The following is a 112,752-nucleotide window of genomic DNA, read 5'->3' on the forward strand; positions in this document are numbered from 1 at the left end:
CGCACGGGGCCGATGTTGCCGCAACCGGCAGCATTGCCCATGAATTACGCAGCGATTCCGGTCAAGCGCGCTGACCTGTCCGCCGGCGCGATGCAGCCTTGCGAAAACCGCGAAGATCAGCGCGGCGAGACGACGAAGGCCGGCACCGGCCTGCCCTCGTCGATGCAGCGCAGCACCGTGGCGGCGGTGTCCAGCGCCTCGCGGATCGTCACATCCATGTCGAGATAGCGATAGGTGCCCAGCCGTCCCACGAAGGTCACGCCCTCGACCGCCTCGGCGGCGGCGATGTAGTCCTCCAGCAGCGCCTTTTCCTCGACCAGGCGGATCGGGTAGTAGGGCGTGTCCTCGGGCTGGGCGGCGCGGCTGTATTCGCGGTAACAGACGCTGCCCTGATGCGTTTCCCAGGGGCTGAAATGCTTGTGCTCGGTGATCCGGGTATAGGGCACCTCGCGGTCGCCGTAATTCATCACCGCGCAGCCCTGATAGTCGCCGTCATGGGTAAAGCGTTCGAAATCCAGCGTGCGGTAGCCGAGCCGGCCAAGCTCGTAGCCGAAATAGCCGTCCAGCGGACCGGACCAGAACACATGGTCGGCGGCATCGGCCATGTCGGGCGCATAGGGGGTTTCCAGCTCGACCGTGATGCGCGGATGATCGAGGATCGCGGCGATCATCTGCGTGTATCCGTCCTTCGGCATCCCCTGGAAGCGGTGGAAGAAGTAGTTGTCGTCATAGTTGAACCGCACCGGCAGCCGCTTGAGGATCGAGGCCGGCAGTTCGGTGGGCGAACAGCCCCATTGCTTCTCGGTATAGCCCTTGAAGAACGCCTCGTAGAGATCGCGCCCGACAAGGCGCAGCGCCTGTTCCTCGAAGTTCTGCGGGTCCTCGATGGTCAGGTCTGCCTGCGCGGCGATGAAGTCGCGCGCCTCGTCGGGGCGCATCGTCTTGCCGAAGAACTGGTTGATCGTCAGCAGGTTGATCGGCAGCGAATAGACCGCGCCCTGCGTCGTGGACTTCACCCGGTTCTGGTAGGGCAGGAACTCGGCGAAGCCGTTCACATAGTCCCAGACCTCGGCATCGTCGGTGTGGAAGATGTGCGGGCCATAGACATGCATCTGAACGCCCGTCTCGCCGTCGCGTTCGGTGTGGCAGTTGCCGGCGATATGGGGGCGGCTGTCGATGATGCGGCAGTCATGCCCCGCCTCGGCCAGCCTGCGCCCGATCACCGCGCAGGACAGCCCCGCGCCCACCAACAATATCCGCATATCGCCTGCCCGCCTGCCTGTGCTGCCTGTGCTGCCTGTGCGCCCCACATAACCGGCCGGCGGCGGATGGTCCACGCCCTATTCCGCCGGTCTATTCCGCCAGCGCCAGCACCTCGGCATGGCTGCGATCCAGCCGGCCGCGCAGCCCGTCGCGCAGCGCCACGCCCAGCAGCCGGCGAAAGCGCCCGGCATCCGCGCCGTAATCGCCCGCCTTGCGCCGCCACTTGGCGATCAGCAGCGGCACCAGCGGCCAGAACAGCGCCCCCGCCGCCACCCGATAGGCGATCAGCGCATTGCGGTGCATGTAATAGACCTTCCACAGCGGCCGCAGCACCACGCCCCGGCCGCCCTGCTGCGCCTCGGTGTCGTGTTCGAAGCGGATGGCGGGGTGAAAGCCGATGCGCAGCCCCTTGCGGCGCATCGACAGGGTGTAAAGCTGGTCGTCGCCATAGATGAACAGCCGCGGATCGGGCAGCCCGGCCCGGGCCAGCGCGGCGCGCGACAGGAACAGCCCCACGAAGGAGGTCATGTCCACCGCCACCGGCGGCGCCGAGGGCGCATAGGCCGCGTCGTCCAGGTGAAAGCCGCGCCGTCCCTGCCCCGCCAGGGTGCGCAGGAATTCGGCGCGGTGCCAGAACGGGTTGCGATAGGGGCGGTTCATCTCGCACAGCCGACCGTCGGGGTGGAACACCGCCGCGCCGATCGCGTCCCAATTGCGGCGGTCCGTTGCCCGGAAGGCCGCGATGGCGCCCGGCGCAGGGCGGCCGTCGTCGTCCATCACCACGACCCAGTCCGGGTCAAGCCGGTCGCGCACCTCGCGCAGCGCCTCGGCAAAGCCACCCGCGCCGCCCGTGTTGCGCGGGCTTTCGCGCAGGATCAGCCGCGGATCGTCCAGGCTGGCCAGCCATGCGGCGGTGCCGTCCTGCGAGGCGTTGTCGAAGACCAGCACATGATCCAGCGGTTCGGCCAGCAGCCGCGCCACCGTCGTGCGCAGCTTGTCCAGCCGCGCATGGGTGACGACGACCGCCGCGATGCGCAGGGGCGTGATGCCCGGGGGCCGATCGTGGGCGGGCAGGGTCATGGCGGGTCGGTCACGGCAAGGACGGGCTGGCCGCGTCTATCGCGGCCCGGCCCGCGCGGCAACCCCGCGCCGCAGGGCGCAAGGGGCCGGTCAGCGCCGCGCCGGGGCGTCCCAGGGCCGGATCTCGGCCTCCATCCAGGTGCCGTGGGCGGCGTTCGGAAAGACGATCCAGTCCTCGCCGAAGCGGTCGGCGTGATCGCCGGTCAGCCGGTGCTGGTCCTCCAGCGTGGCGCCCGCGAAGCAGCCGTGGAAGTCATGCAGCGTGTCGCCCAGTTGCAGGATGATGCGGTGCCGGGCCTCGATGGCGGCGCGGCGCTGCGCCTTGGGCGGGCCGAACAGCTGGACCTGATCGGCGCTGACCTGCGGCAGGCCCAGCCGCGACAGCGTGGCGATGGTCGCCAGCTTGTTTTCGTCAAAGCGGTCCGAGACATAGAAGATCGTCACCCCCAGCCGGTCGGCCAGGGCAAAGAACGCGGCCGCGCCGGGGATCAGATGCGGGTCGCCCTCGCGTTCCCACAGCTTCCAGGTCTCGACATTGTCGCCCTCATGGACCATCGCATGGGCCATGATCGCGCTGTTGTCGAGGATCGTCTCGTCGATGTCGCTGATGATGGCCAGCCCTGCGCCCGAACCGCCCGCCGCCTGCACCGCCGCCCGCAGCCGCAGCGTGGCCAGCGCATAGCCCTGGCGTTGCAGCGCCTTCACCTCGGCCGATCGCTGCTGATAGCGGATTGCCATGGCATGGTCGTGGGGGCTGCGGGCCTGGGTCATCGGATGTCCTTGGTTGCGCGCCGCGACGCTAGGCCGGGCGCGCGCCAAGGTCAAACAGGTCTATTCCCAGGGCTCGATGACCGGCTTGGCGGCCCATTCGGTCAGGGTGGCCTTCGACCAGGTGCCATAGCTGGCATTCGGAAAGACGATCCACTCGGCGCCCCATTTCGCCGCCTCCTCGGCCACCGTGGCGCGCTGCGCGTCCAGCGGCGTCTTGCGGAACCGGCCGTCGAAATCATGCAGCGTGTCGCCCAAGAGCAGCACGATCTGATGATCGGCGCTGACCAGATCGCGGCGTTCCACCTTGGGCGGGCCCAGCAGCAGCACCGATTCGTCGCTGACCTGCGGCAGGCCCAGCGCGGTCAGCGTGGCCATGGTGTCCTGCTTCTGCTGGTCGGCCCGGTCCGAGATATAGCGGATCGTCACGCCGAGGCTGTCGGCATGGTTCAGGAAATCCAGCGCGCCGGGGATCAGGGCCGGCAGGCCGTCGCGTTCCCAGGGTAGCCAGGTGTCCCAGGCGTCATACATGTGGCAATCGGCCAGATCGCGGGCCAGCAGCGCGGTGTTGTCGATCACCGTCTCGTCCAGATCGGTGACGACGGCCAGTTTCGACGGATCCTCGGCACCCTCGACCGCCGCGTCGAGGCGCATGGTGGCAATGTTGTAGGCCTGCATCTGCAAGGCCCGCACCTCGGCCGATTGCTGCTGGAAGCGCAGGCCCATGGCGAATTCCTGCACCGCGCAATCCGCGCCTGCCGCGGCCTCCTGCGCGGCGGCTGCGCCTGCCAGCATCATCGCCGCCAGTGCGGCAAGCGTGGCGGTTCCCGTGCGAATGGTCATGGTCGTCCCCCTCTGTAGGCCGCGCCCGGCGGTCAGGGGGCCGACGATAGGCAGCACCTGAGGCCCGGGCAAGCCTCAGGCCGAGGCGGGCGCGGGCGCCAGCCGCATCGGCGCCTCGCGCACCGGAAGGTGGATCAGCGCGCTGAAGGCGCCGACACCGACGCCGACCCACCAGACCAGCGTATAGTCGCCATGCGCGTCATACAGCCAGCCGCCCAGCCAGACACCCAGGAACGAGCCGAGCTGGTGCGACAGGAAGACGAAACCATAAAGCGTACCCATGTAGCGCAGCCCGTAGATATGCGCGACCAGGCCCGAGGTCAGCGGCACCGTGGCCAGCCACAGCGCCCCCATCACCAGCGAGAAGACGATGACCGTCGCCGGGGTGATCGGGGTCAGGATGAAGGCCGCCGAGGCGATGGTGCGCAGCGTGTAGATGCCCGCCAGCAGGTATTTCTTGGTATATCGCCTGCCCAGCCAGCCCGCATAGATCGCCCCGCCGATATTGGCCAGCCCGATCAGGCTGATCGCCACTGCCCCCAGCGCCGAGGTGGTCGAAATGCCCAGCCCCGCCAGGATGCCGCCCGGCGCGATCGGGCCGCACATCTCGGCGATCATGGCCGGAAAATGCGCGGTGATGAAACCCAGCTGGTAGCCGCAGGAAAAGAAGCCGGTGAAGATCATCAGGTAGGACGGATCGCGGAAGGCGCGGTTCAGCACGCTGCCCAGGCTTTCCTCCAGCACGCTGCGGCTGGCGGGCTTGCCGTCGCCCAGCATCGGCAGGAAGGCCAGGCAGCCCAGCACGATCACCCCGAAGATGATGAACACCGCCTGCCAGCTGTAGAAGGCCAGCAGGATCTCGGCCAGGGGGGCGCCGAAGACCTGCCCGGCGGACCCGGCGGCGGTGGCGATGCCCAGCGCGAGGCTGCGGTTCTCGTCGCTGGCGGCGCGCCCGACCACGGCCAGGATCACCCCGAAGCCGGTGCCGGCGATCCCGAAGCCGACCATCACCTCCAGCAGCTGCATGGTGGCGGGCGTGGTGGCGAAGGCGGTCAGGATCAGACCGGCCGAATACAGCAGCGCGCCAAGGATGATCGACCAGCGATCGCCCCAGCGTTCGGCCAGCGCCCCGAAGATCGGCTGCCCGATGCCCCAGGCGAGGTTCTGGATGGCGATCGCCAGCGAGAATTCGGCCCGCGGCCAGCCGAATTCGGTGCCGATGGGGATCTGGAACACGCCGAAACTGGCGCGCAGCGCGAAGTTGATCAGCAGGATCAGCGATCCGCCGATCAGGACGGGGGTGAACAGCCGGGCTTGCGGACTCATCGGGGCACCTGCGATGACAATTACGTCAGCAATGGCGCCATATCATCGCGAAATCAATTCCACATTGCTGATGCGACCCATCAGCTGCGCTGATGGGTTGGCCGGTACGGCCCGGTCTGCGCGATCATTGCCGCCGCGCAACCTCGTTGTTGATCGAGAATTTCGAGGCCGGGATCGAGCCGCCCTTGCGCATCTCGCCCAGGATCACGGTGGTCTTCTGGCCGCTGTCGTCGGTGACCACCCATTGCCGCAACTCGGTCGGGCTGGTGAAGACCATCTGGATATTGCCGTATTCGGGATGCGCCGGGTCCTGCGCGGTCACGACGGTGGCGTTCTTCGCCTCGCTGTGGCCGGTGACCATGTTCGCCCGGCTCAGGTTCACATTGGCGTCGAGGATGATCGACAGCGGCGTTTTCGACAGCGGATATTGCTGCGGCCCGCCGCTGGACTTGGGATCGAACACCGCCACGTTGCCGCCCGAGGCCATGACCAGCGTGTTGTCGTTGTTGTATTCGAAACGCACCCGCCCGGGCCGCTGGATGAACACCGTCCCGGTCGAGATGGTGCCATCGGGATTGACCTGCGTGAAGGCCGAGGTGGCTGTCTTGAGACCGTTGAGATAGCGCGAGATTTCGTTAAGCGGGATCTTTTCGGCCAGCGCCGGGACGGCAAGGCCAAGGACAAGGGCGGGCGCAAGGGCGAGCGATCTGAGGTTCATGGCGCCGATCATATCCTTTTCCATCCGGGCTGCACATCACGTCTCACGGATGGCGGCGGGCCGCAACGCTCGCGGCGATGTGAGGGTTCCGGCGAACAAAAATCATCTTGAACAGAACAAAAACGGAACGGATACTGCCGGGCATGGCCCCGCGCACGCTTCAGCAGAAACTGGCGATCCTGTCGGACGCCGCCAAATACGACGCCTCCTGCGCCTCCAGCGGGACGACCCGGCGCGATTCGCGCAACGGTGGCCTCGGCTCGGCCGGCGGCAGCGGCATCTGCCACGCCTATACCCCCGACGGGCGCTGCATCAGCCTGCTGAAGATCCTGATGACGAATTTCTGCATCTATGACTGCGCCTATTGCGTGAACCGCGTCAGCAGCGGGGTCGAGCGGGCGCGGTTCTCGCCCGAAGAGGTCGTGATCCTGACCCTCGAATTCTATCGCCGCAACATGATCGAGGGACTGTTCCTGTCCTCGGGGATCATCCGCAGCCCCGACCAGACCATGACCGACATCGTCCGCATTGCCCGGATGCTGCGCGTCGATCACGGCTTCAAGGGCTATATCCACCTCAAGACCATTCCCGATGCCGCGCCCGAATTGCTGGCCGAGGCCGGGCTTTATGCCGACCGGCTGTCGGTCAATGTCGAATTGCCGCAGGATGCCAGCCTGCGCCGCCTTGCCCCCGAAAAGCGGCCCGAGACGATCCGCGCCACCATGGCCGATCTGCGCCTCTCGCGCGAGGCGGCGCGCGAGCGCAGCCATACCGGCAAGCGCGCGCCCCGCTTTGCGCCCGCAGGCCAGTCCACCCAGATGATCGTCGGCGCCGATGCCGCGACCGATCGCGACATCCTGCGCAGCGCCTCGGGGCTTTATGCCGGATACGACCTCAAGCGGGTCTATTACTCGGCCTTTTCGCCGATCCCCGAATCCTCGGCGGTGCTGCCGCTGGTGAAACCGCCGCTGATGCGCGAACACCGGCTGTATCAGGCCGACTGGCTGATGCGCTTCTATGGGTTCGACGCCGACGAGATCGGCGCGGCGCATCCCTCGGGCAATCTGGACCTGGCCATCGACCCCAAGCTGGCCTGGGCGCTGGCCAATCGCGCGCAGTTTCCCGTCGATGTGGCCCGCGCGCCGCGCGAGTTGCTGCTGCGGGTGCCGGGCTTCGGCACCAAGTCGGTCAGCCGCATCCTGGCTGCGCGGCGCAACGGCGCGGTGCGCTATGCCGACCTCCTGCGGATGGGGGCGATCATGTCCAAGGCCCGCGCCTTCGTGACGCTGCCCGACTGGCGGCCCGGCGGGCTGACCGACAGCGCCGATCTGCGCGCCCGCTTCGCGCCGCCGCCGGAACAGTTGCAACTGCTGTGATCCGCGTCGACCTGCCCCGCTTTGGCCGGTTCGAGGCGTGGCGACAGGCCGCCCGCCAGCTGGCCAGCGCCGGCTTCGCCCCGCACGAGGTGACATGGGCCGATCCCGACACCCCCGCCGACCTGTTCGGCGCGGCGGCCCTGCCCCCGGCCGGCCCGCGTGACGTCACCGCCTCGACCGCCTTCCTGTCGCTGGCCCGAACCGTGGCCAGCCATTCCGACCCGGAACGATGGGCGCTTCTCTATGGCGCGCTGGTCCGGGCACAGACCGACCGGCGCTTTCTGTCGAACCCCGCCGATCCGCTGATGGACCGCTTGCAGCGTCTGGCGAAATCGGTACGCCGCGACGTCCACAAGATGCATGCCTTCGTGCGGTTTCACGAACTGCCCGCGACCGGCCCGCGGCGCAGCTTTGGCGCGTGGTTTCAGCCCGATCACCCGATCCTCGAGGCCGCGACGCCGTTCTTTGCCCGCCGGTTCGCGGATATGGACTGGCTGATCGCCACGCCCGAGGGGGTGGCGCGGTTTACCGGCGGCACGGTCCGTTTCGACCCGCCGGCCCCCCGCCCCGACCTGCCCGACGACGCCAGCCATGACCTGTGGCAGACCTATTTCGCCAACATCTTCAACCCGGCCCGCGTCAAGACCCGGGCCATGCGGTCCGAGATGCCGGTGAAATACTGGAAGAACCTTCCCGAAACGCGGCTGATCCCGCGGATGCTGGCCGATGCGCCGCAGCGCGTGCAGGCGATGCGCGACGCGCAGGCCGCGGTCGCGCCCTCCTTCGCCGGGCGCGTCACCGCGCGCCTGCGGGCGCAGAGCCCGGACGAGGCCGCGCCGCAGACCCTCGATCAGGCCGCCGCGCAGGCGGCTTCCTGCACCCGCTGCGACCTGTGCCACACCGCCAGCCGCACGGTCTGGGGCGAGGGCGATCCCGCCGCCGCGCTGATGATCGTGGGCGAGGCCCCGGGCGATCACGAGGATCTGCAGGGCCGGCCCTTCATCGGCCCGGCCGGGCAGTTGCTGCGGCGGGAACTGGCGGGGGCGGGGCTGGATGCCGGGCGCGCCTGGCTGACCAATGCCGTGAAGCATTTCAAGTTCACCCCGCGCGGCAAGCGGCGGCTGCACCAGAACCCCGACCGGGCCGAGATCCGGCATTGCCGCTGGTGGCTGGATCTGGAACGCGACCTGCTGCGCCCGCGCCTCACCGTGGCCCTGGGCGCGACGGCGGCCTTCGCGCTGACTGACGACGCCTCGGCCCTCACCCCCCGCCGCGGCCGGATCGAGACCGCCCTTGATGGCGGCCCGGTGCTGGTGACATGGCATCCCAGCCTGATCCTGCGGCTGGAGGCCGGGCGCGCGGGGCAGGCGCGGGCCGAACTGGCCGCCGATCTGGCGCTGGCCGCGCGGATGCTGGCCGACGCGGCGTGAGGCGCCGCGCAACACGCAACGCGCGCAAGCGGTGTACAGCCTGTGTACGTCCTGTGCATCGCCGGTGCATGGTCTGTGCCGCCGAAATCCCTGCATCTGCAGGCGTTTGGGCGGGTGGATCCGCCCCGCCGCCACCACGCAACGCGCGCTTGGTGCGCCGGCCTACAGCGCCTTGCCGGCCAGCAGGCGCGGCATCGGGTCCAGCGCCAGCCCCGCCGCCTGCCGCATGAAACCGCGCCGCAGCGCCGGGATCGCACTGACCGCCCCCATGCCCAGCCCCCGCGCTGCCGCAAGGATGGAATTGTCATTCGCAAACAGTCGGTTGACCGCATCCATCCCCAGCGCAAGGCTGGTCGCGTCAAAGCGCCGCCAGCCCTGATACCGCGCCAGCACCAGGGGCGCGCCGATATCCTCGCCCCGCCGCGCGGCCTCGACCAGAACCTCGGCCAGCGCCGCCACGTCGCGCAGCCCAAGGTTCAGCCCCTGCCCGGCGACCGGATGCACCCCATGCGCCGCATCGCCCGTCAGCGCGACCCGGTCCGCGACATAGCGATCCGCCAGCGACAGGCTGAGGGGATAGGAAAAACGTTGTCCAACCAATGCGATATCGCCAAGGAAGTCGCCGAAACGCGGGCGCAGCGCGGCCAGGAACCCGGCATCCGGCAGGGCCGCGATGGCGGTCGCATTGGCCCGCGTCTCGGACCAGACGACGCTGCTGCGATTGCCCGTCAGCGGCAGGATCGCCAGCGGTCCGGTCGGCATGAAATACTGATGCGCGATGCCCTCATGGGGGCGCTCATGCGCGATGGCGGCGACCAGCGCGGTCTGGCCGTAATCCCAGCCGCGCCGCACGATCCCGGCACGCTCGGCCACGCCCGAACCGCGCCCGTCGGCCCCGACCAGAAGCCGCGCCCGCAACCGCCGCCCGTCCGACAGCGTGATCGCGATCCCCGCCGCATCGGCCGCCTGATCGGTCACCGCCACGCCGTCCAGATGCACAAGGCGCCCGTTCATCGCCGCCAGCAGCGCGCGGTAGAGGAACCGGTCCTCCAGCATGAAGCCGACGGGGCCTTCCTCGATCTCGTCGCTGTCGAAATGCAGGAAGAACGGCAGCGCACCCTCGCCCGGCTGGCCCTGCGATGCCTTGACCTGCCGGATCGGCTGGCTGTCGCCGGCAAGGCCGGGCCACAGCCCGATGGCCGAGAGCAGCCGCTGCGAGGCGATCGCCAGCGCGTAGGCCCGGCCGTCGAAATCGGCGCCGGCACGGGCGTCGGCGGGGCGCGGATCGACCACTGCGACGGACAGGCCGGCCCCGGCAAGGGCCAGCGCAAGGGCCGGGCCGTTCAGCCCGCCGCCCGCGATCACGATGTCGAAATCGAACGTCATGGGGCGCGATCATGCATGCCGCGCGGCCAAAGTCCATGCGACGCAAGGCGCGGCTGGGCGCGGCTAGGCGCCCTCGGCCCGCAGAATCGCCCGCAGCGCGCTGTCATAGCCGGGATGGCGCAGCGACACGCCCAGCTCGGTCCTGATCCGGTCGTTCCGGACGCGCTTGCTGTCGGCATAGAAGGATCGCGCCATCGGGCCCAGATCGGCCGCCTCGAAGGCGATTTCGGGCGGGGCGGGCATGTCCAGCATGGCGGCGGCGGCGGCGATGATGTCCTGCGGCGGGGCGGGCTGGTCGTCGCAGACATTGTAGATCGCGCCGGGCGCCGGCGCGGTGATCGAGGCCAGCAGCACCTGCGCGATGTCCTCGACATGGATGCGCGAAAACACCTGCCCCGGCTTGATGATGCGCCGCGCGGTGCCGGCGCGCAGCTTGGCGAAGGGGCCGCGCCCCGGCCCGTAGATCCCGGCGAGGCGGAAGATGTGCAGCGGCAGGTCGTGGGCGGCGGCCAGCGCCTGCCACTGCGCCTCGGCCGCGACGCGCGCCCGGCCACGCTCGGTCGAGGGGGCCAGCGGGCTGGTCTCGTCGACCCAGCCGCCCTCTTGGTCACCATAGACGCCGGTGGTCGACAGATAGCCCAGCCAGCGCGGCCGCGCCCGGCCCAGATCGCCGGCAAGCCGGGCCAGCACCGGGTCGCCCTCGGGGCCGGGCGCGGCCGAGACGAGGATCGCATCGGCGCGGGCAAGGGCCTCGCGCACCGCCTGATCCTCGCCCGGCCAGATCAGCGGGGTCGCGCCCGCCGCCGCCACGCGACCTGCATCGCCGCGCGTGGTGCCGGTCACCTGCCAGCCGCGCGCGACCAGCAGCGGGGTGAGATAGCCGGCCGAATAGCCGTGCCCGAAAACAAGCATGTCCATGACGGCACGGTAACGGCGATGTCGGGGCGGCGCCAGACGCTTGCCTGCGGCCCGGCGGGCTGGCAGGCTTCGGCATGATGCAAAGGACACAGGCCCGAATGGACACGGATTCCCGCTTTCTGCCGATCGAGACCCCCGAAGCCCTCGCGCGCGAGCAGTTCACCGATGCCCGCGCCGCCGTCGCGCGGCTGCGCCAGCTTTACGACGAGGCGACCGGCTTTCTGCTGGACCGGTTCAGCCGGCTGATCGAGGGCGGCCGGCCGACCGCGCGCTATCGCGCCTTCTACCCCGAGTTGCGGCTGACCGTGACCAGCCATCCGCATGTCGATTCCCGCCTGTCTTTCGGCCATGTGGTCGCGCCCGGCAGCTATGCCGCCACGATCACCCGGCCCGACCTGTTCGAGAACTACCTGATCGAGCAGATCGGCCTGCTGATCCGCAATCACGGGGTTCCGGTGACCGTCGGCATCGGCGAGACGCCGATGCCCGTGCATTTCGCCGTCGCCGCGCAAAGCGATCTGGCGGTGCCGCAGGAAGGCGTGCTGGACTTCTCGCTGCGCGACGTGTTCGACGTGCCCGACCTGAACACCATGAACGACGACATCGTGAACGGGGTCGCCACCGCGCTGCCTGACGGGGCACAGCATCTGGCCGCCTTCACCGCCCAGCGCGTCGATTATTCGCTGGCACGGTTGCAGCACTACACCGCGACCGCGGCCGAGCATTTCCAGAATTTCGTGCTGTTCACCAACTATCAGTTCTATGTGGACGAGTTCGAGGCGTTCGCGCGCCGGGCCCTGGCCGATCCGGCCTCGGGCTATACCGGCTTCGTGGCACCCGGCAACCAGGAGATCGCCGATCCCCAGGCTTCGCTGGTACCGCTTTCCAAGCTGCCGCAGATGCCGACCTATCACCTCAAACGCGCCAACGGGCAGGGCATCACGCTGGTCAATATCGGCGTCGGGCCGTCGAACGCCAAGACCGCGACCGATCACATCGCGGTCCTGCGCCCCCATGCCTGGCTGATGGTCGGGCATTGCGCGGGGCTGCGCAACAGCCAGTCGCTTGGCGATTTCGTCCTGGCCCACGCCTATCTGCGCGAGGATCACGTCCTCGACGACGACCTGCCCGTCTGGGTGCCGATCCCGGCCTTGGCCGAGGTGCAGGTCGCCCTGCAGGAGGCGGTCGCCGAAGTCACCCGTCTGGACGGTTACGAGTTGAAGCGGATCATGCGCACGGGCACGGTCGCCACCATCGACAATCGCAACTGGGAGTTGCGCGACCAGTCCGGCCCGGTGCATCGCCTGTCGCTGTCGCGCGCCGTCGCGCTGGACATGGAAAGCGCCACCATCGCCGCCAACGGCTTTCGCTTCCGGGTGCCCTACGGGACCCTCTTGTGCGTCAGCGACAAGCCGCTGCATGGCGAGTTGAAGCTGCCCGGCATGGCCACCGACTTCTATCGCACCCAGGTCGCCAACCATCTGCTGATCGGCATCCGCGCGATGGAGAAGCTGCGCGAAATGCCGCTGGAACGCATTCATTCGCGCAAGTTGCGATCGTTCAGCGAGACCGCTTTCCTGTGATCGCGCGTCAATCAGGCGTTGAAACGCGCGTTTTGGCGGGTTTCGCGAAAAACGCTTGATCTGCCGGTCAAAACCGTGTGTAGCAGGCGATATGCCGCAAAAGGCGCAAATTTGTGGGCCCGCAACGACAGGGCAAGAGGAGACAGAAGAATGGCTACGCCTTCCGCAAAACCGATGACCAAGACGCAACTGGTCGCCACCCTGGCCGATGAGATGGGCTCGGACAAGAAGTCGGCTTCGGCGGCTCTGGACGCGATTGCGACTGTCGTGACCCGCGAAGTTGCCAATGGCGGCTCGGTGACGCTGCCCGGCATCGGCAAGATCGCCTGCCGCGCCCGCCCCGAGCGTCAGGTCCGCAACCCGCAGACCCAGGAAATGATGACCAAGCCGGCCGACAAGCAGGTCAAGGTGACCGTCGCCAAGGCGCTGAAGGACAGCGTGAACAGCTGATCGCCTTCGCAAGTTCCGCGGATCGGGGCCGTGCCATCAGGGCGCGGCCCCTGGTCGTTCTGGCACCGTTCAGCCTTCCCGATCCGCGCGCAACCTGCTAGCCGTCTTGCATCATCTGCAAGAGGGGCCAGAGGATGGACATTCGGGCAATCCTGATGGGGCTGGTCTTTGCGGCGATGTGGGCCTCGGCCTTCACCTCGACGCGGATGATCGTCACCGAGGTGCCGCCGCTCATGGCGCTGGCGCTGCGCTTTGCGCTGTCGGGCGTGGTCGGCGTGCTGATCGCGCTGGCGATGGGCCAGAGCGCGCGCAATCTCAGCCGGGCGCAATGGCGCGCGGTGATCCTGCTGGGACTGTGCCAGAACGCGCTGTATCTGGGCCTGAACTGGGTGGCGATGCAGTGGATCGAGGCGGGGCTGGCCTCGATCATCGCCGCCACCATGCCGCTGATCGTGGCCCTTCTGGGCTGGGTGCTGATGGGCGAGAGGCTGCGCCCGCTGGGTGTTGCGGGGCTGGCGCTGGGTCTGGTGGGCGTCGCGATCATCATGGGCGCGCGGTTGCAGGGCGGCAGCGATCCGGTCGGCATCGCGATGTGCTTTGGCGCGGCGCTGGCGCTGGCGGTGGCCACGCTGACCGTGCGCGGGGCCAGCGCGGGCGGCAATGTGATGATGATCGTCGGCCTGCAGATGCTGGTCGGCTCGGTCACGCTGGCCGTGATCGCGCCGATCGTCGAGACATGGCAGGTGACACTGACGCCCAGGCTGGCCGGGGCCTTCCTCTATACGGTGATCGTGCCGGGCCTCGCGGCGACCTGGGTCTGGTTCATGCTGGTGCATCGCATCGGCGCCGTGCGGGCCGCGACCTTCCACTTTCTCACCCCGTTCTTCGGCGTCACCGTCGCCGCGCTGCTCCTGGACGAGCGGCTGGGCGCGGGCGACGTGATCGGCGTGGCGATCATCATGGCCGGCATCCTGGCGGTGCAGCTGTCCAAGGCGCCGACGGCGGCGATCCCGCCGGTGCGCCGGCCGCCCCCGGCCTGACGCCGGGCTTGCCTTGCCGGCGGCGCCGCGTCAGGTTCGGACGCGTGCCACGACACCGGAGGCAGCGATGGCCCGAACCGACCGCCTCATGCGGCTGATGGACGCGCTGCGCCGCCTGCCGTCGCCGGTGACTGCCGCACGGCTGGCGGCGGAAACCGGTGTATCGCCCCGGCAGCTTTACCGCGACATCGCCACCCTGCGCGCCGGCGGGGCGCTGATCGACGGCGCGGCCGGTCTTGGCTATGCGCTGACCGAGGACCCCGCCCTGCCGCCGCAAAGCTTCTCGCGGCTTGAGATCGAGGCGCTGCATCTGGCCGTCGCGGCGCTGGACCGGGTTGGCGACCCCGATCTGGCGGGCGCCGCCCATGACGCGCTGGCGCGGATCGTCGCCACGCTGCCCGAACGCCAGTCCCGGCAGGCGCTGCATGCGGTCAGCCGGTGTTTTTCGCAGGCCCCGCGACGCGACCCGCCGCGCATCGAGCTTGCGCTGCTGCGCGCGGCCTGCTGGGACGAGGCCGCGGTCGAGATCGGCTATACGGACCTGACCGGGGCCGAGACTCGGCGGGTGATCTGGCCGCTTGGCCTGTCCTATTCGGAACAGACGCTGATGCTGCTGGCCCATTGCCGGCTGCGCATGGATTACCGCATCTTCCACGTCAACCGCATCGCGGATCTGCGGCTGACAGGCGACAGCTTCCGACCCCATCGCGTGGCGCTGGCCCGCGCCTTCGCCGATCGCTGCGCAGAAGGGGGTGAACCCGGCGCCGGCCGGGGCGTTGGGCCGGAGCGACGGAAGCCGCGTTGATTTTCACGAAATGTTCCCCATTCTATGCCCATGCGCGCCGATGACATCCTGCATCCGACCGAGGCCGGGCTGTATTGCCCGCCGGGCGATTTCCACATCGACCCGATCCGGCCGGTGGCGCGCGCGCTGATCACCCATGGTCATGGCGACCACGCCCGCGCAGGGCATGGCGCGGTCCTTGCCACGCGCCAGACTCTGGAGATCATGGCGATCCGCTATGGCGCCGATTTCGCAGGTCAGCGGCAGGTGGCCGAGGGCGCGATCCGGGTCGGCGACACCACCGTCAGCTTTCATCCCGCGGGCCATATCCTCGGATCGGCGCAGATCGCCGTGCAACCCGACAGCGGGCCGCGGATCGTCGTGTCGGGCGACTACTGCCGGCGCGCCAATCCCGTCTGCGCGCCGTTCCAGCCGGTGCCCTGCGATGTCTTCGTGACCGAGGCGACCTTCGGCCTGCCGGTCTTTCGCCACCCCGACCCCGCCGACGAGATGGCGCGGCTGCTGGCCAGCATGGCCGAATTCCCCGACCGGCCGCATCTGATCGGTGCCTATGCGCTGGGCAAGGCGCAACGGGTCATCGCCCTGGCGCGGCAGGCCGGCATCGACGGGCCCATCGCCATTCACGGCGCGCTGCAACGGCTGAGCGATTATCACGTCGAACAGGGGATCGCGCTTGGCCCGCTGATCCCCGCGACGGCCGCCGATGTGCCGGCGCAACTGGTCATCGCGCCGCCCTCGGCCTTCGCCAGCGCCTGGGTGCAGCGGTTCCGCGATCCGGTGATCGGCTTTGCCTCGGGCTGGATGCAGGTCCGCGCCCGCGCCCGCCAGCGGGGCGTGGAACTGCCGCTGGTCATCAGCGACCATGTGGACTGGCCACAGGTGACCGCCACGATCCGCGAACTGGCCCCCGCCGAGGTCTGGATCACACACGGCGCCGAGGAGGGGCTGATGCGCTGGTGCGCGCTCGAGGGCATCCCCTCGCGGCCGCTGCGGCTGGTCGGCTACGAGGACGAACCGGAATGAGGGCCTTTGCGCATCTTCTGGAACGGCTGGCCTTCACGCCGGCCCGCAACGCCAAGCTGCGGCTGTTGCGCCATTATCTTCAGGCTACGCCCGATCCCGACCGGGGCCATGCGCTGGCCGCGCTGACCGGCGATCTGAAGCTGCGCGCCGTCACGCCGGGCCTGCTGCGCGGGCTGATGGCCGACCGCGTGGACGCCCAGCTGTTCGCGCTGTCCTACGACTTCGTGGGCGATCTGGCCGAAACGATCGCGCTGCTGTGGCAGACCGACCGCGACGAGGATGTGCCGCTGCACCAGGCGGTCGCGCTGCTGGCCCAGACCGGCAAGGCCGGCCTGCCCGCCGCCATTGCCACGATGCTGGACCGGCTGGGTCCGTCGCAGCGGCTGGCCTTCCTGAAGCTGGCGACCGGCAACATGCGGGTCGGGCTGTCAGCGCGCATGGCCCGGATCGCACTGGCCGAGATGGGCGATCCCGATGTCGCCGACATCGAGGAAATCTGGCACGGGCTGAGCCCACCCTACCAGCCGCTGTTCGACTGGATCGCGGGGGGCGCCCGCCCCGAACAGGCCGCGCGGGCTCCGTTCCGCCCGGTGATGCTGTCCACCCCGGTCGATCTGGACCAGCTGCGCGCCTTCGATCCGGGCGACTACATGGCCGAATGGAAATGGGACGGCATCCGGGTGCAGGCGATCAACGATGCCGGTACGCGCCGCCTCTACACCCGCACCGGCGAGGATATCGGCGACAGCTTTCCCGATCTGGTCGAGGCGCTGGATTTCGAGGGTGCGGTGGATGGCGAATTGCTGGTTAGGCGCGGCGACGCGGTGGCGGGCTTTGGCGACCTGCAAAAGCGCCTTGGCCGCAAGTCGGTCAGCCGCGCCATGCTGGACAGCCACCCGGCCGGGCTGCGGGTCTATGACTTGATGCTGTGGCAGGGCCGCGACCTGCGCGGGCTGCCGCTGGCCCAGCGCCGCGCCGTGCTGGACGCGGCGACCTTCGAAAACCCGCGCATCGACATCTCGCCGCTGCTGGAATTCGCCACATGGGACGATCTGGCCGCGCTGCGCGCCGACCCGCCCGCCGCGGTGATCGAGGGGGTGATGATCAAGCGCCGCGACAGCGCCTATGTCGGCGGCCGTCCGCGCGGCCCGTGGTTCAAGTGGAAGCGCGATCCGATGGTCGTCGATGCCGTGCTGCTCTATGCGCAGCGCGGCCACGGCAAGCGGTCGGGCTTCTACAGCGACTTCACCTTCGGCGTCTGGGATGGCGAGACGCTGGTGCCTGTCGGCAAGGCCTATTTCGGCTTCACCGATGACGAGCTGCGCGAGCTGGATCGTTTCGTCCGGCAGAACACCGTGGACCGCTTTGGCCCGGTGCGCGCGGTCGCGCCGGGGCTGGTGCTGGAGGTCGCCTTCGAGGGGCTGAACGCCTCGGCCCGCCACAAATCGGGTGTCGCCATGCGCTTTCCCCGCATCAGCCGCATCCGCTGGGACAAGCCGGTGGCCGAGGCGGACCGGCTGGACACCCTGAAGGCGATGATCCCGTGAGCCTGCCGCCCGAGATTGCCGACTGGTTCGCCCGGCAGGGCTGGCAGCCCCATGCGCACCAGATCGACCTGCTGGAGGCGCGCGGCGACAGCCTTCTGATCGCGCCGACCGGCGGCGGCAAGACGCTGGCCGGGTTCCTGCCCTCGCTGGTTGACCTGCGCGATCCGCCGGGTGGGCTGCACACGTTGTATGTCTCGCCCCTGAAGGCGCTGACGGCGGATATCGCGCGCAACCTGGCCCGGCCGGTCGCCGATCTGGGGCTGCGGCTCAGGATCGAGGATCGCACCGGCGACACGCGGCCCGCGCAGCGCGCCCGGCAGCGCGTCGATCCGCCCGATATCCTGCTGACCACGCCGGAATCGCTGGCGCTGATGCTGTCCTATGAACAGGCGCCGCAGATCTTCGGCAGCCTGCGCCGGATCGTCCTGGACGAATTGCACGCGCTGGCCGAAAGCAGGCGCGGCGACCAGCTGATGCTGTGCCTTGCACGGCTGCGCCAACTGGCGCCGGGGCTGTCGGTCACCGGGCTGTCGGCCACGGTCGAGGACCCCGCCGGCCTTGCCCGCTTCATGGGTGGGGCGCGGATCATCCATGCCGATCCCGGCCCCGATCCCGACATCGCCATGCTGGCGACGGCGCGTCCGGCGCCCTGGGCAGGCGGCGGCGGGCACTACGCGATCCCCGAGATCCTGGCGCAGGTGAAGGCCGCGACCACGACCATCATCTTCATCAACACCCGCGCGCAGGCCGAGCTGTTCTTCCAGGCGCTGTGGGCCGCGAACGAGGAGAACCTGCCGATCGGGCTGCATCACGGCAGCCTGTCGCGCGAGGCGCGGCAGCGGGTCGAGACGGCGATGGCGGCGGGCCAGCTGCGCGCGGTCGTGGCGACCGGCAGCCTCGATCTGGGCATCGACTGGGGCGCGGTCGATCTGGTGATCCAGGTCGGCGCGCCGCGCAACGTCAAGCGGCTGGTCCAGCGGATCGGGCGGGCGAACCACCGCTACAACGCGCCTAGCCGGGCGCGGATCGTGCCGGCGAACCGCTTCGAGGTGATCGAATGCGTCGCCGCCCTGCAGGCGGTCAGCGCCCGCGATCTGGATGGCGATCCGCGCGGACCGGGACCGCTGGACGTGCTGTGCCAGCACATCCTGCTGACCGCCTGCGCCGCGCCGTTCCGGGCCGACGCCCTGTTCGACGAGGTGCGCCGGGCCGGCCCCTATCGCGACCTGTCGCGCGACGATTTCGACGCCTGCCTCGATTTCGCGGCCACCGGGGGCTATGCGCTGCGGGCCTATGACCGCTGGCAGCGGCTGATGCTGCGGGACGGGGTCTGGCGGCTGCGCGATCCGCGCGCGGCCCGCGACCTGCGCATGAATGTCGGCACCATCGTCGAGGCCGAGATGCTGAAGGTGCGGATGCGCGGGCGGGGCGGCGCGCCCCTCGGTGAGGTCGAGGAAGCCTTTGCCGCCAGCCTCGAGCCCGGCGACACCTTCCTGATCGGCGGGCAGACCGTCCGCTACGAGGGCCTGCGCGAAATGGTCGTCGAAGTGACCCGCCAGCCGACCCGCCAGCCCAAGATCGCGGTTTTCTCGGGACTGAAGCTGGCCACATCGACGCAGTTGTCGCATCGCGTGCAGGCGCTGATCGGCGACCCGGCCGGTCACGACTCGCTGCCCCGCGACACCCGCGACTGGCTGGCGCTTCAGGCGGGGGTCAGTGCGCTGCCGCGCAAGGGCGTGCTGGTCAGCGAAAGCTTTTCCCATCAGGGGCGCTGGCATTTCGTGCTGTATGGCTTTGCCGGGCGGAATGCGCTGCAGACCCTGGGCCTGCTGATGACCCGCATGATGGAGATGGCGGGACTGGGGCCGCTGGGATTTCTGGCAACCGATTACGCGCTGCTGGTCTGGTCGGTCGATCCGGTGACCGATCCCGCGCCGCTGCTGGACCGCGCCGGTCTGCGCGAGGGGCTGGGCGACTGGCTGGCCGGCAATGCGGTAATGAAGCGGACCTTCCGCACTGTCGCGACCGTTGCCGGGCTGATCCACCGCAACCTGCCGGGCCAGCGCAAGTCGGGCCGGCAGGCGACCTTTTCAAGCGACATCCTCTACGACACGCTGCGCCGCTTTGACCCCGGCCATCTGCTGCTGCGGATCACCGCCGACGAGGCCCGGCGGGGTCTTGTCGATTTTGACCGGATCGAAGACATGCTGGACAGCTCGCCCCGCCTCGACCACCGGATGCAGCACCGGGTGACGCCGCTGGCGGCGCCCCTGATGCTGGAGGTCGGGCGCGTCCCCATCGCCGGGCAGGGGCGCGAGCGTCTGGCCGAGGAGGAGGCGGCGGCATTGATGGTAGAGGCGGGGCTGGCGTGACAGCGCATCATTTCGACTTCGACGGCCACCATCTCCAGGCGCGTGCCTCGGGGGCGCTGTTCTGGCCCGCGCGGCGCTGGCTGATCGTGGCCGACCTGCATCTGGGCAAGTCCGAGCGGATCGCCCGGCGCGGCGGAACGCTGCTGCCGCCCTACGAGGCGCAGGCGACGATGCAGCGCCTGGCCGAGGAGGTGGCGGCGACCGATCCGGCCGGCATCGTCAGCCTGGGCGACGGCTTCGATGACAATGCTGCCGCGGACGCCCTGCCCGACGCGGTCCTGAGCGGGCTGCATGACCTGGCGCGGGGCCGCGACTGGCTGTGGATCGGCGGGAACCACGATCCTGCGCCGCTGTCCGCGCGCCTGCCGGGACGCTGCCTGCCGGAACTGGCCGACGGGCTGGTGCTGCGCCACGCGGCCGGGACCGGGCCGGATGTGTCGGGGCATTACCACCCCTGCCTGCGGCTGGCCGGCGCGCGGCGGCGCTGTTTCCTGATCGGCACCGACCACCTGATCCTGCCGGCTTTCGGTGCCTATACGGGCGGTCTCTGCGCGACCGATCCCGTGCTGCGGCGACTGGTGCCGTCCGGTCTGGCCGTCGCCTGCGGCAGCCGGGCGCTGCCGGTGCCGTTGCCGCGCGCCGATGCCCGGGCGGCCTCGGCGCGGCCTCGGATGCTGCGCTGGCGCTGATGCAGGAAGGGCCGGCGCGCATGGCGGCCGGCCCCAAGCTCTTGCAGCGGTGCGATGTCCGCGATCAGAAGCGGAAGTTCACGCCCAGCTTGACGTTCTGATGCTTCGGCGTGGCGACCGTGACGACCGAGTCGGCGCCATCGGCGAAGGTCGCGTCGGTGCTGCCGAAATCGCGATACTGGTATTCGGCAAAGACCGACATGCGCTCGCTGACCTGACGCTCGACTCCCAGGCCCAGGACATAGCCATTGGCGGTATAGTCGTCGCTGCCGCTGCCCGAGGGGCCTTCAAGCTCGTAGGTGAAGTCGCCATAGTTCCAGCCGGCGGTGCCGTAGACCATGGTCTGCGGGTTGACCAGATAACCGGTCTTCAGCGTCAGTGCCGCGATGTAGTTCACCGAATTGCTGATCGTGCCCGACACGCCGCCTTCCGAGAAGTCCGCGCTGTCATCGACGCTGCCGCCTTCCAGAGACAGTTCCGGGCCATAGACCCACGAGCCGCGCTGCCAGCGATAGCCGCCATGCAGCGAGCCGGTCACGCCGCCGATGTCGAGGTCGGCCAGGCCGGTCGCGCGGCTGTCCAGCACGCCGCCGTCAAAGAAGTCCAGACCGACCTCGTCATCGCCGCCGAAGGAATAGCCCAGCGCGACGCCGCCATAGGCCCCGGCCCAGCTGGAGGCGGGCTCGACCGCGACCACCGGGCCGACGATCGGCGGGGTCGCGACCGGGGCGACGTAGCCGCCGGCAGCCGAGGCGCCTGCGGTCAGCATGGATGCGCCTGCAATGGCAACGGCGGAGGTCAGGAAAATACGCATCTCGGAATTCCTCGGTTATGGACGGCCCTGCGAGAGGATCCGCATCGTGCAACTTTGACTTGTGATATGGGCGGCAGGGGTCGCAATGCAATGTCGCGCGGCAGTTGCGCTGCCCCGACGGCGCTGTTTCGCCGCAGGCGCGACGTTTCTACAACAGGTCCGGCGCCGCGCGGCCTAGATATCCAGGTTCTCGACGTTCAGCGCGTTCTGCTGGATGAATTCGCGGCGCGGTTCGACCACGTCGCCCATCAGCTTGGTGAACAGGTCCTCGGCCTCGGCCAGATCCTCGATACGGACCTGCAGCATGGTCCGCGCGACCGGGTCCAGTGTGGTTTCCCACAGCTGGTCCGGGTTCATTTCGCCCAGCCCCTTGTAGCGTTGCAGCGACAGGCCCTTCTCGCCCTCGAGGAAGATCGCCGCCAGCAGCGCCAGCGGACCGTGGATCGGCTGGTCGCGATCCTTGCGGATCAGCCGCGCCGGCCGGCCATAGATGTCCTGCAGGGCCTGCGTCATCTCGCCGAGGCGCCGGCTTTCGGCGCTGCGCAGCATCTGCCCGTCAAGGCTGCGGATCTCCTCGACGCCGCGCAGCGTGCGCGACAGGCGGATGCCGGCATCCTGCGTCGGCCGGCCGGTCCAGCCGCGCTCGTATTCCTCGGCGATGACATCCAGCCGCGCGGCGACGGCCGTGGCGATGCCCTGCGCGTCCGCGTCGATCCGGCCCGCCACCAGCGCCCCCGCAATGGCCGCCTGTTCGGTGATGTGGGGCGGGTAATGCGTCGGATAGGCGCGCAGGATGCGCCGGGCGGTGCGCGCCTCCTCGACGACGCGGGCCAGATCGTTGCCGGTGATCTCCTCGCCCGAGGCCAGCCGCAGCGCGGCACCTTCGACGCCCTGCTGGATCAGGTATTCCTCCAGCGCAGCCTCGTTCTTCAGATAGACTTCCGAGCGTCCGCGCCCGACCTTGTACAGCGGCGGCTGAGCGATGTAGAGATGCCCGGCCTCGATCAGCTCGGGCATCTGCCGGAAGAAGAAGGTCAGCAGCAGCGTGCGGATATGCGCGCCGTCCACATCGGCGTCGGTCATGATGACGATCTTGTGATAGCGCAGCTTCTGCAGGCTGAACTCGTCGCGCCCGATACCGGTGCCAAGCGCGGTGATCAGCGTGCCGATCTGGTCGCTGCCCAGCATCCGGTCGAACCGCGCGCGTTCGACGTTCAGGATCTTGCCGCGCAGGGGCAGCACCGCCTGGTTCTGGCGCGACCGGCCCTGCTTGGCCGAGCCGCCCGCCGAGTCGCCCTCGACGATGAACAGTTCCGACAGGGCCGGGTCCTTTTCCTGGCAATCGGCCAGCTTGCCCGGCAGCGAGGCCACGTCCATGGCCGTCTTGCGGCGGGTCAGTTCGCGCGCCTTGCGCGCCGCCTCGCGGGCCAGCGCCGCCTCGATGATCTTGCCGACGATCTGGCGGGCCTCGGCCGGGTTCTCCTCGAACCACTCGGCCAGCTTCTCGTTGACCAGCCCCTCGACCGCCGGCCGCACCTCGCTGGACACCAGCTTGTCCTTGGTCTGGCTCGAGAATTTCGGATCGGGCACCTTGACCGACAGCACGCAGGTCAGCCCCTCGCGCGCGTCGTCGCCGGTGAAATCGACCTTCTCCTTCTTGGCGATCCCCGAGGATTGGGCATAGCCGTTGATCACCCGCGTCAGCGCACCGCGAAAGCCCGCCAGATGGGTGCCGCCATCGCGTTGCGGGATGTTGTTGGTAAAGGGCAGCACGGTCTCGTGGTAGCTGTCGTTCCACCACATCGCCACCTCGACGCCGATTCCGTTCCGCTCGCCGGTGATGAAGATCGGCTCGGGCATCACCGCCGATTTCGATCGGTCGAGATACTTCACGAATTCGCGCACGCCGCCCTCGTAGAACAGTTCGGTGCGCTGAATCTCGGCGTGGCGGCGGTCCTCCAGGATGATGCGGACGCCGCTGTTCAGGAAGGCCAGTTCCCGCAGCCGGTTTTCCAGCGTCCTGAAGCTGTAGTCGAGATTGCTGAACGTGCCCTCGGGATCGGTCGCCTTCGAGGAGGCCAGGAAGCGCACCTCGGTTCCCTTCTCGCCCGCCGGCGCGTCGCCGACCACGACCAGCGGCTTGACCGTGTCGCCGCGTTCGAAGCGGACGTAATGCTCCTTGCCGTTGCGCCAGATGCGCAGTTCCAGCCAGTCGCTGAGCGCGTTGACGACCGACACGCCCACGCCGTGCAGGCCACCCGACACCTTGTAGCTGTTCTGGTCGAATTTCCCGCCCGAATGCAGCTGGGTCATGATGACCTCGGCCGCGCTGATGCCTTCGCCGGCATGGATGTCGGTGGGAATGCCGCGGCCGTTGTCGCGCACGCTGACGCTGTTGTCGTTGTGGATGATGACCGTCACCCGGTCGGCATGGCCGCCCAGCGCCTCGTCGATGCCGTTGTCGACGACCTCGTAGACCATGTGGTGCAGGCCCGAGCCGTCATCGGTATCCCCGATATACATGCCCGGGCGCTTCCGCACGGCATCCAACCCCTTGAGAACCTTGATCGAATCTGCACCGTAATCGGCGGGTTGCGGGGTGGTGTCGGTCATGCGCGGTCATTCCTGTCGTTCCTCGCCCGATATAGGCGCTTGGCGCGGCAAAGTCACGGCAATCCCACGGTTTTTCGCGCCGAAAGGTGTTTCGTTGCGGCGCGCGGCGGGGCGGCTGCGGAATCGCTCTGCCGGGGGCGCCGCGACGCCTTCAGCCAGCCAGGATTTGGCCGGCAAGAATGGCCAGCCCCACCGCGATCAGCAGCGCCCCCGAGATGCGGTTCATCCGCCGCAGCCCGGCCGGCGTGGCCAGCCTCTGCCGCGCGGCCGCGACGGCGCCGCCCATCGCCAGGTTCAGAAGGAACGGGATCGCGGCCGACATCGCCACGATCACCGCGACATCGCTTGCCTTGATGCGCGCGACGTCGAAGAAGCCCGGCAGCACGCCCACATAGAACAGCGCCGCCTTGGGGTTGCCCGCGATGGCCAGAAGCCCGGCCGAAAAGCCGGCCCAGCGCCCGCGCCGGGTCAGTCGCGAATCCCCCGCGACCGGGGCGCCGGCATGACGCCACAGCGCCACGCCCATGCCCAGGAACACCACCGCCGCGATCCAGCGCAGGGCATTCAGCACCTCGCCCTGCTGGCCGACAAGAACCGCCAGCCCGAAGATCGCGACCAGCGGCCACAGCATGTCGCCAAGCGCCACGCCGATGGCCAGCGGCCAGACGCCGCGGAAGCCCGAGGCCAGCGCGCGGGCCATGATCGCCACCCAGACCGGGCCGGGCGTCAGCCAGATCGCCACCATCGCGCCCGCATAGAGCCAGATCGATTCGCCGGTCAGGGTCATGGCGCCTCCTCGGCGGTCGAGGCGCCGTCGGTCCTGACGACCCGCAGGCGACGGGCGCGCGGTCCGAAGGCCGCGAACAGTTCGTCGCCGGTGCCGGTCAGCAGGGCCTGCGCGGGCAGGGCGCAGATCCGGTCATACAGCGCCGCGCGGCGATCGGCGTCCAGATGCGCCGCCACCTCGTCCAGCAGCAGGACGACCGGCTGGTCCGACAGGGCGCGGGCATTGGCAAGGATCAGCGACAGCAGCAGGGCCTTCTGCTCGCCGGTCGAGGACAGCGCGGCCGGCATGTCCTGCGGCCCCCAGCTCGCGCCGAGGTCGGCGCGGTGCGGGCCGGTCAGGCTGCGGCCCGCCGCCAGATCGCGCGGCCGCATCGCCGCCAGCCGGTCGGCGATGCTGGCGGGGTCCGCGTCGCAGGCATGTCCCTCGCCCGGCAGCAGCGCCAGCGTCGCGGCCGGAAATCCCGCGCCGTCCTGCGCGGCGATGATCGTCGACAGTGCCGACAGCCGGTTGCGGGTCAGCGCCGCGCCGGCCTCGGCCATCTGCGCCTCCAGCGCGCGATACCAGCCCGGATCGGCGACCTGGTCCTTCAGCAGGCGGTTGCGCTCGCGCATGGCACGGTCATAGCCAAGTGCCAGATCGGCGTGATCGGGCATCAGGCTCAGCGTCAGGCGGTCCAGAAAGCGCCGCCGCGTGTCGGGCGGGTCGGTCCACAGCCGGTCCATCGCCGGCACCAGCCAGATCACCCGCAGCAGGCGGCCAAGCGCCGTCTGCGTCACCGGCTTGTCATCCACCACCACGCCGCGGGTCTGGCCCGGAGGCGCCGCGGTCTCGATGCTGCTGTCGCCAAGCCGGGCGCGGATCCGCCAGCCGGCCGCCCGGCCCTGCCGCGCCTGGTCGGGCGCGGCGGCCCCGCGCAGCCCCCGGCCAGGGGCCAGCATCGACACGGCTTCCAGGATGTTGGTCTTGCCCGAGCCGTTCGGCCCGAAGATCGCCAGCGGCCGGTGGTCGAGATCCAGATCGAGCCGCGGCCAGGACCGGAACTGCGCCAGCGTCAGCCGTGAAAGCGTCACACCCGCATCGGCATGACAACATAGATGGCGCTGGTGTCGCTGCCCTCGCGGATCAGCGCCGCATCGCCCGAGCCGTTGAACATGAACACCGCGTTGTCGCGATCGACCTGGCTGGCGATTTCCTGCAGGTACTTGGCGTTGAAGCCGATTTCCAGCGGATCGTCGGCATAGGCCACGATCAGTTCCTCCTCGGCGGCGCCGGCATCGGGGGCGTTGACCGACAGGATCAGCCGGTCGCCGTCCAGGGCCAGCTTGACCGCCCGCGACCGTTCGCTGCTGACGGTGGCCACGCGGTCCACGGCGCGGGCGAAATCGCTGGCATCGACCTCCAGCTTGCGGGCGTTGTTGGCAGGAATGACGCGGCTGTAGTCGGGAAAGGTGCCGTCGATGACCTTCGATGTCAGGGTGATGGTCGGAGTGGCAAAGCGCACCTTGGTCTCGCTGACCGATACGGCGATGTCGGTGTCGTCGTCGTCCAGCAGCTTGCGCAGTTCGGCCACCGTCTTGCGCGGCACGATCACGCCGGGCATGTCCGCCGCGCCCTCGGGCAGGGGCGCGTCGATCCGCGCCAGCCGGTGCCCGTCGGTGGCCACGCAGCGCAGCACCGGTCCGTCCTCGGACTGTGCGACATGCATGTAGACGCCGTTCAGGTAATAGCGCGTCTCCTCGGTCGAGATGGCGAATTTCGACTTGTCGAACAGCCGCCGCAGCACGCCGGCCGGGGCGGTGAAATTGGCGCCGTATTCGGACGAGGCCATGACCGGGAAATCCTCGCGCGGCAGGGTGGCGAGGTTGAAGTTCGACCGCCCGGCCTGCACCGCCAGCCGGCCGGCCGCGTCGTCGGAGGTGATCTGGACCAGCGCCCCGTCGGGCAGCTTGCGCGCGATCTCGTTCAGCATCACCGCGCTGACGGTGGTGGCGCCGGGGCGTTCCACCTGGGCCGTGGCCCGGTCAACCACCTCGGTGTCAAGGTCGGTGGCGCGAAAGCTGACGCCATCGGGGGTGGCCTCGATCAGCACATTGGCCAGGATCGGGATGGTGTTGCGCCGCTCCACGACCGACTGGGCCTGTGACACGGCCTTGACCAGAACGGCGCGCTCGATCGAGAATTTCATTGCTGATCCCTGTCCCTGAACCCCACCGGCCGCTTTGCCGGACCTGATTTGTAACCGCCTGCCGGGGCGGTCACAAGGTTTTCATGCGGGGCGGTTTCAGGCTTCCAGAAGCCGCTTCAGAAGGGTGATGTCCTCGGCCACGGCGTGGTCGTCCTGGGCCAGCTCCTCGACCTTGCGCACGCCATGCATGATGGTGGTGTGGTCGCGCCCGCCAAAGCGCCGGCCGATCTCGGGCAGGCTGCGGCTGGTCAGCTGCTTCGACAGATACATGGCGATCTGCCGGGGCCGGGCGACGTTGCGGGCGCGCTTGGGGCCGATCAGGTCGGCCAGCCTGATGTTGTAATGCTCGGCGACCTTGCGCTGGATGTCGTCGATGCTGATCTTGCGGTCGTTGGTGCGCAGGATGTCGGCCAGGCATTCCTGCGCGACCTCCAGGGTGATCTCGCGGCGCAGCAGGCTGGCATGGGCGAACAGGCGTTGCAGCGCGCCCTCCAGCACGCGGACGTTGGTCGTGATCCGGTGCGCCAGGAATTCCAGCACGCCCCTGCCGATCTCGAGGTCGGGATGCTGGGCGCGGAACGCCTCGGTCTTGGATTGCAGGATGCCCAGGCGCAACTCGTAGGTGGTCGGGTGCAGGTCCACGATCAGCCCGCAGGACAGCCGCGACTTGATCCGTTCCTCCAGCCCCTTGATCTCGGCCGGGGCGCGGTCCGCCGAAATGACGATCTGCTTGCCCTGATCGACCAGGGCATTGAAGGTGTGGAAGAATTCCTCCTGCGTGCTGTCCTTGCCGGCGATGAACTGCACGTCGTCGACCATCAGCATGTGGACATTGCGGAACAGGCTCTTGAAATCCATGATCGAGCTTTCGCGCAGCGCCTGCACGAAGCGGTACATGAACTGTTCGGCCGACAGGTACAGCACCCGCGCTTCGGGATGGCGGGCCTGGTGTTCATGGGCGATGGCATGCATCAGGTGGGTCTTGCCAAGCCCCACGCCGCCATAGAGGAACAGCGGGTTGAAGCCGACCGGGCCGCCCTCGGCCACGCGGCGCGCGGCGGCATGGGCCAGCTCGTTGGGCTTGCCGACGACGAAATTGCCGAAGGTGAAGCGCGGGTCCAGCGGCGCGCAGAGGTCGGGCCGGGCGCCGCCGCGCACCGTCGCCGGGGCCGCCTGCGCCGCGGTCCGTCCGGCGCGCGGGGCCGCCTGATCCTCGGCGGCCCCCGCGCTGGCGGCGCCGCGGGCGGAGGCGGCCGTCGGCTCGACATCGAAGCGCACCCGCTCGACCGAGGGTTCGAGGCGGCTCAGCTCGCCCAGGATGTTGCTGGCGAAATGCCGGTTGACCCAGTCCGACACAAAGCGGGTCGGGCTGGCGAAGCGCGCCACGCCATCATCGACCGCCGTCAGCCGCAGGGGCTTGATCCAATGATTGAAATTGTTCGGTCCCACGCGCTTTTCCAGTTCCGCGCATGCCTGACCCCAGATGTCGTCCATCAAATCGCCCTATCCGTTCCTGTCCCCGGCCCCCGTCGGTTCTCCGACGAGACAGGATCCCCGCGCCCCGGGCCGCGAACAGGCAATGTCTCACTCCTGCGGCGAAAGCCGCATGAGTGGGCGTCAGCCCGACACGAACTATAGACACAGGTTCCCGGGTGGCCGGTGGCAGCCGACCGCCTGAAAACCCGAGGGCTGAAGAGAGCAATCTCTGCTTCGCCGCCCTGCTGCGCGCCTGCCGGATGATACCCGGCAAGGGCGCGCGGCCCGTCCCCCAAAGCGACGTGAATCGCAGGCTGAAACTAGCAACAGCCGCGAAGCCTCCGCAACCGAACTATGCGCTTGACAGAAGCTTTGCCGGATCGAATCTGCGAGGGCATTGACTCGGAAGTAAAAATTCTTAAAGCCGTTGATTATTAACGCTTTCTTAACACATTTTGCAGGTGCAGAAAGAAAGATCCGGCGCGAACAACGGTTCGCGCCGGATCTGGGAAAGGGGGGCTTCGCAAGCCGAATTGCAGCGTTTTTCGCGGTCCCGGACGGCCCGTCTCAGGCGGTCGCCAGGGCCTTCACGCGGGCCGCCAGACGCGACACTTTCCGCGCCGCAGTATTCTTGTGGACGACGCCCTTGGTGACGCCGCGCATCAGTTCCGGCTGGGCGGCCTTCAGCGCGTCGCGGGCGGCCTCGGCATTGCCGCTGGCGATCGCCTCCTCGACCTTGCGCAGGAAGGTGCGGATGCGCGAGCGGCGGGCCTTGTTGATGTCGGTGCGGCGCTCGATCTGGCGGGCGCGCTTCTTCGACTGGGGCGTATTGGCCATGTTCTGGATCCTATCAGGTCTTCAACGTTTCTGTCGCGCAAAAGACCCGTCATGCCCCCCCGGATCGGGAAGGCGATGATTCTTGCCAAAGCGGGCCCACGCGCATGTAAGCGAGGGCCTATAGGCCATGACGGCGCGAAAGGAAACCCCGAAATCGGCGCCCGGCCTCAGCGGTCGCGGAACTGCGCCTCGCGCTTTTCGAGGAAGGCGGCCATGCCTTCCTTCTGGTCTTCTGTCGCGAACATGGCGTGAAAGCTGCGCCGTTCGAACAGCAGCCCCTCGCGCAGGGTCGTCTCGTAGGCGCGGTTGACCGATTCCTTCACGGCCTTCACGGTCAGCTGCGACTTCTCGGCGATCTTGCGCGCCGCGGCCATCGCCTCGGGGATCAGCTTGGGGGTCGGCACGACGCGGCTGACAAGGCCGGCGCGCTCGGCCTCGGTGGCCTCCATGAAGCGGCCTGTCAGGTTCATGTCCATCGCCTTTGCCTTGCCGACGAAGCGGGTCAGCCGCTGCGTGCCGCCGATGCCGGCGATGACGCCCAGGTTGATCTCGGGCTGGCCGAACTTGGCGTTCTCGGCGGCGATGATGAAGTCGCAGACCATCGCCAGTTCGCAGCCGCCGCCCAGCGCATAGCCGCTGACCGCGGCGATGATCGGCTTGCGGATCCGGCCGATCGCGTCGATCTGCGGGCCGAACAGGTCCTCGTCATACACATCGACGAAGCTTTTCTGCGACATCTCCTTGATGTCGGCGCCGGCGGCGAAGGCCTTTTCGCTGCCGGTCAGCACGATGCAGCGGATCTTGTCGTTGCGGTCGGCCTCGGTCAGCGCCTCGGACAGTTCGGTGATGAGGGTCGAGTTCAGCGCGTTCAGCGCCTCGGGACGGTTCAGCCGGATCAGGGCGATCTCGTCCTCGATCTCGACGATGATGGTTTCGTAAGCCATAGGCCTGGACCTCGTTGCAGATTAGGCATTCCTGCGAGTCCTAGCAGCAGCCGCCGGCGAAAGCCAACCGCAAGCCGTCAGTGCTGACATTGCGGGCAGTAGAAGCTGGAACGCCCCGACTGCACGATGCGCCGGATCGTGCCGGGGCAGCCGGGCGTGGGGCAGGGCGCGCCCGCGCGGTCATAGACGCGGAAGCTGTGCTGGAAATAGCCCAGCTCGCCGGTGGCCTGGCGGTGATCGCGCAGCGACGATCCGCCGGCGGCGATGGCCTCGGCCAGCACCGCGCGGACATGACCCACCAGCGCCGCGACCCGCTGGGCCCCGATCCGCCCGGCGACGCGGCGCGGGTCGATGCCGGCGCGGTGCAGCGCCTCGCTGACATAGATGTTGCCCAGACCGGCAACGATTCGCTGGTCCAGCAGCGCCTGCTTGACCGGCACGCGCCGCCCGGCGAAGGCCGCGCGCAGCCGGGCCGCGTCAAAGCCCGGCTCCAGCGGCTCGGGGCCCAGCTGTGCCAGCAGCGGGTGTTCCGCCCCCTCGCGGATCAGGTCGACCATGCCAAAGCGGCGGGCGTCGTTGAAGGTGATGGTGGTGCCCGCCTCGGTCAGCAGCACGACATGGTCGTGGCGCGGCAGGATCGCGGGATCGCGGTGAAAGCCCGCCAGCCCGGCGCCCTCGACCAGCATCCGCCCCGACATGCCCAGATGCATCAGCAGCGTGCCGCCCCGGTCCAGATCGGCCAGCAGATATTTCGACCGCCGCCGCAGCGCCGTGACCCGAGCGCCGGTCAGCACCTGCACCAGGTCGGGCGGCACCGGCCAGCGCAGGTCCGGGCGCCGCGCCTCGGCCCGCGCGATGCGCTGGCCCTCCAGATGCGGCTGAAGGCCGCGCCGGACGGTCTCGACCTCGGGCAGTTCTGGCAATCCGCGTCCTTTCCCGGCATTGTGCCGCCTGCGCATCCATGACCATTGTGCGCGCGATGCGCCGGACTTATCTGGCGCCCAGTCAGGCAAACGGCAAGCGGCATGAACGAGACGAAGCAGACCCATTTCGGTTTTCGGACCATCGACGAGAACGCCAAGGCCGGGATGGTGAACGACGTCTTTTCCAGCGTCGCCAGCCGCTATGACCTGATGAACGATCTGATGAGCGCGGGCATCCACCGCGCCTGGAAGGCCGCGATGATGGACTGGCTGGCGCCGCGCGACGGCCAGCATTTGCTGGACGTGGCCGGCGGCACCGGCGATGTTGCCTTCCGCTTTCTCGACCGGGCGCCGGGCGCGCGGGTCACGGTCTGCGACCTGACCGAGGAAATGCTGGCCGAGGGGCGCAAGCGCGCCGATGCCGCCGACAAGGCCGACCGGCTGGCCTGGGTGGCCGGCGACGCGATGGCGCTGCCCTTCGCCGACCACAGCTTCGACCGCTACACGATCAGCTTCGGCATCCGCAACGTCACCCGCATCGCCGACGCGCTGGCCGAGGCGCATCGCGTGCTGCGCCCCGGCGGCCGGCTGATGGTCCTGGAATTCAGCCGGATCCCGGTGCCGGCAATGCAATGGGCCTATGACCGCTACAGCTTCAACGTGATCCCGGCGATGGGGCAGGCGGTCACCGGCGATCGCGACAGCTATCAGTATCTGGTCGAATCGATCCGCCAGTTCCCCGACCAGGACGCCTTCGCCGCGATGATCGGCGCGGCGGGCTTCGAGAGGGTGCAGTATCGCAACCTGTCGATGGGCATTGCCGCGCTGCATTCCGGCTGGAAGCTCTAGCCGATGCGCGGCCCGCACAACATCCTGCGCCTGATCCGCACCGGCGCCACCTTCGAGCGCACCGGCGCGATGGGCGTCGCGCTGGACGCGGTCGAGGCGCCGCCGCGGCTGCGGCTGGCCGCGCGGGTGCTGGGCTGGCCGTTCCGCTGGCTGGGCTACCGGGGCGATCCCGCCCTGCCGCCGGTTACCCGCGCGATCACCGCGCTGGGGCCGGCCTACATCAAGTTCGGCCAGATCCTGTCCACCCGCGCCGATGTCGTCGGCACCGAGCTGGCCGACCAGCTGCGGATGCTTCAGGACCGGCTGCCGGCATTTCCCACCGACATCGCCAAGCAGATCGTCGAGGCCGATCTGCGCCAGCCGGTCGATGTGCTGTTCTCGGAGTTTTCCGAACCCGTCGCGGCCGCCTCGATCGCGCAGGTCCACCGCGCGCGGGTCCGCGAGACCGGGCGCGAGGTGGCGGTCAAGGTGCTGCGCCCCGGCATCGCCGCCGCCTTCCGCCGCGACATCGACGCCTTCCACTTCGCGGCGCGGATCATCGAGGCGCTGTCGCCGGGCAGCCGCCGGCTGCGCCCGCGCGACGTGGTCAGCCATTTCGAAAGCGTGGTGACCGGCGAACAGGACATGCGGCTGGAGGCGGCGGCGGCCTCGGAGTTCTACGAGAACACCCGCGAGGACGCGAACTTCCAGCTGCCCCTGCCGCATTGGCACCTGTCGTCGCGGCGCGTGCTGACCTCGGACTGGGCCGAGGGGCTGCCGATGGGCGACCGGCAGGCGCTGATCGCGGCCGGCCACGACACCACGCAGATCGCGACGCGGGTGATCCAGCTGTTCCTGCAACACGCGCTGCGCGACGGCTTCTTCCACGCCGACATGCATCACGGCAACCTCAAGGTGGCGCCGAACGGCGATGTGATCGCCTATGATTTCGGCATCATGGGCGAGATCGACGAATACACCCGCCGCGTCTATGCCGAGATCCTGATGGGCTTCATCCGCCGCGACTATCGCCGCGTGGCGCGGGTCCATTTCGAGGCGGGCTATGTGCCCCGCGACCGCGACGAGGCCGCCTTCGCCCGCGCCCTGCGCGCGGTGGGCGAGCCGATCTTCGGCGCCGATGCCAGCCGCATCTCGATGGCGAACCTGCTGGGCTACCTGTTCGAGGTGACCGAACGCTTCGGGATGCGGACCCAGACCCAGCTGATCCTGTTGCAGCGCACCATGGTCGTGGTCGAGGGGGTCGCCCGCTCGGTCGATCCGCAGCTGAACATCTGGGACGCGGCCAAGCCTGTGGTGTCGGATTACATCAAGTCCAATCTCGGCCCGCGGGCGCTGGCCTCGGACATGGCGAAGGTCGCGCAGACCGTCGGCCGCTACGGCCCGCTGCTGCCCCGGATCGTCGAGCGGGCCCTGTGGGACCGCGCCCATCCCGACGAGGCGCTGCCCGCCCAGCCCGACCGCCGCGCGCTGCCGCTGTGGCTGGTCACGGTGCTGTCGCTGGCGGCGGGGGCGGCGGTCGGGCTGGGCCTCGGCTAGGCCCTCAGAAGCACAGGATCTCGGCCTCGGCCTCGGCCCGGCGCAGCGCGGCCACGATCTCGGTCATCTGGGCCATGCCGCGGAACATCGAGGCCCGTTCGCCGGTCACCTGCTGCATCCGCAGCACGGTCTCGGCCTCGACGTAATCGGCATAGGGCAGCACCGTGGCGATCTGGTCGATGGCGCAGGAACAGCGGTCCAGCATGTCGCGGGTCTGGCCGTTGGTGGCCATGCAGGTGAACACGTATTCGGCCCGCGCATTGGTCGGATAATCGTTCACCGCCTGCGCCCGGCCGGGCTGGGCCGCGCCCAGCAGGCCGGCCAGCGCCAGCCCCAGCGCCGCCGCGGCGCGCGGCATCATCGCAGCACCATCCGGTTCTCGTAGCCGGGGGTCTCGCCCTCGGTCCGGGCGCGCAATTCGCGGATCGGCTGGCTGGGATCGCCCAGCACGAAGGTCAGCGTCAGGGTCTGGAAGCCGTTCATCCGCCCGGCGTTCGGATCGTCCGCGAAGGGCTGGAAGCTGGCGGTCGCCACCTCGCCCTGCCGCGCGATGCTGCCGCCGCGGAACACCGCATCCTTGATGCGGTTGCGGATGTAGAAGGGGCTGCCGCCGGTCAGCGCGGCCATGTCGCGGGTGGTCTGTTCCAGAAAGAAGGTCAGCACCGGATCGCCGCCCGAGATCGGGAAGGGTCCGATCCTGCGGGTGCGCGAATCGGTCTTCTGCACCAGTTCCAGAACCGGCTGCCGGTCCGAGGGGTCGATGGCCTCGGTCAGGCTGACCGATCCGGCGCGGATCGGCACGAAGCCCGGCGCCTGCGGGCCGCTGACGGTCAGCGCCCAGTCCAGCGTCCGGCCTTGCAGCGACCAGGGGCCGCGATCGGCGAAGACCGCGTCGCCCGCCTCGCCCGCCGGCAGAGCGGCCGGCGCGGCCAGCGTCGCGAAGCCCGCGCAGATCAGTGACCAGATGACGCGCCGCATGGCAGTTCCTCCCCCAGGGTCCCGGCGGACAGCCTTGCGCCGCGCGTGGCGAAGGGCAAGCCCCGGCGCCGCCCGCCTCATCCCAATGTCGCAGCGTCAGGCCAGCAGCCGGGCCAGCATCTCGCCCAGTTCGGGCGGGCGCACCGGCTTCTCGATCAGCACGGTGCCCATCGCGGCGCAGTTGCGGGCCAGTTCCGGGTCGCGATGGGCGGTGATCATCACTGCGGGCACCATCTGGCCGGTCCGCGCGCGCAGGGTCTGGATGGCAAGGATGCCGTTGTCGTCCTGTTCCAGGTGGAAATCGGCGATGATGACATCGGGCGGCTCGTCGCCCATCGTGGCCGCCGCCTCGGCGGTGCCGCCGGTGACGCGGGCGACCATGCCCAGCCTGTCGCGCAGGATCATCTCGTAGCCGCGCCGCATCCCCGGATCGTTCTCGATCACCAGCGCGACCCGGCCGCGCAGCGCCGACAGCGCCGGATCGGCGGGGGCGGCGCGGGCATCCGCCCCGGCGGCGACGCGCGGCAGGCCGATGCGGAAGACGGTGCCGCGCATCGCCTCGGATTGCAGGCTGATCGGGTGGCCCAGCTTGGCGCAGGCGCGGCGCACGATCGACAGGCCCAGCCCCATGCCCGGCGTGCCGCGGTCGTGGGCGAGGCGCTGGAACTCGTCGAAGACGCGGTTGCGATCGACCGCCGGGATGCCCTGGCCGCTGTCATAGACGCACAGCCAGCAGGTCGCGCCCTGCGGGCGCACGCCCACCACCACGCCGCCGCGATGGGTATACTTGATCGCGTTCGACACCAGGTTCTGCGCGATCCGGCGCAAGAAGACCGGGTCGCTTTCCACCACCGCATCGGTCGGCACGAAGCTGAGCCGCAGCCCCTTTTCCTCGGCCAGCGGGGCGTATTCGGCGGCCAGCCTGCGAAACAGCTCGCCCAGCGGCACCGGCTGGCGGTGGAACTCGATCCGCTGGCTGTCCAGCCGCGAGATGTCGAGAACCGCGTGCATCAGCTGCTCGACCGATTCGAAGGCGCCCGACAGCCGGTCGGTCAATTCGCGCTGCTGCTCGTCCATCGGCGTGTCGGTCAGCGCCGCCAGGAACAGCCGCGCCGCGGACAGCGGTTGCAGCAGGTCGTGGCTGGCCGCGCGCAGGAAGCGGGTCTTGGACCGGTTGGCCTCCTCGGCGGCGGCGCGGGCCACGGCCAGTTCGCGGTTGCGCTGCGACAGGTCCGCCATCGCCTTTTCCAGCTGCCGGGTGCGGGTCAGCACCTCCTGCTCCAGCGCGACGGCGGCCTGGAACATCGACCAGGCCGAGCCGCGCGATTCCTCGAGCCGGTCGATGCGGTCGATCAGGACCTGGTTGATCCGCCGCAGCTTGTCGATCCGGCGCGCCGGCGGGTCGTCGTCACGCTGCATCGGTGCGGCCCGTGCCGCCGGCGCCGGCCTGCGCCATGAAGGCCAGCCCGACGAAGGTCTGGTTCACATGCATGCCGCTGTGCTGTTCGCCATAGGTGTTGAAGCCGGCCACGCGATAGCGGCGGAACAGCTCGGACATGGTCTGCGTCAGGCCCTCGCGCTCCAGCGCGAGGCGCCGCAGGATGCAGTCGAAGCCCAGCACCATCAGCGGCGGACGCGGCAGCGCCGCCAGCGCCTCGGCGAAGCCCTCGGTCAGGTCCTCGGCGCGGCCCAGCGTCAGCACGGTGCCGGTGTCGATGGCCGACATCAGCGACAGCCCGCCATCCTCGGTCAGCGCGCTGATCGCGCGGACATGGTGCCGCCGGCCCATCCGCAGCAGCAGCGGGTGGCGGGCGAACTCGGTCGGGGTCAGCCGCTCGGGCGGGATGCCGATGATGCGGGCATATTCCTCGGCGGCGGGTTCGGCATTCAGTTCCAGGATGCGGCGCTTCTCGGGGATCGCGGCGGTGACGACGGCGCGGGTCTCGGTCGGGCTGAAATGCGCGAAGGTCACCTCGCTGACCGCCAGGTCGGTCTCGACCAGCGTGAACACCGCCGCGTTCGACACGACCTCGCCATCGACCAGCAGCGAGGTGCGGTCGAAATCCAGCCCGTCGCCCGCTGATCCGCCCAGCGTCGGCACCGAGGGCAGGGCGGCGTCGATGGTGGCCACCAGCGCGTCCTCCTGCCCGGCAAGGCCGTCGACCAGCAGCAGTCCGAACAGCGCGCAGTGCGGATCGGCTGCGAAATCCAGGTGCAGCCGCCGCAGCGCGGCCATCCACTCCGACACCGGCAGGGCCGACAGGTTCGGCAGCACCAGCGTCCGGGCGCGGAAATGGCCGGCCGGAAAGCCGATCGCCACGACGCTGTCGGTGGCATAGCCGCAGGGCCCGATCTCGCCGGCCGAGGAACAGCCGGCCAGCACGCAGCCCGCGGGCAGCCCGGCCCGCAGGCCGCCGTGCAGGGCGCCAAGCTCGGCGCCGTCGGCGGCGAACAGCAGCACCAGCGCTGGGTTTACGGCGCGCAGGCCGGCCAGCAGGATCGAAAGCGTGTCGCCTTCGCCGCGGTCGGCCTGCACGGCCACCGGCCCGGCGGCGCCCTCCTTCGCAGCCGGGCCGGTATGCATCATCCGGCCTCGAACAGCCGGACCGAATTCGCCAGCAGCACCGCCTGGGTGCGGCGCCGGGCGTTGATCTTGGACATGATCGCCGTGATGTGGGTCTTGACGGTGGCCTCGGCGATCGACAGCTCGTAGCTGATCTCCTTGTTGGCCTTGCCTTGGCAGATCAGCCGCAGGATGCGCATCTGCTGCGGCGTCAGCGTCGCAAAGCGCCGTGCGAGTTCGGCCCGCGCCTCGTCCTCGGCATCGGCTTCCTCGGGGTCATAGCCCTCGGGGGTGACATGCTCGCCGTCCCACATCCGGCGCAGGCTGTCCACCAGCGCCTCGCGCGACAGCGACTTGCTGATATAGCCCTGCGCCCCGGCGGCCATCGCGGCCGAGATCATCGCGCCCTCCAGATCGGCCGAGATCATCGTGATCGGCACGTCCGGCAATTGCCGGCGCAGCGCCACGATCCCCTCGGAGCCGCGGGCGTCGGGCAGGTTGAGGTCCAGGATCACCGCATCGGGTGCGCCCTGCGACCGGATCTGCTCGATCGCTGCGGCAAGGCTGCGGGCGGTGCGGACATTCTTCAGGCCAAAGCTGATCTTCAGCGTCAGCGCCAGCGCGTCGCACATCAGCGGGTGATCGTCGACGATCAGGATCTCGCGGACCTGATCGGCGCCCGGTCTCACGGGCGTCGACGGTCGCGCCTGCATGGCTGCGGCGGTCATGGTGGCTTCCTCCCCTTGTGCATGCCGCCTGCCCCCACGAGCCGCATGATTGGCCCCGATTGTAAGCGCAGGGTGGCGCAAAGCAAGGGCTATGCACGACCATTGTCTGATGGGCGCGCACTTGTGAGCGGGTCTGCCCCATGCCACGCTGGCCGCGTCAACAGGGAGGAGGCGGCATGGGCCGGACCCGCGCAAGGGCCGCCGTCGCGGCGGCCGGTCTGTGGCTGGGCGCCGTTCTGGGCGCGATCGCGGCAGCGTCCGGCGCGCTGGCGCAGCAGGCCGCGCCGGAACTGACGGTCGGCACGCTGGAAAACGGCACCGTCAACTGGGAACTGCGAACGATCGCGGATCGCGGCCTCGACCGCGAGAACGGCTTCCGGCTGAAGGTGGTGCCGCTGGCCGGCAACCCCGCCACCCAGATCGCCATGCAGGGCGGCGCGGTCGATGCGATCGTGTCGGACTTCCTGTGGGTGGCCCAGCAGCGCGCGGCGGGCGCGGGCTTCGCCTTCCTGCCCTATTCCACCGCCGTCGGCGGGCTGGTGGTGCCTGCCGACAGCCCGGTGCGCGACCTTGCGGAGCTGTCGGGCCGCAGCATCGGCATCGCGGGCGGCCCGGTCGACAAGAGCTGGCTGATCCTGCGCGCCTATGGCCGCCTCAGGACCGGCGAGGATCTGGCCGCGACGACACGGCAGGTGTTCGGGGCGCCGCCCGTGATCCGCAACGCCGCCGAGACGGGCGAGGTCGATGCGGCGGTGAATTTCTGGCATTTCCTGGCCAAGATGAAGGCCGGTGGCATGCGCGAGGTGGTCAGCGTGGCGCAGGCCTCGGCCGCGCTGGGCCTTGATCCCGCGACGCCGCTGCTGGGTTATGTGCTGCGCGACGACTGGATCGCCGACCATCCCGACCTCGCGCGCGGGCTGGCGCGGGCCTCGCGGCAGGCCAAGCGGATCCTGTCCGAGGATCCGGCCGCCTGGCAGGCGATCCGGCCGATCATGGACGCCGCCTCCGAGGCCGAGTTCCAGGCCCTGCGCGACGGCTGGATCGCCGGCATCCCGCCCGAGGGACCGGTCGATGCGGCCGGGGCGCAGCGCATGTTCGCGGTGATGGCCGAGCTTGGCGGCGAGGATCTGACCGGCGGCCTGCAGACGCTGCCCGAGGGGTTGTTCTGGTCGGGTGAGTAGCGCCAGCCGCCATCGCCCCGGAACCGGTGCCGACGCCGACCCGGCCGCGCGACCCGCCGCCTCGCCGGGGACCGCGCCCGCGGCTGCTTCCGTGACTGCTCCCGTGACTGGGGCCCCGACGGGCGGCCCGGTCCCGGGTCTCGTGCCGGGGGTCGTCTCGGTGGCGCTGATGCTGGCGCTCTGGGCGGTGGCGGCGGCGGTTCTCGACACGCCGCGCAGCCTGCCCGGCCCGGCCGCGGTGGCCGCGCGGGTGGCGGGGCTGGTGATGTCGGGGGAATTGTGGCTGCATGCCGGCATGACGCTGATGCGGGTGCTGGCCGCCTTCGTGCTGGCGATGACGCTGGGCGTCGGGCTGGGGCTGTGGATGGGGCGGTCGCGCGGCGCCGACCACTGGCTGAACCCGGCACTGGTGATCGCGCTGAACATGCCGGCGCTGGTGGTGATCGTGCTGGCCTATATCTGGATCGGTCTGAACGAGGCCGCCGCGATCGCCCTGAACAAGATCCCGCTGGTCACGGTCATGCTGCGCGAGGGGGCGCGCGCGCTGCGCCCCGATCTCGACGAGATGGCGGCGGCCTTCCGCATGTCGCGGCTGGACCGGCTGCGCCATGTCGTGCTGCCGCAGCTGGCGCCGCATGTGGCGGCGGCGGCGCGGGCCGGCATCTCGCTGATCTGGAAGATCGTGCTGGTGGTCGAGTTCCTCGGCCGCTCGAACGGGGTGGGCTTCAAGATCCACCTGCTGTTCTCCAGCTTCGACGTGGCCGGCGTGCTGGCCTGGGCGCTGGCCTTCGTGGCGGTGATGCTGGCCATCGACATCGGCCTGCTGCGCCGCTGGGAGGCGCGGGCGAACCGCTGGAGGCGCGATGCGGCTTGACCTGCAGGGCAAGGCCTTCGGTCCGCGCGCGGTGCTGGGTCCGCTGTCGCTGACGGCGGGGCGCGGCCAGCGGCTGGCCGTGCTGGGCCCTTCCGGCATCGGCAAGTCCACGCTGCTGCGGATCGTCGCCGGGCTCGACCATGCCTTTGCCGGGCACCTGTCGGGCGATGATCGCGTGGCGATGGTGTTTCAGGAGCCGACCCTGCTGCCATGGCGGCCGGCGCTTCAGAACATCACCATCCCGACCGGCTGCGACGCGGCCACCGCGGGCGCGCTGATGGCGCAGGTCGGGCTGGCCGGGCGCGAGGCGCAGTTCCCGCGCCAGCTGTCGCTGGGCCAGCAGCGCCGGCTGGCGCTGGCCCGCGCCTTTGCCGCGCGGCCCGACATCCTGTTGATGGACGAACCCTTCGCCAGCCTCGATCCCGACACGGCGGACCGCATGATCGCGCTGACCGCCGGCCTCCTGGACCGCAGCGGGGCGGGGCTGATCCTCGTCACCCATGACGCAGAGGAACCCGCAAGGCTGGGCGCCCGGCCGCTGATCCTGTCGGGCAGCCCCGCCACGCTTGGCCCTGCCCCCACCGACGCCCGCTGAAAGACGCCCGACGACCGACCCTGCTGACCGGCGCCCCGTGCCGGGTCCGAGCCCCGGGTCCCTGCAGCCTCCCGGTGCCGCGCGACGCCCTCGCCCCCGGGGCCGGGACGCGCTATCACCATCGCATGAGCGACGCGCCCCCCTCCGATGCCACCGCCCCCGCCGCAGGCGCCCAAACGCCCGCCGCAGGCCCCGCAACGCCCCCCGAAACGCCGGTCGAGGCCGTGCTGGCGCGGCGCCGCTCGGTGCGGGCCTTCCTGCCCGACCCGCTGCCGCGCGCCGATCTGGAACGCATCCTGCGCGCCGCCCGCAGCGCGCCCAGCGGCGCCAACCTGCAACCCGGCCGCTTCCATGTGCTGACCGGCGCGGCGCTGGACGGGCTGGCTGCCGCGCTGGTTGCCGCGGCCGAATCCGGCCGCCCCCCGGTGGCGCAGTATTCCTATTTCCCGCAGCCGATGCCGGCCGACCTCAAGGACCGGCAGCGCGCGGCGGGACATGCGCTGTATGCCGCGCTGGGCATCGCGCGCCGCGACCTCGCCGGGCGGCAGGCGCAGTTCCTGCGCAACTACGCCTTCTTCTCGGCCCCGGTCGGGATCGTCGTGACGATCCGGCCCGACATGGGCAAGGGCTGCTTCATGGACCTGGGCATGTCGCTGATGGCGCTGATGATGGCGGCCGAGGCGATGGGCCATGCCAGCTGCGGCATCGGCGCGCTGGCCAACCACGCCGATGTCGCCCATGCGCATCTGGGCCTCGGCGAGGACGAGATGGTGGTCTGCGGCCTGGCCCTGGGCCGGCCCGACCCCGATGCGCCTGTGAACGCCGTCCGCACCGGCCGCGACGCGCTGGCGCAGTTCGCCACCTTCCGCGGCTTCAGCTGAGCGCCATCGCCACCGCGCTGCCCAGCCCGCCCGCCGCGGCGATGGCGGCGATCCCGGTGCCGCCGCGCCTGCGCAGCTCGTGAAACAGCCGCACCGCGTTGATGGCGCCCGAGGCGCCGACCGGATGGCCCCGCGCCAGCCCGCCGCCGCCCGGGTTGACGATCGCCGGGTCCAGCCCCGCGCCCGCGATGCAGGCCAGCGCCTGCACGGCATAGGCCTCCATCACCTCGGCCACGGCCAGGCGATCCGCGCGCAGCCCGGCGCGGTCCAGCACCGCGCCGATCGCCGCCACCGGCGCCAGCCCCGGCATCTCGGGGCGGTCGCCGAGGGTCGCGCCGCCGCGCCAGACGACCCCGCCCGGCCCGGCCCCCAGCCGCGCCCCCAGCCGCGCCGCCAGCCGGTCCGACACCATCAGGCAGAAGGCCGCGCCATCGGCGGCCACGGCGGCATTGGCGGCGGTGATCGGCCCGCACAGCACCGGCGCCCGCGCCGCCAGCGTGGGCGACAGCGCGCGGGTAAAGGCGTCGCGATCCAGCCCCGCCAGCGGCAGGATCTCGTCGTGCATCCGCGCCGCCCGCGCCTTGCGGTGGCTGTCGATGGCCCAGGCGTCCTGCGCGGCGCGCGCGATCCCGGCCTCGGCCGCCAGCGCCGCCGCCGCCGCATCCATGCCGGGGTCGCGGTCCGGCCAGGGGGTGAAGGGCGGGCGGTCATAGGCGACCGGCGGGCCGCCGCCCGGATCGGTGCGCAGCCGCAGCGGCCGGCGCGAATAGCTTTCGATCCCGCCCGCCAGCACCGCCTCGGCGCCGCCCGCGCCGATCAGCGCCGCGCCGAGGATCAGCGCGTCCAGCCCGCCGCAGCATTGCCGGTCGATGCTGAGCCCGGCGACCCGCTGCGGCAGCCCGGCGGCCAGCGCCGCCAGCCGCGCCGGATTGCCGCCGCCGCCCAGGGCATTGCCGACCACCACCTCGTCCACCGCCTCGGGGGGCAGGCCGGCATCGTCCAGCAGCCGGCGCAGCAGCGGCGCGCCCAGCTGGTGGATCTCGTGCCGCGACAGCGCCCCGCCGCGCGGCGCGACCGGCAGGCGCAGCGCGCCGAGGATGCGCACCCCGCTCACTGCCCGGCCTCCAGCAGCCGGGCGATCCGCGCCAGGTCGGGCTTGCCCGCCACGGTCAGCGGAAACCGCGCCAGCCGATGCAGGGCGCGCGGCGCGGCCAGCGGGCCGAACGCCGCGCGGCAGCGGGCCAGCAGCGCATCCCCCGCCGCCGCGTCCAAAGCCCCCGCGACGACCGCGACCAGCACCGTGCCGCGCCGCGGGCAGGGCCGGGGCAGCACCGCACAATGCGTCACGCCCGGCGCCTGCGCCAGCAGCGCCTCGATCGCCTCGGGGAACACGTTCCGGTCGGCGATGGTGACCATCCGGCTGCGCCGCCCGACCACGCGCAGATGGCCGTCCGCATCCAGCCCGCCCATCTCGCCCACGCTCAGGAATCCGCCCTGCCAGCGCGTCTTGGGGCTGCCGCCCTCGGCATAGCCGCCGAACAGGTAGGGGCTGCGCACCCAGATCTCGCCGATGCCGTCCACCGGGTCGGCGATGCGCAGCTCGACCCCCGGATAGGGCCGCCCGACGCTGCCCGGCGGGGCGCCGCCCTCGTCCCAGGCCACGAAGCTGGTCTCGGCGGCGCCGTAGAACTGCCGCAGCCGCGCCTGCGGGCACAGCGCCGCCAGCCGCGCGGCCAGGCCCGGCGGCATGGCGCCGCCGCCGCACAGCACATGGCGCAGCGCGGGCAGGGCGCCGCCCGCCTCGCACAGCAGCCGCAGCTGGGTGGGCGTGGCATAGAGGATCGTGCTGCCGGCCTCGGCCATCGCCCGGACCTGCGCGCGCGGCCCCAGCCCGGCCAGCACGTCCAGCCCGGCGCCCAGATCGGCGGCCTCGACCACCGCATACAGCGCCAGCGAATGCGCCGGCGCGCCGGGCACCGCATAGCGGTCGGCGCCGGTGACCCCCAGCCTGTCGCGGTTGACGGCGAAGCTGGCCCGCCACGAGGCATGGCTGCGCCGGATCGCCTTGGCCGGCCCGGTGGTGCCGCCCGACCGGCTGCGGAACTGCCCCGGCTCGCCGCCGCGGACCACCGCCACGCCCTGCGGGCCGGTGCTGAACTCGGCCCCGGCGCGGATCGCCCCGCGCAGCGCCACCAGATCGCGCGCCAGCGCGGATGCGCCTGCCGCATCCTCGGGCAGGGGGCGGCCATCGACCGTGACCGGGCCCGCCGGTCGCCACTGGAAACCTGCCTGCTGATCCACCCCTGCCTCTCCGACCGGGCGCGCGGCCGGGATCGCCGCCGCGCGCGACTGTCCCCCGCATACACGCCCGCGGCCGCGCTGGCCAAGGGCCTGTCCCCGCACCGCTGCCTGCCCCGCCGGCGCCGGCGCGGGCGCGACAAATCCGGCCGCGAGGCCCTTCCTGCCTTGCGCCCCCGCCGCGCTTGGCTATAACCCCGGACGATTTGCGACCGTCCCTGCCAGCCCGGAGGCTTCCATGCCGAAAAGAACCGATATCAAGTCCATCCTGATCATCGGGGCGGGGCCGATCGTGATCGGGCAGGCCTGCGAATTCGACTATTCCGGCGCCCAGGCCTGCAAGGCGCTGCGCGAGGAAGGCTATCGGGTCATCCTCGTGAACTCGAACCCGGCGACGATCATGACCGACCCGGAAATGGCCGACGCGACCTATATCGAGCCGATCACCCCCGAGGTGGTCGAAAAGATCATCGCCAAGGAACGCCCCGACGCGCTGCTGCCGACGATGGGCGGGCAGACCGGGCTGAACACCGCGCTGGCGCTGGCCGACATGGGCGTGCTGAACCGCTATGGCGTCGAACTGATCGGCGCGCAGCGGTCCGCCATCGAGATGGCCGAGGATCGCAAGCTGTTCCGCGAGGCGATGGACCGGATCGGGCTGGAAAACCCCAGGGCAACCATTGTCGCGGCACCGAAGGGGCCGAACGGTCGCTATGACATCGGCGCGGGCGTGGCCCAGGCGATGGAGGCGCTGGAACAGATCGGCCTGCCCGCCATCATCCGCCCCGCCTTCACCCTTGGCGGCACCGGCGGCGGCGTCGCCTACAACCGCGACGACTACGAACGCATCGTGCGCTCGGGGCTGGACGCCTCGCCGGTGGCGCAGGTGCTGGTCGATGAAAGCCTGCTGGGCTGGAAGGAATTCGAGATGGAGGTCGTGCGGGATCGCAACGACAACGCCATCATCGTCTGCGCCATCGAGAACGTCGATCCGATGGGCGTGCATACCGGCGATTCGATCACCGTCGCCCCGGCGCTGACCCTGACCGACCGCGAATACCAGATCATGCGCAACGGCAGCATCGCGGTCCTGCGCGAGATCGGCGTCGAGACCGGCGGCTCGAACGTGCAATGGGCGATCAACCCCGAGGACGGCCGCATGGTCGTGATCGAGATGAACCCCCGCGTCAGCCGCTCGTCCGCGCTGGCCTCGAAGGCCACCGGCTTCCCGATCGCGAAGATCGCCGCGAAACTGGCCGTCGGCTACACGCTGGACGAGCTGGACAACGACATCACCAGGGTCACGCCGGCCAGCTTCGAGCCCAGCATCGACTATGTCGTGACCAAGATCCCGCGCTTCGCCTTCGAGAAGTTCCCCGGCAGCCAGCCCGACCTGACCACCGCGATGAAATCCGTGGGCGAGGTCATGGCGATCGGCCGCAGCTTCCACGAATCGCTGCAGAAGGCGCTGACCTCGATGGAGAACGGCCTGACCGGCCTCGACGAGATCGCCATCGAGGGCGCCGCCGAGCAGGGCCGCCCCGCCGTCATCGCCGCCCTGTCGCGCCAGACCCCCGACCGCATCCGCGTCATCGCCGAGGCGATGCGCTTCGGCCTGTCGGACGACGACATCCACCGCGTCACCCGCTTCGACCCCTGGTTCCTCGCCCGCATCCGCGAGATCGTGGACGCCGAGGCCGCCATCCGCGACGCGGGCCTGCCCGCCGACGCCGAGGGCCTGCGCCGGCTCAAGATGATGGGCTTCACCGACGCCCGCCTCGCCCATCTGACCGGCCGCGACGAATCCGACATCCGCCGCGCCCGCCGCGCCCTCGACATCCGCCCGGTGTTCAAGCGCATCGACACCTGCGCCGCCGAATTCGAGGCCCAGACCCCCTACATGTATTCCACCTACGAGGCCCCGGCGATGGGCGACGTGGAATGCGAATCGCGCCCCACCGGGGCCCGCAAGGTGGTCATCCTCGGCGGCGGCCCCAACCGCATCGGCCAGGGGATCGAGTTCGACTACTGCTGCTGCCATGCCTGCTTCGCGCTGACCAAGGCCGGCTACGAAACCATCATGGTCAACTGCAACCCGGAAACCGTCTCGACCGACTACGACACCTCGGACCGGCTCTATTTCGAACCCCTCACCCTCGAACATGTGCTGGAAATCCTGCACACCGAACAGCAGGCCGGCACCCTGCACGGCGTCATCGTCCAGTTCGGCGGCCAGACGCCGCTGAAACTGGCCAACGCGCTCGAGGCCGAGGGCATCCCGATCCTCGGCACCACCCCCGACGCCATCGACCTGGCCGAGGACCGCGAACGCTTTCAGCGCCTGTTGAACGACCTCGGCCTGAAACAGCCCGTCAACGGCATCGCCCATTCCGACGCCGAGGCCATCGAGATCGCCCGGCGCATCGGCTTCCCCCTCGTCATCCGCCCCTCCTACGTCCTCGGCGGCCGCGCGATGGAGATCGTGCGCGACATGGACCACCTCAAACGCTACATCACCGAGGCCGTCACCGTCTCGGGGAAGAATCCGGTCCTGCTCGACAGCTACCTCTCCGGCGCGATCGAGGTCGATGTCGACGCCCTCTGCGACGGCGAGAACGTCCATGTCGCGGGCATCATGGAACATATCGAGGAAGCCGGCGTCCATTCCGGCGATTCTGCCTGCTCGCTGCCCCCGCACACGCTGGACGCGGCCACCATCGACGCGCTGAAAGACCAGACCGCCGCGATGGCCCGCGCCCTCGGCGTCAAGGGGCTGATGAATGTCCAGTTCGCGCTCAAGGACGGCGAGATCTTCGTGCTCGAGGTCAATCCCCGCGCCTCGCGCACCGTGCCCTTCGTCGCCAAGGCCACCGACAGCGCCATCGCCTCGATCGCCGCCCGCCTGATGGCCGGAGAGCCGATCTCGAACTTCCCCGACCGCGCCCCCTATCCCGAAGGCGTCGGCCCCGAGGATGACCTGCCCTTCGCCGATCCGATGACGCTGGCCGACCCGATCACGCCCTGGTTTTCCGTCAAGGAGGCCGTGCTGCCCTTCGCCCGCTTCCCCGGCGTCGATACCCTGCTGGGCCCGGAAATGCGCTCGACCGGCGAGGTGATGGGCTGGGACCGCAACTTCGCCCGCGCCTTCCTCAAGGCGCAGATGGGCGCGGGAACCAACCTGCCGCATCAGGGCCGGGTCTTCATTTCCGTCAAGGACGCCGACAAATCCGACGCGCTGGCCGCCGCCGCCCGCGATCTGGTCGCGATGGGCTTCTCGCTGGTCGCCACCTCGGGCACCGCCGATTTCCTCGACGCCAACGGCGCCCCTTCCACCCGTGTGAACAAGGTCTACGAGGGGCGCCCGAACATCGTCGACCGGCTGAAGAACGACGAGATCGCGATGGTCCTGAACACCACCGAAGGCGCCCAGGCCATCGCCGATAGCCGCGAAATCCGCGCCGTCGCCCTCTATGACAAGATCCCCTACTTCACCACCGCCGCCGGCAGCATCGCCGCCGTGGCTGCGATCAAGTCACGTGAGGAGGGGGAAGTGGGCGTGAGGTCGTTGCAGGCTTAGTCACAAGCACATGAAATTGAATCGGATTAAGTTTTGGACGTAGCGCTCCTTTTCTGATTCAATGGCTTTGGGGGTGCTGAATGACCGTCTGCGTCGCTCTGAAGGTTCACGACTGCATAGTGTTCACGGCTGATAGTGCGACTTCGCTCACAGGCATAGATGAAGCGGGTCGTCAGCATGTCGTGAACATTTACGACCATGCTAACAAGGTCTTCAACCTGCATAAGGGCCTTCCGATTGCTGGCATGACGGCAGGCATCGGGAATTTCGGCCCCTGCTCTATATCGACTATGTCGAAAGATCTTAGGGCATTATTCACCAGTAGCAGCGACGGTTATAGGATTTCTGCTGACGATTACACGTTAGAGGAAGTCGCAAACTTGGTACGGAAGTACTTTTTCGAGGTGCGGTTCGCCAGCTTGGAGACGAAACCGCAAGGCACATTCCAGTACTGGATTGGCGGCTATTCGGCGAAACAAGATCTCGGAGAGATCTGGAAAATTCATATCCAAGACGGTGACTGCCCTGCGCCGGCTTGCGAGGCTGCGCGAGACTTACCTGCCATGATCAGTTGGGGCGGACAGACTGAAGCCATCAACCGGCTGCTTCTCGGTTATGGTCAGGGGCTGCCGAACGCACTTCTGTCAGCCGGGCTTGATCCAGAGCATCTTGATGCGTGCATTCGCCACGTTGCACAGCATACACAAGCAGGGCTAGCTAACCCTGCGATGCCGACCCGCGACGCGATTGATCTTGCAGTTTTCTTGGCTGAAACCCAGAAGCAGTTCGTCCGTTTCTCTATTGGATCTAACACAGTCGGCGGCGACTTGGACGTTGCTACGGTAACGAAACATGAAGGTTTTAAGTGGATAAGGCGGAAGCACTACTACAGCCGGGAGCTTAACCCTTTGGAGACGGACCATGCCTAAGCACGACATGCCTAAACGGGAAGGTACAACGTTGCTTTATCCCCATATGCCTAAGGTAGATGCGAAAGTTCCGCCGCTGAAGGACAACCGGGTGAATGACCAAGATTCTCAGCGGCTCCGGTCCGGAAAAGAGCAGGAGCGTGTTGAGGACTTTCTCGCTAACTTGAGCTTTACCTAATCCCTCGCATCCCATTCCGCATCAACATCTCCCCCAGCAGCCCCTTCTTCCCCCTCTCGCTGATCCGGCGGGGTCCCTCCATGGGCACCCCCGCCCCGTCGAGGGGGGAACGCAGCGGCTCCTCGGCCATGTCCGCCAGCGCCGCGCCCTACACCTCCCCCATCCCGTTCCGCGATTTCATTTCCTCCATCAGCGCCCGCCGCGCGGCGGGGGACATCACCCGCGTCTCCACCATCGGCACCCCGCCCGGCGCCTTGCTGGCCCCGGCCTCCGGCGCGCCGATCGCCGCGTCCAGCTCGAGTTGATAGCCGCCGAACTCCGGGCGCGTGCCGTCCAACAATTCGGGTTCGCGCCGCGCCAGGTAGTCCATCGTCTCGCCGCCCCGGATCACGCCCGCCAGCCGCGCATGCATCCACACCGACATCAGCCGGTTGACCCGCACCTGCCAGTCCGGCCCCATGCTGCGGAAGAACGCCACCAGGTCCGCATCCAGCCGCAGCGTGACGCGCGTCTTTTTCGGCACCGGCTTCTCGCGCGCGATCTCGTGCCATTCATCCGGGATGCGCATCCGGTCCAGGATCGTGCTGTGCAGGTCCCATTCCAGCATCCGCATCGCATCGGCCATGTAGTGGTAATTCACCCGCCGCGCCTGTTCCGCCTTGCTGACCGCCATTGCCCGCGCCCCCTGATCGACCGCGCCAGTCTGGCCGCGTTGCGTCAACGGATCGTTAAGACGGCGGGCGTTGTCGGTGTACAGGCTGTGCACCCCCTGTGCATCCCCCGTGCAGCCTTGGTGCGGCGCCGTGCGACGCCCATGTCGCGGCCCGCGAAAAGGGGGCGCAAGCCTCGCGGCCGCGCCCCCCGTCATGCCCGGGCCGGTGCTCCTACAGGAAGAAGTCGCCCGCCCAATAGCTGCTGGCGGTGCTGGCCCCGTCCTCGATGCGCACGGTCATCTCGGCCGCCGCATCCGCGTCGGTGTTGACGCGCATCCAGGTCTGCCCGCCCACATTTTGCATCCAGACGGTGCCCATCCCACCAGCGCTTGTGCCGGTAAAGGTCAGAGTGCCGCCATAGACCGACGACAGGTCGATCCGGTCCTCGGTCGCCCCGAAGAACTGGATTCCCGCCCCCTGGAAGTCCGTGATCGTGTCGTAATTGTTCACGACCCCGAACGGCGAATCGCCCGTGCTGTAGAAGCGGAAGACGTCGTTGTTGCCGCCCCCCGTCAGCAGGTCGGCCCCGGCACTGCCCACCAGCGTGTCGTTGCCCGACCCGCCCAGCAGCGTGTCCCTGCCCGCGCCGCCGTTCAGGAAGTCGTTGTTGCCGCCCCCGTCAAGGCGATCATTGCCGCTGCCGCCGTAAAGAGCGTCATTGCCGGCGCTGCCATACAGCCTGTCATTGTTGTTGTCGCCGGTCATGAAATCGTTGCCGCCGCCGCCATAGACGGTGTCGTTGCCATTGCGGCCATAGAGATAGTCGTTTCCGCCCAGCCCCGACATCCGGTCATTTCCGGCGCCGCCATCCATGATGTTGCCGCCATTCGTGCCCGTCAGCGTGTCGTTCCCGGCGCCGGTGATCAGGTTCTCGAACTGGGTGAAGCTTTCTCCGGCGAAGTTCGTGGCGCCGGTTGTCAGGTTCACGTTGTAGTTGCCGTTGAAGGTGGTGGTGTTCAGCCAGTCCGTGCCATTGCCGCCGCGCAGCGTCTCGGCCACGCCCAGCCCGGCATAGACATAGTCGTTGTCGTCCTGGCCGTCATAGACCCCCGCGCCGCTGGAGCGGATGGTGTCGTTGCCGGTGCCGCCGTAGACGGTATCGGTCCCGCCGCCGCCGGTCAGGCTGTCATTGCCCGCATCGCCGTAGATGTAGTCGTTGCCGGCCAGCCCATCGACGGTGTCGTTGCCGGCGCCGCTGTAGATGCTGTTGTCCCCCGTCGTCCCGACCAGGCTGTCATTGCCCGATCCGGTGATCAGGTTCTCGAACTGGGTGAAGCTTTCGCCGGCATAGTTGGTCAGCCCGGTTGTCAGGTTCACGTTGTAGTTGCCGTTGAAGGTGGTGGTGTTCAGCCAGTCCGTTCCATTGCCGCCGCGCAGCGTCTCGGCCACGCCCAGCCCGGCATAGACATAGTCGTTGTCGTCCTGGCCGTCATAGACCCCCGCGCCGCTGGAGCGGATGGTGTCGTTGCCGGTGCCGCCGTAGACGGTATCGGTCCCGCCGCCGCCGGTCAGGCTGTCATTGCCCGCATCGCCGTAGATGTAGTCGTTGCCCGTGAGGCCATCGACGGTGTCGTTGCCCGTGCCGCTGTAGATGACATTGTCGCCGGTCGTCCCGGTCAGGTTGTCATTGCCCGCGCCGGTGACGAGGTTCTCGAACTGGGTAAAGCTTTCGCCGGCATAATTGGTGACGCCGGTGGTCATGTTGATGACGTAATTGCCCCCCCAGTTGGTGGTGTTGAGCCAGTCGGTGCCATTGCCGCCGCGCAGCGTCTCGGGCGTGCCAAGGCCGGCATAGACATAGTCATCGCCGTCCTGGCCGTCATAGAGGCCCGCGCCGCTGGACCGGATCGTGTCGTTGCCGATGCCGCCGTAGATGGTGTCGGTTCCGCCGCCGCCGACCAGGCTGTCATTGCCCGCATCGCCCCAGATATAGTCGTTGCCTGCGAGGCCATCGACGGTGTCGTTGCCGGCGCCGCTGTAGATGACGTTGTTGCCCGTCGTGCCGGTCAGGCTGTCATTGCCCGAGCCGGTGACAAGGTTCTCGAACGCGGTAAAGCTTTCACCGGCGTAGTTCGTCACCCCGGTCGTCAGGTTGACGGTGTAGTCGCCGTTGAAGGTGGTGGTGTTCAGCCAGTCCGTGCCGTTGCCGCCGCGCAGCGTCTCGGGCGTGCCGAGGCCGGCATAGATATAGTCATTGTCATCCTGGCCGTCATAGATGCCGGCCCCGCTGGACCGGATCGTGTCGTTGCCGGTACCGCCATAGATGGTGTCGGCGCCACCGCCGCCGCCAAGGCTGTCATTGCCGCCAAACCCGTAGATCAGGTCGGCCGCCGCCCCGCCGGGGATGGTGTTGTTGTTGTTGTCTCCGAAGATCGTAGCCATGAGGTGCTCCTTTTTACTCCCTGCGCCTCCCGATACCCGCGAGGCATTCCCGAAGTCATTCATCCGCCCCTCGCGTGAAAATGACGTGAAAAATCGGTTGATGGCGAAAATCAATAAAAAAAATCGGTGAAAGTGGCGATTCGAAGAAAAGACTCAGGGCGGTGTCCGGATCTTCTCATCACCAGTGTCTCACATGGGCTGAATACCCTAAATCACTTTGATATGAGGCAGTTGTGATGGCCGGTGTGGGGGATCGTGAAAAATTACGGGAATTTCAAGCCGTGGCAGAAAAACGACTGGTCGCGCCCGAAATCGACCAGGTGAAAATGGGCAGGGCGCGCGACCATAAGCCTGTTCTTAATACTGGTGGTTCTGGAATTCACGCAGACCAGCCATGCAGAATCCGATGGGGTCGGGGCATCGTGCGGCTTGCCAGCCATCCGCCGGACGATATTCGATGGACTGACGCTGAAGGGGGGGAACGGGCGATGGGAAGCCGGGCCAGCATCGACGCGATGAAGGAGCAGCGGCGCGGCCTCGACCCGCCCGTTCCCACCCTACGTGCGGATCTGCGCATTCCGACGGCTGTCAAGGAGGGCTGCGGGCCGGGGGGTGATCAACGCCGCCAAGGCGCTGGCCGCCCGGGATCAGCAGGCCGGCGCCCGATCAGCCCAGATAGTCGCGCAGGCCCGGCGGCGGATCGGCCAGCAACGCCCGCGTGGGCCGGGGCGGGTGGGCCACGCCCGCGTCGATCAGGATGGTCTGCGGGGCAAAGCGGGCCGCGTCGCGCGGATCATGGGTGACCATCAGCACCGTGGCCCCGGTCTGCGTCGCGATCCGACCCACAAGTTCCAGCATCTCGGCTTTGAGGGCCGGGCCAAGCGCCGCGAAGGGTTCGTCCAGCAGCAGGATCGGTCTTGCGCGCAGCAGCACCCGCGCCAGCGCGACCCGGCCCTGCTGGCCGCCCGACAGGCTCGCGGGGCGGCGGCGTTCATGGCCGGACAGCCCGACCGCCGTCAGCACCTCGCCGACCCGCTGGCGCTGTGCGGGATCGAGGCGCAGGTCGGGCCGCAGGCCCAGCCCGACATTCTGCGCGACGTCCAGATGCGGGAACAGATTCTGGTCCTGGAACAGCACCGACAGGGGCCGTTCTCCGGGCGGCACGCCGGCGAGGTCGCGGCCCTGCCACAGGATCCGGCCCCGGTCCGGCGGCAGGAACCCGGCCACCAGCGCCAGCAGCGTGGACTTGCCCGACCCCGAGGCCCCGATCACGGCGACCCGCGCGCCGTCCGGGACGGCCAGATCGGCCGTCAGGGTGAAGTCGCCTCGCCTCACCGCGATGTCGCGAAACTCAAGCAAGCCTGCCCCCCCGGTCGAACAGCCAGAACAGCGCAAAGCTGATCGCCATCAGCAGCACCGCGCAGGCCGAGGCTTCGGCCATGCGATAGGACCCCATCAGCTGATACAGCTTCAGCGGCAGGGTCGGGCTGTCGGTGGCAAACAGCGTGATGACCCCCAGATCGCCCATGCCCAGCGCCGCCGCCAGCCCGCCGGAAAAGCCCAGCTGCGGCGCAAGCCGCGGCAGAACCAGCAGCCGCAGGCGGGCAGGCCCGCGCAGGTCCAGCGAGTCGGCCAGCCGCCCGAAATCGGCCTGCAGGGTCCGCGCGGCGGGGATCAGCGCCCGCAGGCCGAAGGGCAGCGCCATGATTGCGTTGATGAGAACGGTCAGCGGCAGGGCCAGCATGTCGGTCGCGACCCAGCCGCGCAGCAGGATGAACAGCCCCGTGCCGAGGACCAGGGGCGAGGCGACGATGGGCAGCATCCCGGCGGCCTCGATCCAGCCGCCGCGGCCGCGCGCGATGGCCAGCGCCAGGGTCAGCCCCAGCGCCAGCGCCAGCAGCGCCGAGGCCAGTGCCATCAGCACCGACCGCAGTGCTGCCTGCCAGACCTCGGGCGGCAGCGCGGGCAGGGCGGGCAGGCCGGCCGCCGTCACCGCCAGCACCGGCCACAGCAGGAACACCGCCGCCAGCGCAATGGCCATGGCGTCCGCCGCGACCCGCCAGCCCCGCGGCCCCGCGGGACCCCGGGCGGCCTGCAGCCCGGCCCCGAAGGCGGCCGGAATGGCGATCCGGCGCGCCAGGCCCATTGCCGCAAGGCTCAGCCCGATCTGCACCAGCCCAAGCGCCGCGGCCCGGCCAAGGTCGAAGTCGAACCGGAACGCCTGATAGATCGCCAGCTCGACCGTGGTGGCCGAAGGGCCGCCGCCAAGCGCCAGCGCCACGGTGAAGGAGGTCAGGCACACAAGGAACACCGCCAGCCAGACCCCCGGCAGCACCGCGCGCAGCATCGGTCGTTCCAGGTGGCGCGCCGTGTCGGCGGGGCCAAAGCCGAGGCTGTCGGCCAGCCGGAACCGCTCGGCCGGGATGGCCTGCCAGCCTTGCAGGATCAGCCGCACCGACAGCGGCAGGTTGAAGAACACATGCGCCAGGATGACGCCCTGCCAGCCATAGACGCTGAATTCCGGCAGGCCGGCGGCGCGCAGGGTCTCGTTGATGACGCCATTGCGGCCAAAGACCGCGATCAGCCCCATGATCGCGACGATCACCGGCAGGATGAAGGGCGCCCCCAGCAGCGTGACCAGTGCGCCCCGGCCCGGAAAGCGGCGCCGGGCCAGGGCGCGGGCCACGGGGATCGCGAGGACGGCCGACAGGGCCGCGGACAGCGCCGCCTGCCAGAGGGTGAAGCGCACCGCCCGCCAGTCCCATGGGCCAAGGGCCGCAAGCCCCTGCGCCTGCCATGCGACCGCCGCAAGAGTGCCCATGATCAGCGCGGCCAGCGCCCCGGCGACCAGGGCGCCGCCCAGGGCCGGGACGCGGGGGGCGCCTAGCGCGAGAATGCCCGCAGCCATTCGTCCAGCGCCTCGTCGCGCAGCGACTGCGCCTCGGTTTCGCTGAGAAACAGCGTCTTTTCCGGGCGCGGCAGGTCGCGCATCACCTGCGGCCACTGCTCTTGCGGCAGCTTGGCGGGCAGCGACCAGTTCGCCAGCGGGATGACCTCCTGGAACCCGGGTGTCAGGATCCAGTCCATGAAGGCCTGCGCCAGCAGGGGCTGATCGGTAGAGGCAATCTGGCCGGCCAGTTCGGCCATGAAATACTGGCCTTCGGGAAAGATCGCGGCGTGCTTGGTGGTGTCGTTTTCCGCGGCGATGTGATAGGCGGGAGAGGTGGTGTAGGACAGGACCATGTCGGCCTCGCCCTCGGTGAACATGCCGTAGGATTCCGACCAGCCCTTGGTCACCGTGAGCACCTTGGGCGCAAGCCTTGCCCAGGCCTCGGGCGCGGCGTCACCGAACGCCGCCTTCACCCACAGCAGCAGCGCCAGACCCGAAACCGAGCTGCGCGGGTCCTGGATGACGATCTTGAGGTCGTCGGGCGCGTCCAGCAGCCCGGCAAAGCTGGTGGGCGGGTTTTCCAGCCGCGTCTCGTCATAGACGAAGGCCGTCTCGCCCCAATTGTAGGGCAGGAAGATGGGATCGTCCCATGCGATCGGCAGCGACAGGCCGGACACGTCCTGCCCATGCGGCGCGAACAGCCCCGAGGCGCGGGCCCGCGCGGTCACGTCGGTGTTCAGGCCGAAGACGATATCGGCCTCGGTCGCCGCGCCCTCCATCAGAAGCCGGGGCAGGATGTCGCCGGTGACAAAGCGCAGGTCGCAGGCACAGAAGGCCTCGAAGCCCTCCTCGATCTTGGGCCCCGGCCCCCATTCGCTGGCGACGGACTCGCCCGCATAGACGGTCAGCACGGGTTTCTCCTGCGCCACGGCCGGGGTCGCGGCCAGAAGGGCAAGCGGGATCAGATGGCGCATCATCGCGGCACTCCTTCAATTCTGGGTCACGAAAGAAAGGGATGCGAGACCTTCCCTCCGCCGGTGTGAGCCGGATCAGGTTCAACGGGTCCGCAAGCGCGTCTCAGCCCGTCATGGGCACCCCGAGGTGGCCGCGAATGTAGTGGTTCCACAGCCGGGCGCAAGCGGATAGAAACGCCGGCAACCGCAGCACAGGGACCGGAATGACCGATCAGCCCACCCCGATGATGGCGCAGTATCTGGCGATCCGCGAGGCCAATCCCGGCGCGTTGCTGTTCTATCGCATGGGCGATTTCTACGAGATGTTCTTCGAGGACGCGGTCGCCGCGGCCGCCGCTCTGGACATCGCCCTGACCCGGCGCGGCACGCATCTGGGCCAGCCGATCCCGATGTGCGGGGTGCCGGTCCATGCCGCCGAAAGCTATCTGCTGACTCTGATCCGCAAGGGGTTCCGGGTCGCCATCGCCGAGCAGATGGAAGATCCCGCCGAGGCCCGCAAGCGCGGCGCAAAGTCGGTCGTGGCCCGCGACGTGGTGCGGCTGGTCACACCCGGCACCCTGACCGAGGAATCGCTGCTGGAGGCGAGACGGCACAATTTCCTGGCCGCCCATGCCACCGTCAGGGACGAGGCCGCGCTGGCCTGGGTCGACATCTCGACCGGCGCGTTTCAGGTGATGGCCTGCCCGCTGCCGCGGCTTGCCCCCGAACTGGCGCGGCTGGCCCCGCGCGAGTTGCTGGTGGCCGAGGGCGCGCGTCTGGACGACCTGGCGCAGGAGGCCGGCGCGGCCATGACCGAACTGCCCGGGGGGGCCTTTGACAGCGCGACCGGCGCGCGGCGGCTGTGCGCACTTTACGGCGTCGAGACGCTGGACGGCTTTGGCAGCTTCTCGCGGGCCGAACTGGCGGCGATGGGGGCGGTCGTGGACTACCTCGACATGACCCAGAAGGGGCAGATGCCGCTGCTGCGGCCGCCGCTGCGCGAGGCGTCGGGCGGCACGATGCAGATCGACGCCGCCACCCGGCGCAATCTGGAACTGACGCAGGCGCTGTCGGGCGGGCGGGAAGGCTCGCTGCTGGCCGCCATCGACCGCAGCGTGACGGCCGGCGGCGCGCGGCTTCTGGAGCGGCGCATCAGCGCGCCCTCGCGCGATCTGGCCCGGATCCACGCCCGGCAGGATGCCGTGGCATGGCTAGTCGAGGATCCGCGCCTGAACGCCGATCTGCGCGCGGCGCTGCAACGGGTGCCCGACATGGACCGGGCGCTGTCGCGGCTGGCGCTTGACCGGGGCGGGCCGCGCGATCTGGCGGCGATGCGGGCCGGGCTGACGCAGGGCGCGCAGATCGCGGCCTGGCTGTCGGGCGAGGTGCCGGCCGACCTGTCCGGCGCGGCGCAGGCGCTTCGCGGCCACGAGGCCCTGGTCGCCCTGCTGGACGCGGCGCTGGTGGCCGAGCCGCCCCTGCTGGCCCGCGACGGCGGCTTCGTGGCGGCCGGCCATGACGCCGATCTGGACCAGACGCGGCGGCTGCGCGACGAGGGGCGCGGCGTCATCGCCGGGATGCAGGCGGATTACGCCGCGCGGGCCGGGGTGCCCGGGCTGAAGATCCGCCACAACAACGTGCTGGGCTATTTCATCGAGACGACCGCGACCCATGCCGAACGCATGCTGGCGCCGCCGCTGTCGCAGGTCTTCATCCATCGCCAGACGACCGCCAGCCAGATCCGCTTCACCACCGTCGAGCTTTCCGAGCTGGAGACCCGCATCCTGAACGCGCGCGACCGCGCGCTCGAGATCGAGCGCGAGATCTTTGCCGGGCTGCGGGCGGCGGTGCTGGATCACGCCGCGGCCATCGGACAGGCGGCGCAGGCGCTGGCCGAGATCGACCTGGCCGCCGCCTTCGCCGATCTGGCCACAGCCGAGGGCTGGACGCGGCCCGTGGTCGACGACAGCCGCGCCTTCGTGGTCGAGGGCGGCCGGCATCCGGTGGTGGAACGCGCGCTGAAGCGGCAGTCCTCGGCCTTCGTGGCCAATGACTGCGCGCTGACGCAGGGCGACACGCCGGCGATCTGGCTGCTGACAGGGCCGAACATGGCCGGCAAGTCGACCTTCCTGCGCCAGAACGCGCTGATCGCGGTGCTGGCACAGGCGGGCGCCTTTGTCCCCGCCCGCAAGGCGCATCTGGGCATGGTCAGCCAGCTGTTCAGCCGCGTCGGCGCCGCCGATGACCTGGCGCGCGGCCGCTCGACCTTCATGGTCGAGATGGTCGAGACCGCGGCGATCCTGAACCAGGCCGACGACCACGCGCTGGTGATCCTGGACGAGATCGGGCGCGGCACCTCGACCTGGGACGGACTCAGCATCGCCTGGGCGGTGATGGAGCATCTTCATGGCGTCAACCGCTGCCGGGCGCTGTTTGCCACCCATTATCACGAGATGACGGCGCTGTCGGCGCGGCTGGCGGGGGTCGAGAATGCCACCGTCGCGGTGCGCGAATGGCAGGGCGAGGTGATCTTCCTGCACGAGGTGCGAAAGGGCGCCGCCGATCGCAGCTATGGCGTGCAGGTGGCCCGGCTGGCCGGGCTGCCCGCCGGTGTCATCGAGCGCGCCCGAGAGGTGCTGGACGCGCTGGAATCGGGCGAGCGCGAGGGTGCGACCCGGCCCGCCGCGCTGATCGACGACCTGCCGCTGTTTCGCGCAGCACCCCCCGCGTCCCCTGCGCCGAAGCCGCGCGTCAGCCCGCTGGAGGGGCGCCTTGACGCGATCCATCCCGACCGCCTGACCCCGCGCGAGGCGCTGGACCTGATCTATGAACTGAAAGCCCTGACCGGAGAGAGTGCATGAGCTTCAACACATTTGGCCGTGAGTTCCGGTTCACCACCTGGGGCGAAAGCCACGGGCCGGCCCTTGGCGCGACCGTCGATGGCGTGCCCCCCGGCGTCCCGCTGGACGAGGCGTTCATCCAGGGCTTTCTGGATCGTCGCAGGCCGGGCACCAGCAAGCACACCACGCAGCGCCGCGAGGCCGATCAGGTTCGCATCCTGTCGGGCGTCTTCGAGGGTCGCACCACTGGAACGCCCGTGCAGCTGATGATCGAGAACACCGATCAGCGCAGCAAGGATTACGGCGACATCGCCACCAGCTTTCGCCCCGGCCATGCCGACCTGACCTATCACCTGAAATACGGGCTACGCGACTATCGCGGCGGCGGCAGGTCCAGCGCGCGCGAGACGGCGGCGCGGGTGGCCGCGGGTGGCGTCGCGCAGGCGGTGCTGGCCCATCTGCTGCCGCAGCTGCGGATCACCGGCTACATGGTGCAGATGGGCGCGCTGCATCTGGACCGCAGCCGCTTTGATCCCGCGGCCATCGCGGGCAACCCGTTCTTCCTGCCCGACGCGACGGCGGCCGGAGAGTGGTCGGATTACCTGGATCGCATCCGCAAGGACCAGAACAGCGTCGGCGCCGCCATCGAGGTGCTGATCCAGGGCTGCCCGCCCGGCCTTGGCGCGCCGGTCTATGCCAAGCTGGACACCGACCTCGCCGCCGCGATGATGTCGATCAACGCCGTCAAGGGCGTCGAGATCGGCGAGGGCATGGCCGCGGCCGGCCTGACCGGCACCGACAATGCCGACGAGATCAGGATGGGCAATGACGGCCCGCGCTTCCTGTCGAACCATGCCGGCGGCATCCTAGGCGGCATCTCGTCGGGACAGGACATCGTCGTGCGCTTTTCGGTCAAGCCGACCAGTTCGATCACCACCCCGCGCCAGTCGATCCGCCAGAACGGCGAAGAGATCGACCTGATCACCAAGGGTCGCCACGATCCCTGCGTCGGCATCCGCGCGGTGCCGGTGGCCGAGGCGATGGCGGCCTGCGTGATTCTGGATCATCTGCTGATGGACAGGGCGCAGACCGGCGGCGTGCGGGGGGTAATAGGCTGACCCGCGCAACCCTTGCGCGAAGATCCGGGGTCACGCGCCGGTTGTCATGGAACTGTCACTCTTTCGTCGCACAAGCGTCACCGCCGGGGAATAGGTCGGGCGCTGACCCGTATGCCGGGGACTGAAAGACCAGGAGAGATCCATGACCACCGTGAAATTCACCGTCTCGGCGCTTGCCGTCATCGCCGCCTCGGCCACCGCCGCAGCCGCGCGCGACCAGATCCGAATCGTCGGCTCGTCCACCGTGTTCCCCTATACCCAGGCCGTGGCCGAGGAATTCGCCAACCAGACCGGCGCGCCCGCGCCGATCGTGGAATCGACCGGCACCGGCGGCGGGATGCAGATCTTCTGCGAAGGCATCGGCGAGAATACCCCCGACATCACCGGCGCCTCGCGCTCGATGAAGAAATCCGAATTCGACCTCTGCGTGCAGAACGGCGTGACCGACATCAGCGAGGCGCTGATCGGCTATGACGGGCTGTCGCTGGCCGTCAGCCGCGCGAACGAGCTGGACTGGAATCTGACGCTTGGCCAGGTCTTCCTGGCGCTGGCCGCCGAAGTGCCGCAGGACGGCGCGATGGTGCCGAACCCCTACAGGAAATGGTCCGAGATCGACAGCGCGCTGCCGGACACCGACATCGTCGTGCTTGGCCCGCCCCCGACCTCGGGCACCCGTGACGCCTTCGTGGAACTGGCCATGCATGCCGGCTGCGAATCGATCGACGAGGTGACCGCGATCGCCGAGGCCTCGGGCAACGAGGACTGGGTCGACGAGAACTGCTCGCGGATGCGCACCGATGGCCCGTTCATCGAGGCCGGCGAGAACGACAACCTGATTGTGCAGCGCCTGAACAGCGACCCGAACGCCCTGGGCATCTTTGGCTATTCCTTCCTGTTCGAGAACAAGGACACCCTGAAGGACGTCAAGCTGAACGGCGTCGAGGCCGGCATGGAAACCATCGCCTCGGGCGACTATCCGCTGTCGCGCCCGCTGTATTTCTACGTCAAGAACGCCCATCGCGGGGTTATCCCGAACCTTCAGGAGTTCGTGGAGGAATACATGTCCGAGAACGCCCTGGCGCCCGGCGGCTACCTGGAAGAGCGCGGCCTTGTCGCGCTGCCTGACGACGAGCGTGGGGCATTGCAGGAATCGGTTGTCAGCGCCTCGGCCAAGCTGGACGTGACCGAGTAACAGCACGACCCCTGCCCCGCCCGGCGTCCTGCCGGGCGGGATGAAAGCCTTGTGAGGTTGGCATGACCGGAATTGCCTTCGCGATGCTGCTGACGGCGGCGCTCGCGGGATACATGTTGAACCGCCGCGCCGCGCTGGCGCTGCGCGATGGTGGGCAGCGGCTGCACTCGCTGGGGATGTTCCACGGGCTCTATGCCGCGCTTGCGGTGCTGGTGCCGGCGGTGATCGTCACCCTCCTGTGGGTGGCGCTGCAGACGCCGGTGATCAACGCGCTTGTGATGGCGGGCCTGCCGGCCGGGTCGCTGGACGGTGCCGATGCCGGCGCGCGTCAACTGGTCCAAGCCGAGATCCAGTCGATCGCGGGCGGCCGCGTCTTTGGCACCCCCGAGGCCTGGAAGCTGGAGGCCGCCGAACGGCTGAACGCGCTGCACGCCACCTCTGGCTGGCTGCTTCTGCTGGCGGTGGCCGCGGTCATCGCCGGCGCGCTGCTGGTCACGCGCCGCAGCGTCGCGGCGCAGTTCCGCGCCCGGCAGGCGGTCGAGCGGATCATCATGGGTCTGCTCATCGCGTGCTCGGTCGTGGCGATCTTCGTGACCGTCGGGATCGTGCTGTCGCTGGTGTTCGAATCGATCCGGTTCTTCCAGATGGTGCCGATCACCGAGTTCCTGTTCGGCACCAGCTGGGAACCGCAGATCCCGATCCGCGCTGACCAGATCGCCGCCGAGGGTGCCTTTGGCTGGATCCCGGTGCTGCTGGGCACGCTGGTCATCACCTTCGTCGCCATCTTCATCGCCGTGCCGGTCGGGCTGATGTCGGCGATCTACCTCAACGAATTCGCAAGCCCGCGTTTTCGCGCGATCGCCAAGCCGGTGCTGGAGATCCTGGCCGGCATCCCGACCGTCGTCTACGGTTTCTTCGCAATCCTCACCGTTGCCCCGGCGATCCGTGCCTGGGGCGCGGCGCTTGGGATCCCCGTCGCGCCCAACACGGCGCTGGCGGCGGGCGGGGTCATGGCGATCATGCTGATCCCCTTCATCTCGTCCTTTGCCGATGACGCGCTGTCGGCGGTGCCGCGCAGCCTGCGCGACGGCAGCATGGCCCTGGGGGCCACGCGCTCGGAAACCGTGCTGAAGGTGCTGTTCCCGGCCGCCATTCCCGGCATCGTCGGGGGCGTGCTGCTGGCCATAAGCCGGGCCATCGGCGAGACGATGATCGTGGTGATGGCCGCCGGCCTGATTGCCAAGATGACCATCAACCCGCTGGACAGCGTGACCACCGTCACCGTGCAGATCGTGACCCTGCTGATCGGCGACACGGCCTTCGACAGCCCCAAGACGCTGGCCGCCTTTGCCCTGGGTCTGATGCTGTTCATCGTGACCCTGATGATCAACATCGTCGCGCTGCGCGTCGTGCGCAAATATCGCGAACTCTATGACTGAGGCTCGAAGCGACATGACCGACAACACCACCAACGCCGCCGTGACGCACAGGCACGACTGGAGCTCGGATCGCTTTCAGGGCAATCTGGCCCGCCGTCGGCGCGGCGAGAAGATCCTGGCCGGCCTGGGCCTTGGCGCGATCGCCCTGGCATTCCTGATGCTGGCGATCCTGCTGTGGACGCTGATCTCGGGCGGTGCCCAGGCCTTCCGGCAGACCCATGTGGCCATCGAGGTGCCGATCTCGGCCGAACTGGTCGATCCGGCGGACCCGTCCGAGGGCAATTACCGAAACGTCGTTCGCGACGCGATGCAGGCGACGTTCCCGGATGCCGAGCCGTCCGAACTGCGGGCGCTGTCGGGCATCCTGTCGAATGCCGCGCAGTTCGTCATTCGCGACAAGGTCGTGGCCGATCCCTCGCTGATCGGCCAGACGGTCAGCATCAACGTCCCCGCCTCGGACCCCTATGACCAGCTGCAAAAAGGCAATGTCGATACCGACTCGGACGAATCGACCCGCCGTCTGAACGATGCCGAGATCGCCGCGTTCCAGCAGCTGCAGGATCAGGGCCGCATCACCATGCCGGTCAACTGGGCGCTGCTGGCCAACGCCGATTCGCGCTTTCCCGAACTTGCAGGGCTGAAGGGGGCGATCATCGGCTCGGCCTACGCGCTGCTGGTCTGCTTCCTGATCTCCTTCCCCCTGGGCATCGGCGCGGCCATCTATCTCGAGGAATTCGCGCCCAAGAACCGGCTGAGCGACATCATCGAGGTGAACATCAACAACCTCGCCGCGGTACCCTCGGTGGTGTTCGGCCTGCTGGCGCTGGCGGTGTTCCTGGGCTGGTTCGGGATGCCGCGCTCGGCACCCTTGGTCGGCGGCCTGACACTGGCGCTGATGACGCTGCCCACCATCATCATCGCGACCCGCAACGCGCTGAAGGCGGTGCCGCCCTCGATCCGCGAGGCCGCCCTGGGCGTCGGCGCCTCGCGCCAGCAGGTGGTGTTCGGCCATGTGCTGCCGCTGGCGATGCCGGGCATCCTGACCGGCACGATCATCGGTCTGGCACAGGCACTTGGCGAGACGGCGCCGCTGTTGCTGATCGGCATGAACGCCTTCGTCACGGCTGCCCCCTCGACCCCGCTTGACGCCGCGACCGCCCTGCCGACCCAGATCTTCATCTGGGCCGACAGCCCCGAGCGCGGCTTCGTCAGCCGCACCTCGGCAGCCATTCTGGTGCTGCTGGGCTTCCTCGTGATGATGAACGCTGTCGCCATTTTCCTGCGCAACCGCTTCGAGCGGAATTGGTAATCCGGCCGAAGGAGGCCAATATGTACGACATGAACCGCGTGGAGACCGACGTGACCCAGGATGACATCAAGATCGCCGCGCGCGACGTGCAGGTCTGGTATGGCGAAAAGCACGCGATCAAGGATGTGAACGTCGACATCCTCGACAAGACGGTGACCGCCTTCATCGGCCCCTCGGGCTGCGGCAAGTCGACCTTCCTGCGCTGCATCAACCGGATGAACGACACCATCCCGTCGGCGAAGATCGAGGGCCGGATCACGCTGGACGGCGACGACATCTACGACCGCCGCATCGACCCGGTGCAGCTGCGCGCCCGCGTCGGCATGGTGTTCCAGAAGCCCAACCCCTTCCCGAAGTCGATCTTCGACAACGTGGCCTACGGTCCCCGGATCCACGGGCTCGCGCGCAACCGCGCCGAGCTGGACGAGATCGTGGAAAAGGCGCTGCGCGGTGCCGCGCTGTGGAACGAGGTCAAGGATCGCCTGGCAGAGCCGGGCACCGGCCTGTCGGGCGGCCAGCAGCAGCGCCTGTGCATTGCCCGCGCCGTTGCCACCGCGCCCGAAGTGTTGCTGATGGACGAGCCCTGCTCCGCGCTGGATCCGATCGCCACCGGGCAGGTCGAAGAGCTGATCGACCAGCTTCGGTCGGAATTCTCGGTCGTGATCGTCACCCACTCGATGCAGCAGGCCGCGCGGGTCAGCCAGAAGACCGCCTTCTTCCACCTCGGCAACCTGGTGGAATACGGCGACACCGACGACATCTTCACCAAGCCGCAGGATTCGCGCACCGAGGCATATATCTCGGGCCGGATCGGCTGACGGGCAGGAGGCAGGCAGCATGAACCGCGACAAACACATCTCATCGGCATTCGACCGCGATCTCGAGACGATCCAGGCCCAGGTCGTCAAGATGGGGGGCATGGTCGAGGCCGCGATCACCGATGCCGCCGCCGCGCTGGAAGGCCGCGACGAGGAGGCGGCCGAACAGGTCCGCCGCCGCGACCAGGCCATCGACGCGATGGAGGCGCAGATCAACGAGGATGCCGCCCGGCTGATCGCCCTGCGCGCGCCGACGGCGACCGACCTGCGCATGGTGCTGGCGGTGATGAAGATCAGCGCCTCGCTGGAGCGGGTGGGCGATTACGCCAAGAACATGGCCAAGCGCACCAACGTGCTGGCCCAGATGCCGGCGATCAACGGATCGGGCATGGCGCTGCGCCGGATGAGCCAGGCCGTCAACAAGATGCTGCAGGACGCGCTGGACAGCTATATCCGTCGCGACGCGGAGCTGGCCGAGGATGTGCGCCAGCGCGATCTCGAGATCGACCAGATGTACAATGCGCTGTTCCGCGAGTTCCTCACCCACATGATGGAGGATCCGCGCAACATCACCGCCTGCATGCATCTGCATTTCATCGCCAAGAACATCGAGCGCATGGGCGATCACGCGACCTCTATCTCGGAACAGGTGATCTACCTCGTCAACGGCGAATTCCCCGACGACGTGCGGCCCAAGTCGAACAGCATCCCGTCCGACGGCGCGCTGCTGGCGGAGAACTGATCCGATGGCACGTCAGACCCCTTGCGTACTTGTCGTCGAGGACGAGGGGGCGCAGCGCGAGGTGTTGCAGTACAACCTCGAATCCGAAGGGTTCGAGGTTGTCGTGGCCGACAATGGCGAAGACGCGCTGCTGCTGGTGCAGGAAGAACAGCCCGACCTTCTGGTGCTGGACTGGATGCTGCCGAAGGTCTCGGGCATCGAGGTCTGCCGGCAGGTCAAGGCCGACCCGGCGACACGCAGCATCCCGATCATCATGCTGTCCGCGCGCAGCGAAGAGACCGACCGCGTGCGCGGGCTGGAAACCGGCGCCGACGATTATGTGGTCAAGCCCTATTCCGTGGTCGAACTGATGGCCCGGCTGCGCACCCAGCTGCGCCGCACCCGCCCCGCCAGCATGGGCGAGCGCCTCAGCTTTGGCGACATCATCCTGGACGCGGCCGAACACCGGGTCTTCCGGGCGGGCCAGCCGCTGCATCTCGGCCCGACCGAGTTCCGGCTGCTGTCCACGCTGATGGAAAAGCCCGGCCGCGTCTGGACGCGCGAGCAATTGCTGGACCGTGTCTGGGGGCGCGACATCTATGTGGACACCCGGACCATCGACGTGCATGTGGGCCGGCTGCGCAAGGCGCTGATGCAGAATGGCGGCGACAACCCGGTGCGCACCGTGCGGGGTTCGGGCTACGCCCTGGGCTGACGCCCGCCGGCTCAGCCGGGCTGCGAGTTCATGAACTCCAGAACCTCGGGCAGGGCCGGGATCACGTCGCCGGCGCCGGGTCGGGTGACCTTCAGCGCGGCGGCGGCCGATGCCAGGCGCAGGGCGTCGGGGATCGGGTCGCCGCGATCGAGGGATGCGGCGAAGTAGCCGGCGAAGGTGTCGCCCGCACCTGTGGTATCGACCGGCGCGACCGGGAAGGCCGGCTGGTGCCAGACCTGCCCGCCGGCCAGGTCGCGATACTCTGCCCCCTCGCCGCCGCGCGTGATCAGCAGGCCATCGACCGGCAGATCGCCCGGCATTGCGGCGAACAGCTGTGACGCCTCGCCCGCGTTCATCGCGAGGATCGAGACATGCGGCAGCACCGCCCGTACCGCCTCGATGTCGAAGGGAGCCGCCGAATAGATCACCCTGGCACCGGCGGCGCGCGCGATGCGCGCGGCCTCGGCCTGCAGGCTGGTCTCGTTCTGGATCAGCAATGTGTCGCCCGGGGTGATCGCGGACAGGCCGTCGCGCAGCTGGTCGGCGGAGAGGGCGCGGTTGGCGCCGGGGTGGATCACGATCGAGTTCTCGCCGGCCGCATCCAGAAGGATGATGGCGTGGCCGGTAACCTGATCGGGCAGGCGCCGCAGGTCGGCGGTGCAGACCCCCTTGTCGCGCAGCCGATCGATCACCCAGTCGTCCCCCGGACCCATCGCGCCGAGATGCCGGGTGACCGCACCGGCCTGCGCGGCGGCGACGGACTGGTTCGCACCCTTGCCGCCAAGCCCGGTCGCATGGCTGCGCGCCGCGATCGTCTCGCCCGGACGCGGCAGTTCGTCGAGGCGATAGACATGGTCGATGTTGATCGAGCCCAGATTCCAGATTGCCATTCTTGCGACCCTCCCTCGCGCCCCTGCGCCAAAACGAGGCAACGCGCCCGGTCAGGGGCGCGTTGCGATGTCGGACGTCAATGCATCTCGGGCTCAGGCGTCGTTGGCCCGGCCCTTGTGCGGCGCCCAGATCCGCTTGTTGGTCAGATACAGCAGCACCGTGAACACGATCAGCAGCAGCACCGCGACCAGGCCCACGCTCTTGCGGTCCATCATCTTCGGCTCGGCGGTCCACATCAGGAAGGCCGAGACGTCGCGCGCCATCTGGTCTACGGTGGCCGGCGTGCCGTCCTCGTAGGTCACCAGATCATCCGACAGCGGCGGCGGCATCGAGATGTAGCCGCTGGCGAAGGCGGTGTTCTGGTACAGGACAGTGCCGGCCTGTTCCATGTCCTCGCCGGTATAGCCGGTCAGCAGGGCGTGGATGTATTCGGGCCCGCCGATGCCGTTGACCAGCTGGCTGATGCCGGTGCCCAGGGGGCCGTGGAAACCCGCGCGCGCCTTGGCCATCAGCGACAGGTCGGGGCCCATCCCCTCGCCGGTGACGGTCGGGAAGTGATCGGTCGGCAGGCGGGGGCGTTCCTCTCCGGTCTCTTCGTCGACGATGGTCATGGCGGCGGCATAGGCGCGCACCTGGTCCTCGGGCAGGGCAGGGCCTCCTTCGTCGTTCAGCGTCCGCAGCGGCACGAACTTCATGCCGTGGCAGGCAGAGCAGACCTCGGTGTAGACCTGCAGTCCGCGCTGCAGCTGGAACTGGTCGTAGCTGCCGAAGGGACCTTCAAAGCTGAAAGCGATGTCCTCGATATGCCCGCCGCTTTTTTCGCCGCCAGCCTCTTCACCGCCGGCCTCTTCGCTGCCGGTCGCTGCTGCCTCCTCGGCGGCAGGCGCCTCGGCGGCTGGTGCCTCACCGGCCTCCGCGGCTTCGGTCCCTGCCGCGGGCGCGGCCTCTGCCTCGGGCGCGTCCGCGGGTTCGGACTCCGCAGCCGGCTCGGGCGCGGCGGCGGATTTCTCGCCTGCCTCCGCGGCCTCGGTTTCCGCGTCCGGTGCGGCCTCTGTCTCGGCTTCCGCCGCTTCGTCGGCAGCCGCGGTCTCGGCGGTGTTGTCTTCGGCTGCCGGCGCTGCCGCCTCGGCATCCGCCGCCGGCTCGGCAGCCGCTTCGGGTTCGGCAGCAGCCTCGGGTTCGGCAGCAGCCTCAGGTTCAGCGGCTTCCGGGGCGGTGGCCTCGGTCTCGACCGCCTCGGTTTCGGCGGCGGGTTGCGCCGCCTCGGGCTGTCCGGTCGGCGGAGTGGTCGAGCCCTCCTGTGCCAGCGCGAAGCCGCCGGCACAGATCGTCAGGGCCGCAACGGCCGTGAGCGTCTTGGTTCTCAGGGTCATCGGTGGCTCTCCTTACTCGGCCGGATGCGCGTTGGCGCCGTAGTGCTCGTTGAAGTCCTGCTCGATGGTCGCAGGCATCGGCTCGGGCTTCTCGATCACCCCCAGAAGCGGCAGGATCACCAGGAAATAGCCGAACCAGTAGGCCGAGCCGGCCAGCGCGATGTAGGGATAGATCCCTTCGGGCGGCATCGCGCCCACCCATGTCAGCACCACGAAATTCACCGCCAGCAGCCAGAACCACCACTTGAACTGCGGCCGGTAGCGGCCCGACCGGACGCGGCTGGTGTCAAGCCAGGGCACCAGCGCCATCACCAGGATCGCGCCGAACATCGCGATGACCCCGAAGAATTTGGCGTCGACGATGCCGAAGGTCAGGAACTGCACCAGTTGCACCACCCAGACATCGGCGGTGAAGGCGCGCAGGATCGCGTAGAAGGGCAGGAAGTACCACTCCGGCACGATGTGCGCGGGCGTCACCAGGGGGTTGGCCTCGATGTAGTTGTCGGGGTGGCCGAGATAGTTGGGCATGAAGCCCACCACCGCGAAGAACACGACCAGGACGACGCCAAGCGCGAACAGGTCCTTGATGACGAAATAGGGCCAGAAGGGCAGGGTGTCCTTTTTTGCCTCGTCCTTCGAGGTGCGGCGCACCTCGATTCCGGTCGGGTTGTTGTTGCCGGTGGTGTGGAAGGCCCAGATATGCACCACCACCAAGGCCGCGATCACGAAGGGCAGCAGGTAGTGCAGCGAGAAGAAGCGGTTCAGCGTTGCATTGTCGACGGCAGGTCCGCCCAGCAGCCAGGTCTGGATCGACGGCCCGATGCCGGGGATCGCGCCGAACAGGCCGGTGATGACCGTGGCGCCCCAGAAGGACATCTGGCCCCAGGGCAGAACATAACCCATGAAGGCGGTGCCCATCATGCACAGGTAGATCAGCATCCCGATGATCCAGGTGACCTCCCTCGGCGCCTTGTAGCTGCCGTAGTAGAGGCCCCGGAAGATGTGCAGATAGACCGCCAGGAAGAACAGCGAGGCGCCGTTGGCGTGCAGATAGCGCAGCATGTAGCCGCCATTCACGTTGCGCATGATGTGCTCGACGCTGGCGAAGGCCAGGTCGACATGCGGCGTGTAGTGCATCACCAGCACGATGCCGGTGATGATCTGCAGCGCCAGGCAGAAGGCCAGCACGATCCCCCAGATCCACATCCAGTTCAGGTTGCGGGGCGTGGGGATCATCAGCGTGTCATAGACGAGGCTGACCACCGGAAGGCGGCGGTGCAGCCAGCGTTCGAAGCCCGATTTGGGCTCGTAATGGTCGTGCGGAATTCCGGCCATCTGCGAAGCCCTCCTCAGCCCAGTTGAATGGTGGTGTCGTCGACGAAGGCGGCGACGGGAATGTGCAGGTTCTGCGGCGCGGGCCCTCGGCGGATGCGGCCTGCGGTGTCGTAATGGCTGCCGTGGCAGGGGCAGAACCAGCCGCCGAAGTCCCCGGCGCCGTCGCCGATCGGCACGCAGCCCAGATGGGTGCAGACGCCGATCTGGACCAGCCATTCGCCGGCCTCGTCGAGGGTGCGGTTCTCGTCGGTCGCGGGTTCCACGCCGCCCAGATTCGGGTTCTGCGCATTCTGGTCCACGAGGTCGCCCAGGGGAACGGCGCGCCCGGCCTCGATCTCTTCGGGGGTCCGGCGACGGATGAACACGGGCTTGCCCAGCCATTTGACGGTCAGCTGCGTGCCGGTCTCGACACCGCTGACATCGACCTGGATCGAGGCGAGCGCCTGGACGTCGGCCGAGGGATTCATCTGGTTCACAAGCGTCCAGGCGGCGGCACCTGCGGCCACCGTGCCTGTGCCCGCCGTGGCATAGTAGAGGAAATCCCTCCGGGTGCCTACGTGGTCATCTGCGTGGGACACGGGTCATTCTCCAATTCGGGCCGGAAGCCCGGCCGATACGACAATCCGGGCCACAAGAGATTGCAGCCTTCGCGTGGCGGTTCTAGCCTTCAATATTGTGTCAGTCCAGCCGATAACCCCGCGCGGACCGCCACAAATCGCCGCATGGGCGGCAACTGTGTCGCCCGCGCGACGCGGCGGGGGCGCGGTGCCGGCGGCTACAGAAGCCCCTCGGAGCGGAAGCTGAGTTCGCGCGACCTGCCGATGATGAGATGGTCGTGGATGGTGATCCCCATGCTGTCGGCGGCCTGCGCGATGCGGGCGGTCATGGTGATGTCGGCGTCCGAGGGCGTCGGATCGCCCGAGGGATGGTTGTGCACCAGGATCAGCGCCGATGCGTTCAGTTCCAGCGCGCGGCGGATGATCTCGCGCGGATAGACCGGCACATGGTCCACGGTGCCGCGGCCCTGTTCCTCGTCGGCGATCAGCACGTTCTTGCGGTCCAGGAACAGCACGCGGAACTCCTCGGTCTCGCGATGGGCCATGGCGGTGTGGCAGTAATCCAGCAGCGCCTGCCAGCCTGACAGGACGGGCCGGTTCATCACCCGCGCCCGGGCCAGACGCTGTGCCGCAGCCTCGACGATCTTCAGTTCGGTCACGACCGATGGGCCGACGCCCTCGACCTCCTGCAGGCGTGCGCAGGGCGCGGTCAGGACGCGGTTGAAGTCGCCGAAGCGGTCGATCAGCCGCCGGGCCAGCGGCTTCACGTCCTGGCGCGGGATGGCCCGGAACAGCAGCAGCTCCAGCAGTTCGTAATCCGGCATCGCCGCGGCGCCGCCCTGCATGAAACGGTCGCGCAGTCGCGCCCGGTGATCGGCAAGGTAGGACGGCGCGCGGCCGGCGCCCTTCGGCAGGGCCACCGGCACCGCGTCGTCGGGCGCGGGGGCGAACAGGGGCAGCGGCATTTCGCCAAAGGCGCGATTCGGGTCCATGCCCGCAGCATGGCGCGGCGCCGGTGAAGAAAGCGTTAACGCGGCCCGGCCCGCCTCAGCGGGTCATTCCGTCCCAGAAGCCCTTGACCTTCTTGAAGAAGCTGTCGGATTGCGGGCTGTTGTCGGCCTTCTCCGCCTCGAATTCGCGCAGCAGTTCGCGCTGGCGGATGGTCAGGTTCACGGGCGTCTCGACGATCAGTTCGATCAGCATGTCGCCGGCTTCGCCATTGGCGCCCGGCCCGTGGCGCAGCGGCGGCATCCCCTTGCCGCGCAGGCGCATCTGGCGGCCCGACTGGCTGCCGGCGGGCACCTTGACCCGGGCCCGGCCGCCGTCGATGGTCGGCACCTCGACCTCGCCGCCAAGCGCGGCACTGGCCATGCTGACCGGCACCTGGCAGGCCAGCATCTTGCCGTCGCGCAGGAAGATGTCGTGGTCGGCCACGTCGATGAAGATGTAAAGATCGCCCGTCGGACCGCCGCGCAGCCCCGCCTCGCCCTCGCCGGCAAGCCGGATGCGGGTGCCGGTCTCGACTCCGGCCGGGATGTTGACCGACAGCGCCCGGTCGCGTTCGATGCGGCCCGCACCGTGGCAGGCCTTGCAGGGGTTCTTGACGATCTGGCCCGCGCCGCCGCAGGTCGGGCAGGTCCGCTCGACGGTGAAGAAGCCCTGCTGTGCGCGCACCTTGCCCATGCCCGCGCAGGTCGGGCAACCGGCCGGTTGCGTCGCACCCTCGGCGCCGGTGCCGCTGCACTCGCCGCAGGAGACCGAGCCGGGCACGGTGATGGCCTTCTGAAGCCCGTGATAGGCCTCTTCGAGCGTGACCCGCAGGTTGTAGCGCAAATCCTGGCCGCGCTGCGCCCGCGACCGGCCGCCGCCGCCGGGGCCGCGCCGGCCCATCATGTCGCCGAAGAGATCCTCGAACACATCCGCGAAGGCGGCGCCAAAATCGCCCGGATGGCCGCCGCGGGCACCGAAGCCGCTGCCACCCATGCCGCCATTCTCGAACGCCGCATGACCGAAGCGGTCATAGGCGGCCTTCTTCTGGTCATCCTTCAGGCAGTCATAGGCCTCGTTCGCCTCCTTGAAGCGCGTCTCGGCCTGGCTGTCATCCTTGTTGCGGTCGGGATGAAGCTCTTTCGCCTTCTGGCGATAGGCTTTCTTGATTTCCTCCGACGAAGCCCCGCGCGTGACGCCCAGAACCTCGTAGTAGCAACGCTTGGCCATGTCGTTTCCTGTTCAGTGCCCCATGAAATCGGCCGGCCCGCAGCGATGCGGGCCGGCCCGTCAGGGGAGCGGCCCGGATCAGCCGCGCTTCTTGTCGTCGCCGAGATCCTCGAAATCGGCATCGACGATGTCGTCGTCCACGTCGCGGGGCGAATCGCCCTCGTCGGCCGCCTCGTCCGAGCCCTGCTGCGCCTTGTAGATGGCCTCGCCCAGGCGCATCGACGCATCCATGACATTCTGGATGCCCGAGCGGATCTTGCCGGCATCCTCGGTCTTCAGCGCATCCTCCAGCGCGCCGATGGCCAGTTCGATCGCCTCGACGGTCGAGCCGTCCACCTTGTCGCCATGCTCGTCCAGCGATTTGCGGGTCGAGTGGATCAGGCTTTCGGCCTGGTTGCGGGCCTCGACCAGTTCGCGGCGACCCTTGTCGGCCTCGGCGTTCTGTTCGGCGTCCTTCACCATCCGCTCGATATCCTCGTCGGACAGCCCGCCCGAGGCCTGGATGGTGATGTTCTGCTCCTTGCCGGTGCCCTTGTCCTTCGCGCTGACCGAGACGATGCCGTTGGCGTCGATGTCGAAGGTCACCTCGATCTGGGGCATGCCGCGCGGTGCGGGCGGAATGTCCTCGAGGTTGAACTGACCCAGCATCTTGTTGTCGGCCGCCATCTCGCGCTCGCCCTGGAAGACCCGGATCGTCACCGCGTTCTGGTTGTCCTCTGCGGTCGAGAAGATCTGGCTCTTCTTGGTCGGGATGGTCGTGTTGCGGTCGATCAGGCGGGTGAAGACACCGCCCAGCGTCTCAATGCCAAGGGACAGTGGCGTGACATCCAGCAGCACCACGTCCTTGACGTCGCCCTGCAGGACGCCGGCCTGGATGGCGGCACCAAGCGCCACGACCTCATCGGGGTTGACGCCCTTGTGGGGTTCCTTTCCGAAGAAGTCGGTGACCTCCTGCATGACCTTGGGCATGCGCGTCATGCCGCCGACCAGAACCACCTCGTCGATGTCGGCCTTGGACACGCCGGCATCCTTCAGCGCGTCCTGCACAGGCTTCATGGTGCGCTTGATCAGGTCACCGACCAGGCTTTCCAGCTTGGCGCGGGTCAGCTTGACCACCATGTGCAGCGGGGTGCCGCTGTTCTTGTCCATGCTGATGAAAGGCTGGTTGATCTCGGTCTGCGACGAGGAGGACAGTTCGATCTTGGCCTTCTCGGCGGCTTCCTTCAGGCGCTGAAGGGCCATCTTGTCCTTGGTCAGGTCGACGCCATGCTCTTTCTTGAACTCCTCGGCGAGGTAGTTCACGATCCGCATGTCGAAGTCCTCGCCACCCAGGAAGGTGTCGCCATTGGTGGACTTCACCTCGAAGAGGCCGTCGTCGATTTCCAGGATGGTGATGTCGAAGGTGCCGCCGCCGAGGTCATAGACCGCGATCGTCTTGGTATCCTTCTTGTCGAGGCCATAGGCCAGCGCGGCCGCGGTCGGCTCGTTGATGATCCGCAGGACTTCGAGGCCGGCGATCTTGCCGGCGTCCTTGGTCGCCTGACGCTGCGCGTCGTTGAAATAGGCCGGGACGGTGATCACCGCCTGCGTGACGGTCTCGCCCAGATAGGATTCGGCGGTTTCCTTCATCTTCTGAAGGATCATCGCGCTGACCTGCGCGGGGGAATATTTCTCGCCCTTCACCTCGACCCAGGCATCGCCATTGCCGCCGTCGACGATGCTGTAGGGGACCAGCTTCTTGTCCTTCTCGACGGCGTCGTCGCCGATGCGGCGGCCGATCAGACGCTTGACGGCGAAGACGGTGTTGGTGGGGTTGGTGACGGCCTGGCGCTTGGCGGCCTGCCCGACCAGCCGCTCACCATCGGTGAAGCCGACGATCGAGGGCGTGGTGCGCGCGCCTTCGCTGTTCTCGATGACCTTGGGCTGACTGCCGTCCATGATGGCCACGCAGCTGTTCGTGGTGCCGAGGTCGATGCCGATGACTTTTGACATTGATGTAACCTTTCTTGCGGCGATGCTCTGGGCGTCGGGTCCGTTACGGCCCCCGCAGCCCGATCCCTTTGCTCGATGCGAGCGGCCGGTACCGGACGCTTCGGGGCTGTATATAGGGATGGTTTTCAGGCCCGCAAGCGCCTCTCGGGGCCAATTTTGGCCGGATCCGGCGCCGTTCCGCGCGCGTCGCGCGGCGGCTACTGGGTCGCGCTCCAGCTGATCGATTCGTATTTTCGGGTCGAGAAGTTGATCAGCAGCCCGACCATCAGCGCCGCGCACGAGAACCACAGCGCATAGGCGGGGTCGGTCTTCTGCGGCGAATAGTTGATGAACATGTAGCCGCGTTCCTGGTCGATGACGTGGAACAGCGGGTTCCAGGTGAACCAGGGCAGCATGAAGTTGGGCAGGATGTTGGCCACGAACATCTTGCCCGAGGCGAACATGTTCACCCGCTGGTAGATCGTCGTGAGGATCTTGGACCCCCGGGGCGCCCAGGGCCGGATCCCGAGGAACACCAGCCCCACGCAGACCCCCGACAGCCAGGCCAGCAGGTACATGGCCAGCGCCCCCACGGGCCGGGTCATCTCGACCGGCGCGATCAGCACGTGATACAGCCACAGGATCGCGATGCAGCTGATCGTCTGGCGATACAGGACCGCCAGCGCCGAGGCGGCGATCAGCACCGCCGGGTTCAGGGGGTCATGTTTGACCAGTTGGCCGCTGACAGAGTGGCTGGACGAGACCGCGCCGACGGTCTGCACATGGGTCATGAAGAGGAAGATCCCCGACATGATGAACATCATGAAATCGGCCCGGATGGGCGATTGCCGCACGCCGATGACCAGGTAGATCAGCAGGAAGGCGCCCATGAAGATCGCCGTCTGCAGGATGGTCAGCAACAGCCCGACGACCGCGTTGCGGTGTTCGGTGCGCAGATTGTACACTGTCTGGTGATGGATCAGGGCCAGGGTCGTGCCGGCGGCCCCGAAGATCGTGGTGGTGCGGCGCTGGGTGAACACGTCGGCGGGTCCGCTTCTCGGTTGGGTCTGGCGCGGCCGTGGCAGGTCGCGCGTGGCTGGTGCCGGCTGGTGCTTGCCCCGCCCGCATCCCCGGATCATAAGTGGCTAAACGCGGCGGCACAATCTCGCGGCGGCCGGACGGCGCCCGATGCGAAGGAATAGTGAATGCAATTTGACCGACTGACCGCCGAGATGCGCCGTCTGGCGCTGCTGGCCGGCGCCCGGATCATGGAGATCTACGACGCCGAGGATTTCGAGGTGCGCGCGAAATCCGACGATTCGCCCGTGACCGCCGCCGACGAGGCCGCCGACGCGCTGATCGCCGAAGGGTTGCGCGCGGCCTTTCCCGATGTGCCGCTGATCACCGAGGAACAGGCGTCCACCCATGAGCAGGCGGCGCGGACCTTCCTGATCGTCGATCCGCTGGACGGCACCAAGGAGTTCGTGCAGCGGCGCGGCGACTTCACCGTGAACATCGCCTATGTCGAGGACGGCGTGCCGCTGCGCGGGGTGGTCTACGCGCCGGCCAAGGGACGACTGTTCTACACGACGGATGACGGCCGTTCGGTCGAGGAACGCGGGCCCTTCGGCGACCAGCCGGGCGAGACCATCCCGGTGGGCGTCAATCCCATGCCCGACAATCGCGGCCTGATGGTCGTCGCCTCGAAATCGCATCGCGATGCCGCCACAGACGAGTATATCGGCCGCTACGGGGTGCGCGACATGACCAGTGCGGGGTCGTCGCTGAAATTCTGCCTCGTCGCCACCGGCGAGGCCGATCTGTATCCGCGCCTCGGACGGACGATGGAATGGGACACGGCGGCCGGCGATGCGGTGCTGCGCGGCGCGGGCGGGCAGGTGGTCCGCTTTGACGACCACACCCCGCTGACCTATGGCAAGCCGGGCTTCGAGAACCCGTTCTTCATCGCCTTTGCGCCCGGCGTGCTGCTGGTCAAGGACTGATCCGGCGATGTCCGTGGTCATCGTCATCCCGGCCCGCTTTGCCTCGAGCCGCTATCCGGGCAAGCCTCTGGTCACGCTGCGCGGCGCCTCGGGCCGGCCGCTCAGCCTGATCCGCCGCAGCTGGCAGGCGGCGATGGCGGTGGCCGGCATCGACCGGGTGATCGTGGCCACCGACGACGTGCGGATCCGCGATCACGCTCAGGACTTCGGCGCCGAGGTGGCGATGACCAGCCCCGATTGCCGCAACGGCACCGAACGCTGCGCCGAGGCCGTCGCAACCCTTGGCCTCGAGCCCGAGATCGTGGTGAACCTGCAGGGCGACGCGCCGCTGACCCCGGCCTGGTTCGTCGAGGATCTGGTGGCCGGGCTGCGGGCGGCGCCGGATGCCGAGGTCGCGACCCCGGTGCTGCGCTGTTCGGGGCGGATGCGGGCCGATCTGATCGCCGACCGCATGGCCGGCCGCGTCGGCGGCACCACGGCGGTGTTCGGGGCCGAGGGGCAGGCGCTGTATTTCTCGAAGGAGGTCGTGCCCTTTGCGGCCGGCCCGTTTGCCGAGGAGGCGCCCAGCCCTGTGTTCCACCATGTCGGCGTCTATGCCTACCGGCCTGATGCCCTGGCCGCCTATGCCGGCTGGCCCGAGGGGCGGCTGGAGGTGCTGGAGGGGCTTGAGCAGCTGCGCTTCCTGGAACGCGGCCGGAGGATTCGCTGCGTCGAGGTCGAGGCGCGGGGACGGCAGTTCTGGGAACTGAACAACCCCGAGGACGTGCCCCGCCTCGAGACGATGATGCGCGACATGCGCATCGACTGAAATTCGCGCAGCCGGGCGGCGAAAGTCGGTCGAAGTGAAGCGAACGTCTTGGCGGGAACCCGCCTTCGGGATTATGGTTTGGCTTGCGTCCCACGGCGGTTCGCGCTGTGTGTCGGACGCTGCAGCTTGCCGAGGTGCGTGTGCGGCGATGAATGATGAAGCAAAGGTGTCATGCAATGAGTCGTAAGGTAACGAAGGCGATCTTCCCTGTCGCGGGACTGGGGACGAGATTTCTGCCTGCGACGAAGAGTATCCCGAAAGAGATCATGACGCTGGTTGACCGGCCGCTGATCCAGTATGCCATCGACGAGGCGCGCGCCGCCGGCATCAAGGAATTCATCTTCGTCACCTCGCGCGGCAAGGGCGCGCTCGAGGATTACTTCGACCACGCGCACGAGCTGGAATCCAGCCTCAAGAAATCTGGCAAGACCGCCCTGCTCGAAACGCTGCGCCAGACCAACATGGAATCCGGAGCGATCGCCTATATCCGCCAGCACAAGGCGCTGGGCCTCGGCCATGCCGTCTGGTGCGCGCGCCGCCTGGTCTCGGATGACGAACCCTTCGCGGTGATCCTGACCGATGACGTCATCATGGGCGAGCCGCCCTGCCTTCAGCAGATGATCGAGGCCTATCGCGAGACCGGCGGCAGCATGGTCGCCACGATGGAGGTCGCGCCCGAGAAGGCGCAGGCCTATGGCGTCCTTGATGTCAGCGAGGACATGGGCGCCATCGTCCGCGCCCGCGGCATGGTGGAAAAGCCCCCCGTCGGCACCGCACCGTCGAACCTGGCGGTGATCGGGCGCTACATCCTTGCGCCGACCGTCATGCAGAACCTCAACAAGCTGAAGGCCGGCTCGGGCGGAGAGATCCAGCTGACCGACGCCATCGCCGACGAGATCGAGGCCGGCCGCGGCGTCTACGGCCTGCGGTTCCGCGGCCAGCGGTTCGATTGCGGCTCGAAGGCGGGGTTCCTGCAGGCGACGGTGGCCTTCGGGCTGGACCGGGACGAGCTGAAGGAGGAATTCGCCGAATATCTGCACGATGTCATGGCGATGCGCCGCGCGGCGGAATAGGCGATGACCCGGAAGGTTCTGGTGACCGGCGGCGCCGGCTATATCGGCTCGCATGCCTGCAAGGCGCTGGCGCGGGCCGGCTATCTGCCCGTGACGCTGGACAACCTGTCCACCGGCTGGCGCGATGCGGTGAAGTTCGGCCCGCTGGTCCACGCCGACCTGCTGGATCGCGCCGCGCTTGACGCGGCGTTCGCCGAACATCGCCCCGTGGCGGTCCTGCATTTCGCCGCCCTCAGCCAGGTGGGCGAGGCGATGGCGCAGCCGGGCCGGTACTGGCGCAACAACGTCACCGGATCGCTGAACCTGATCGAGGCGGCGGTGGCGGCGGGCTGCCTGGATTTCGTCTTCAGCTCGACCTGCGCGACCTATGGCGACCGCGACGGAGAGGTTCTGGACGAAACCACGCCGCAGGCACCCCTGAACGCCTATGGGGCCAGCAAGCGCGCGATCGAGGACATGCTGGCGGATTTCGCGGCCTCGGACGGCTTGCGTCACGTCATCTTCCGATACTTCAATGTCGCCGGCGCCGATCCCGAGGGCGAGGTGGGCGAGTTTCACCGCCCCGAGACGCATCTGATCCCGCTGATCCTCGATGCCGTCGACGGCAAGCGCGCGGCCCTGACCATTCACGGCACCGACTACCCGACCCCGGACGGCACCTGCATCCGCGACTATGTGCACGTGATGGATCTCGTCGATGCCCATGTGGCCGGGCTGGACCGGCTGCGCGCGGGCGGGGGCAGCCGGGTCTTCTGCCTTGGCACGGGCGACGGCTTCTCGGTGCGCGAGGTCGTCGAGGCGACCCGTCATGTCACCAACCGGGCGGTGCCCATGCAGGATGGCCCGCGGCGGGGCGGCGACGCGGTCAAGCTGGTGTGCGGCAGCCAGCGCGCGCGCGACGAGCTGGGCTGGCGGCCGCATCGGTCCACCATGCGGCAGATGATCGGCGATGCCTGGCGATGGCATCAGAACGGCCATTACGAGGGCTGAGCAATGGCAGATGGCCGCCTGCGCCGGGCATGGTCGGCCTATCGCCTGCGCTGGAAGCGGCGCGAATTGCTGTGGCGCGCGATGCGGGCCGGTCGCGCCCTGACGCCGCTTGCCGACCGCACCGGCGCCATCCGGCCGCGCGACATCCTGCTGTTCGCGACCCTGCGCAACGAGATCGCGCGCCTGCCCGAATTCCTTGCGCATTATCGGGCCCTTGGCGTCGCGCATTTCCTGATCGTCGACAATGACAGCGACGATGGCACGCCCGGCTATCTGCGCGGGCAGGCGGATCTGTCGCTGTGGCGGGCCTCGGGCAGCTATCGCGCCGCACGCTTCGGGATGGACTGGCTGGGCGCGCTGCTGATCCGGCACGGCCATGGCCACTGGTGCGTCACCGTGGATGCCGACGAACTGCTGGTCTATCCGGGCTGCGCGCGCCACGATCTGCCGGCGCTGACCGCCCATCTCGGGGCGCGCGGCATCGCGGGGATGGGCGCGCTGATGCTGGATCTTTATCCGGCGGGCAGGCTGGGGCAGGCCGACGCGCCGCCCGATGCGCCGCTGACGGACCGTCTGCCCTTCTTCGATGCCGGTCCCTATCGCAGCCGGGTGATGAGCCCGCGTCGGAACCGCTGGGTGCAGGGCGGGGTGCGCGAGCGCGCCTTCTTTGCCGACCGTCCCGACCGCGCGCCGACGCTGAACAAGCTGCCGCTGATCCGCTGGCATCGCAGGATGACCTACGTCAACTCGACCCATTCGATGCTGCCGCCACGCATGAACGATCTCTATGACGGGCCGGGCGATCCGCGCCTGTCGGGGGTGCTGCTGCATGGCAAGTTCCTGCCCGAGATCGTCGCGCGATCGCATGAGGAGCTGCTGCGCCGCCAGCATTTCGCCGATCCCGATGCCTATGCCGGGTATCACCGGGCGCTGACGGCCGGGCCGGTCCTGCGCGACGCGGCGTCGCGGCGCTATGAGGGCCCTGACCTGCTGGTTTCCCTCGGGCTGATGGGGTCGGCGGGCTGGCCGCCGCAGGATACATCCGGGGCGTGAAGTGGCTTGCCAATCGTCGCGCAAGGCCGCATGTCCGGACCGATGAAGGCAACGACAGCTTACGACGCAGGCGGCCGCAGGCGATGATGCGACTCAGCAGACCCTGGATGCCCGAACGGTTTCGTCGGCGGATCGAACGGCAATACCTGATCGGCCGTGCGGTCAACCGCCGCCGCGCGCTGCGGCCTCTGTCCGACCGGACCGCGCGGATCCGGCCCGCCGACATCCTGGCCTTCGTGACGCAGCGCAACGAACGGGTGCGTTTGCCCTATTTCCTCGACTATTACCGCAATCTCGGCGTGGCGCATTTCCTGGTCGTGGACAACGCCAGCGACGACGGCAGCGCCGAGTACCTGCGCGGGCAGCCCGATGTCTCGCTGTGGTCCACAGCCGCGAGCTACAAGCGGGCAAGGTTCGGGATGGACTGGATCAACTGGCTGCTGCTGCGCCACGGCCGAGACCACTGGTGCCTGACGGTCGATCCCGACGAGTTCCTCGTCTATCCGCATTGCGACAGCCGGCCGCTTGCCGCACTGACCGGATGGCTGGACGCCTCGGGGCGACGGTCCTTCCCGGCCATGCTTCTGGACATGTATCCGCGCGGCGGTTTGGAGGATCGGCCCTATCAGGAGGGGCAGGACCCCGTCGAGGTGGCCAACTGGTTCGACCCGGCGAACTATGCCTTTGCCAAGAACAGCTATTTCGGCAATCTGTGGATCCAGGGCGGTCCGCGCGTCCGGGCCTTCTTCGGCCATGACCCGCTGGCCGGGCCGGCGCTGAACAAGATCCCGCTGGTCAAGTGGCACTGGCGCTATGCCTATGTCAGTTCGACCCACATGCTGCTGCCGACGGGCTTGAATCTCGTCTATGACGAGGACGGCGGCGAGATGGCATCGGGCTGCCTGCTGCACACCAAGTTCCTGTCCGGCTTTGCCGGGAAATCGACAGAGGAACTGCAGCGTCGCCAGCATTACGCCAACAGCCATGAATACCGCGCCTATGCCGAGGGCCTGAACGCCGGGGCGCAGCTGTGGTGCAGCGAATCGCGCCAGTATCACGGCTGGCAGCAGCTTGAGGATCTGGGCCTGATCTCGCGGGGGAACTGGGCATGAGCGGGCGGGTCAGGCTGGGCGTGATCCTGCTGTGCCATGCCGACCTGCCGATGGCTGCGCGGATGGCGCGGATCTGGGCCGAGGGCGGGGCGCGGGTGGCGATCCATGTCGACGCCAAGGTGCGGGCGCCCGATCTGGCCGCGATGCGCGACGCGCTGGCAGATCTGGACGGCATCGCCTTCACGCGCCGGCGCCGCTGCGACTGGGGCCGCTTCAGCCTTGTGCGCGCGACGCAGGACGCCGCCGAGCATCTGTTGCGCGACCATCCCGACATCACCCATGTCTATCTTGCCTCGGGCGCCTGCCTGCCCTTGCGGCCGGTCACCGAACTGGCGGCGTTCCTGGCGGCCGACCCCGACCGCGACCACATCGAAAGCGTCAGTGCCGACGAGGTCGGCTGGACGGTCGGCGGGCTGAACGAGGAACGCTTCACCCTCTATTTCCCGTTCGACTGGCGGCGCCATCGGCGGCTGTTCGACCGTTTTGTCGAGTGGCAGCGGCGCCGGGGCGTGCGGCGGCGGCTGCCGCGCGGGCTGTCTCCGCATCTGGGGTCGCAGTGGTGGTGCCTGACCGCGCCGACGCTGCGCGCCATTCTGCAGGATCCGCGCCGGGCCGAGTTCGACCGCTATTTCCGGCTTAGCTGGATCCCCGACGAAAGCTATTTCCAGACGCTTGTGCGGCGCCACTCGGTCCAGATCGAAAGCCGGTCGCTGACCCTGGCGAAGTTCGACCACAAGGGCCGGCCCTACCAGCTTTACGACGATCACCTGCCGCTGCTGGAGGAATCGCGCTGCTTCGTCGCGCGCAAGGCATGGCATGGCGCCGACCGTCTGCTGGCACATTTCCCGCGCCCGGCCAGCGCGGCGCCAGACCTGTCGCCCCCGCAGCCCGCCGGGATCGAGCGGCTCATCAACCGCACCATCCGGCGGCGCCTTCAGGGTCGGCCCGGCCTCTACATGCAAAGCCGCTATCCGCGCAAGGATGCCGAGAACGGCAAGACCGCCGCGCCCTACGCGGTGTTCCAGGGGTTCACCGACATCTTTCCGGGCTTCGAGAGGTGGCTGGGCGCACGGGTCGCCGGCGATGTGCATGGGCATCTGTTCAGCGCCGAGATGGCCGAATTTGCCGGCCGCCCCGAGATCGGCCCGGGCGCCCTGTCCACCAGCGCCGCCCTGCGCGACCATGATGCGCAGGGTTTCCTGACCTCGCTGATCCGGGTCAGCGGGCGGATGCAGGTCTTCCAGTTCAGCCCCCGCGACAGCCAGATCCTGAACTGGTTCATCGCCACCGATCCGAACGCGCATCTTTTCGTCGTTACCGGCGCCTGGATGCTGCCGCTGGTCAACTCCGGCATGCCCTTCGACGATGTCCGGCGCATCACCGCGCATCTGCAGCGGGTCGAGCTGGCGCAGCTGGATGTGCTGAACTCGGTCTGGGTGAAGGCGCGGGTGCAGGTCCATGATCTGGCCGATTTCCTGTCGCGCCCCCTCGCGCTGCTGGAGGACGCGCTTGGCCAGATCGAGCCGCACGCCGCCCCGATCCGGGCGCTGCCCGCGATGCGTGACACGTCGGGGCTGTCCGATCTGCTGCGCCGGCTGCGCAATGCCGGCCTGCAACCGCGCCTGGGCGCCGAGGGCCTGCCGCTGGCGGCCTCGTCGCATGAGGGGCAGGCAACGTCGGGACGGCCCGATTCCGAAAGGACCGCCGCCGAATGACCGCAGGCTTCCGCAGCTTTGTCATCTTCGCCGAGATGCGCACCGGGTCGAACCTTCTCGAGGCGACGCTGAACGCGGTGCGCAAGGTCACCTGCTTCGGCGAGGCGTTCAACCCCTACATGATGGGCTGGCCCGACAAGGACGAGTTGCAGGGCATCACCCGCGCCCAGCGCGACGCCGATCCCATGCCGCTGCTGCGCAAGCTGTTCGACAAGCCGGGCCATCTGCCGGGCTTTCGCTATTTCCACGACCACGACCCGCGCGTGTTCGACGCGATCATGGACAATCGCCACTGTGCCAAGATCGTGCTGACCCGCAACCCGCTTGACAGCTATGTCTCGACGCGGCTGGCATGGGAAACCAACCAGTGGAAGCTGAACCAGACGGAATCGCCGATCCCCGCACAGATCCGCTATGACGGGGCCGAGTTCCGCCAGATCCTCGCCGATGTCGAGGCGTTCCAGCTGCGCGTCCAGCACCGGTTGCAGGCCAGCGGGCAGGCCGCGTTCTGGCTGGGCTACGACGATCTGCGCGACGCCGAGGTGATGACGGGCCTGCTGCACTGGCTGGGCCGCACCGATCTCGACCGGGTCGAGCCGGCGCGCGATCAGGTGCCGCAGAACCCGCGCGAGATGGCCGACAAGGTCGCGAACTTCGCCGAGATGCAGACGGACCTGGCAGGCCTCGACCCGTTTGCGCTGCGCCACATCCCCAGTTTCGAGCCGCGCCGCGGTCCCTCGGTCCCGGGCTTCCGGGTCTGCGAGGCGGGGCGCGGGCTTTTGCACATGCCGATGCCGGGTGGCCCGACCGAGATGGTGCAGGGCTGGCTGGGCGTTCTGGGGCAGGTGTCGGGGCGGTTCACGCAATCGACGCTGCGGCAATGGAAACGCGATCATCCGGGCCATCGCAGCTTTTGCGTGCTGCGTCATCCGCTGCACCGGGCATGGGACGCGTTCCTGCATCTGCTGGCCGACGCGCCGCCCGAGCTGCGCCGGGCGCTGCGCGAGGTGCAGCGCGTCGACCTGCCCGAGGACGCGGAACTGGGCGAGTTGTCCGATGATCGTGCCGCACCGATCTTCGCGGGTTTCCTGACATTCCTGCGCCGGAACCTGAACGGCCAGACCGGGTTGCCCACCCATCCGCACTGGGCCAGCCAGGCCGAGGTGATCGCGGGCTTTGCGCGCTTTGCCCAGCCCGACCTGCTGGTGCGCGAGGACCGGCTGGCCGAGGACCTGGCCTTCCTGTGCCGCCAGACCGGCATCGCCGATGCCCGGCTGGATCGGCTGGCCGGCGAGGCCTATCCCGACTTTCTTGCCGACCCGGCGCTGCGCGCTGCGGCGAAATCGGCCTATCTGCGCGACTATGTGGCCTTCGGCTTCGACGACGGCGCGTGACATGCGAAGGCCGCGCCTGTGCGGGCGCGGCCAGCATCACCCGGGGGCGGGCCTCAGCCCTTCAGCAGCGCCGCAAGCTCGGCCTGCTTTTCGGCGACAAGCGCGGCGTCGCCGTCGGATTCGAGGTTCAGCCGCACGACAGGCTCGGTGTTCGACTTGCGCAGGTTGAACCGCCACTTGCCGAAATTCAGCGACACCCCGTCCAGATCGTCGCGGCTGTCGGCCTCCGCCTCATAACGGTCGATCAGCCGCGCGATGGCCGCGTCGGGATCGTCGATGTGATAGTTCGTCTCGCCCGAGGACGGGTAGAGCCGCATCCGTTCGGACAGCAGTTCCGCAAGCGTCTTGCCCTTGCGCGACAGCAGTTCGATCATCAGCAGCCACGGGATCATGCCGCTGTCGCAGTAATAGAAGTCGCGGAAATAGTGATGCGCCGACATTTCGCCGCCATAGATCGCGCCGACATCGCGCATCTTGCGCTTGATGAAGGCGTGACCGGTCTTGCTGACCACCGCCTCGCCGCCGGCTTCCTCGATCATGGCGCGGGTGTTCATGATCACGCGGGGGTCGTGGACGACCTTCTCGCCCGGCGATTTTTCCAGGAAGGCCGCGCCCAGCAGGCCGACGATGTATTCGCCAGGGATGAAGCGGCCGTTCTCGTCGAAGAAGAAGCAGCGGTCGAAATCGCCGTCCCAGGCGACACCCAGATCGGCTTTCTCCTCTTTCATCCGCGCGACGGTCGGCGGCTGGTTCTCATCGAGAAGCGGGTTGGGGATGCCGTTCGGAAAGCTGCTGTCCACCTCGTGATGCATCCGCACGAAGGTCAGCGGGGCGCCCCGCCGCTCCAGCTCGGCCGCGATGGCGTCGAAGGTCGGGCCGGCGGTGCCGTTGCCGGCATTGACGAGGATCTTCATCGGCTTCAGCGCCGCGACATCGACGAAATCGGCCATCGCGCGGGCGTAATCCTCGCGGGCGTGGCTGAAATCGGTGACGCTGCCCTTCCTGGCGGGTGCGAAATCGCCCGATGTGGCCAGCGCCACGATGGGCGGCAGTTCGGTCGCCGGGTCCAGCGGCGCCGATCCCCGCCCGACGATCTTCATGCCGTTGTAGTTGATCGGGTTGTGCGAGGCCGTGACCTCGATGCCGCCATCGGTGTCGTGATGGCCAGTGTGGAAATACACCTCTTCGGTGCCGGCAAGGCCCAGATCCAGCACGTCCGCGCCGCCATCGGTCAGACCCTCGATCAGTGCCTTGGCGAGTTCGGGCGAACTTGCGCGGCTGTCCCGGCCCACCACCACGCGCCTGGCGCCGCGCGCCTCCGCGAAGGCGCGGCCAATGCGATAGGCCACGTCGGGATCAAGATTCTTGCCAAGCTCGCCGCGCACGTCGTAGGCCTTGAAGCAGGTGATCTCTCTGTGGCCAAGCTGAGTTCGATCGTCCATAAGCGCGAATCCTCCTCCGAATGTCTGGAATAGCGCTAACAGGTTGGGCACGAATTTCAAGCGTCGCGGGCCTTCCCAAACCGCCGGTCTGGTCCCTTGCGCCGAGGTGACGCGCGGCGGCAAGATCGCTAGAGGCAGCGGGACCGACGCCCGCACAGAAGGAATGATGCGATGGATGCCAGAACCCTGATTGCCGCCTATTTCGACGCGTTCAACGCCGGGCAGACCGACCGCATGCTGGACCTGCTGCATGACGAGATCGAACATCATGTCAACGAGGGCCAGGTCCGCCGCGGCAAGGACCTGTTCGCCCAGTTCAACCGGCACATGACCGACAGCTATCGCGAGACCCTGACCGATCTGGTGGTGTTCGCCAACGACGCGGGCGACCGCGCCGCTGCCGAGTTCATCGTGAACGGCACCTATCTGAAGACCGATGCGGGCCTGCCCGAGGCACGGGGCCAGACCTACCGGCTGCCCGCGGGATCGTTCTTCGACATCCGCGACGGCCGCATCGCGCGGGTCACGACCTATTACAACCTCGCCGACTGGGTCCGGCAGGTCAGCCAATGAGCGTGACTACCCGCGTCCTGACCGGCGAGGCGCTGGCCGCGGCGCTGCCCGACGTGGCGCGGCTGCGCATCTCGGTGTTTCGCGACTGGCCCTATCTCTATGATGGCGATGCCGATTACGAGCGCGACTACCTGAAGGCCTACCAGTCGCCCGGCGCGGTGGTCGTCGCTGCCCTGGACGGAACGCGCGTGGTGGGGGCCGCGACCGGCGCGCCGATGTCGGATCATGCCGCCGACTTCGCGGCAGCCTTCGCCGGGCGGCCCGAGCCGATGTCGCAGATCTTCTACTGCGCCGAATCGGTGCTGCTGCCCGAATATCGCGGCCAGGGCATCGGGCATGCGTTCTTCGACGCGCGCGAGGCTCATGCGCGGGGTCTGGGTCTGCGCCATTGCGCCTTTTGCAGCGTGATCCGCTCGCCCGACCATCCCGCGCGCCCTTCGGGCTATCGCCCGCTGGACGAGTTCTGGCGCAAGCGCGGCTATGCCCCCCTCCCGGGCGTCACCGCACGGTTCGCCTGGAAGGATCTGGGCCAACAGGCCGAGACCGAGAAGGACCTGCAATTCTGGATGCGGGCGCTATGAGGATCGCCGCCGCCGCCTATCCGCTGGACTGGCTCGACGACTTCGCGGCCTATGCCGACAAGTTGACCCGGTGGGTCCAGCGCGCCGACGGTGCGGATCTGCTGGTCTTTCCCGAATACGGGGCGATGGAGCTGGCCTCGCTTGGCGGTCGCGAGGTGGCGGGCGACCTGGAACGCTCGCTGCACGAGGTCGCCCGCCATGCCGATGCCGTGACCCGGCTGCATGCATCCCTGGCCGCGAAGCACGGCTGCCACATCCTCGCCGCCTCGGGGCCGGTCTTCGCGGGCGACCGGCCCGTGAACCGCGCCGCTCTGCACGGTCCGCGCGGCGTGATCGGGCACCAGGACAAGCAGATCATGACCCGCTTCGAGCGCGAGCAATGGCAGGTCGCCGCCGCACCCGGCCTGCGCGTTTTCGACACCGATCTGGGGCGCATTGGCGTCCTGATCTGCTATGACAGCGAGTTTCCCCTGCTGGGGCGCCTGCTGGTCGAGGCGGGGGCGCAGATCCTGCTGGTGCCAAGCTGCACCGACAGCGTCGCGGGCTTCAACCGGGTGCGCATCGGCGCGATGGCCCGTGCGCTGGAAGGGCAGTGCGTGGTGGTGCAGGCACCCACGGTGGGCGATTGCACGTGGAGCCCGGCCGTCGATGTGAACCGCGGCCGGGCGGCGATCTACGGTCCGCCGGACGGCTTCTGGCCCGAAACCGGGATCATCGCCGAGGGCGCGATGGACGCGCCCGGCTGGGTGTTCGCCGATGTGGACCTTTCCCGCGTCGACCGCAGCCGCATCGACGGGGCGGTGCTGCCCTTCGCGCATTGGCCGGAATCGGGGCGCTGCGGGCTGCTCTGACGCCGCGTTTCCTGTTCGTTCGGACAGATTTTACGATTCCTTAACCATTACTGCTTTATCTGGCCGTCATGCGCGCCATATCTTGCGGTCATGTTGCATGTGACCGACCAGATCGCGATTGAAGAGTGGGAACTGTCCGAGCAGTTCACCCGTTCGCAAGGGCCGGGGGGGCAGAATGTGAACAAGGTCGAGACCGCGGTCGAACTGCGCTTCGAGGCTGCGCGATCCCCCAACCTGCCTGATCCGGTCAAGCGCCGGCTGCAGCGGCTTGCAGGTCGGCGCTGGACGCAGGACGGCGCGATCCTGATTCTTGCGCAGGAAACGCGCAGCCAGGCCCGCAACCGCGAGATCGCGCGCGATCGTCTGGCCGACCTGATACGCCGCGCGACCGAGGTGCCCAAGCGGCGGATCGCCACGCGGCCGACCCTCGGCAGCCAGCGGCGGCGTCTGAAGGCAAAGGCAGTGCGCGGCGATGTCAAGGCGCTGCGCGCCAGGGTGGAGACCGAGGAATGAGTGCGCTGAGCAGATCCCTGGGCATGCTGATCGGCCGGCGGCCGCCGGCCCTGCAGGTCGGCGCGCTGTGTCTCGACACCGAGACCGGCAAGGTGCTGCTCATCACCAGTCGCGGCACCGGGCGATGGGTGATTCCCAAGGGCTGGCCGATGGAGGGCCGGACGCTGCCCGGCGCCGCCGCGACCGAGGCATGGGAAGAGGCCGGCGTCGAGGGAAATGTGGGCCATGAGGAACTGGGCCGCTATACCTATGACAAGGATCAGGACCGCGGCTTTGCGGTGCCGGTCGAGGTGCGGGTCTTTCTGCTGCGCGTCGACCGAAGCGTCGAGGACTTCCCGGAATCCGATCAGCGCAAGCGCCGCTGGTTCGAGCCCGAGGCCGCCGCCCGGATGGTGGCCGAACCGGGGCTGCAGCAGATCCTGCGCGGCCTTGCGCAGCGCCTGAACGGGGCCTGACACCGTGCGCGGGGCGGCCTGCCGCATCGGATCGTGATGCCGCAGCGGCGCGGGTTCCACACGCTCGACAAGGACCTGGGCCGGATCACCTATGCCGAATCGGCACAGCGGCATGCGTTTCGCCCGGTGCTGCGCCTCGGCTTCGCCGTGCTGTTGCTGCTGGCCGGCCTGTTCCTGCTGATCTGGTTCGGCGGTGCAAGCACGCCCAACGTGGTGCTCGCGGCCGGGCTTCTGGTGGCAGGCTGGCTGGGCCTTGCCATCGGCTCGAACGATGTCGCCAACTCTCTGGGGCCAGCGGTCGGCGCGGGCGCCATCGGCCTGCTGCCGGGGTTGGTGCTGGTCGCACTGGCCGAGATCGCCGGGGCAAGCCTCGCTGGCGGCGCGGTGACCGAGCGTCTGGCGCGCGGTATCCTGGATGTTGGGGCGCTGACCGGCGGCGGCGCCGCGCCGCTGGTCATGCTGTCGGCTCTGGTCGGCGCCGCCGTCTGGATCACCACGGCCAGCGGCGCGGGTATGCCGGTCAGCACCTCGCATTCCATCGTCGGCGGAATCGCGGGATCGGGGCTGGCGGCGCTGGGCGCGGGCGCGATCGACTGGCCGTCGCTGGCGCTGATCACCTCGACCTGGGTCATCACGCCGCTGGCCTCGGCGCTGCTGGCGGCGGCGGTCGTGATCTTCCTGCGGCTGAAGGTGCTGGATGTGCCGGATCGCGCCGCCGCCGCGCTGTTCTGGCTGCCGCCGCTGGTCGGGCTGACGGCCGGGCTTTTCGCGGCCTACCTCGCGCTTTTGGCGCGCGATCACATCGACCGGGTGATGATCCTGCCATCGGGGCTGGCCGCGGCGCTGGCCGGCGGGCTGATGATGCGCGTCATGGTGCGGACCGAACTCGCCGCCTCGGGCGGAGAGCCCAGCAGCAAGCGGCTGTTCCGCCCGCCGCTGCTGGTTGCCGTGACGATCATGGGCTTTGCGCATGGGGCCAACGATGTCGGCAATATCGCCGGCCCGCTGACGGTGATCCTTGCCGGCCGCCTCGAGATCGGGGCGGCCCTGGTGCCGGTCACGGTGCTGCTGGTCGGGGCGGTGGCCATCGCCCTCGGCACGCTGCTGTTCGGGCGCCGCCTTGTGGTGATGGTCGGCAGCGGCATCACCCGGCTGAATGCCAGCCGCGCCTTCTGCGTCGCGGTGGCGACGGCGGCGACGGTGCTGACCGCCTCGGCCTTCGGGCTTCCGGTGTCGACGACACATGTGGCCGTGGGCGGCGTCTTCGGTGTCGGCTTTGCCCGCGAATGGCTGGATCGGCGCGGCGATCACGACCGCTCGCCCCTGCCGGCGGCCGAGACGCGGCGGCGGATGCTGATCCGGCGCAGCCATGTGGCGACGATCATGGCGGCCTGGCTGGTCACGGTGCCCCTGACCGCGCTGATCGGCAGCGGTTGCTACCTGATGATCCGCTGGATCGCCGGGACCTAGCCGCCCGACCCCCCGGGTCTGGCCCGGTCCTTTACCAGCCGTCGTCCAGCCGCATCTGCCGCGGCGGCGGGTCACTGTCGACCCATGCGGCCTGCGCGTCCAGGAAGCGCGCGGCATGGTCGGCGATCGCGCGGCGCCGATCCTCGGGCATCGCGTCGAGATTCCGATAGGGCAGGGCCATGCGCGGATTGTCCGACAACGCCCCCCGGTTCTCGATCAGGAAGGTCCAGTAGAGATAGTTGAACGGACAGGCGTCCGGCCCAAGCTTCGCCTTGGGGTCGAAGCGGCAGCCCGTGCAGTAATCCGACATGCGGTTGATATAGGCCCCCGATGCCGCATAGGGCTTGGAGCCGAGGCGGCCGCCATCGGCATGCATGACCATCCCGTGCACGTTTGGCAGTTCCACCCAGTCAAAGGCGTCGGCATAGACCGCCAGATACCACTCTTCGATCTGCGGCGGCGCGATGCCCGCCAGCAGTGCGAAGTTGCCGGTGACCATCAGCCGCTGGATGTGGTGGGCATAGGCGTGCCGGCGGGTCGTCGCGATGCACTGCGCCATGCAGCGCATGGTCGTGTCGCCGGTCCAGTAGAAGGTGGGCAGGTCGCGGGTCGCGTTCAGGTGGTTGGAGCGGGCATAATCCGGCATCTCGGCCCAGTAGATGCCGCGCACGAATTCCCGCCAGCCAAGGATCTGGCGGATGAATCCCTCGGCCGCATTCAGGGGCGCGGCGCCGTCGCGAAAGGCCGTCTCGGCGCGCGCGCAGACCTCGCGCGCGGTCAGCAGGCCGCAATTCAGATAGGGCGACAGAAGGCCGTGGAACAGGAAATCTGCATCCGCCTTCATCGCGTCCTGATAATCGCCGAACAGCGGCAGGCAATCGGCGATGAAATGATCCAGCGCGGCCAGCGCGTCCGGGCGGGTGACGGCCCAGCCGAAGGGTTCGAGATCGCCGAAGTGATCGCCGAACCGCGCGCCGACCATGTCGAGGACCTCCCGGGTGGTCGCATCCGGGGTAAACCGCCGGCGTGGCGGCGGGGTCAGACCGCGCGGCAGGCGCTTGCGGTTCTGGCTGTCGAAGTTCCAGGTCCCACCCTCGGGGGCGTCGCCCTGCATCAGGATGCCGGTGCGGCGGCGCATCTCGCGATAGAAGAACTCCATCCGCCCGGTCTTGCGCGCGGCGATCAGATCCTGAAATTCGGCCCGCGAACAGAAGAAGCGGTCGTCCTCGCGGATCTCGACCTCCAGCCCGGTGTCGCTGGGCCAGTCCCGCATCATCTGGCGCACGCGCCACTCGCCCGGCTCGGTCACGACGATCGAGGCGGGGCCGTGCCGGGCGACGGCGCGCCGCAACTCGCCACCGAAGCTGTGCGTGTTGTCGGGATCGTCCAGTCGCACATAATCGACGGTGACACCCTCTGCGGCCAGGTCCTGCGCGAAATGGCGCATGGCCGCCAGGATCAACGCGATCTTCTGCTTGTGGTGGCGCACATGGCGCGCCTCGTCGGCCACCTCGACCATCAGCACCACGTCGCGGCCAGGGTCCAGATCCGACAGCGCGGACAGGTCCCGGCTGAGGTGATCGCCCAGAACCAGGCGCAGCCTGCCCGTCATCGCGCGGCTGCGTCCCGGCCGGCCGGCCGCATCGCGCGGCGGCAACGCTCCGAGCAGTGGCGCACCGCATCCCAGTCGCGCAGCCATTTGCGGCGCCAGCGGAAGGGCAGGCCGCAGGTCGCGCAGGTCTTGACCGGCAGGTCGGATTTGCGGCGCATCTTCGGCATGTCTCGGCCCCCTGTCACGCCTCGCCGGTCCAGACTAGCCGCACCCGATCGCCGCGTTCAAGCCGCCCGGACCGCGCGAAAACGTCACAGCGGCCGCCGCACGCCCAGCAGGGGGCCGTCGCCGGCCGCCTCGATGCGGGCGATGGCGGCGGCGATGGGCTCGAGGATGACGGCCATCTGCGAGGCGGTGGCGTGGATCATCCGCCCGGCCGAGGCCGCCAGCGCGACATGGCCCCGCCAGAACAGCAGATCGCCGCGGCGGATCCCGCCGGTCGCCTCGGGGAAGGCCGCGAATTGCAGGTCGCTGTCGCCGGGGCAGGCGATGCCGCAGGCCGACAGCGCGGCCTGCACGAGGCCCGAGCAGTCGATGCCCCAGTCGCTGTTGCCGCCCCACAGATAGGGGGTGCCCAGCAGGGTCCGGGCCACGGCGACCGGATCGGTGGCGGGCCGGTCGCTGATATGCTGGACGGGAACATGGCCGCCGCCGGCAAGCCGGGCAAAGCGATCCCCGATCGCCTCGACCGACAGCCGCGCGCCGATCGACAGCGCGTGCAGCTGGTGCCGTTTCATGTCCGGCGCCGGATAGACATGGGTGGCGGGCGCGGCGACGCGGTGGGTGATCGGCGGCAGTTCGGCGGTCAGCGCCGCGCCCCGCAGCCAGCCGCAATAGCCGTCCAGCCGCGCCTGCACGAAGGCCCAGTCGCCGCGATCCTCGATCACGGTCAGGTCGGCGCCGAAATTCACCTGCCGGTCGCGGCGTCCATCCGGGGCGTCCATCAGGTCGGCCAGCGGCACCGCAAGCCGCGCCGGCCGGCCCGTGGTATAGGCGGGCCGGTCCAGGATACCGCGCAGGCTGTCCAGCGCCACCCGGTCGGTGGCCGGGGTCAGGCGGCGGTCGGTGGTCATGCCAGCATCTCGGGCAGGGCCGCGAGGATGGCGCGGGCGCCCTGGCCGACCCCGCCCTTCGGACGGCCCGGCGCGGGGCCGGGCTGCCAGCCATAGATGTCCAGGTGGACATAGCGGCCCGCCCCCTCGGCAAAGCGGCGCAGGAACAGCGCGGCGGTGATCGACCCGGCCATGCCCCCCGATGGCGCGTTATCCAGATCGGCGATCTGCGGTTCGATCTGCGGCTCGTAGGGCGTCCAGAACGGCATCCGCCACAGTGGGTCGCCGACCGCCATCGCGGCGCGCGACAGGGCATCAGCGGTGCGGTCGTCGTCGCAGTAGAAGGGCGGGATGTCGGGGCCCAGCGCGACCCGCGCCGCACCCGTCAGCGTCGCCAGCGAGATCATCAGGTCGGGCCGGTCCTCGGCCGCCAGCGCCATCGCATCGGCCAGCACCAGCCGCCCCTCGGCATCGGTATTGTTGACCTCGACGGTCAGCCCCTTGCGGCTGGTCAGCACGTCGCCGGGCCGGAACGCGTTGCCGGACACGCTGTTCTCGACCGCCGGGATCAGCAGGCGCAGCCGCAGCCCCCGTGCAGCGCCGGTCCGCGCCAGCATCATCAGCAGGCCCAGTGCGGTGGCGGCGCCGCCCATGTCCTTCTTCATCAGTGCCATCGACGCGCCGGGCTTGAGGTTCAGACCGCCGGTGTCGAAGCAGACCCCCTTGCCGATGATCGCCACCAGCGGGCCGTCGTCGCCCAGCGAAAGCTCGATCAGGCGGGGCGCGGTGGCGGCGGCGCGGCCGACCGCGTGGATCATCGGCAGGTTGTGCTCCAGCAGCGCCGGCCCCGTGATGACCCGGATCCGGGCGCCGATCTCGCCCGCCAGATCGCGGGCCGCGTTCTCGATCTGGTCGGGGCCCATGTCGGCGGCCGGGGTATTGATGAGGTCGCGGGTCAGGAACTCGCCCGCCGCGATCGCCTCGATCCGCGCCGCATCAACACCCTCGGGCGCGACGAGGCGCGGCCCGTCCTCGGGCTGGCCCTTGTAGCGGGTAAAGCGATACTGCCCCAGCAGCCAGCCCAGCGCAGCCTCGTCGGGATCGAAGCCTGCGGGGATCGCGGCCAGCCGCCAGCAGCCGCGTGGCAGGGCGGTGGCGCGGGCGAAGGCCAGGCGTTCGCGACCCGCGCGCGCAGGCTCGCCCAGCCCGAACAGCGCCCCGGCCAGCGCGCCATCCGCACCGGGCAGCAGGCAGATCTCGCCCGGCTTGGCGGCGAAGCCGCTGGCCTCGGGCCAGGTCCCCGCGCCGTCGGGCAAAGCATCGCCTTTCCAGACTGGCCAGATCGGCAGGGCGTCGTCGGAGGCTGGGGCGAAGTGGGGCGGCATGGGGCGATCCTGGGCTGATGAGGCCGTCAGACTACACCCTCGGCCGACCCCCGCAAGGCCGGCCGGGGCCTTCGGTCAGCCGAGGCCGGGGCGATCCCAGATGGCGGTGAGCGACCGGTTCCCGACGCGCAGAAGCCGTGCCCTGACAGCGGCCAGCGCGCCCATGTCGCGCCGTTCCGCGCAGCTGCCCAAATCCATGGCGACCCCGGCCAGCGACAGCAGTCCGATCTGCCAGGCCAGTCGCGACAGCCGGTCGGCATGCGCGACCGCCTGCGCCAGATCGCCGGCCTCCAGCGCCGCGTCGGTCGCGGTCAACGCCCCCGCCAGCTGTTCCAGCGCCAGGCCGATGACGTTCTGCGCCGCGGTCTCGCCCAGTTCGCTGACGATGTCGCCCACCCGCCGCGCATCGACCCGCACGGGTTCGGATACGGCCAGGGCCGTGATTTGTGCCATCCTGCATCTCCAACGGATCGTGTCCCCACACGTCGGGACACCATGGCGGCAAGCGGTGAAGAAAGGCTTGATTCCCGCGCAAGAAACCCCTCGAATTTTTCTCAATACCCGCCTATCAAGCAGTGAACTCGCGAGGTCCGACATGCATCTTCTCCGTCCCCTGCCGCAGTATCTGGTCAGCCGCTATCATGGCTGGGTGGCCACCTCCTATGCCGAGAACAGCGCCTGGTACCGGCGTCTGGCCGATGACGGCCAGAGGCCCCGCGCGATGGTCATTTCCTGCTGCGACTCGCGCGTGCATGTGACCAGCATCTTCGGCGCGGATTCGGGCGAGTTCTTCATCCATCGCAACATCGCCAACCTGGTGCCGCCCTATGCGCCCGACGGGTTGCAGCACGGCACCTCGGCGGCGGTCGAATATGCGGTCACGGCGCTGAAGGTCGCGCATCTGATCGTCGTCGGCCATACCAGCTGCGGCGGCGTGGCGGGGTGCCACGCGATGTGTTCGGGCCAGGCGCCCGAGCTTGAGGAAAAATCCAGCTTCGTGGGCCGCTGGATGGACATCCTGCGCCCCGGATACGAACGGGTGAAGGACCTGCCTGCGGATCAGCAGGTCGCCGCGCTGGAACGCGAGGCGGTGCTGGTCTCGATCGAGAACCTGATGGGCTTTCCCTTCGTCAAGGCGGCCGTCGAGGGCGAACAGCTGTCTCTGCACGGCCTGGTCCACGACATCCGGGCCGGCACGCTGGAGCAGGCCGAGGATGGCGGCCGGCGCTGGACGCGGGTCTGATCGCAACGCCCGGCGTCAGCGCCGCCAGCGAATCACCCGCCACAGATAGGCCGCCACCAGCGCGAGGATGACCGCCGTGGACAGCGGGTTCAGCCAGGCGCCTACCCGGTCGTAGCTGTCTTCCAGCCAGTATCCCGCGCCGGCCAGGGCCCCGCACCAGATCAGGCTGCCCAGCCCCGAGAACACCAGAAAGCGCGGCAGGAACATCCCCGCCAAGCCCGCCGGCACCGAGATCAGCGTGCGCACGGTCGGGATGAACCGCCCGAAGAACACCACCGAGCGGCCGTGCCGGTCGAACCAGCCCTGCGCGCGGTCCAACTGCTCGGGCGTCATGGTCACCCAGCGCCCGTGCCGCGCCACGATGCGGCGCAGGCGCTGCGGACCATAGAGCAGACCGACCAGATACCAAAGATAGGCTCCGGCCAGCGACCCGGCCGCCCCCGCCGCGATGGCCAGCCACAACGGGATGGTGCCACGCGCCGCATTGAAGCCCGCCATCGGCATGATCAGTTCCGACGGAATGGGCGGAAAGATGTTTTCAAGCAGCATCAGGGCGGCGATGGCCCACGCCCCGCCGCCCTCGAGAAAACTGGCGATCCAGTCCAGCAATTGTGCCGTCAGCCCTTCTTCAGCACGCGGTTGCCCAGCAATTCGGCGATCTGGACCGCGTTCAGCGCAGCGCCCTTGCGCAGGTTGTCGCTGACGCACCACAGGTTCAGCCCGTTCTCGATGGTGCTGTCCTGGCGGATCCGGCTGATGAAGGTGGCGAAGTCGCCCACGCATTCGACCGGCGTCGCATAGCCGCCGGGCTCGCGCTTGTCGATCACCATGATGCCCGGCGCCTCGCGCAGGATGTCGCGGGCCTCGTCCTCGTCGAGGAAATCCTCGAACTCGATGTTGATCGCCTCGGAATGGCCGACGAAGACCGGCACGCGCACGCAGGTCGCGGTGACTTTGATCGAGGGATCGACGATCTTCTTCGTCTCGGCGACCATCTTCCACTCTTCCTTGGTCGCGCCGTCCTCCATGAACACGTCGATCTGCGGGATCACGTTGAAGGCGATCTGCTTCTGGAACTTGCTGGGGGCGACCTCCTGACCCGGCACATACATGCCCTTGGTCTGGTCCCACAACTCGTCCATGCCGTCCTTGCCCGCGCCGCTGACCGACTGGTAGGTCGAGACGACCACCCGCTTGATCCGGGCGCGGTCATGCAGCGGCTTCAGGGCCACGACCATCTGCGCGGTCGAGCAGTTCGGGTTGGCGATGATGTTCTTCTTGGCATAGCCCATGATCGCGTCGGGGTTCACCTCGGGCACGATCAGCGGGATCTCGGGGTCATAGCGGTAGAGCGACGAATTGTCGATCACCACGCAGCCGGCCTTGGCAGCGATGGGGGCGTATTTCCTGGTCGCGTCCGAGCCGATGGCGAACAGCGCGATGTCCCAGCCGGCAAAGTCGAACTGCTCGATGTCCCTGACCTTCAGGGTCCTGTCGCCAAAGCTGACCTCGGTTCCCTGCGAGCGGCGCGAGGCCAGCACCGCGATCTCGTCGACGGGAAACTGGCGCTCGGCCAGGATGTTCAGCATCTCGCGGCCCACATTCCCCGTGGCGCCGGCAACAACGACTTTGTAGCCCATTGGGGACTCCTGTTTCCTGCGGTTGGGGGCGTTTAGCGCAAGGCCGGGCTGGATGGAAGGGTCGCGGCGGCATGCGAGCCATGCCACCTCGCGCGGCACCGGTCCGCTGCCCGCATGCAGACCGGCGCGCAGACCGTCACGCAGACTGGCGACCGACCGCGCCCGGGGCAGGCAGAGACAGGACAACGGCTTGCCGCGCCGGCCGGGCGCAGTGCCCATCCTGCCGGCATCCCGGCCTTTTTTTGGGCCTTGACCCGCGGCTTTTCTTTGCTGCATCGACAAACCGCAGGGTAAGGTTAACAAATCGTTAACGCGGTGCGAAAGCGAAGGGCTGGTCATGTCGGACTTCAACTACAACCACTACTTCAACTATGATCCCGCCACGGGCGCTGTGAACACCGTGCAATACTTCCTGTTCGGCGACCCCTCGGTCACGATCAGCGGCACCCTTGCGGATGGCGAGGGGAATGGCGATCCCTACGTCTTGGGCGAGCAGATATTCGGCTCGCTCGGATCCCAGGGGGACATCTTCGAGGGCACCCTCGAGATCGGCGGCATCACCTATGTCATCCTCTCGGGTGCGCAGCCTCCGGGCACCTATGCCGGATATGCGGTATCGCCCGATCCGGCGACGACGGTCGCGAATTTCCCCGCGACAGTGGATCCGACCCTCCTGCAGGCGACCGATTTCGTGCCATGCTTCGCGCAGGGGACGCGCCTGGACACAGCCGACGGAACGCGCCCCGTCGAAACGCTGAATGTCGGCGACCTGGTCTGGACCGCCGATCACGGGTTGCAGCCGGTGCGCTGGATCGGCTCGCGCCACTGCAGTCCGGCGCGTCTTGCCGCATCGCCGCAACTGCGGCCGATCGCGGTTGCCGCCGGTGCCCTTGGCAAAGGGTTGCCCTCGGCCGATCTGCTGGTCTCGCCGCAGCACCGGGTTCTGGTCCGCTCGAAGATCGCGCAGCGCATGTTCGGCTGCGACGAAATCCTGGTCGCGGCCAAGCATCTGCTGGAACTGGACGGGATCGAGATCGCCCCGGCGCCCGAGGGCGTGACCTATTACCATGTCCTGTTCGACCGGCACGAGCTGGTCAGGTCCAACGGGGCGATCACCGAAAGCCTGTATACCGGCAAGGAGGCGCTGGAAGGGGTCGGCGACGCAGCGCGGCAAGAGATCTTCACGATCTTCCCGGAGCTGGAGGACGCCGAGATCCCGCCCCAGGCAGCGCGCACATTGGCGTCGGGCCGGATGGGGCGCAGGCTGGCGGAACGTCACCGCCTGAACCGGCGCATCCTGGTCAGCGCCTGATTCGCCGCAATCCACGGCCCGGCATCCGGCGCGGCAAGACGCGGGCCGCGCCGGGATGTCACCCCGGACCGGGGCTGCTGGCGCCGGTCAGGACCAACCGCGGGTCACGGCGCCGCATCGCGTCGACCCAGGCCGCCTCGGACCCGAAATCATGCGGAACCTGCGCGGCGCTTCGCCGCCCCGACAGGCTTTGCGATGCGAAGAAGTCGAAGCCGTACAGCGTCAGCATGCGAAGCCGCGACCGCAGAAGCAGGTCGATCAGCATCGCGCCCGTCGTCGGGGGCGCCGCCAGCAGGTCGCGCAGCGCGGCGTAATCGGCCAGCGGGTGCAGATAGAACCCCGCGCCCGTCGCGGTTTGCCAGTCCAGCCGCTTGCGCTTGGGCGACATCCACAGCACCCGGCTGGCACCGATGCGGGCGCGGTCGCCGTCCGACAGCCGCATTGCAAGGCCCAGCCAGTCGGTGCGGGTGCCATGGCTGGCCGCGGCTGGCATCGGTGCGCGGTTGATGCGGATCACCAGGTCGGCGGCATCGATGGCCGCGCCGTGATCGCTATCGGCCAGTGCGCGCGCATTGCCGATCAGCGCGACCCGCTTGCCCGCCAGCGCCGCCAGCACATCCGCCTGCGGCACCGACAGGCGCGACAGGGCGGCCTCGTCGCGCATCAGTCGCGCCAGAAGGAAGCCCAGCCGGGTCATGGCCGGCCCAGCAGGTCGGCATAGATGGCCAGCAGGGCGCGGGCCTCGGTCTCGATGGCGTGGCTGGTCTCGACATGGGCGCGGGCGGCGCGTCCCGCCGCCAGACGGCCCGGATCGTCGTCCAGCCAGCGCCGCAGCGCCGCGGCCAGCGCGTCGACATCGCCGGTAGCGACAAGGCTGCCGGTCTCGCCGTCGCGGATCAGGGCCTCATAGGCGCCGACGCGCGCGCCGACCGCCGGCACGCCGCAGGCCATCGCCTCCAGCGGGGTCAGCCCGAAACCCTCCCATCGCGCCGGAGCCGCGAACAGGTCCAGCGCCTGATAGTGCTGCACCAGCCGGTCCCAGGGCAGTTCGCCCAGAAACCGGATCCGGTCCGACAGCCCGGCCGCCGCGATTTCCGATTGCAGGCCGTCTGCGAAGGCGCGGTGGTCGGGCGTGATCCGGCCGGTCAGGATGATCTGCACCCTTGGCCGGTCGGGCAGCAGCCGCAACCCGGCCCGCACCAGCAGATCGACGCCCTTCTGCTCGCGCACCCGCCCGAAGCAGCCGACCAGCACCGCCTCGGGGTCAAGCCCCAGGTCGCGGCGCAGCGCCGCGCGGTCGGCGGGCGGGTGGAAGATGCCGGTATCGACGCCGTGCATCACCACGCTCGCGGGGCGTTCCAGATAGGACGCGGCCTGCGGGGTGGTGGCCACCAGCGCCTCTTGCTGGCGGATCAGCCAGCGGGTGAAGCCGGTATGGCGGCGCTGCGCCGCCGAGGTGAACATCAGCCGATAGCGCCGCCCCAGCAGCCGCCGCAGGATCAGCCCCAGCGCCATTTCGGTGTTGCGGCGGGCGTGCCAGACGCGCCAGCGGTCCCGGGGCATGGTGATCGCGCGCCACAGCGGCAGGTGCGGCACCTCGGGCGGCAGGCCCGGCCCGGTCGCGCGGATCGCGATCATCCGCGCCTGCACCGGGATCAGCCGGACCACCGTCGCGGTCACGCCGGACAGCCGGCGCTTGAGGTTCGGCGCGACGACGAGGGGCAACTCAGCCATTGCCGGCCTCGGGCGTCAGCAGATAAAGCGCGAGGCCGATCGCCAGCGGGATCAGGAAGAACAGCCACAGCATCGCGAAGGCCTGCGCCGCGGGCAGCGCCGCGCTGGCCGCGCCATAGACGGGCCGCGAGGCGAATTGCAGAACGCCCACCCCGCCGATCGAGATCATGTTGAGGAAGGTCACCCCGCGACCCACCAGATGCGGCGGCAGGAAGGACCGGCCATGCGCCATCAGCAGCGGATAGCCCGCCCCCGACAGCCCGATCAGTGTCAGCAGCAGGATCGCGCTTCCCAGCCCCGCATCGGGCCGCAGCCACAGGGCCGCGACCACGCCGACCGTGAACGCGCTGAAGATCAGGATCGTGCGGCGCAGATTGCCGACCATCCGCACCGTCGGGCCGACCAGGAAATTGCCGCCGATCATGGCAAGCCCCATCGCCAGCGTGGCCTGGCCGATGGTGGCGGCATCGGCGCCATGCACCTGTTCCAGGTAGGGCCCGGCCCACAGCCCCCGCACCGCCCCGAAGGCCGCGTAGTTCACGAACAGCAGCGGCATGATGAACCACAGCGCCCGCAGCCGCAGGATCTGCCCCAGCGACCCTGCGGGCTGGTCACGGTCCAGCGCCGGCGGATCGCGCACCAGCACGCCGATCAGCGCCGCGATGGCCAGGGTCAGGACCGCCATGCCCCACAGCGCCGCCCGCCAGCCGATCGCCTCGATCGCCCAGACCAGCGGCGCCGCGCCGAGGATGTTGCCCAGCGAGCCGAAGCCCACGATCATCCCGGCCAGCCCGCCGAAGGCCGCCGCCGGATACTGCCGCGCGAAGATGTAGTAGGATCCCATCAGCGCGGGCGCGCAGCCGATGCCCAGCAGCGTCATCGCCACATGCAGGTGCCAGGGTTGCGTCGCCAGCGCAAACACCGCCGCGCCGCCCGATCCGCCCAAGGCCATCGCCAGCGCGACGGTGCGCCGGGGCCCGAACCGGTCCAGGGCCCAGCCCACCGGGATCTGCATGGCCGCGAAGGCCACGAACCACAAGCCCGAGGACAGCGCCAGGTCGCCCGGGCTGGCGCCAAGTTCCTGCCCCAGGACAGGCGTCATCACCGCCAGGAAGGCGCGATAGAACTGGCTGAGCATATAGCCCAGTGCAAGGCAGACGATGCCCGCTGACACGACCGGCATGCAGATTTCCCCTTCGGCTGCGCGCAGGCTGCGCGAAGCCCGGGCCGGGCGCAAGGGCGCGCGCTCAGTCGCGCAGCGGCCGGGTGCCGCCGCCCATCCCTGTCAGCCGGTCGATCAGCGGCCGGGCGCGGGGGCCAATCCGTCCGCAGGCCGCGGGATCGTCCAGCAGCCCGAAGGCGGGCCCGAAATAGTCCCGCTCATAGGCGCCGGGGTCCAGCCCGAGCCGCTGTGCCAGCAGATCGCCGGTGCCGGTCAGCAGCGTCCATTCGCCATCGCTGATCGGCCAGTCCGGGCAGTGCGAGGTGATGACGTTGACCTCGGCCAGCTGCCGGATCAGCGATTCGGCCTCGGTCCTGCCCAGCGCCGAGACATCGGGCAGCGGCACCACCAGCCGGTCCCCGCCGAACGAATCCTTCGTCGTCGCCAGCAGCAGCGCCCCGCCCGCGATCGCGCCGATCATCAGGGCATCCCAAAGTCTCATGCCATGTCCCGCAGTCCGTGTTGGTCGGCGCATCCGGCCTGATCGCGACCGCACCCGCAAGCAAATTCGCCGTGATCTTGACCCGCCGCCGGGCGGGGTCTAACCGGGCGATGCAATCCCGTGCCGCGCATGAAGGAGATTCCCGTGACCGACGCCTATTCGCTTCTCATCCTGCCCGGCGACGGGATCGGCCCGGAAGTCATGGCCGAGGTGGTCAAGGTGATCGACTGGTTCGGCGCCAATCGCGGCATGACCTTCGAGGTCGGGCACGACCTGGTCGGCGGCGCGGCCTATGACAGGCATGGCGTGCCGCTGTCGGACGAGACCATGGCCCGCGCGCAATCGGTCGATGCGGTGCTGCTGGGCGCGGTCGGCGGGCCGGCCTATGACGACCTGGATTTCAGCGTGAAGCCCGAGCGCGGCCTGCTGCGGCTGCGCAAGGAGATGGACCTGTTCGCCAATCTGCGCCCCGCGCAATGCTTTGACGCGCTGGCGGATTTCTCCAGCCTCAAGCGCGAGATCGTGGCCGGTCTGGATATCCTGATCGTGCGCGAACTGACCTCGGGCGTCTATTTCGGCGAGCCGCGCGGCATCCATGCCGATGACAACAACCCCGACAACGAGGGCGGCCGGGTCGGCGTCAACACGCAGCGTTACACTTCGGGCGAGGTGCGGCGGGTTGCCCGAGCAGCCTTCGAACTGGCGCGCAAGCGGGGCAACCGGGTCTGCTCGATGGAAAAGGCCAATGTCATGGAATCGGGCATCCTGTGGCGCGAGGAAGTCCAGTGGGTGCATGACAACGAATACCCGGACGTCGCGCTGTCGCACATGTATGCGGACAACGGCGCGATGCAGCTGGTCCGCAATCCGCGCCAGTTCGACGTGATCGTGACCGACAACCTCTTTGGCGACATCCTGTCGGACGCGGCGGCGATGCTGACCGGCAGCCTCGGGATGCTTCCCTCGGCCAGCCTTGGAGCGCCGATGGCCAATGGCCGGCCCAAGGCGCTGTACGAGCCGGTGCATGGCAGCGCGCCCGACATCGCCGGGCAGGGCAAGGCCAACCCGATCGCCTGCATCCTCAGCTTTGCGATGGCGCTGCGCTATTCCTTCGACGAGGGCGATGCCGCCGCCGCGCTGGAACGCGCGGTCGAGAAGGTTCTGGCCGATGGCGTGCGCACCGCCGACCTGATGGGTCCCGAGGATGGCACCGCCGTCTCGACCGCGCAGATGGGCGATCTGATCGTCGCGGCGCTGGCTGCGGAGGCCTGATTGGCGATTTCGGGGAATGTCAGGGGTGCCTTGCTGCAACTGGCGGCGATGGGCATCTATGCGACCCATGACGTGGTGATCAAGGCGCTGGGCGAGACCTATCCGGCGCTGCAGATCCTGTTCTTCGCCTCGCTTCTGTCCTTCCCGCTGGTCTCGGTCGTCCTGATGCGCGACCCGCAGCCCGGCACGCTGCGCCCCAATCGCCCCGGCTGGGTCATCCTGCGCAGCGCCTGCGCGGTTGTGGCCGGGATGGCGGGCTTTTACGCCTTCTCGACCCTGCCGCTGGCGCAGGTTTATGCGATCCTGTTCACCACGCCGCTGCTGGTCACCATCCTGTCGATCCCCTTGCTGGGCGAACGGGTGGGCCCGCATCGTTGGGCGGCCGTTGTGATCGGACTGTCCGGGGTGCTTATCGTGCTGCGCCCCGGCGGGCAGGACCTGCAACTGGGCCATGCCGCCGCCCTTGCCGGCGCGGTGGCCAGCGCCATGGCGGCCGTCATCATCCGCCGGCTGGGCCGCAGCGAACGCCCGATGGTGCTGATGATGTGGCCGATGCTGGGCAACTTCGTGGCGACGGGCGGGGCGCTGACGCTGAACTACCAGCCGATGGAGCTGCAGCATTTCGCGATGACCGGCATCATCGCCGCGCTGGGGCTGATGGGCGGCTTCCTGGTGATCCTGGCCTATCGCGCCGGCGAGGCAGCCATCGTCGCGCCGATGCAGTATTCGCAGATCCTGTGGGCCACCGCCTATGGCTGGTATCTGTTCGGCGAGTCGGTCGACATGCCGACGCTGATCGGCGCCTCGGTCATCATCGCCTCGGGCATCTACATCGTCTGGCGCGAGGGGATCGTCGGCAATTCGGCCAACCGCCCGGTGACCGCGGCGCGGCTGCGCGCCGAAACCGTCACCGCCCCGAAATCGACGCTGCTGCAAAGATTGTGGCAGCCGCGCCGCTGACGGGGCTTGCATTCCCCAGGGCACCGCGCTACCTGCCCGTCCTACGGTCGGAGCGTAGCGCAGCCTGGTAGCGCACCTGCTTCGGGAGCAGGGGGTCGGAGGTTCGAATCCTCTCGCTCCGACCAACCGGACCTGTCTGCGAATGGCCCCCAGGGTCCATCCCCGACGGTGACGATCCCATCCGCGCAATCGGGCCGAACACCTGATCGCAGGTGGCTGCGGGTCTGTCTCGCGTCTGTCATTCGGCGCGCTGGTGTCGTAGTGATGGGAAAACGATACAGGTCAGACAATGCGAACACATCTTGCCGCTCTTGCCGCTCTCATGGTTGCCGCGGGGTGCGCGGTCGGATCCGGGGTGGTGGTCAGGGGCGTCGGCCCCGACGATCTGCTGAAGCTGCGCGAAGGTCCCGGCCTCGACCACGACATCATCATCGGCCTGCCCGACGGAACGCGCCTGAACCGTCAGAACTGCGCGCCCTATGATGGCAAGGTCTGGTGCCGGGTCGCGCTGACCGACAGGCCCACCGTCACGGGCTATGTGTCGGCGGAGTATCTGGCAGTCCGCTGAGCCTGACCTTCGGCCACCTCCGGTTCAACCTCTGCCCGAGCCGCCGCGCACCGCGCATGTGACTTGGATCGTCGTACCGCGTGATCGGTTGTCCGGCCGGACCCCGCCTTCCGGAATTCCGGCGCATTTAGAGAATGCGTGTCGTTCAGAACCGCGCGGCCGCAAGAACTCAACACAGCATTGCCAGCGGATGTCCTGCACCCACGAGCGGCCTTGGCGTCAAGGCGCAGGGAAATGGGCTGCGACCTGATGTAGGGATGGGCCGTCCGCGGGTCTCGGCATTCAAGTGTCAGGCGCAGAAACATACTGAATCGGGCGCATAACATTATTCTTAATGAAATTGCCGGAAAAAGCGCGTATATTATCTTATCAATCTTGGTTAACGGAGGGAATCGTCATGAGGGTGATGTTGCTGGTCCTTCTCGTCGGCCTCGCGGGAACGGTCGTGGCCACCGCGCAGGCGCCGTGCAACCCTGCCATTGAAGAATGCCGCTGAGGCGCGATCGCGCCTGAGGAGGCATCATGGAATCGTCAACGGACTATCTGCCGCTGCTCTTCGGGGCAGCGGTCATCGTCTATCACGCCTATGACCGTTTCAACGACGCCAGCTACGCGACCCATGTCGAGCTTGAACGGCTGCACAGCCTGCTGAGCGTTGACAGGATGAGGACGGTCTCGGTCGTGCGGCTGGCGCTGGTCAGCTATGTCACGGGCCTTCTGATCATTTACGTCCTCGCGACGGCCTACGTCTTTCTGGTTCCGTCGAACATAGGCGACCTGGTGGCCAGCGGGGCCCCGCTGACGGCCGCGCTTCCGCAGATTGTCGGCGGCACGGCGCCGGGCGCAGACCCCAGCTCGAGAGATTTGGGGGCGATCCCGATCGGCGTTGCGCTTGTGATCGTCGGGCTGGGAACCTCGCTTCCCTATGTCAAGAACATCGAGATCTGGTTGCGCGGAGCCTGCCACCGGCTTGCCGGCATTCCGACCAAGGTTCTGGAACATGCGAACGCCTTGCGCTCGGCGACGTTCGATTCGCCCGGCGCCGGTGACGTGCTGCCGCTGTTGACCCAGCTGGACCGGGACACGATAAGGCAGGCTGGCGGAGCCCCCGAAGACGAGCTGTCGCGCGATCTGAGGCTGATCGCGGGGGTGGCCGAGTGGGTGTTGCGGCGGGGCGCAATTTCCGAGGAGCCGGCGATCCGGCGCCAGTTTCATCCGCTGGAGGTCGCCCTGCTGGACAGAAAGACCAAGCTGTTCAGGCAATTGCGCGAACGGAATGCGCCGCCGGCGGTCGCGGCGGGCGCGGCCGCGCCCGCCAACAAGCCAGGGCCTGCGGCGCCGGACAGCCTTGCAACCGAAGCCGATCTGCTGGCCGACGACATGTGCCTGTTGCTGGCCTTGTATCGCGAACACGGGATCATCCCGCTTCGGACGCGCGCCGCGCCGGAACAGGACATCGAGCGTTCCAGCGCCAAGGCGCGCAGGCTTCTGATAGAGTTTGTCGACAACGGCGAACAGGCGCACGACTTTGCTGCCGATGCGGCGCGGCTGGCGCTGCGGGCCCTGTCATGGACCCTGGGCGTCATCGTCGCCATCTGCGTCATCTGGGCGGCCCTGCCCGGCGTCTACGAGCTTCAGATCAACTTTCCGACGAATCCGCTCCGATACCAGCTCGGCATTCCCGCGCGCATCTGGAATTTTCTCAGCATCGGCATCTTCGCCTTTTTCGTGCCGGTGGCCATTGCGATCGGCATCTGGCATGGCGCGACCGCATCTGGCAGCTGGAAAGGCGGGCTGGGCGACCACTGGGGCGATGCGATCCCGCGGTTGCTGCTGATGTTCCTGGCGGGCTGGCTGGTCGGAACGCTGCTGATGACCGGGCTGAACATCTGGAGCGGCGCCACCCGGGGCAGTTGGGCCGCCACCGGCGCGCAGTCGCTGTCCCAGCTGTACGGCATGGCCAGCAACGCCGCACCGACGGTCCTGCGCGGAGCCTTCCTTGGCATGCTTGTCGTGGAATGTCTGGACTGCGTCTGGCGTTGCCGGCCGAAGGCGGCGGGTGCGAAAGATGGCGCGGACCAGCATGATTGCCGCGATGCGCGTCTGTCACGGGCAGTGCGGGCCGGCGCGATCATGGCCGCCGCCGGTGCGGCCACGCGCGCGCTGCTGATCCTGATGACCATCCATTCTGGCGGCGATCTGGTGTCGCGGCGGCAATTCGACAGCTTCGACTGGGGGCTTGTGGTCTATGCGGGCGCGTTTTCGGGCCTGATCGGCTTTTTCCTGATCCTCGCCTTGTCGGCGGTCCTGCCGCGCTGCACGGCACGACCGGCCAGCGGCCAGGCGAAGGACACTCCGCCTGAGACGGGAAACCATCCGGATCGGCAGCCCGGGTCCGATGCCGATACCGTGCAGGGCGGGAAGGCCGTCGGCGTGGCCGGGCTGGCCGTCCTGTCGGCGATCCTCTGGATTGCCACACCGGGGCAGGCGCAAGCCGAGCCGCTGGTGATCGGCGTGCGGACGGATGCGGCGCCCTATGCGTCGTATGATGCCGGAAGCCGGGCCTTCGTCGGCTATCTGGTGGATCTCTGCACGGTCATGGTGCGCCGGGCGGGCTTCGACTACACCTATGAGAAGGTCACGCCCGAGGTGCGCAGCGACTTCCTGTCCGGCAAGACGTCCAGGATCGACCTGTTGTGCGACCCCACCACCATCACGCTGAAGAGGACGCGGGATTTTCTGGACAGACCGATCAACGGCGCGCTCGGCTTTTCGCCGATCTACCACATCGCCAACAGCGGTTATCTGACGCGTCGCCGGGATCGCCCGGATTCGGTCGACGACCCCGCGGCGCAGACCAGGCAGCCCTGGGTCCGGATGTGGCTGGACGACGGCGGTCGGAAAATGGCCGCGCCCGCCCAGAAAGAGGTCTGGGGCGCCGTGACGGGGACCACCAGCAGCGACAGGATTGTGCGCGAGGCTGCCGCCCTGCCGGCGGAGAAGCGGCCCACGACCGATAGTGCACCCGATCATCCGACGGCCGCGAAAAGGCTGTGCGATGGCGACTGGCAGCGCTATTACGGCGATGAGGAACTGATCCGCGCGGCCGTGGCGCGGATCGTGCCGCCCTGCACCGCCACCGACGCGCCGCCCGATCAGCTGCAATACGAGCCCTATGCGCTGGTGATCTCGACCCGGAATGTCTGCCATCTGGACGATCTTCTGACCAGCCAGATGTATGCGATGGCGGCCGACGGCACGATCAGGCGGATGATCGAGGTCAACTTTCCCAAGATGCGCAAATCCGCCTCGCTGGAGGCCCTTCTGAACATCATCACCGTGCCGGCCGGCGCGGAGCCCCCGTCCGCCGAGCCGCAACCCGGAGGCGGCATCGATCCGCCGCTGCACCCGCCCTGCGTCCAGCCGCAACGGACGGCCGGAACCCTGCAGCCGGGCTGGTCCGGCCAGCGGGCCGCGCCCTTTGTCATCAAATCTTCATCTGCCGATCGGGAATAACTCGACCCCCGGCCCGTATGCCGGACAGAGACGCCTGCAAGCTGTCCCGGCCGCGTGGCTGGCGGAAAACAGAGTGCGACGCTCGGTCCGGGGCGGCGGACGCGCGGCGCGCGACGACCGTCAGGGGCCTTCATGGACACGAACAGGGGAGTTCTGGAGATGCCGACATTCAATGGCAACGACGATGACAACCGCATCACCGGCGGCGGCCTTGCCGACCGGATCTTCGGCCGCTCGGGTGACGACTCGCTGCGCGGCGGCGGCGGCGCCGACACGATCGACGGCGGCGAGGGCAATGACAGCATCTGGGGTGATGGCGGCCACAACCTGCTGATCGGGCGCGCTGGCAACGACAGCATCTGGGCCGGCGGCGGCAACGACCGGATCGACGCGGGCGAAGGCAATGATGTGGTCTTGTCCGGCGGCGGCGCCGACCGCATCTCGGCCGGCGACGGCAATGACAGGGTGCTGGCCGGCGCTGGCAACGACAGCGTGACGGGCGGCGAGGGCAATGACGACCTGTTCGGCGGCGGAGGCGCTGATCGCCTGTCCGGGGGCGAGGGCGACGACCTGCTGCATGGCGGGGCGGGCAACGACATCCTGACCGGCGGCGAGGGCAGCGACCGGTTCGTGTTCGACAGCGGCCGCGACCGGATCACCGATTTCGAGAATGACGAGGATGTCATCGACCTGTCGGCCTTCAGCCGGTTCGACAGTTTCGCCGATATCCGCGGGGCTGCGCGCCAGTCCGGCTCGGACGTGGTGATCGAGACCGGAACCCACCGGCTGGTGATCGAGGACTATCGCCTCTCGCAGATGGATGGCGACGATTTCGCCTGGTAGGCGCCGCGCCCGCGGATGCCGGAAGGGGCGGGCCCGCGGGCCCGCCCCCTTGCCCTGGCGGCGGCGTGCGGCCCGCGCTCAGCCGTGCTGCTGCGCCTTGAGTTCCAGCCGGCGCGCGTGCAGCACCGGCTCGGTATAGCCCGAAGGCTGCACGCGACCCTCGAAGACCAGATCGCAGGCAGCCTTGAAGGCAATGCCGTCGAAGCCCGGCGCCATCGGCCGATACAGCGGATCGCCCGCATTCTGGCGGTCGACCACCGCGGCCATGGCGCGCATGATCGCCTCGACCTCGTCGCGCGCCACGATGCCGTGATGCAGCCAGTTGGCGATGTGCTGGGCCGAGATGCGGCAGGTCGCGCGATCCTCCATCAGCCCCACATCGTTGATGTCGGGCACCTTGGAACAGCCGATCCCCTGGTCGATCCAGCGCACCACATAGCCGAGGATGCCCTGGGCGTTGTTTTCCACCTCGCGGCGGATCTGGTCGGGCGTCCATTGCCGGTAGGCCGCCAGCGGAATGTCCAGCAGCGCGTCGACATAGGCCCGCCGCCCGCCCCTGGCCAGCTGCGCCTGCACGGCCAGCACATCGACCTTGTGATAATGCAGCGCGTGCAGCGTCGCCGCCGTCGGGCTGGGCACCCAGGCGCAATTGGCGCCGGCGCGGGGGTGTTCGATCTTCTGCTCGATCATCGCGGCCATGCGGTCCGGCACAGCCCACATGCCCTTGCCGATCTGCGCCTTGCCCGACAGCCCGCATTCCAGGCCGATATCGACGTTCTGGTTTTCGTAGGCGGTGATCCAGCCCTTGCGCTTGATGAAGTCCTTGCGGCTGAACGGGCCGGCCTCCATCGAGGTATGGATCTCGTCGCCGGTGCGGTCCAGGAAGCCTGTATTGATGAAGCAGACGCGGTGCCGGCCGGCGCGGATGCATTCCTTCAGATTGACGCTGGTGCGGCGTTCCTCGTCCATGATGCCCATCTTGACGGTGTATCGGGGCAGACCCAGCACCTCCTCGACATGGCTGAAGATCGCGTCGGCAAAGGCGACCTCGTCGGGGCCGTGCATCTTGGGCTTGACCACATAGACCGAGCCGGTCACCGAGTTGCGCGACCCGTCCGTCTTGGCGAGGTCGTGCAGCGCGATCAGCACGGTGACCATCGCGTCCATCAGCCCCTCGAAAACTTCGCCCCCGTCGCGATCGAGAATCGCCGGGTTGGTCATCAGGTGGCCGACATTGCGGACCAGCAGCAGCGCCCGGCCCTTCAGCGACAGCGTGCCGCCGCCGGGCGCGGTATAGTCGCGGTCGCCGTTCAGGGCGCGGGTGATCGTCCGGCCGCCCTTCTCGAAGCGCTCCGACAGGTCGCCCCGCATCAGCCCCAGCCAGTTGCGATAGGCCATGACCTTGTCCTCGGCATCCACGCAGGCCACCGAATCCTCGCAGTCGATGATCGCCGACATGGCCGATTCCAGGAGCACATCGGCCAGCCCCGAGGCGGTCTGGCGCCCGATCGGATGATCGCGGTCGAAGACCAGTTCGACATGCAGGCCGTGATTGCGCAGCAGGATCGACCGTGGGGCATCCGCGTCGCCACGATACCCCACAAATCTTTCCGGCGATTTCAGGGCAGAGCCGTCCACCTCCAGCGCGCCCCCGACGATGCGGTATCGGGCGGCATTGCCGTGGCTGGTGCCGGTCAGCGGGAAGGTCTCGTCCAGGAACACCGCCGTGCGCGACACCACGCGGGCGCCCCGGCCGGTGTCGAACCCGCCCGAGGGCAGCGGCAGGCCCATCGCGTCGGTGCCATAGAGGCAGTCATACAGGCTGCCCCACCGCGCATTCGCCGCGTTCAGCACGAAGCGCGCATTGGTCGAGGGCACCACCAGCTGCGGTCCCGGCACCTGCGCGATCTCGGGATCGGTGTTGGCCGTGTCGATGGCGAAGTCGCCGCCCTCGGGCACCAGATAGCCGATGTCGCGCAGGAAGGCCTTGTAGCCCTCGCGGTCATGCGGGCGATCGCGATGGTCGCGATGCCACGCGTCGATCTGCGCCTGCAGCTCGTCGCGCCGCGCCAGCAAGGCGCGGTTGCGCGGCCCGAATTCATGCACCAGCGCGGCAAGCCCGGCCCAGAAGCGGTCGGCCGCGATGCCGGTGCCGGGCAGCGCTTCGTCCTCGATGAAACGTGCCAGCCGGCGATCCACGCGCAGGCCGTTGCGATCCTCGCGCGGTTGTGCAGTTCCTGACATCCCAAGCCCCCTTCGATTGCCGTCATTCCCGGTGTTCCGGCACGCGGTATACCGTCGAACACCGGCCAGAGTCCAAGCCCGTTTTCGCCTGAGCCGCGACGCGGGCGGCGTTCATCACCCACCTAAGTCTGAGGCGACCCGGACGGCAAGGGCGGTATGGTAGGCTTGCCCCGCGGGACATGCCATGCCGCCGCGACAAGGGCCGCCACGACCTGGGAGGAGGCGATGAACGAGATGAGCGACAGTCCCCGCGCCATCGCGCGTCTGGGGGCCGAGGTCGGCGCGGCGCTGATCGGCCACGAGGTTCTGGTCGAACGCCTGCTGATCGCGCTGCTGGCCGGTGGCCATGTGCTGATCGAGGGGCCGCCCGGCATCGCCAAGACCCGCGCCGTCAAGCAGCTGGCCGCGCATCTTCCCGGCAGCCATGCGCGCATCCAGTGCACGCCCGACCTTCTGCCCTCGGACCTGACCGGCACGCAGGTATTCCGCCCCGAGACCGGCGGCTTCGATTTCCTGCCGGGGCCGATCTTCCACAGCCTCGTGCTGGTCGACGAGATCAACCGCGCCCCGCCCAAGGTCCAGTCGGCGCTGCTCGAGGCGATGGCCGAACAGCAGGTCACCACGGGTGGCACGACCCGCACGCTGCCCGATCCCTTCATGGTCGTGGCGACCCAGAACCCGATCGAGCATGAGGGCACCTTTCCCCTGCCCGAGGCGCAGCTGGACCGTTTCCTGCTGCATCTGCGGCTGGACCTGCCCGATGCCGGGGCGGAACGCGCGATCCTCGATCTGGTCGAGGCCGAGGCCAAGGCCGCCGCGCCGCCCGCAGCGACCTTGGTCAGCCGCGCGGATCTGGCACAGGCCCGCGCCCAGGCGGCGCAGGTCCACCTGGCCCCGGCGCTGAAGGATTTCATCGTCAGGCTGGTGATGGCGACGCGACCGGGCGGGGCGGTGGCCGACTGGGTCGAACACCCGGTCTCGCCGCGCGGCACGCTGGCGCTGGCGGCCGGGGTGCGGGCGCGGGCCTGGCTGCATGGCCGCGACCACGGCCTGCCCGAGGATGCCGAGGCGCTGGCCGCCGACGCGCTGTCGCACCGCATGGTGCCCGGCTGGCAGGCGGTGTCCGAGGGGCGCAGCGGCCGGTCGCTGGTGGCCGATGCACTGCGCGAGGTGCGGCCGTGGTAGGGGCCGCGAGGCTGCCCGACGCGCCGGGGATTCGGCTGACGGTAGCCGAACTGATGGCGCTGCGCGACGAGGCGCGGGGCCCCGGCCGGCATCGTCCCGCCACCCGCAGGCAGGGCGCCGTGCCTGCCCGGCTGGCCGGGGCGGGCATCGACCTGCGCGAGATCCGCGCCTATGTGCCGGGCGACGATCCGCGCCGCCTCGACCCCGCCGCCACGGCTCGCACCGGCCAGCCGCATATCCGCAGCCTGCACGAGGATCGCGACGACACCACCCTGCTGGTCGCCGATTTCCGCCGGCCGATGCTGTGGGGCACAGGCGCGGCGCTGCGTTCGGTCCGCGCGGCGCGGCATCTGGCGCGGTCGGGCTGGCAGGCGGTTCTCCGCGGCGGCAGCGTGGCGGGGCTGGCCGTCTCGGACGCGGGGCTGGCCGAGATGCGGGCCTCGACCGGCGATGCCCAGATGGCGGCGCTGGCGCGGCTGCTCGCGCATCAGCACGACCGCGCCCTGCGCCACGCGGCCGCGCAGCCCGGCATCATGGCCGATGCGCGGCCCGAACCCATGCCCGAAGCGCCGCCCGATCGGCTGGTCGAGGCGCTGGCCCATGCGGCGCGGCTTGCGCCGGCGGGCGGCCGGGTCATCCTTGCGACCGCGCCCGGTGCGTGGCTGGCCGCGTGCGATGCGCTGGCGCGGCTG

The 112,752-nt window shown here is 68.9% G+C and carries 99 protein-coding genes, 1 tRNA gene and 1 riboswitch (1 of these 101 only partly in view); of the genes, 50 read left to right on the forward strand and 50 right to left on the reverse strand.

The genetic code is table 11. From position 1 onward, the window contains the following. Positions 1–116 precede the first annotated feature (116 nt). The 6 genes from glf to Q5Y72_RS05390 all read right to left on the reverse strand — a co-directional run bounded on the left by glf (position 117) and on the right by Q5Y72_RS05390 (position 5,998). Positions 117–1,262, reverse strand: coding sequence for a UDP-galactopyranose mutase (glf, locus tag Q5Y72_RS05365; RefSeq protein ID WP_305962369.1), 1,146 nt, complete (start codon positions 1,260–1,262; stop codon positions 117–119). 91 nt (positions 1,263–1,353) lie between these two features. Beyond that, positions 1,354–2,343 (reverse strand): glycosyltransferase, encoded by a 990-nt coding sequence (locus Q5Y72_RS05370; RefSeq protein WP_305962370.1) that lies wholly within the window; start codon positions 2,341–2,343, stop codon positions 1,354–1,356. Between the two features lie 90 nt (positions 2,344–2,433). Beyond that, complete coding sequence (locus tag Q5Y72_RS05375; RefSeq protein WP_305962371.1) at positions 2,434–3,114, reverse strand: HAD family acid phosphatase; 681 nt, start codon at positions 3,112–3,114, stop codon at positions 2,434–2,436. Between the two features lie 60 nt (positions 3,115–3,174). Next, positions 3,175–3,954 carry an HAD family acid phosphatase gene (locus tag Q5Y72_RS05380; protein ID WP_305962372.1) on the reverse strand — a complete coding sequence of 260 codons (780 nt, stop codon included), beginning with the start codon at positions 3,952–3,954 and terminating at the stop codon, positions 3,175–3,177. 75 nt (positions 3,955–4,029) lie between these two features. Continuing rightward, the gene (locus tag Q5Y72_RS05385) at positions 4,030–5,280 is read right to left on the reverse strand and encodes an MFS transporter (RefSeq protein WP_305962373.1); all 1,251 of its coding nucleotides are present in this window, start codon (positions 5,278–5,280) and stop codon (positions 4,030–4,032) included. Between the two features lie 124 nt (positions 5,281–5,404). Beyond that, on the reverse strand, positions 5,405–5,998 hold the full coding sequence (locus tag Q5Y72_RS05390; RefSeq protein ID WP_305962374.1) for a LolA family protein: 594 nt from the start codon (positions 5,996–5,998) through the stop codon (positions 5,405–5,407). A gap of 143 nt (positions 5,999–6,141) precedes the next feature. Between Q5Y72_RS05390 and Q5Y72_RS05395 the strand changes: the two genes are divergently transcribed. Together Q5Y72_RS05395 and Q5Y72_RS05400 are read left to right on the forward strand one after the other, a co-directional pair. Further along, on the forward strand, positions 6,142–7,374 hold the full coding sequence (locus Q5Y72_RS05395) for a putative DNA modification/repair radical SAM protein (RefSeq protein ID WP_305962375.1): 1,233 nt from the start codon (positions 6,142–6,144) through the stop codon (positions 7,372–7,374). After that, positions 7,374–8,804: a UdgX family uracil-DNA binding protein gene (locus Q5Y72_RS05400; protein ID WP_371930785.1), complete on the forward strand. Its 1,431-nt coding sequence runs from the start codon at positions 7,374–7,376 to the stop codon at positions 8,802–8,804. The genes Q5Y72_RS05395 and Q5Y72_RS05400 overlap by 1 nt, the downstream gene beginning before the upstream one ends. A 162-nt stretch (positions 8,805–8,966) precedes the next feature. Here Q5Y72_RS05400 and Q5Y72_RS05405 read toward each other — a convergent pair whose 3' ends face one another. Both Q5Y72_RS05405 and Q5Y72_RS05410 read right to left on the reverse strand, forming a co-directional pair. Continuing rightward, entirely contained in the window at positions 8,967–10,190 is a 1,224-nt protein-coding gene (locus tag Q5Y72_RS05405) for a UbiH/UbiF/VisC/COQ6 family ubiquinone biosynthesis hydroxylase (RefSeq protein ID WP_305962377.1), read from the reverse strand. 63 nt (positions 10,191–10,253) lie between these two features. After that, the gene (locus Q5Y72_RS05410; RefSeq protein ID WP_305962378.1) at positions 10,254–11,108 is read right to left on the reverse strand and encodes an SDR family oxidoreductase; all 855 of its coding nucleotides are present in this window, start codon (positions 11,106–11,108) and stop codon (positions 10,254–10,256) included. A gap of 98 nt (positions 11,109–11,206) precedes the next feature. Here Q5Y72_RS05410 and Q5Y72_RS05415 point away from each other — a divergent pair, with 98 nt between their 5' ends. The 8 genes from Q5Y72_RS05415 to pdeM all read left to right on the forward strand — a co-directional run bounded on the left by Q5Y72_RS05415 (position 11,207) and on the right by pdeM (position 20,617). Continuing rightward, a complete protein-coding gene (locus tag Q5Y72_RS05415) occupies positions 11,207–12,691 on the forward strand; it encodes an AMP nucleosidase (protein WP_305962379.1) in 1,485 nt (494 codons plus the stop codon). Between the two features lie 150 nt (positions 12,692–12,841). Continuing rightward, the gene (locus Q5Y72_RS05420; RefSeq protein WP_305962380.1) at positions 12,842–13,141 is read left to right on the forward strand and encodes an HU family DNA-binding protein; all 300 of its coding nucleotides are present in this window, start codon (positions 12,842–12,844) and stop codon (positions 13,139–13,141) included. Between the two features lie 134 nt (positions 13,142–13,275). Continuing rightward, a complete protein-coding gene (locus tag Q5Y72_RS05425) occupies positions 13,276–14,181 on the forward strand; it encodes a DMT family transporter (RefSeq protein ID WP_305962381.1) in 906 nt (301 codons plus the stop codon). A gap of 67 nt (positions 14,182–14,248) precedes the next feature. After that, positions 14,249–14,986, forward strand: coding sequence for a helix-turn-helix transcriptional regulator (locus Q5Y72_RS05430; protein WP_305962382.1), 738 nt, complete (start codon positions 14,249–14,251; stop codon positions 14,984–14,986). 30 nt (positions 14,987–15,016) lie between these two features. Further along, positions 15,017–16,009: a ligase-associated DNA damage response exonuclease gene (locus Q5Y72_RS05435; protein ID WP_305962383.1), complete on the forward strand. Its 993-nt coding sequence runs from the start codon at positions 15,017–15,019 to the stop codon at positions 16,007–16,009. Continuing rightward, entirely contained in the window at positions 16,006–17,556 is a 1,551-nt protein-coding gene (locus Q5Y72_RS05440; RefSeq protein WP_305962384.1) for a cisplatin damage response ATP-dependent DNA ligase, read from the forward strand. The genes Q5Y72_RS05435 and Q5Y72_RS05440 overlap by 4 nt, the downstream gene beginning before the upstream one ends. Next, entirely contained in the window at positions 17,553–19,928 is a 2,376-nt protein-coding gene (locus Q5Y72_RS05445) for a ligase-associated DNA damage response DEXH box helicase (RefSeq protein ID WP_305962385.1), read from the forward strand. Before Q5Y72_RS05440 ends, Q5Y72_RS05445 begins: the two co-directional genes overlap by 4 nt. Beyond that, positions 19,925–20,617 carry a ligase-associated DNA damage response endonuclease PdeM gene (gene pdeM, locus Q5Y72_RS05450; protein ID WP_305962386.1) on the forward strand — a complete coding sequence of 231 codons (693 nt, stop codon included), beginning with the start codon at positions 19,925–19,927 and terminating at the stop codon, positions 20,615–20,617. Before Q5Y72_RS05445 ends, pdeM begins: the two co-directional genes overlap by 4 nt. A 64-nt stretch (positions 20,618–20,681) precedes the next feature. On the opposite strand, the gene Q5Y72_RS05455 is transcribed toward pdeM, so the two are convergent. The 9 genes from Q5Y72_RS05455 to mutM form a co-directional block, all read right to left on the reverse strand. Next, positions 20,682–21,431, reverse strand: a complete 750-nt coding sequence (locus tag Q5Y72_RS05455; RefSeq protein WP_305962387.1) for an outer membrane protein — start codon at positions 21,429–21,431, stop codon at positions 20,682–20,684. A gap of 174 nt (positions 21,432–21,605) precedes the next feature. Beyond that, positions 21,606–24,044 carry a DNA topoisomerase (ATP-hydrolyzing) subunit B gene (gene gyrB / locus Q5Y72_RS05460; protein ID WP_305962388.1) on the reverse strand — a complete coding sequence of 813 codons (2,439 nt, stop codon included), beginning with the start codon at positions 24,042–24,044 and terminating at the stop codon, positions 21,606–21,608. A 151-nt stretch (positions 24,045–24,195) separates the two neighbouring features. Then, positions 24,196–24,831 (reverse strand): LysE family translocator, encoded by a 636-nt coding sequence (locus tag Q5Y72_RS05465; protein WP_305962389.1) that lies wholly within the window; start codon positions 24,829–24,831, stop codon positions 24,196–24,198. After that, positions 24,828–25,901, reverse strand: coding sequence for a DNA replication/repair protein RecF (gene recF / locus Q5Y72_RS05470; protein ID WP_305962390.1), 1,074 nt, complete (start codon positions 25,899–25,901; stop codon positions 24,828–24,830). The genes Q5Y72_RS05465 and recF overlap by 4 nt, the downstream gene beginning before the upstream one ends. Continuing rightward, on the reverse strand, positions 25,898–27,016 hold the full coding sequence (gene dnaN / locus Q5Y72_RS05475; RefSeq protein WP_305962391.1) for a DNA polymerase III subunit beta: 1,119 nt from the start codon (positions 27,014–27,016) through the stop codon (positions 25,898–25,900). The genes recF and dnaN overlap by 4 nt, the downstream gene beginning before the upstream one ends. 96 nt (positions 27,017–27,112) lie before the next feature. Then, a complete protein-coding gene (gene dnaA, locus Q5Y72_RS05480; RefSeq protein WP_371930767.1) occupies positions 27,113–28,513 on the reverse strand; it encodes a chromosomal replication initiator protein DnaA in 1,401 nt (466 codons plus the stop codon). 546 nt (positions 28,514–29,059) lie between these two features. Then, positions 29,060–29,329 carry a 30S ribosomal protein S20 gene (gene rpsT / locus Q5Y72_RS05485; protein WP_305962393.1) on the reverse strand — a complete coding sequence of 90 codons (270 nt, stop codon included), beginning with the start codon at positions 29,327–29,329 and terminating at the stop codon, positions 29,060–29,062. Positions 29,330–29,496: 167 nt separating this feature from the next. Continuing rightward, complete coding sequence (locus tag Q5Y72_RS05490) at positions 29,497–30,273, reverse strand: enoyl-CoA hydratase (protein WP_305962394.1); 777 nt, start codon at positions 30,271–30,273, stop codon at positions 29,497–29,499. A 77-nt stretch (positions 30,274–30,350) separates the two neighbouring features. Next, entirely contained in the window at positions 30,351–31,196 is an 846-nt protein-coding gene (gene mutM / locus Q5Y72_RS05495) for a bifunctional DNA-formamidopyrimidine glycosylase/DNA-(apurinic or apyrimidinic site) lyase (protein ID WP_305962395.1), read from the reverse strand. A gap of 102 nt (positions 31,197–31,298) precedes the next feature. Between mutM and ubiE the strand changes: the two genes are divergently transcribed. Next, positions 31,299–32,045, forward strand: a complete 747-nt coding sequence (ubiE, locus tag Q5Y72_RS05500) for a bifunctional demethylmenaquinone methyltransferase/2-methoxy-6-polyprenyl-1,4-benzoquinol methylase UbiE (RefSeq protein ID WP_305962396.1) — start codon at positions 31,299–31,301, stop codon at positions 32,043–32,045. 3 nt (positions 32,046–32,048) lie between these two features. After that, the gene (gene ubiB, locus Q5Y72_RS05505; RefSeq protein WP_305962397.1) at positions 32,049–33,581 is read left to right on the forward strand and encodes a 2-polyprenylphenol 6-hydroxylase; all 1,533 of its coding nucleotides are present in this window, start codon (positions 32,049–32,051) and stop codon (positions 33,579–33,581) included. Positions 33,582–33,585: 4 nt separating this feature from the next. Here the strand turns inward: ubiB and Q5Y72_RS05510 are convergent, their stop codons facing one another. From Q5Y72_RS05510 to Q5Y72_RS05530, 5 genes are all read right to left on the reverse strand, one after another. Then, complete coding sequence (locus tag Q5Y72_RS05510) at positions 33,586–33,939, reverse strand: hypothetical protein (protein ID WP_305962646.1); 354 nt, start codon at positions 33,937–33,939, stop codon at positions 33,586–33,588. Next, complete coding sequence (locus tag Q5Y72_RS05515) at positions 33,939–34,559, reverse strand: hypothetical protein (protein WP_305962398.1); 621 nt, start codon at positions 34,557–34,559, stop codon at positions 33,939–33,941. Before Q5Y72_RS05515 ends, Q5Y72_RS05510 begins: the two co-directional genes overlap by 1 nt. A 96-nt stretch (positions 34,560–34,655) precedes the next feature. After that, positions 34,656–35,978, reverse strand: coding sequence for an ATP-binding response regulator (locus Q5Y72_RS05520; protein ID WP_305962399.1), 1,323 nt, complete (start codon positions 35,976–35,978; stop codon positions 34,656–34,658). Beyond that, entirely contained in the window at positions 35,968–37,143 is a 1,176-nt protein-coding gene (locus Q5Y72_RS05525) for an FIST N-terminal domain-containing protein (protein ID WP_305962400.1), read from the reverse strand. The genes Q5Y72_RS05520 and Q5Y72_RS05525 overlap by 11 nt, the downstream gene beginning before the upstream one ends. Further along, positions 37,143–37,850 carry a response regulator gene (locus tag Q5Y72_RS05530; RefSeq protein WP_305962401.1) on the reverse strand — a complete coding sequence of 236 codons (708 nt, stop codon included), beginning with the start codon at positions 37,848–37,850 and terminating at the stop codon, positions 37,143–37,145. Before Q5Y72_RS05530 ends, Q5Y72_RS05525 begins: the two co-directional genes overlap by 1 nt. A gap of 176 nt (positions 37,851–38,026) precedes the next feature. Between Q5Y72_RS05530 and Q5Y72_RS05535 the strand changes: the two genes are divergently transcribed. From Q5Y72_RS05535 to Q5Y72_RS05550, 4 genes are all read left to right on the forward strand, one after another. Beyond that, positions 38,027–39,031, forward strand: a complete 1,005-nt coding sequence (locus Q5Y72_RS05535) for an ABC transporter substrate-binding protein (protein WP_305962402.1) — start codon at positions 38,027–38,029, stop codon at positions 39,029–39,031. Positions 39,032–39,134: 103 nt separating this feature from the next. Further along, entirely contained in the window at positions 39,135–39,905 is a 771-nt protein-coding gene (locus Q5Y72_RS05540; protein ID WP_371930768.1) for an ABC transporter permease, read from the forward strand. Next, entirely contained in the window at positions 39,895–40,500 is a 606-nt protein-coding gene (locus Q5Y72_RS05545; RefSeq protein WP_305962403.1) for an ATP-binding cassette domain-containing protein, read from the forward strand. The genes Q5Y72_RS05540 and Q5Y72_RS05545 overlap by 11 nt, the downstream gene beginning before the upstream one ends. Before the next feature lie 125 nt (positions 40,501–40,625). After that, entirely contained in the window at positions 40,626–41,381 is a 756-nt protein-coding gene (locus Q5Y72_RS05550) for a nitroreductase (protein WP_305962404.1), read from the forward strand. On the opposite strand, the gene Q5Y72_RS05555 is transcribed toward Q5Y72_RS05550, so the two are convergent. Together Q5Y72_RS05555 and Q5Y72_RS05560 are read right to left on the reverse strand one after the other, a co-directional pair. After that, positions 41,374–42,495 carry an acetyl-CoA C-acyltransferase gene (locus Q5Y72_RS05555; RefSeq protein ID WP_305962405.1) on the reverse strand — a complete coding sequence of 374 codons (1,122 nt, stop codon included), beginning with the start codon at positions 42,493–42,495 and terminating at the stop codon, positions 41,374–41,376. The two genes, Q5Y72_RS05550 and Q5Y72_RS05555, sit on opposite strands and share 8 nt — an antisense overlap. After that, positions 42,492–43,682 carry an AMP-binding protein gene (locus Q5Y72_RS05560; protein ID WP_305962406.1) on the reverse strand — a complete coding sequence of 397 codons (1,191 nt, stop codon included), beginning with the start codon at positions 43,680–43,682 and terminating at the stop codon, positions 42,492–42,494. The genes Q5Y72_RS05555 and Q5Y72_RS05560 overlap by 4 nt, the downstream gene beginning before the upstream one ends. Positions 43,683–43,917: 235 nt before the next feature. Between Q5Y72_RS05560 and carB the strand changes: the two genes are divergently transcribed. Together carB and Q5Y72_RS05570 are read left to right on the forward strand one after the other, a co-directional pair. Next, positions 43,918–47,256 (forward strand): carbamoyl-phosphate synthase large subunit, encoded by a 3,339-nt coding sequence (gene carB, locus Q5Y72_RS05565; RefSeq protein ID WP_305962407.1) that lies wholly within the window; start codon positions 43,918–43,920, stop codon positions 47,254–47,256. 80 nt (positions 47,257–47,336) lie between these two features. Beyond that, positions 47,337–48,185 carry a hypothetical protein gene (locus Q5Y72_RS05570; protein WP_305962408.1) on the forward strand — a complete coding sequence of 283 codons (849 nt, stop codon included), beginning with the start codon at positions 47,337–47,339 and terminating at the stop codon, positions 48,183–48,185. Between the two features lie 326 nt (positions 48,186–48,511). Here Q5Y72_RS05570 and Q5Y72_RS05575 read toward each other — a convergent pair whose 3' ends face one another. The 5 genes from Q5Y72_RS05575 to Q5Y72_RS05595 form a co-directional block, all read right to left on the reverse strand. Continuing rightward, on the reverse strand, positions 48,512–49,084 hold the full coding sequence (locus Q5Y72_RS05575) for a BrnA antitoxin family protein (RefSeq protein WP_305962409.1): 573 nt from the start codon (positions 49,082–49,084) through the stop codon (positions 48,512–48,514). A gap of 163 nt (positions 49,085–49,247) precedes the next feature. Next, positions 49,248–51,458: a calcium-binding protein gene (locus Q5Y72_RS05580; protein ID WP_305962410.1), complete on the reverse strand. Its 2,211-nt coding sequence runs from the start codon at positions 51,456–51,458 to the stop codon at positions 49,248–49,250. A gap of 666 nt (positions 51,459–52,124) precedes the next feature. Next, positions 52,125–52,817, reverse strand: coding sequence for a thiamine ABC transporter ATP-binding protein (locus tag Q5Y72_RS05585; RefSeq protein WP_305962411.1), 693 nt, complete (start codon positions 52,815–52,817; stop codon positions 52,125–52,127). Next, entirely contained in the window at positions 52,810–54,366 is a 1,557-nt protein-coding gene (locus tag Q5Y72_RS05590; RefSeq protein ID WP_305962412.1) for an ABC transporter permease family protein, read from the reverse strand. The genes Q5Y72_RS05585 and Q5Y72_RS05590 overlap by 8 nt, the downstream gene beginning before the upstream one ends. After that, positions 54,342–55,325 carry a thiamine ABC transporter substrate-binding protein gene (locus Q5Y72_RS05595; protein ID WP_305962413.1) on the reverse strand — a complete coding sequence of 328 codons (984 nt, stop codon included), beginning with the start codon at positions 55,323–55,325 and terminating at the stop codon, positions 54,342–54,344. Before Q5Y72_RS05595 ends, Q5Y72_RS05590 begins: the two co-directional genes overlap by 25 nt. Positions 55,326–55,357: 32 nt before the next feature. Next, positions 55,358–55,457, reverse strand: a riboswitch (TPP riboswitch). Between the two features lie 68 nt (positions 55,458–55,525). On the opposite strand from Q5Y72_RS05595, the gene mutS reads away from it, so the two are divergent. The 8 genes from mutS to phoB all read left to right on the forward strand — a co-directional run bounded on the left by mutS (position 55,526) and on the right by phoB (position 65,453). Continuing rightward, complete coding sequence (mutS, locus tag Q5Y72_RS05600; RefSeq protein ID WP_305962414.1) at positions 55,526–58,162, forward strand: DNA mismatch repair protein MutS; 2,637 nt, start codon at positions 55,526–55,528, stop codon at positions 58,160–58,162. Beyond that, entirely contained in the window at positions 58,159–59,259 is a 1,101-nt protein-coding gene (gene aroC, locus Q5Y72_RS05605; RefSeq protein WP_305962415.1) for a chorismate synthase, read from the forward strand. Before mutS ends, aroC begins: the two co-directional genes overlap by 4 nt. 142 nt (positions 59,260–59,401) lie before the next feature. Beyond that, a complete protein-coding gene (locus Q5Y72_RS05610) occupies positions 59,402–60,451 on the forward strand; it encodes a substrate-binding domain-containing protein (protein WP_305962416.1) in 1,050 nt (349 codons plus the stop codon). A gap of 62 nt (positions 60,452–60,513) precedes the next feature. Next, a complete protein-coding gene (pstC, locus tag Q5Y72_RS05615) occupies positions 60,514–61,890 on the forward strand; it encodes a phosphate ABC transporter permease subunit PstC (protein WP_305962417.1) in 1,377 nt (458 codons plus the stop codon). Between the two features lie 13 nt (positions 61,891–61,903). Continuing rightward, positions 61,904–63,199 (forward strand): phosphate ABC transporter permease PstA, encoded by a 1,296-nt coding sequence (pstA, locus tag Q5Y72_RS05620; protein WP_305962418.1) that lies wholly within the window; start codon positions 61,904–61,906, stop codon positions 63,197–63,199. A 20-nt stretch (positions 63,200–63,219) separates the two neighbouring features. Next, complete coding sequence (gene pstB / locus Q5Y72_RS05625) at positions 63,220–64,017, forward strand: phosphate ABC transporter ATP-binding protein PstB (protein WP_305962419.1); 798 nt, start codon at positions 63,220–63,222, stop codon at positions 64,015–64,017. A 19-nt stretch (positions 64,018–64,036) separates the two neighbouring features. Further along, positions 64,037–64,759, forward strand: coding sequence for a phosphate signaling complex protein PhoU (gene phoU / locus Q5Y72_RS05630; RefSeq protein WP_305962420.1), 723 nt, complete (start codon positions 64,037–64,039; stop codon positions 64,757–64,759). A 4-nt stretch (positions 64,760–64,763) separates the two neighbouring features. Beyond that, the gene (gene phoB / locus Q5Y72_RS05635) at positions 64,764–65,453 is read left to right on the forward strand and encodes a phosphate regulon transcriptional regulator PhoB (RefSeq protein WP_305962421.1); all 690 of its coding nucleotides are present in this window, start codon (positions 64,764–64,766) and stop codon (positions 65,451–65,453) included. Positions 65,454–65,464: 11 nt separating this feature from the next. Here phoB and Q5Y72_RS05640 read toward each other — a convergent pair whose 3' ends face one another. The 8 genes from Q5Y72_RS05640 to Q5Y72_RS05675 form a co-directional block, all read right to left on the reverse strand. After that, on the reverse strand, positions 65,465–66,343 hold the full coding sequence (locus tag Q5Y72_RS05640; protein WP_305962422.1) for a ribokinase: 879 nt from the start codon (positions 66,341–66,343) through the stop codon (positions 65,465–65,467). 93 nt (positions 66,344–66,436) lie between these two features. Continuing rightward, a complete protein-coding gene (locus Q5Y72_RS19885; RefSeq protein WP_371930769.1) occupies positions 66,437–67,717 on the reverse strand; it encodes a cytochrome c1 in 1,281 nt (426 codons plus the stop codon). Between the two features lie 12 nt (positions 67,718–67,729). Beyond that, positions 67,730–69,052 carry a cytochrome b gene (petB, locus tag Q5Y72_RS05650; RefSeq protein WP_305962423.1) on the reverse strand — a complete coding sequence of 441 codons (1,323 nt, stop codon included), beginning with the start codon at positions 69,050–69,052 and terminating at the stop codon, positions 67,730–67,732. Between the two features lie 14 nt (positions 69,053–69,066). Continuing rightward, positions 69,067–69,630, reverse strand: coding sequence for a ubiquinol-cytochrome c reductase iron-sulfur subunit (gene petA, locus Q5Y72_RS05655; RefSeq protein WP_305962424.1), 564 nt, complete (start codon positions 69,628–69,630; stop codon positions 69,067–69,069). Between the two features lie 197 nt (positions 69,631–69,827). After that, complete coding sequence (gene radC / locus Q5Y72_RS05660; protein ID WP_305962425.1) at positions 69,828–70,601, reverse strand: RadC family protein; 774 nt, start codon at positions 70,599–70,601, stop codon at positions 69,828–69,830. Between the two features lie 55 nt (positions 70,602–70,656). Continuing rightward, positions 70,657–71,826 carry a molecular chaperone DnaJ gene (dnaJ, locus tag Q5Y72_RS05665; RefSeq protein WP_305962426.1) on the reverse strand — a complete coding sequence of 390 codons (1,170 nt, stop codon included), beginning with the start codon at positions 71,824–71,826 and terminating at the stop codon, positions 70,657–70,659. Between the two features lie 78 nt (positions 71,827–71,904). Beyond that, a complete protein-coding gene (gene dnaK, locus Q5Y72_RS05670; protein ID WP_305962427.1) occupies positions 71,905–73,818 on the reverse strand; it encodes a molecular chaperone DnaK in 1,914 nt (637 codons plus the stop codon). Positions 73,819–74,015: 197 nt separating this feature from the next. Next, the gene (locus Q5Y72_RS05675) at positions 74,016–74,837 is read right to left on the reverse strand and encodes an ABC transporter permease (RefSeq protein WP_305962428.1); all 822 of its coding nucleotides are present in this window, start codon (positions 74,835–74,837) and stop codon (positions 74,016–74,018) included. A 165-nt stretch (positions 74,838–75,002) separates the two neighbouring features. Between Q5Y72_RS05675 and cysQ the strand changes: the two genes are divergently transcribed. From cysQ to Q5Y72_RS05715, 8 genes are all read left to right on the forward strand, one after another. Next, complete coding sequence (gene cysQ / locus Q5Y72_RS05680; RefSeq protein WP_305962429.1) at positions 75,003–75,800, forward strand: 3'(2'),5'-bisphosphate nucleotidase CysQ; 798 nt, start codon at positions 75,003–75,005, stop codon at positions 75,798–75,800. Between the two features lie 7 nt (positions 75,801–75,807). Further along, positions 75,808–76,608: a 3-deoxy-manno-octulosonate cytidylyltransferase gene (locus Q5Y72_RS05685; RefSeq protein ID WP_305962430.1), complete on the forward strand. Its 801-nt coding sequence runs from the start codon at positions 75,808–75,810 to the stop codon at positions 76,606–76,608. Between the two features lie 176 nt (positions 76,609–76,784). Continuing rightward, the gene (locus Q5Y72_RS05690; RefSeq protein WP_305962431.1) at positions 76,785–77,681 is read left to right on the forward strand and encodes a UTP--glucose-1-phosphate uridylyltransferase; all 897 of its coding nucleotides are present in this window, start codon (positions 76,785–76,787) and stop codon (positions 77,679–77,681) included. A gap of 3 nt (positions 77,682–77,684) precedes the next feature. After that, on the forward strand, positions 77,685–78,671 hold the full coding sequence (gene galE / locus Q5Y72_RS05695; RefSeq protein ID WP_305962432.1) for a UDP-glucose 4-epimerase GalE: 987 nt from the start codon (positions 77,685–77,687) through the stop codon (positions 78,669–78,671). Positions 78,672–78,674: 3 nt separating this feature from the next. Next, entirely contained in the window at positions 78,675–79,724 is a 1,050-nt protein-coding gene (locus Q5Y72_RS05700; protein WP_305962433.1) for a glycosyltransferase family 2 protein, read from the forward strand. Positions 79,725–79,807: 83 nt separating this feature from the next. Continuing rightward, a complete protein-coding gene (locus Q5Y72_RS05705; RefSeq protein WP_305962434.1) occupies positions 79,808–80,836 on the forward strand; it encodes a glycosyltransferase family 2 protein in 1,029 nt (342 codons plus the stop codon). Continuing rightward, entirely contained in the window at positions 80,833–82,551 is a 1,719-nt protein-coding gene (locus Q5Y72_RS05710) for a DUF5927 domain-containing protein (RefSeq protein ID WP_305962435.1), read from the forward strand. Before Q5Y72_RS05705 ends, Q5Y72_RS05710 begins: the two co-directional genes overlap by 4 nt. After that, entirely contained in the window at positions 82,548–83,945 is a 1,398-nt protein-coding gene (locus Q5Y72_RS05715) for a hypothetical protein (RefSeq protein WP_305962436.1), read from the forward strand. Before Q5Y72_RS05710 ends, Q5Y72_RS05715 begins: the two co-directional genes overlap by 4 nt. 53 nt (positions 83,946–83,998) lie before the next feature. Here Q5Y72_RS05715 and Q5Y72_RS05720 read toward each other — a convergent pair whose 3' ends face one another. After that, entirely contained in the window at positions 83,999–85,387 is a 1,389-nt protein-coding gene (locus tag Q5Y72_RS05720) for a phosphohexomutase domain-containing protein (protein WP_305962437.1), read from the reverse strand. Positions 85,388–85,558: 171 nt separating this feature from the next. On the opposite strand from Q5Y72_RS05720, the gene Q5Y72_RS05725 reads away from it, so the two are divergent. The 6 genes from Q5Y72_RS05725 to Q5Y72_RS05750 all read left to right on the forward strand — a co-directional run bounded on the left by Q5Y72_RS05725 (position 85,559) and on the right by Q5Y72_RS05750 (position 89,830). Then, positions 85,559–85,960 carry a ketosteroid isomerase-related protein gene (locus Q5Y72_RS05725; RefSeq protein WP_305962438.1) on the forward strand — a complete coding sequence of 134 codons (402 nt, stop codon included), beginning with the start codon at positions 85,559–85,561 and terminating at the stop codon, positions 85,958–85,960. After that, entirely contained in the window at positions 85,957–86,541 is a 585-nt protein-coding gene (locus Q5Y72_RS05730) for a GNAT family N-acetyltransferase (protein ID WP_305962439.1), read from the forward strand. The genes Q5Y72_RS05725 and Q5Y72_RS05730 overlap by 4 nt, the downstream gene beginning before the upstream one ends. Beyond that, positions 86,538–87,392, forward strand: coding sequence for a carbon-nitrogen hydrolase family protein (locus Q5Y72_RS05735; RefSeq protein WP_305962440.1), 855 nt, complete (start codon positions 86,538–86,540; stop codon positions 87,390–87,392). Before Q5Y72_RS05730 ends, Q5Y72_RS05735 begins: the two co-directional genes overlap by 4 nt. Before the next feature lie 90 nt (positions 87,393–87,482). After that, positions 87,483–87,905: an alternative ribosome rescue aminoacyl-tRNA hydrolase ArfB gene (gene arfB / locus Q5Y72_RS05740; RefSeq protein ID WP_305962441.1), complete on the forward strand. Its 423-nt coding sequence runs from the start codon at positions 87,483–87,485 to the stop codon at positions 87,903–87,905. Continuing rightward, positions 87,902–88,360 carry an NUDIX hydrolase gene (locus Q5Y72_RS05745; protein WP_305962442.1) on the forward strand — a complete coding sequence of 153 codons (459 nt, stop codon included), beginning with the start codon at positions 87,902–87,904 and terminating at the stop codon, positions 88,358–88,360. Before arfB ends, Q5Y72_RS05745 begins: the two co-directional genes overlap by 4 nt. 36 nt (positions 88,361–88,396) lie before the next feature. Further along, positions 88,397–89,830 (forward strand): inorganic phosphate transporter, encoded by a 1,434-nt coding sequence (locus Q5Y72_RS05750; RefSeq protein ID WP_305962443.1) that lies wholly within the window; start codon positions 88,397–88,399, stop codon positions 89,828–89,830. 31 nt (positions 89,831–89,861) lie between these two features. Here the strand turns inward: Q5Y72_RS05750 and Q5Y72_RS05755 are convergent, their stop codons facing one another. The 5 genes from Q5Y72_RS05755 to Q5Y72_RS05775 all read right to left on the reverse strand — a co-directional run bounded on the left by Q5Y72_RS05755 (position 89,862) and on the right by Q5Y72_RS05775 (position 94,332). Next, positions 89,862–91,442, reverse strand: coding sequence for a cryptochrome/photolyase family protein (locus tag Q5Y72_RS05755; RefSeq protein ID WP_305962444.1), 1,581 nt, complete (start codon positions 91,440–91,442; stop codon positions 89,862–89,864). Continuing rightward, positions 91,439–91,609 (reverse strand): DUF2256 domain-containing protein, encoded by a 171-nt coding sequence (locus Q5Y72_RS05760; RefSeq protein ID WP_305962445.1) that lies wholly within the window; start codon positions 91,607–91,609, stop codon positions 91,439–91,441. Before Q5Y72_RS05760 ends, Q5Y72_RS05755 begins: the two co-directional genes overlap by 4 nt. An 84-nt stretch (positions 91,610–91,693) precedes the next feature. Further along, complete coding sequence (locus Q5Y72_RS05765) at positions 91,694–92,515, reverse strand: C40 family peptidase (RefSeq protein WP_305962446.1); 822 nt, start codon at positions 92,513–92,515, stop codon at positions 91,694–91,696. Beyond that, entirely contained in the window at positions 92,512–93,879 is a 1,368-nt protein-coding gene (locus Q5Y72_RS05770) for a leucyl aminopeptidase family protein (protein ID WP_305962447.1), read from the reverse strand. The genes Q5Y72_RS05765 and Q5Y72_RS05770 overlap by 4 nt, the downstream gene beginning before the upstream one ends. Before the next feature lie 75 nt (positions 93,880–93,954). Next, positions 93,955–94,332, reverse strand: coding sequence for a hypothetical protein (locus Q5Y72_RS05775; protein WP_305962448.1), 378 nt, complete (start codon positions 94,330–94,332; stop codon positions 93,955–93,957). A gap of 142 nt (positions 94,333–94,474) precedes the next feature. On the opposite strand from Q5Y72_RS05775, the gene Q5Y72_RS05780 reads away from it, so the two are divergent. Then, the gene (locus tag Q5Y72_RS05780; RefSeq protein WP_305962449.1) at positions 94,475–95,122 is read left to right on the forward strand and encodes a carbonic anhydrase; all 648 of its coding nucleotides are present in this window, start codon (positions 94,475–94,477) and stop codon (positions 95,120–95,122) included. 15 nt (positions 95,123–95,137) lie between these two features. Here Q5Y72_RS05780 and Q5Y72_RS05785 read toward each other — a convergent pair whose 3' ends face one another. Both Q5Y72_RS05785 and Q5Y72_RS05790 read right to left on the reverse strand, forming a co-directional pair. After that, positions 95,138–95,731, reverse strand: coding sequence for a DedA family protein (locus Q5Y72_RS05785; RefSeq protein WP_305962450.1), 594 nt, complete (start codon positions 95,729–95,731; stop codon positions 95,138–95,140). 8 nt (positions 95,732–95,739) lie between these two features. Further along, positions 95,740–96,762, reverse strand: a complete 1,023-nt coding sequence (locus Q5Y72_RS05790) for an aspartate-semialdehyde dehydrogenase (RefSeq protein WP_305962451.1) — start codon at positions 96,760–96,762, stop codon at positions 95,740–95,742. Positions 96,763–97,099: 337 nt separating this feature from the next. On the opposite strand from Q5Y72_RS05790, the gene Q5Y72_RS05795 reads away from it, so the two are divergent. Continuing rightward, complete coding sequence (locus tag Q5Y72_RS05795; protein ID WP_305962452.1) at positions 97,100–98,074, forward strand: Hint domain-containing protein; 975 nt, start codon at positions 97,100–97,102, stop codon at positions 98,072–98,074. A gap of 58 nt (positions 98,075–98,132) precedes the next feature. Here the strand turns inward: Q5Y72_RS05795 and Q5Y72_RS05800 are convergent, their stop codons facing one another. The 4 genes from Q5Y72_RS05800 to Q5Y72_RS05815 all read right to left on the reverse strand — a co-directional run bounded on the left by Q5Y72_RS05800 (position 98,133) and on the right by Q5Y72_RS05815 (position 101,472). Beyond that, positions 98,133–98,771 carry a glycosyltransferase family 29 protein gene (locus Q5Y72_RS05800; protein WP_305962453.1) on the reverse strand — a complete coding sequence of 213 codons (639 nt, stop codon included), beginning with the start codon at positions 98,769–98,771 and terminating at the stop codon, positions 98,133–98,135. Continuing rightward, on the reverse strand, positions 98,768–99,808 hold the full coding sequence (locus tag Q5Y72_RS05805; protein WP_305962454.1) for a glycosyltransferase family 4 protein: 1,041 nt from the start codon (positions 99,806–99,808) through the stop codon (positions 98,768–98,770). Before Q5Y72_RS05805 ends, Q5Y72_RS05800 begins: the two co-directional genes overlap by 4 nt. Next, positions 99,801–100,991 (reverse strand): MFS transporter, encoded by a 1,191-nt coding sequence (locus Q5Y72_RS05810; RefSeq protein ID WP_305962455.1) that lies wholly within the window; start codon positions 100,989–100,991, stop codon positions 99,801–99,803. Before Q5Y72_RS05810 ends, Q5Y72_RS05805 begins: the two co-directional genes overlap by 8 nt. A 64-nt stretch (positions 100,992–101,055) precedes the next feature. Then, entirely contained in the window at positions 101,056–101,472 is a 417-nt protein-coding gene (locus tag Q5Y72_RS05815; protein WP_305962456.1) for a hypothetical protein, read from the reverse strand. 129 nt (positions 101,473–101,601) lie between these two features. Between Q5Y72_RS05815 and leuB the strand changes: the two genes are divergently transcribed. The 6 genes from leuB to Q5Y72_RS05845 all read left to right on the forward strand — a co-directional run bounded on the left by leuB (position 101,602) and on the right by Q5Y72_RS05845 (position 108,631). Next, positions 101,602–102,744 (forward strand): 3-isopropylmalate dehydrogenase, encoded by a 1,143-nt coding sequence (leuB, locus tag Q5Y72_RS05820; RefSeq protein WP_305962457.1) that lies wholly within the window; start codon positions 101,602–101,604, stop codon positions 102,742–102,744. A gap of 6 nt (positions 102,745–102,750) precedes the next feature. Beyond that, positions 102,751–103,704 carry a DMT family transporter gene (locus Q5Y72_RS05825; protein ID WP_305962648.1) on the forward strand — a complete coding sequence of 318 codons (954 nt, stop codon included), beginning with the start codon at positions 102,751–102,753 and terminating at the stop codon, positions 103,702–103,704. Between the two features lie 48 nt (positions 103,705–103,752). Then, positions 103,753–103,829: transfer RNA gene (locus tag Q5Y72_RS05830), tRNA-Pro, on the forward strand. Positions 103,830–103,993: 164 nt separating this feature from the next. Then, positions 103,994–104,272, forward strand: coding sequence for an SH3 domain-containing protein (locus Q5Y72_RS05835; protein WP_305962458.1), 279 nt, complete (start codon positions 103,994–103,996; stop codon positions 104,270–104,272). A gap of 522 nt (positions 104,273–104,794) precedes the next feature. Further along, positions 104,795–107,788, forward strand: coding sequence for a transporter substrate-binding domain-containing protein (locus Q5Y72_RS05840; RefSeq protein ID WP_305962459.1), 2,994 nt, complete (start codon positions 104,795–104,797; stop codon positions 107,786–107,788). 159 nt (positions 107,789–107,947) lie between these two features. Beyond that, the gene (locus tag Q5Y72_RS05845) at positions 107,948–108,631 is read left to right on the forward strand and encodes a calcium-binding protein (protein ID WP_305962460.1); all 684 of its coding nucleotides are present in this window, start codon (positions 107,948–107,950) and stop codon (positions 108,629–108,631) included. Between the two features lie 78 nt (positions 108,632–108,709). On the opposite strand, the gene Q5Y72_RS05850 is transcribed toward Q5Y72_RS05845, so the two are convergent. Continuing rightward, the gene (locus Q5Y72_RS05850; protein WP_305962461.1) at positions 108,710–110,875 is read right to left on the reverse strand and encodes a malate synthase G; all 2,166 of its coding nucleotides are present in this window, start codon (positions 110,873–110,875) and stop codon (positions 108,710–108,712) included. A gap of 225 nt (positions 110,876–111,100) precedes the next feature. Between Q5Y72_RS05850 and Q5Y72_RS05855 the strand changes: the two genes are divergently transcribed. Together Q5Y72_RS05855 and Q5Y72_RS05860 are read left to right on the forward strand one after the other, a co-directional pair. After that, the gene (locus tag Q5Y72_RS05855) at positions 111,101–112,060 is read left to right on the forward strand and encodes an AAA family ATPase (RefSeq protein ID WP_305962462.1); all 960 of its coding nucleotides are present in this window, start codon (positions 111,101–111,103) and stop codon (positions 112,058–112,060) included. Continuing rightward, positions 112,054–112,752, forward strand: the 5' portion of a protein-coding gene (locus tag Q5Y72_RS05860) for a DUF58 domain-containing protein (RefSeq protein ID WP_305962463.1). It continues 186 nt past the right edge of the window; the window shows 699 of its 885 coding nt (coding positions 1–699); its start codon is at positions 112,054–112,056; its stop codon lies beyond the right edge, outside the window. The genes Q5Y72_RS05855 and Q5Y72_RS05860 overlap by 7 nt, the downstream gene beginning before the upstream one ends.

It is taken from the genome of Paracoccus spongiarum, assembly GCF_030732095.1.
Classification (GTDB): Bacteria; Pseudomonadota; Alphaproteobacteria; order Rhodobacterales; family Rhodobacteraceae; genus Paracoccus; species Paracoccus spongiarum.

Excerpts from the sequence above, each read along its gene's own strand:
- Q5Y72_RS05510 (WP_305962646.1), bottom strand. The coding sequence starts at position 33,939 with ATGCCGCGCGCCGCGGCGGCGCTGGGGCTGGCGCTGGCCGGCCTGCTG.
- Q5Y72_RS05425 (WP_305962381.1), top strand. The coding sequence starts at position 13,276 with ATGGACATTCGGGCAATCCTGATGGGGCTGGTCTTTGCGGCGATGTGG.
- Q5Y72_RS05530 (WP_305962401.1), bottom strand. The coding sequence starts at position 37,850 with ATGACCGCCGCAGCCATGCAGGCGCGACCGTCGACGCCCGTGAGACCG.
- dnaN (WP_305962391.1), bottom strand. The coding sequence starts at position 27,016 with ATGAAATTCTCGATCGAGCGCGCCGTTCTGGTCAAGGCCGTGTCACAG.
- carB (WP_305962407.1), top strand. The coding sequence starts at position 43,918 with ATGCCGAAAAGAACCGATATCAAGTCCATCCTGATCATCGGGGCGGGG.
- Q5Y72_RS05590 (WP_305962412.1), bottom strand. The coding sequence starts at position 54,366 with ATGGCTGCGGGCATTCTCGCGCTAGGCGCCCCCCGCGTCCCGGCCCTG.
- Q5Y72_RS05690 (WP_305962431.1), top strand. The coding sequence starts at position 76,785 with ATGAGTCGTAAGGTAACGAAGGCGATCTTCCCTGTCGCGGGACTGGGG.
- Q5Y72_RS05780 (WP_305962449.1), top strand. The coding sequence starts at position 94,475 with ATGCATCTTCTCCGTCCCCTGCCGCAGTATCTGGTCAGCCGCTATCAT.
- Q5Y72_RS05765 (WP_305962446.1), bottom strand. The coding sequence starts at position 92,515 with ATGACCACCGACCGCCGCCTGACCCCGGCCACCGACCGGGTGGCGCTG.
- dnaJ (WP_305962426.1), bottom strand. The coding sequence starts at position 71,826 with ATGGCCAAGCGTTGCTACTACGAGGTTCTGGGCGTCACGCGCGGGGCT.
- Q5Y72_RS05380 (WP_305962372.1), bottom strand. The coding sequence starts at position 3,954 with ATGACCATTCGCACGGGAACCGCCACGCTTGCCGCACTGGCGGCGATG.
- Q5Y72_RS05720 (WP_305962437.1), bottom strand. The coding sequence starts at position 85,387 with ATGGACGATCGAACTCAGCTTGGCCACAGAGAGATCACCTGCTTCAAG.
- Q5Y72_RS05385 (WP_305962373.1), bottom strand. The coding sequence starts at position 5,280 with ATGAGTCCGCAAGCCCGGCTGTTCACCCCCGTCCTGATCGGCGGATCG.
- Q5Y72_RS05800 (WP_305962453.1), bottom strand. The coding sequence starts at position 98,771 with ATGACCCGGCTGGGCTTCCTTCTGGCGCGACTGATGCGCGACGAGGCC.
- Q5Y72_RS05525 (WP_305962400.1), bottom strand. The coding sequence starts at position 37,143 with ATGCATACCGGCCCGGCTGCGAAGGAGGGCGCCGCCGGGCCGGTGGCC.
- Q5Y72_RS05545 (WP_305962403.1), top strand. The coding sequence starts at position 39,895 with ATGCGGCTTGACCTGCAGGGCAAGGCCTTCGGTCCGCGCGCGGTGCTG.
- glf (WP_305962369.1), bottom strand. The coding sequence starts at position 1,262 with ATGCGGATATTGTTGGTGGGCGCGGGGCTGTCCTGCGCGGTGATCGGG.
- Q5Y72_RS05370 (WP_305962370.1), bottom strand. The coding sequence starts at position 2,343 with ATGACCCTGCCCGCCCACGATCGGCCCCCGGGCATCACGCCCCTGCGC.
- Q5Y72_RS05755 (WP_305962444.1), bottom strand. The coding sequence starts at position 91,442 with ATGACGGGCAGGCTGCGCCTGGTTCTGGGCGATCACCTCAGCCGGGAC.
- Q5Y72_RS05805 (WP_305962454.1), bottom strand. The coding sequence starts at position 99,808 with ATGGCTGAGTTGCCCCTCGTCGTCGCGCCGAACCTCAAGCGCCGGCTG.
- petB (WP_305962423.1), bottom strand. The coding sequence starts at position 69,052 with ATGGCCGGAATTCCGCACGACCATTACGAGCCCAAATCGGGCTTCGAA.
- cysQ (WP_305962429.1), top strand. The coding sequence starts at position 75,003 with ATGCAATTTGACCGACTGACCGCCGAGATGCGCCGTCTGGCGCTGCTG.
- radC (WP_305962425.1), bottom strand. The coding sequence starts at position 70,601 with ATGGACCCGAATCGCGCCTTTGGCGAAATGCCGCTGCCCCTGTTCGCC.
- Q5Y72_RS05610 (WP_305962416.1), top strand. The coding sequence starts at position 59,402 with ATGACCACCGTGAAATTCACCGTCTCGGCGCTTGCCGTCATCGCCGCC.
- dnaK (WP_305962427.1), bottom strand. The coding sequence starts at position 73,818 with ATGTCAAAAGTCATCGGCATCGACCTCGGCACCACGAACAGCTGCGTG.
- Q5Y72_RS05420 (WP_305962380.1), top strand. The coding sequence starts at position 12,842 with ATGGCTACGCCTTCCGCAAAACCGATGACCAAGACGCAACTGGTCGCC.
- rpsT (WP_305962393.1), bottom strand. The coding sequence starts at position 29,329 with ATGGCCAATACGCCCCAGTCGAAGAAGCGCGCCCGCCAGATCGAGCGC.
- Q5Y72_RS05750 (WP_305962443.1), top strand. The coding sequence starts at position 88,397 with ATGCCGCAGCGGCGCGGGTTCCACACGCTCGACAAGGACCTGGGCCGG.
- mutS (WP_305962414.1), top strand. The coding sequence starts at position 55,526 with ATGACCGATCAGCCCACCCCGATGATGGCGCAGTATCTGGCGATCCGC.
- Q5Y72_RS05595 (WP_305962413.1), bottom strand. The coding sequence starts at position 55,325 with ATGATGCGCCATCTGATCCCGCTTGCCCTTCTGGCCGCGACCCCGGCC.
- Q5Y72_RS05415 (WP_305962379.1), top strand. The coding sequence starts at position 11,207 with ATGGACACGGATTCCCGCTTTCTGCCGATCGAGACCCCCGAAGCCCTC.
- Q5Y72_RS05725 (WP_305962438.1), top strand. The coding sequence starts at position 85,559 with ATGGATGCCAGAACCCTGATTGCCGCCTATTTCGACGCGTTCAACGCC.
- Q5Y72_RS05515 (WP_305962398.1), bottom strand. The coding sequence starts at position 34,559 with ATGCGGCGCGTCATCTGGTCACTGATCTGCGCGGGCTTCGCGACGCTG.
- Q5Y72_RS05715 (WP_305962436.1), top strand. The coding sequence starts at position 82,548 with ATGACCGCAGGCTTCCGCAGCTTTGTCATCTTCGCCGAGATGCGCACC.
- arfB (WP_305962441.1), top strand. The coding sequence starts at position 87,483 with ATGTTGCATGTGACCGACCAGATCGCGATTGAAGAGTGGGAACTGTCC.
- Q5Y72_RS05435 (WP_305962383.1), top strand. The coding sequence starts at position 15,017 with ATGCGCGCCGATGACATCCTGCATCCGACCGAGGCCGGGCTGTATTGC.
- Q5Y72_RS05815 (WP_305962456.1), bottom strand. The coding sequence starts at position 101,472 with ATGAGACTTTGGGATGCCCTGATGATCGGCGCGATCGCGGGCGGGGCG.
- Q5Y72_RS05855 (WP_305962462.1), top strand. The coding sequence starts at position 111,101 with ATGAACGAGATGAGCGACAGTCCCCGCGCCATCGCGCGTCTGGGGGCC.
- Q5Y72_RS05795 (WP_305962452.1), top strand. The coding sequence starts at position 97,100 with ATGTCGGACTTCAACTACAACCACTACTTCAACTATGATCCCGCCACG.
- Q5Y72_RS05405 (WP_305962377.1), bottom strand. The coding sequence starts at position 10,190 with ATGACGTTCGATTTCGACATCGTGATCGCGGGCGGCGGGCTGAACGGC.
- aroC (WP_305962415.1), top strand. The coding sequence starts at position 58,159 with ATGAGCTTCAACACATTTGGCCGTGAGTTCCGGTTCACCACCTGGGGC.
- Q5Y72_RS05520 (WP_305962399.1), bottom strand. The coding sequence starts at position 35,978 with ATGCAGCGTGACGACGACCCGCCGGCGCGCCGGATCGACAAGCTGCGG.
- Q5Y72_RS05735 (WP_305962440.1), top strand. The coding sequence starts at position 86,538 with ATGAGGATCGCCGCCGCCGCCTATCCGCTGGACTGGCTCGACGACTTC.
- Q5Y72_RS05570 (WP_305962408.1), top strand. The coding sequence starts at position 47,337 with ATGACCGTCTGCGTCGCTCTGAAGGTTCACGACTGCATAGTGTTCACG.
- Q5Y72_RS05395 (WP_305962375.1), top strand. The coding sequence starts at position 6,142 with ATGGCCCCGCGCACGCTTCAGCAGAAACTGGCGATCCTGTCGGACGCC.
- Q5Y72_RS05390 (WP_305962374.1), bottom strand. The coding sequence starts at position 5,998 with ATGAACCTCAGATCGCTCGCCCTTGCGCCCGCCCTTGTCCTTGGCCTT.
- Q5Y72_RS05410 (WP_305962378.1), bottom strand. The coding sequence starts at position 11,108 with ATGGACATGCTTGTTTTCGGGCACGGCTATTCGGCCGGCTATCTCACC.
- Q5Y72_RS05770 (WP_305962447.1), bottom strand. The coding sequence starts at position 93,879 with ATGCCGCCCCACTTCGCCCCAGCCTCCGACGACGCCCTGCCGATCTGG.
- Q5Y72_RS05705 (WP_305962434.1), top strand. The coding sequence starts at position 79,808 with ATGATGCGACTCAGCAGACCCTGGATGCCCGAACGGTTTCGTCGGCGG.
- Q5Y72_RS05535 (WP_305962402.1), top strand. The coding sequence starts at position 38,027 with ATGGGCCGGACCCGCGCAAGGGCCGCCGTCGCGGCGGCCGGTCTGTGG.
- galE (WP_305962432.1), top strand. The coding sequence starts at position 77,685 with ATGACCCGGAAGGTTCTGGTGACCGGCGGCGCCGGCTATATCGGCTCG.
- Q5Y72_RS05845 (WP_305962460.1), top strand. The coding sequence starts at position 107,948 with ATGCCGACATTCAATGGCAACGACGATGACAACCGCATCACCGGCGGC.
- phoU (WP_305962420.1), top strand. The coding sequence starts at position 64,037 with ATGAACCGCGACAAACACATCTCATCGGCATTCGACCGCGATCTCGAG.
- Q5Y72_RS05700 (WP_305962433.1), top strand. The coding sequence starts at position 78,675 with ATGGCAGATGGCCGCCTGCGCCGGGCATGGTCGGCCTATCGCCTGCGC.
- leuB (WP_305962457.1), top strand. The coding sequence starts at position 101,602 with ATGAAGGAGATTCCCGTGACCGACGCCTATTCGCTTCTCATCCTGCCC.
- Q5Y72_RS05580 (WP_305962410.1), bottom strand. The coding sequence starts at position 51,458 with ATGGCTACGATCTTCGGAGACAACAACAACAACACCATCCCCGGCGGG.
- gyrB (WP_305962388.1), bottom strand. The coding sequence starts at position 24,044 with ATGACCGACACCACCCCGCAACCCGCCGATTACGGTGCAGATTCGATC.
- Q5Y72_RS05550 (WP_305962404.1), top strand. The coding sequence starts at position 40,626 with ATGAGCGACGCGCCCCCCTCCGATGCCACCGCCCCCGCCGCAGGCGCC.
- Q5Y72_RS05490 (WP_305962394.1), bottom strand. The coding sequence starts at position 30,273 with ATGGCTTACGAAACCATCATCGTCGAGATCGAGGACGAGATCGCCCTG.
- Q5Y72_RS05430 (WP_305962382.1), top strand. The coding sequence starts at position 14,249 with ATGGCCCGAACCGACCGCCTCATGCGGCTGATGGACGCGCTGCGCCGC.
- Q5Y72_RS05775 (WP_305962448.1), bottom strand. The coding sequence starts at position 94,332 with ATGGCACAAATCACGGCCCTGGCCGTATCCGAACCCGTGCGGGTCGAT.
- Q5Y72_RS05840 (WP_305962459.1), top strand. The coding sequence starts at position 104,795 with ATGGAATCGTCAACGGACTATCTGCCGCTGCTCTTCGGGGCAGCGGTC.
- Q5Y72_RS05440 (WP_305962384.1), top strand. The coding sequence starts at position 16,006 with ATGAGGGCCTTTGCGCATCTTCTGGAACGGCTGGCCTTCACGCCGGCC.
- Q5Y72_RS05745 (WP_305962442.1), top strand. The coding sequence starts at position 87,902 with ATGAGTGCGCTGAGCAGATCCCTGGGCATGCTGATCGGCCGGCGGCCG.
- phoB (WP_305962421.1), top strand. The coding sequence starts at position 64,764 with ATGGCACGTCAGACCCCTTGCGTACTTGTCGTCGAGGACGAGGGGGCG.
- Q5Y72_RS05710 (WP_305962435.1), top strand. The coding sequence starts at position 80,833 with ATGAGCGGGCGGGTCAGGCTGGGCGTGATCCTGCTGTGCCATGCCGAC.
- Q5Y72_RS05835 (WP_305962458.1), top strand. The coding sequence starts at position 103,994 with ATGCGAACACATCTTGCCGCTCTTGCCGCTCTCATGGTTGCCGCGGGG.
- Q5Y72_RS05640 (WP_305962422.1), bottom strand. The coding sequence starts at position 66,343 with ATGGCAATCTGGAATCTGGGCTCGATCAACATCGACCATGTCTATCGC.
- Q5Y72_RS05760 (WP_305962445.1), bottom strand. The coding sequence starts at position 91,609 with ATGCCGAAGATGCGCCGCAAATCCGACCTGCCGGTCAAGACCTGCGCG.
- Q5Y72_RS05730 (WP_305962439.1), top strand. The coding sequence starts at position 85,957 with ATGAGCGTGACTACCCGCGTCCTGACCGGCGAGGCGCTGGCCGCGGCG.
- Q5Y72_RS19885 (WP_371930769.1), bottom strand. The coding sequence starts at position 67,717 with ATGACCCTGAGAACCAAGACGCTCACGGCCGTTGCGGCCCTGACGATC.
- Q5Y72_RS05455 (WP_305962387.1), bottom strand. The coding sequence starts at position 21,431 with ATGCGTATTTTCCTGACCTCCGCCGTTGCCATTGCAGGCGCATCCATG.
- Q5Y72_RS05685 (WP_305962430.1), top strand. The coding sequence starts at position 75,808 with ATGTCCGTGGTCATCGTCATCCCGGCCCGCTTTGCCTCGAGCCGCTAT.
- ubiB (WP_305962397.1), top strand. The coding sequence starts at position 32,049 with ATGCGCGGCCCGCACAACATCCTGCGCCTGATCCGCACCGGCGCCACC.
- Q5Y72_RS05465 (WP_305962389.1), bottom strand. The coding sequence starts at position 24,831 with ATGACCCTGACCGGCGAATCGATCTGGCTCTATGCGGGCGCGATGGTG.
- pstB (WP_305962419.1), top strand. The coding sequence starts at position 63,220 with ATGTACGACATGAACCGCGTGGAGACCGACGTGACCCAGGATGACATC.
- Q5Y72_RS05850 (WP_305962461.1), bottom strand. The coding sequence starts at position 110,875 with ATGTCAGGAACTGCACAACCGCGCGAGGATCGCAACGGCCTGCGCGTG.
- Q5Y72_RS05810 (WP_305962455.1), bottom strand. The coding sequence starts at position 100,991 with ATGCCGGTCGTGTCAGCGGGCATCGTCTGCCTTGCACTGGGCTATATG.
- pstC (WP_305962417.1), top strand. The coding sequence starts at position 60,514 with ATGACCGGAATTGCCTTCGCGATGCTGCTGACGGCGGCGCTCGCGGGA.
- ubiE (WP_305962396.1), top strand. The coding sequence starts at position 31,299 with ATGAACGAGACGAAGCAGACCCATTTCGGTTTTCGGACCATCGACGAG.
- pstA (WP_305962418.1), top strand. The coding sequence starts at position 61,904 with ATGACCGACAACACCACCAACGCCGCCGTGACGCACAGGCACGACTGG.
- Q5Y72_RS05790 (WP_305962451.1), bottom strand. The coding sequence starts at position 96,762 with ATGGGCTACAAAGTCGTTGTTGCCGGCGCCACGGGGAATGTGGGCCGC.
- Q5Y72_RS05375 (WP_305962371.1), bottom strand. The coding sequence starts at position 3,114 with ATGACCCAGGCCCGCAGCCCCCACGACCATGCCATGGCAATCCGCTAT.